This is a genomic window from Gilliamella sp. HK2, from assembly GCF_001690265.1.
Lineage (GTDB): Bacteria > Pseudomonadota > Gammaproteobacteria > Enterobacterales > Orbaceae > Gilliamella > Gilliamella apicola_C.
This window is the reverse complement of the sequence record NZ_LZGV01000013.1, coordinates 1-110,503: the sequence shown is the minus strand read 5'-3', so window position 1 is coordinate 110,503 and position 110,503 is coordinate 1. Positions and strand designations below refer to the sequence as shown.

90 protein-coding genes, 1 tRNA gene, 1 pseudogene and 1 riboswitch are annotated in these 110,503 nt (G+C 35.8%); of the genes and pseudogenes, 52 read left to right on the top strand and 40 right to left on the bottom strand.

The annotated features are described in order from the left end of the window. On the bottom strand, positions 1-246 hold a 246-nt coding region (locus A9G45_RS00905; RefSeq protein WP_176701650.1), incomplete at its 3' end, for a transposase. Between the two features lie 415 nt (positions 247-661). Then, positions 662-772, top strand: a riboswitch (TPP riboswitch). Positions 773-812: 40 nt separating this feature from the next. Here A9G45_RS00905 and thiB point away from each other — a divergent pair. The 4 genes from thiB to dinB all read left to right on the top strand — a co-directional run bounded on the left by thiB (position 813) and on the right by dinB (position 5,907). After that, positions 813-1,817 (top strand): thiamine ABC transporter substrate binding subunit, encoded by a 1,005-nt coding sequence (thiB, locus tag A9G45_RS00900; protein ID WP_065568473.1) that lies wholly within the window; start codon positions 813-815, stop codon positions 1,815-1,817. A 14-nt stretch (positions 1,818-1,831) separates the two neighbouring features. Beyond that, entirely contained in the window at positions 1,832-3,421 is a 1,590-nt protein-coding gene (thiP, locus tag A9G45_RS00895) for a thiamine/thiamine pyrophosphate ABC transporter permease (RefSeq protein WP_065568474.1), read from the top strand. Continuing rightward, positions 3,399-4,103, top strand: a complete 705-nt coding sequence (thiQ, locus tag A9G45_RS00890) for a thiamine ABC transporter ATP-binding protein ThiQ (protein WP_065568475.1) — start codon at positions 3,399-3,401, stop codon at positions 4,101-4,103. Before thiP ends, thiQ begins: the two co-directional genes overlap by 23 nt. 748 nt (positions 4,104-4,851) lie before the next feature. After that, the gene (gene dinB, locus A9G45_RS00885) at positions 4,852-5,907 is read left to right on the top strand and encodes a DNA polymerase IV (protein ID WP_065568476.1); all 1,056 of its coding nucleotides are present in this window, start codon (positions 4,852-4,854) and stop codon (positions 5,905-5,907) included. Between the two features lie 79 nt (positions 5,908-5,986). On the opposite strand, the gene A9G45_RS00880 is transcribed toward dinB, so the two are convergent. Both A9G45_RS00880 and A9G45_RS00875 read right to left on the bottom strand, forming a co-directional pair. After that, positions 5,987-7,423 carry a 6-phospho-beta-glucosidase gene (locus A9G45_RS00880; protein WP_065568503.1) on the bottom strand — a complete coding sequence of 479 codons (1,437 nt, stop codon included), beginning with the start codon at positions 7,421-7,423 and terminating at the stop codon, positions 5,987-5,989. Positions 7,424-7,436: 13 nt separating this feature from the next. Continuing rightward, a complete protein-coding gene (locus A9G45_RS00875; protein ID WP_065568477.1) occupies positions 7,437-9,326 on the bottom strand; it encodes a glucose PTS transporter subunit IIA in 1,890 nt (629 codons plus the stop codon). A gap of 181 nt (positions 9,327-9,507) precedes the next feature. On the opposite strand from A9G45_RS00875, the gene A9G45_RS00870 reads away from it, so the two are divergent. Beyond that, positions 9,508-10,212 carry a GntR family transcriptional regulator gene (locus A9G45_RS00870; RefSeq protein WP_065568478.1) on the top strand — a complete coding sequence of 235 codons (705 nt, stop codon included), beginning with the start codon at positions 9,508-9,510 and terminating at the stop codon, positions 10,210-10,212. A gap of 96 nt (positions 10,213-10,308) precedes the next feature. Here the strand turns inward: A9G45_RS00870 and A9G45_RS00865 are convergent, their stop codons facing one another. The 12 genes from A9G45_RS00865 to rph all read right to left on the bottom strand — a co-directional run bounded on the left by A9G45_RS00865 (position 10,309) and on the right by rph (position 29,027). Further along, positions 10,309-11,316: an aldo/keto reductase gene (locus tag A9G45_RS00865; RefSeq protein WP_065568479.1), complete on the bottom strand. Its 1,008-nt coding sequence runs from the start codon at positions 11,314-11,316 to the stop codon at positions 10,309-10,311. Positions 11,317-11,586: 270 nt separating this feature from the next. Then, entirely contained in the window at positions 11,587-14,694 is a 3,108-nt protein-coding gene (locus A9G45_RS00860; protein ID WP_065568480.1) for a type I restriction endonuclease subunit R, read from the bottom strand. Between the two features lie 12 nt (positions 14,695-14,706). After that, positions 14,707-15,807 (bottom strand): anticodon nuclease, encoded by a 1,101-nt coding sequence (locus A9G45_RS00855; RefSeq protein ID WP_065568481.1) that lies wholly within the window; start codon positions 15,805-15,807, stop codon positions 14,707-14,709. Positions 15,808-15,832: 25 nt separating this feature from the next. Then, positions 15,833-17,071, bottom strand: coding sequence for a restriction endonuclease subunit S (locus tag A9G45_RS00850; protein ID WP_218056981.1), 1,239 nt, complete (start codon positions 17,069-17,071; stop codon positions 15,833-15,835). Then, the gene (locus A9G45_RS00845; protein ID WP_065568482.1) at positions 17,068-18,072 is read right to left on the bottom strand and encodes a virulence RhuM family protein; all 1,005 of its coding nucleotides are present in this window, start codon (positions 18,070-18,072) and stop codon (positions 17,068-17,070) included. The genes A9G45_RS00850 and A9G45_RS00845 overlap by 4 nt, the downstream gene beginning before the upstream one ends. Continuing rightward, complete coding sequence (locus A9G45_RS00840) at positions 18,069-19,634, bottom strand: type I restriction-modification system subunit M (RefSeq protein WP_065568483.1); 1,566 nt, start codon at positions 19,632-19,634, stop codon at positions 18,069-18,071. The genes A9G45_RS00845 and A9G45_RS00840 overlap by 4 nt, the downstream gene beginning before the upstream one ends. A gap of 721 nt (positions 19,635-20,355) precedes the next feature. Beyond that, a complete protein-coding gene (locus A9G45_RS00835; protein WP_065568484.1) occupies positions 20,356-21,453 on the bottom strand; it encodes a DUF6708 domain-containing protein in 1,098 nt (365 codons plus the stop codon). A gap of 44 nt (positions 21,454-21,497) precedes the next feature. Next, complete coding sequence (locus tag A9G45_RS00830) at positions 21,498-22,595, bottom strand: DUF6708 domain-containing protein (protein ID WP_065568485.1); 1,098 nt, start codon at positions 22,593-22,595, stop codon at positions 21,498-21,500. Between the two features lies 1 nt (position 22,596). Further along, on the bottom strand, positions 22,597-25,281 hold the full coding sequence (locus tag A9G45_RS00825) for a T6SS effector BTH_I2691 family protein (RefSeq protein ID WP_065568486.1): 2,685 nt from the start codon (positions 25,279-25,281) through the stop codon (positions 22,597-22,599). A gap of 1,065 nt (positions 25,282-26,346) precedes the next feature. Next, a complete protein-coding gene (locus A9G45_RS00820; protein ID WP_065568487.1) occupies positions 26,347-27,444 on the bottom strand; it encodes a lactate oxidase in 1,098 nt (365 codons plus the stop codon). Between the two features lie 197 nt (positions 27,445-27,641). Continuing rightward, entirely contained in the window at positions 27,642-28,289 is a 648-nt protein-coding gene (gene pyrE / locus A9G45_RS00815) for an orotate phosphoribosyltransferase (RefSeq protein ID WP_065568488.1), read from the bottom strand. A 21-nt stretch (positions 28,290-28,310) separates the two neighbouring features. After that, positions 28,311-29,027, bottom strand: coding sequence for a ribonuclease PH (rph, locus tag A9G45_RS00810; protein ID WP_065568489.1), 717 nt, complete (start codon positions 29,025-29,027; stop codon positions 28,311-28,313). Between the two features lie 159 nt (positions 29,028-29,186). On the opposite strand from rph, the gene A9G45_RS00805 reads away from it, so the two are divergent. The 3 genes from A9G45_RS00805 to A9G45_RS00795 all read left to right on the top strand — a co-directional run bounded on the left by A9G45_RS00805 (position 29,187) and on the right by A9G45_RS00795 (position 31,738). Next, positions 29,187-30,053 carry a YicC/YloC family endoribonuclease gene (locus A9G45_RS00805; protein ID WP_065568490.1) on the top strand — a complete coding sequence of 289 codons (867 nt, stop codon included), beginning with the start codon at positions 29,187-29,189 and terminating at the stop codon, positions 30,051-30,053. 143 nt (positions 30,054-30,196) lie between these two features. After that, positions 30,197-30,574 (top strand): tetratricopeptide repeat protein, encoded by a 378-nt coding sequence (locus A9G45_RS00800; RefSeq protein ID WP_065568491.1) that lies wholly within the window; start codon positions 30,197-30,199, stop codon positions 30,572-30,574. 276 nt (positions 30,575-30,850) lie between these two features. Then, positions 30,851-31,738 (top strand): DMT family transporter, encoded by an 888-nt coding sequence (locus A9G45_RS00795; protein ID WP_065568492.1) that lies wholly within the window; start codon positions 30,851-30,853, stop codon positions 31,736-31,738. 208 nt (positions 31,739-31,946) lie between these two features. Here A9G45_RS00795 and A9G45_RS00790 read toward each other — a convergent pair whose 3' ends face one another. Beyond that, on the bottom strand, positions 31,947-33,338 hold the full coding sequence (locus A9G45_RS00790) for an MATE family efflux transporter (RefSeq protein WP_065568493.1): 1,392 nt from the start codon (positions 33,336-33,338) through the stop codon (positions 31,947-31,949). Positions 33,339-33,729: 391 nt separating this feature from the next. Here A9G45_RS00790 and yejK point away from each other — a divergent pair, with 391 nt between their 5' ends. The 8 genes from yejK to A9G45_RS00750 all read left to right on the top strand — a co-directional run bounded on the left by yejK (position 33,730) and on the right by A9G45_RS00750 (position 47,321). After that, entirely contained in the window at positions 33,730-34,734 is a 1,005-nt protein-coding gene (gene yejK / locus A9G45_RS00785; RefSeq protein WP_065568494.1) for a nucleoid-associated protein YejK, read from the top strand. Positions 34,735-34,776: 42 nt separating this feature from the next. After that, positions 34,777-35,640: a deoxyribonuclease IV gene (gene nfo, locus A9G45_RS00780; protein ID WP_065568495.1), complete on the top strand. Its 864-nt coding sequence runs from the start codon at positions 34,777-34,779 to the stop codon at positions 35,638-35,640. Between the two features lie 168 nt (positions 35,641-35,808). Next, the gene (locus A9G45_RS00775; RefSeq protein WP_065568496.1) at positions 35,809-36,273 is read left to right on the top strand and encodes a hypothetical protein; all 465 of its coding nucleotides are present in this window, start codon (positions 35,809-35,811) and stop codon (positions 36,271-36,273) included. A 198-nt stretch (positions 36,274-36,471) separates the two neighbouring features. After that, positions 36,472-40,170, top strand: a complete 3,699-nt coding sequence (locus tag A9G45_RS00770) for a DUF4132 domain-containing protein (protein WP_176701660.1) — start codon at positions 36,472-36,474, stop codon at positions 40,168-40,170. Beyond that, positions 40,146-41,261, top strand: coding sequence for an ATP-binding protein (locus A9G45_RS00765; protein WP_141673556.1), 1,116 nt, complete (start codon positions 40,146-40,148; stop codon positions 41,259-41,261). Before A9G45_RS00770 ends, A9G45_RS00765 begins: the two co-directional genes overlap by 25 nt. Positions 41,262-41,277: 16 nt before the next feature. Continuing rightward, positions 41,278-43,893 (top strand): DUF5682 family protein, encoded by a 2,616-nt coding sequence (locus A9G45_RS00760; RefSeq protein WP_081297765.1) that lies wholly within the window; start codon positions 41,278-41,280, stop codon positions 43,891-43,893. Between the two features lie 9 nt (positions 43,894-43,902). Continuing rightward, positions 43,903-45,075, top strand: coding sequence for a VWA domain-containing protein (locus A9G45_RS00755; protein WP_065568500.1), 1,173 nt, complete (start codon positions 43,903-43,905; stop codon positions 45,073-45,075). Next, entirely contained in the window at positions 45,075-47,321 is a 2,247-nt protein-coding gene (locus tag A9G45_RS00750; protein ID WP_065568501.1) for a hypothetical protein, read from the top strand. Before A9G45_RS00755 ends, A9G45_RS00750 begins: the two co-directional genes overlap by 1 nt. A gap of 277 nt (positions 47,322-47,598) precedes the next feature. Here A9G45_RS00750 and yccS read toward each other — a convergent pair whose 3' ends face one another. Then, complete coding sequence (gene yccS, locus A9G45_RS00745) at positions 47,599-49,734, bottom strand: YccS family putative transporter (RefSeq protein ID WP_065568502.1); 2,136 nt, start codon at positions 49,732-49,734, stop codon at positions 47,599-47,601. Positions 49,735-50,713: 979 nt separating this feature from the next. Between yccS and A9G45_RS00740 the strand changes: the two genes are divergently transcribed. Both A9G45_RS00740 and A9G45_RS00735 read left to right on the top strand, forming a co-directional pair. Continuing rightward, the gene (locus A9G45_RS00740) at positions 50,714-52,336 is read left to right on the top strand and encodes a hypothetical protein (RefSeq protein ID WP_141673555.1); all 1,623 of its coding nucleotides are present in this window, start codon (positions 50,714-50,716) and stop codon (positions 52,334-52,336) included. Positions 52,337-52,859: 523 nt separating this feature from the next. Next, on the top strand, positions 52,860-53,186 hold the full coding sequence (locus A9G45_RS00735) for a Grx4 family monothiol glutaredoxin (RefSeq protein ID WP_065566300.1): 327 nt from the start codon (positions 52,860-52,862) through the stop codon (positions 53,184-53,186). 85 nt (positions 53,187-53,271) lie between these two features. Here A9G45_RS00735 and rnt read toward each other — a convergent pair whose 3' ends face one another. Then, positions 53,272-53,940, bottom strand: a complete 669-nt coding sequence (gene rnt / locus A9G45_RS00730) for a ribonuclease T (protein WP_218056980.1) — start codon at positions 53,938-53,940, stop codon at positions 53,272-53,274. A gap of 235 nt (positions 53,941-54,175) precedes the next feature. Here rnt and A9G45_RS00725 point away from each other — a divergent pair, with 235 nt between their 5' ends. The 7 genes from A9G45_RS00725 (at position 54,176) to cysZ (ending at position 60,879) form a co-directional block, all read left to right on the top strand. Continuing rightward, positions 54,176-54,934, top strand: coding sequence for a Nif3-like dinuclear metal center hexameric protein (locus A9G45_RS00725; protein WP_065566281.1), 759 nt, complete (start codon positions 54,176-54,178; stop codon positions 54,932-54,934). 96 nt (positions 54,935-55,030) lie between these two features. Next, complete coding sequence (dapA, locus tag A9G45_RS00720) at positions 55,031-55,909, top strand: 4-hydroxy-tetrahydrodipicolinate synthase (RefSeq protein WP_065566282.1); 879 nt, start codon at positions 55,031-55,033, stop codon at positions 55,907-55,909. Between the two features lie 39 nt (positions 55,910-55,948). Next, the gene (gene bamC / locus A9G45_RS00715; protein ID WP_065566283.1) at positions 55,949-56,701 is read left to right on the top strand and encodes an outer membrane protein assembly factor BamC; all 753 of its coding nucleotides are present in this window, start codon (positions 55,949-55,951) and stop codon (positions 56,699-56,701) included. A 69-nt stretch (positions 56,702-56,770) separates the two neighbouring features. Then, complete coding sequence (gene purC / locus A9G45_RS00710) at positions 56,771-57,481, top strand: phosphoribosylaminoimidazolesuccinocarboxamide synthase (RefSeq protein WP_065566284.1); 711 nt, start codon at positions 56,771-56,773, stop codon at positions 57,479-57,481. Continuing rightward, a complete protein-coding gene (locus A9G45_RS00705; protein WP_065566285.1) occupies positions 57,481-57,936 on the top strand; it encodes a DUF441 domain-containing protein in 456 nt (151 codons plus the stop codon). The genes purC and A9G45_RS00705 overlap by 1 nt, the downstream gene beginning before the upstream one ends. A gap of 3 nt (positions 57,937-57,939) precedes the next feature. After that, complete coding sequence (locus A9G45_RS00700; protein ID WP_065566286.1) at positions 57,940-59,955, top strand: tRNA(Met) cytidine acetyltransferase TmcA; 2,016 nt, start codon at positions 57,940-57,942, stop codon at positions 59,953-59,955. Positions 59,956-60,075: 120 nt separating this feature from the next. After that, positions 60,076-60,879, top strand: a complete 804-nt coding sequence (gene cysZ / locus A9G45_RS00695; protein ID WP_065566301.1) for a sulfate transporter CysZ — start codon at positions 60,076-60,078, stop codon at positions 60,877-60,879. An 8-nt stretch (positions 60,880-60,887) separates the two neighbouring features. Here the strand turns inward: cysZ and A9G45_RS00690 are convergent, their stop codons facing one another. The 5 genes from A9G45_RS00690 to pdxS form a co-directional block, all read right to left on the bottom strand. Continuing rightward, a complete protein-coding gene (locus A9G45_RS00690) occupies positions 60,888-61,076 on the bottom strand; it encodes a YpfN family protein (protein ID WP_065566287.1) in 189 nt (62 codons plus the stop codon). 42 nt (positions 61,077-61,118) lie between these two features. Beyond that, positions 61,119-62,258, bottom strand: a complete 1,140-nt coding sequence (dapE, locus tag A9G45_RS00685) for a succinyl-diaminopimelate desuccinylase (RefSeq protein ID WP_065566302.1) — start codon at positions 62,256-62,258, stop codon at positions 61,119-61,121. 13 nt (positions 62,259-62,271) lie between these two features. Next, the gene (locus A9G45_RS00680; RefSeq protein WP_065566288.1) at positions 62,272-62,631 is read right to left on the bottom strand and encodes an ArsC family reductase; all 360 of its coding nucleotides are present in this window, start codon (positions 62,629-62,631) and stop codon (positions 62,272-62,274) included. Positions 62,632-63,164: 533 nt separating this feature from the next. Further along, positions 63,165-63,752, bottom strand: a complete 588-nt coding sequence (pdxT, locus tag A9G45_RS00675) for a pyridoxal 5'-phosphate synthase glutaminase subunit PdxT (RefSeq protein WP_065566289.1) — start codon at positions 63,750-63,752, stop codon at positions 63,165-63,167. A 2-nt stretch (positions 63,753-63,754) separates the two neighbouring features. Then, complete coding sequence (pdxS, locus tag A9G45_RS00670; RefSeq protein WP_065566290.1) at positions 63,755-64,642, bottom strand: pyridoxal 5'-phosphate synthase lyase subunit PdxS; 888 nt, start codon at positions 64,640-64,642, stop codon at positions 63,755-63,757. Between the two features lie 185 nt (positions 64,643-64,827). Between pdxS and A9G45_RS00665 the strand changes: the two genes are divergently transcribed. Then, positions 64,828-66,237: an aminotransferase-like domain-containing protein gene (locus tag A9G45_RS00665; RefSeq protein ID WP_065566291.1), complete on the top strand. Its 1,410-nt coding sequence runs from the start codon at positions 64,828-64,830 to the stop codon at positions 66,235-66,237. 6 nt (positions 66,238-66,243) lie between these two features. Here the strand turns inward: A9G45_RS00665 and A9G45_RS14830 are convergent. Continuing rightward, positions 66,244-66,852, bottom strand: a pseudogene (locus A9G45_RS14830) (IclR family transcriptional regulator). 624 nt (positions 66,853-67,476) lie between these two features. Here A9G45_RS14830 and A9G45_RS00650 point away from each other — a divergent pair. Both A9G45_RS00650 and A9G45_RS00645 read left to right on the top strand, forming a co-directional pair. Then, the gene (locus tag A9G45_RS00650; RefSeq protein WP_081297764.1) at positions 67,477-67,740 is read left to right on the top strand and encodes a SemiSWEET family transporter; all 264 of its coding nucleotides are present in this window, start codon (positions 67,477-67,479) and stop codon (positions 67,738-67,740) included. Positions 67,741-68,109: 369 nt separating this feature from the next. Continuing rightward, positions 68,110-68,502, top strand: a complete 393-nt coding sequence (locus tag A9G45_RS00645) for a DUF1161 domain-containing protein (RefSeq protein ID WP_065566294.1) — start codon at positions 68,110-68,112, stop codon at positions 68,500-68,502. A gap of 68 nt (positions 68,503-68,570) precedes the next feature. On the opposite strand, the gene asnA is transcribed toward A9G45_RS00645, so the two are convergent. Beyond that, positions 68,571-69,563, bottom strand: coding sequence for an aspartate--ammonia ligase (asnA, locus tag A9G45_RS00640; RefSeq protein WP_065566295.1), 993 nt, complete (start codon positions 69,561-69,563; stop codon positions 68,571-68,573). Positions 69,564-70,050: 487 nt separating this feature from the next. On the opposite strand from asnA, the gene A9G45_RS00635 reads away from it, so the two are divergent. Beyond that, positions 70,051-71,010 (top strand): hypothetical protein, encoded by a 960-nt coding sequence (locus A9G45_RS00635; RefSeq protein ID WP_065566296.1) that lies wholly within the window; start codon positions 70,051-70,053, stop codon positions 71,008-71,010. 159 nt (positions 71,011-71,169) lie between these two features. On the opposite strand, the gene fabB is transcribed toward A9G45_RS00635, so the two are convergent. Further along, a complete protein-coding gene (fabB, locus tag A9G45_RS00630; protein ID WP_065566297.1) occupies positions 71,170-72,381 on the bottom strand; it encodes a beta-ketoacyl-ACP synthase I in 1,212 nt (403 codons plus the stop codon). Positions 72,382-72,660: 279 nt separating this feature from the next. Here fabB and A9G45_RS00625 point away from each other — a divergent pair, with 279 nt between their 5' ends. Together A9G45_RS00625 and A9G45_RS00620 are read left to right on the top strand one after the other, a co-directional pair. After that, positions 72,661-73,926, top strand: a complete 1,266-nt coding sequence (locus tag A9G45_RS00625; protein WP_065566304.1) for a putative DNA modification/repair radical SAM protein — start codon at positions 72,661-72,663, stop codon at positions 73,924-73,926. Positions 73,927-73,929: 3 nt separating this feature from the next. Next, the gene (locus tag A9G45_RS00620; protein ID WP_065566298.1) at positions 73,930-74,739 is read left to right on the top strand and encodes a TIGR03915 family putative DNA repair protein; all 810 of its coding nucleotides are present in this window, start codon (positions 73,930-73,932) and stop codon (positions 74,737-74,739) included. 56 nt (positions 74,740-74,795) lie between these two features. On the opposite strand, the gene A9G45_RS00615 is transcribed toward A9G45_RS00620, so the two are convergent. Further along, entirely contained in the window at positions 74,796-75,554 is a 759-nt protein-coding gene (locus A9G45_RS00615) for an MlaA family lipoprotein (RefSeq protein ID WP_065566299.1), read from the bottom strand. A gap of 134 nt (positions 75,555-75,688) precedes the next feature. Here A9G45_RS00615 and A9G45_RS00610 point away from each other — a divergent pair. The 6 genes from A9G45_RS00610 to tkt all read left to right on the top strand — a co-directional run bounded on the left by A9G45_RS00610 (position 75,689) and on the right by tkt (position 83,136). After that, positions 75,689-75,760: transfer RNA gene (locus A9G45_RS00610), tRNA-Arg, on the top strand. A 1,068-nt stretch (positions 75,761-76,828) separates the two neighbouring features. Continuing rightward, entirely contained in the window at positions 76,829-77,071 is a 243-nt protein-coding gene (locus tag A9G45_RS00605; protein ID WP_081297763.1) for a FeoA family protein, read from the top strand. Next, a complete protein-coding gene (gene feoB / locus A9G45_RS00600; RefSeq protein ID WP_065567598.1) occupies positions 77,068-79,344 on the top strand; it encodes a Fe(2+) transporter permease subunit FeoB in 2,277 nt (758 codons plus the stop codon). The genes A9G45_RS00605 and feoB overlap by 4 nt, the downstream gene beginning before the upstream one ends. A 135-nt stretch (positions 79,345-79,479) precedes the next feature. Further along, a complete protein-coding gene (locus A9G45_RS00595; protein ID WP_065572345.1) occupies positions 79,480-79,710 on the top strand; it encodes a FeoC-like transcriptional regulator in 231 nt (76 codons plus the stop codon). A 330-nt stretch (positions 79,711-80,040) separates the two neighbouring features. Next, entirely contained in the window at positions 80,041-80,991 is a 951-nt protein-coding gene (gene tal, locus A9G45_RS00590; protein ID WP_065567596.1) for a transaldolase, read from the top strand. A gap of 138 nt (positions 80,992-81,129) precedes the next feature. Then, positions 81,130-83,136, top strand: a complete 2,007-nt coding sequence (gene tkt, locus A9G45_RS00585) for a transketolase (RefSeq protein ID WP_065567595.1) — start codon at positions 81,130-81,132, stop codon at positions 83,134-83,136. A 77-nt stretch (positions 83,137-83,213) separates the two neighbouring features. Here the strand turns inward: tkt and A9G45_RS00580 are convergent, their stop codons facing one another. From A9G45_RS00580 to A9G45_RS00570, 3 genes are all read right to left on the bottom strand, one after another. Next, positions 83,214-84,617: a phosphoethanolamine transferase gene (locus tag A9G45_RS00580; RefSeq protein WP_176701635.1), complete on the bottom strand. Its 1,404-nt coding sequence runs from the start codon at positions 84,615-84,617 to the stop codon at positions 83,214-83,216. Between the two features lie 1,013 nt (positions 84,618-85,630). Beyond that, positions 85,631-85,960: a hypothetical protein gene (locus tag A9G45_RS00575; RefSeq protein ID WP_065567593.1), complete on the bottom strand. Its 330-nt coding sequence runs from the start codon at positions 85,958-85,960 to the stop codon at positions 85,631-85,633. Positions 85,961-86,474: 514 nt separating this feature from the next. Further along, positions 86,475-87,050, bottom strand: coding sequence for a TetR/AcrR family transcriptional regulator (locus tag A9G45_RS00570; RefSeq protein ID WP_065567592.1), 576 nt, complete (start codon positions 87,048-87,050; stop codon positions 86,475-86,477). Positions 87,051-87,163: 113 nt separating this feature from the next. Here A9G45_RS00570 and A9G45_RS00565 point away from each other — a divergent pair, with 113 nt between their 5' ends. Beyond that, entirely contained in the window at positions 87,164-87,700 is a 537-nt protein-coding gene (locus A9G45_RS00565) for an HPP family protein (protein ID WP_065567591.1), read from the top strand. Positions 87,701-88,240: 540 nt separating this feature from the next. Continuing rightward, positions 88,241-88,891, top strand: a complete 651-nt coding sequence (locus tag A9G45_RS00560; RefSeq protein ID WP_065567590.1) for a DUF421 domain-containing protein — start codon at positions 88,241-88,243, stop codon at positions 88,889-88,891. 68 nt (positions 88,892-88,959) lie between these two features. Here A9G45_RS00560 and A9G45_RS00555 read toward each other — a convergent pair whose 3' ends face one another. Then, on the bottom strand, positions 88,960-89,232 hold the full coding sequence (locus A9G45_RS00555) for a DksA/TraR family C4-type zinc finger protein (protein WP_065567589.1): 273 nt from the start codon (positions 89,230-89,232) through the stop codon (positions 88,960-88,962). Between the two features lie 155 nt (positions 89,233-89,387). Between A9G45_RS00555 and msrA the strand changes: the two genes are divergently transcribed. The 3 genes from msrA to msrB are packed head-to-tail and all read left to right on the top strand — an operon-like array spanning position 89,388 to position 90,952. Continuing rightward, complete coding sequence (gene msrA, locus A9G45_RS00550) at positions 89,388-89,921, top strand: peptide-methionine (S)-S-oxide reductase MsrA (RefSeq protein ID WP_065567588.1); 534 nt, start codon at positions 89,388-89,390, stop codon at positions 89,919-89,921. Between the two features lie 15 nt (positions 89,922-89,936). Then, positions 89,937-90,458, top strand: coding sequence for a cytochrome b (locus A9G45_RS00545; protein WP_065567587.1), 522 nt, complete (start codon positions 89,937-89,939; stop codon positions 90,456-90,458). A 53-nt stretch (positions 90,459-90,511) separates the two neighbouring features. Next, positions 90,512-90,952 (top strand): peptide-methionine (R)-S-oxide reductase MsrB, encoded by a 441-nt coding sequence (gene msrB / locus A9G45_RS00540; protein WP_176701634.1) that lies wholly within the window; start codon positions 90,512-90,514, stop codon positions 90,950-90,952. 84 nt (positions 90,953-91,036) lie between these two features. On the opposite strand, the gene lptG is transcribed toward msrB, so the two are convergent. Both lptG and lptF read right to left on the bottom strand, forming a co-directional pair. After that, positions 91,037-92,101: an LPS export ABC transporter permease LptG gene (lptG, locus tag A9G45_RS00535; RefSeq protein WP_065567586.1), complete on the bottom strand. Its 1,065-nt coding sequence runs from the start codon at positions 92,099-92,101 to the stop codon at positions 91,037-91,039. Between the two features lie 10 nt (positions 92,102-92,111). Continuing rightward, entirely contained in the window at positions 92,112-93,215 is a 1,104-nt protein-coding gene (gene lptF, locus A9G45_RS00530) for an LPS export ABC transporter permease LptF (RefSeq protein WP_065567585.1), read from the bottom strand. 137 nt (positions 93,216-93,352) lie between these two features. Here lptF and A9G45_RS00525 point away from each other — a divergent pair, with 137 nt between their 5' ends. The 6 genes from A9G45_RS00525 to ruvB all read left to right on the top strand — a co-directional run bounded on the left by A9G45_RS00525 (position 93,353) and on the right by ruvB (position 100,244). Further along, positions 93,353-94,834: a leucyl aminopeptidase gene (locus tag A9G45_RS00525; protein ID WP_065567584.1), complete on the top strand. Its 1,482-nt coding sequence runs from the start codon at positions 93,353-93,355 to the stop codon at positions 94,832-94,834. A gap of 16 nt (positions 94,835-94,850) precedes the next feature. Continuing rightward, on the top strand, positions 94,851-95,306 hold the full coding sequence (locus A9G45_RS00520; RefSeq protein WP_065567583.1) for a DNA polymerase III subunit chi: 456 nt from the start codon (positions 94,851-94,853) through the stop codon (positions 95,304-95,306). 644 nt (positions 95,307-95,950) lie between these two features. Continuing rightward, a complete protein-coding gene (gene dnaX, locus A9G45_RS00515) occupies positions 95,951-98,077 on the top strand; it encodes a DNA polymerase III subunit gamma/tau (RefSeq protein ID WP_065567600.1) in 2,127 nt (708 codons plus the stop codon). A 31-nt stretch (positions 98,078-98,108) separates the two neighbouring features. Continuing rightward, positions 98,109-98,447, top strand: a complete 339-nt coding sequence (locus tag A9G45_RS00510; protein WP_065567582.1) for a YbaB/EbfC family nucleoid-associated protein — start codon at positions 98,109-98,111, stop codon at positions 98,445-98,447. Between the two features lie 170 nt (positions 98,448-98,617). After that, complete coding sequence (gene ruvA, locus A9G45_RS00505) at positions 98,618-99,226, top strand: Holliday junction branch migration protein RuvA (protein WP_065567581.1); 609 nt, start codon at positions 98,618-98,620, stop codon at positions 99,224-99,226. 13 nt (positions 99,227-99,239) lie between these two features. Further along, positions 99,240-100,244 (top strand): Holliday junction branch migration DNA helicase RuvB, encoded by a 1,005-nt coding sequence (gene ruvB / locus A9G45_RS00500; RefSeq protein WP_065567580.1) that lies wholly within the window; start codon positions 99,240-99,242, stop codon positions 100,242-100,244. Between the two features lie 90 nt (positions 100,245-100,334). Here the strand turns inward: ruvB and cysK are convergent, their stop codons facing one another. Both cysK and A9G45_RS00490 read right to left on the bottom strand, forming a co-directional pair. Next, on the bottom strand, positions 100,335-101,300 hold the full coding sequence (gene cysK, locus A9G45_RS00495; protein ID WP_065567579.1) for a cysteine synthase A: 966 nt from the start codon (positions 101,298-101,300) through the stop codon (positions 100,335-100,337). 612 nt (positions 101,301-101,912) lie between these two features. Then, positions 101,913-102,458: an RNA 2'-phosphotransferase gene (locus A9G45_RS00490; RefSeq protein WP_065567578.1), complete on the bottom strand. Its 546-nt coding sequence runs from the start codon at positions 102,456-102,458 to the stop codon at positions 101,913-101,915. A gap of 536 nt (positions 102,459-102,994) precedes the next feature. Here A9G45_RS00490 and A9G45_RS00485 point away from each other — a divergent pair. Together A9G45_RS00485 and A9G45_RS00480 are read left to right on the top strand one after the other, a co-directional pair. Next, entirely contained in the window at positions 102,995-103,213 is a 219-nt protein-coding gene (locus tag A9G45_RS00485) for a DUF7710 domain-containing protein (protein ID WP_065567577.1), read from the top strand. A 139-nt stretch (positions 103,214-103,352) separates the two neighbouring features. After that, positions 103,353-103,754, top strand: a complete 402-nt coding sequence (locus A9G45_RS00480) for a hypothetical protein (protein WP_065567576.1) — start codon at positions 103,353-103,355, stop codon at positions 103,752-103,754. Between the two features lie 102 nt (positions 103,755-103,856). Here A9G45_RS00480 and A9G45_RS00475 read toward each other — a convergent pair whose 3' ends face one another. The 3 genes from A9G45_RS00475 to yfbV are packed head-to-tail and all read right to left on the bottom strand — an operon-like array spanning position 103,857 to position 105,585. Continuing rightward, positions 103,857-104,576 (bottom strand): hypothetical protein, encoded by a 720-nt coding sequence (locus tag A9G45_RS00475; protein ID WP_065567575.1) that lies wholly within the window; start codon positions 104,574-104,576, stop codon positions 103,857-103,859. A gap of 29 nt (positions 104,577-104,605) precedes the next feature. After that, the gene (gene priC, locus A9G45_RS00470; RefSeq protein WP_065567574.1) at positions 104,606-105,118 is read right to left on the bottom strand and encodes a primosomal replication protein PriC; all 513 of its coding nucleotides are present in this window, start codon (positions 105,116-105,118) and stop codon (positions 104,606-104,608) included. Between the two features lie 5 nt (positions 105,119-105,123). After that, a complete protein-coding gene (gene yfbV, locus A9G45_RS00465; RefSeq protein ID WP_065567573.1) occupies positions 105,124-105,585 on the bottom strand; it encodes a terminus macrodomain insulation protein YfbV in 462 nt (153 codons plus the stop codon). 194 nt (positions 105,586-105,779) lie between these two features. On the opposite strand from yfbV, the gene A9G45_RS00460 reads away from it, so the two are divergent. Next, positions 105,780-106,985 carry an acetate kinase gene (locus A9G45_RS00460; RefSeq protein WP_065572344.1) on the top strand — a complete coding sequence of 402 codons (1,206 nt, stop codon included), beginning with the start codon at positions 105,780-105,782 and terminating at the stop codon, positions 106,983-106,985. Between the two features lie 66 nt (positions 106,986-107,051). Next, on the top strand, positions 107,052-109,202 hold the full coding sequence (gene pta, locus A9G45_RS00455; RefSeq protein WP_065567572.1) for a phosphate acetyltransferase: 2,151 nt from the start codon (positions 107,052-107,054) through the stop codon (positions 109,200-109,202). A gap of 223 nt (positions 109,203-109,425) precedes the next feature. On the opposite strand, the gene A9G45_RS00450 is transcribed toward pta, so the two are convergent. Both A9G45_RS00450 and A9G45_RS00445 read right to left on the bottom strand, forming a co-directional pair. Further along, on the bottom strand, positions 109,426-109,893 hold the full coding sequence (locus tag A9G45_RS00450) for a MarR family winged helix-turn-helix transcriptional regulator (RefSeq protein WP_065567571.1): 468 nt from the start codon (positions 109,891-109,893) through the stop codon (positions 109,426-109,428). Positions 109,894-109,896: 3 nt separating this feature from the next. Next, the gene (locus tag A9G45_RS00445; protein ID WP_065567570.1) at positions 109,897-110,328 is read right to left on the bottom strand and encodes a hypothetical protein; all 432 of its coding nucleotides are present in this window, start codon (positions 110,326-110,328) and stop codon (positions 109,897-109,899) included. Positions 110,329-110,503 lie beyond the last annotated feature (175 nt).

Genomic DNA, 110,503 nt, shown 5'->3' with positions numbered 1-110,503 from the left:
TATGATTTCTTCCTGAAGCTGGGATTTTAAGCTCAGTTCGGCAAACATCTGCTTAAGCTTGCGGTTTTCCGCTTCGAGTTCTTTTAGACGTTTGATGTCTGAAGTTTCCATACCGCCATATTTTTCTCGCCATTTATAAAAAGTTGAATTACCCATGCCATATTTACGGCACAGCTCTTTAACGGGAATACCCGCTTCAGCTTCTTTTAAAATAGCTACGATTTGATGTTCAGTCATTTTTTTCATCATTAAATCCTCTTTACTTTTATCATAGAGAATTTTCTACTTTTTTGCTGTACTATTTTAGGGGGATATTTACAAAATTGTATCTATTTTAAAAGAATCTGAGGCTGATATTTCTGTTAAAGTACGGTGCTGTAAATAGGGCAAGGGTAATTCAACTTTTTATAAATGGCGGGAAAAATACGGCGGTATAAAAATTTCAGACATCAAACGCTTAATTTTGTTATGGATAAGCTGATGAAAAATTGATATCGATTCGTTTTCGAGCATTCAGCGTAGTAAGTGTCTTTTTTGTTTTAAAGCAAAATCATAAAAAAAACAATAAAATCAATGGTTGTTTTAATTTCTTGTTGTTTCGCTCACAATGCTTTATTTGCTTGGTTGTTTACAAACATAATCCTAAACACTACACTAATTAATGTTCTCAACGGGGTGCCTGAGGGCTGAGAATGTTAGATCGTTAAATTAGCATAACCCGTCGAACCTGAACTGGATCATGCCAGCGGAGGGATTTGAGTTATTATACCTACTCAAACCTTTTGTCTTTTATTTGCTATTTTGGAGGCAAAATGTTTTGTAAAAAATTGTTATTATCTTTGGTATTATCTGTACTTTTTATGGCAAATATTGCAAATGCTACCAACATAAAACCTACCTTGATTGTGTATAGTTACAACTCTTTTATTTCTGAGTGGGGACCAGGGCGGGCAATTGAAAAGGGATTTGAAGCGCAGTGTGGTTGCGAAGTTGAGATTGTTACATTAGGCGATGGCGTGTCGATTTTAAATCGAATGCGTCTTGAGGGCGATAAGACCAATGCCGATGTTGTTTTGGGATTAGACAATAATCTTTTAGAACAGGCTAAACAAGCCAATATTGTTATTCCTCACCAAATCAATAAACCCGATAATTTAAATACCAACTGGTGGGATGATGATTTTGTGCCTTATGATTTTGGCTATTTTGCTTTTATTTATAATCAACAAAAAATCAGCAATCCACCACGCTCTATGCATGAATTAGTTGATAATAAAGCCAACTGGAAGATTATCTATCAAGATCCTAGAACTAGCACTCCGGGGTTAGGTTTATTATTTTGGATAAAGAATATTTATGGTGATGATGCCTCATCAGCATGGCAAAAAATAGCTAAAAACACCGTGACAGTAACTAAGGGCTGGAGTGAAGCTTATGGGCTATTTTTAAAGGGTGAAGCTGATTTTGTGCTTAGCTATAGCACTTCACCTGTTGCTCATATTATGAATGATAATGATCATCGTTATGCTGCGGCTATTTTTGATGAAGGGCATTATCGTCAAGTTGAAGTTGCTGGTATTACTAAATATAGTCAGCAACCCGAATTAGCACGGGCTTTTTTGCAATATTTATTGACCCCCGATGTGCAACGTCAATTTGCTGAGAAAAATACCATGTACCCTATTATTAATACATCGTTACCCGAAGCTTTTAAGCAAGTTAAGCCTATAAATAAAGCGCTTGAGTTTGATGCAAAGCAAGTTGAACATAATCAAAAAACGTGGGTACGAGAATGGCAATCTGCCATTAGCAAGTAGTTTTATTTTACCTAATGTTGAAGTTAAGAATATTACTCCCAGGAATTAGCGCTGCTAGCCTGATCTTAATGATATTAGGCGCAGCACTCTTTGCGCTTTGTTTGACTGCGATTAAATTTAATAATTTAGTCGTCTATTTTGATGAGTATTTATTACATGTTATTTGGATAACTTTATTTCAAGCAACATTATCGACTTTATTATCTGTATTATTGGCAATTATCATGGCTAAAGCTTTGTCGATGGTTGATTTTTTAGGTAAAAGATTATTATTGCGCATTATGCCAATTACCTTTATTTTACCGACACTTGTTGTCGTCACTGGGCTGTTGTCGGTTTATGGTAAACAGGGCTTATTAGCGGCTGTTTTCGGTTATTTTGGTGTGCCATTTATGACATCGATTTATGGGTTAACAGGCATTTTACTTGCACATGTATTTTTAAATTTTCCGTATGCTTGCTGTCTATTCTATCGAACGTTAAATAGTGCACCAGTTGAACACAAACAGCTAGCTGCACAATTAAACTTTTCAAGTTTTACTTACTTTAAATTGATTGAGTGGCCATTACTGCGTCGGCAACTGTTCCCGATGGCTGCGCTTATTTTTATGCTGTGTTTTTCTAGCTTTGCGATCGTATTAGCGCTAGGAGGCGGACCAAAATATACAACATTTGAAGTCGCCATTTATCAATCTATTCGTGATTTAGATTTAGCTCAAGCTGTGCTTTTAGCTTGTTTACAGTTTATTTGTTGTGTTTGTTTTATTTGTTTGATGCAAAAATTTACTCATAACAATAACCACCATCAAAAACCTAATACATGCTATGTTAGGCAAAGTTACCGTTTGCCTGTTTCAAATCATTTAGCCTTTTTATGTATGATTATTATTGTTATTGGTGGGTTATTTGTTTTGCTACCGATTATGACCCTACTCATTGAAGGGGGATATTTTTTTCAATGGTCATTTTTAACTGAGTCTTTTCAACAGGCAGTTGTGTTTTCATTATTAATTGCTTTTGGCTCTGCTACTATTGCCATGTTGCTGGCATTGTTATTACTTTATACTAATAGCCGTTTGTTAATTAATCACAAAATACAGTGGAGTAATCAATTAATGTTAGTTGGATCGCTGATTTTAATTATTCCAAGTATGGTATTTTCATCAGGTCTATTTTTATTATTATTTCCCTTTGCGCATAGTTTTATCGTTGTTTGCTTTTTAATTATGCTATGTAATGGTTTGATGGCATTGCCTTTTATATTGAAAAATCTTGCTGTACCTATGTTTGATGTTGTATCGTGCTATTGGCAATTAAGTCAATCGCTTAATATTAATGGCTTTTTTCACTTTTATTTGATTGAATATAAAGCACTAAAAAGATTAATTATCCAGAGTTTTGCTTTATCTGCAATATTATCATTGGGTGATTTTGGTATTATTGCTTTATTTGGTGGAAAATCAGTGACCACATTACCGTATTATTTGTATGAACAAATATCAAGTTATCATTATAAAGAAAGCGCCGTAACGGCCGCATTATTGTTAATCTTATCTTTTAGTTTATTGGTTGTGATGGATTATGATCGAACTAAATCAAATTAATTATCATTACGATAATTTTAAAATGCATTTTAATCTCAAAATTGCAGCAAAAGAAAAAGTCGTCATTATTGGACGCAGTGGTGCTGGTAAAAGTACCTTGTTAAATTTGATTGCTGGATTTGTTTCACCAAACTCGGGGCAAATTTTACTTAACCATCAAAATATGACTCGCACCTTGCCAGGCAAACGTCCCGTTTCGATTTTATTTCAACGTAATAATTTATTTAACCATTTAACCGTTGAGCAAAATATTGGTTTAGGTATAAAACCTTGTTTAAAACTGAATGCATCTGAACGGCAAACAATAGAAGATATGCTAGTTAAGGTTAGTTTAGCAGGCTTTAACAATCGTTATCCTAATCAGCTTTCAGGCGGGCAACGGCAACGTGTGGCATTAGCGCGTTGTTTAATTCAGCATCGCCCTGTTTTATTGTTAGACGAACCATTTTCAGCGCTCGATCAAGCTCTGCGTTTTGAAATGTTGGCGTTAGTGGATCAAATTTGTGATGATTTCAATTTAACTTTAATGATGGTATCACACTATCTTGATGATTCACTTAATTATTTTTCACGTTGTTTGGTGGTTGATAATGGCAACATTGTTTTTAACGATTTACCAACACAGCTTGCACAATCTAAACATAACGAAATTGCAAAAATGTTGGGTTTTAATTATTCTTAAAAAGGGTTGAAGCTTGGAAATAACACTTTTACCTGCCTATTTTATTATTCAATATTAAGCAAATTGTAATTTTATTGAGTTAAAAAATTGCGATTAATTACTAATTTATTAATTAGATGTTTATAAATTGCACTATCTCTATTTTGTTGGTCAACGCTTAAGATTTAATTAATCTATTTAGCTTAAATTACCTTAATTATTAACAACTTTAATTAATTATTTATGCAAAATGGCCATATATGCCATAAGTTTAGTTGTTCGGCACTTAGCTCTGATAGCTTATTTTTCACTTATTTGTTTGTGCTTTACCGCTATATATTTTTATTTATGATCACGACGAAGATGTTTATCAAATACCATCCCAGAATATATTAGTAAGAAACGAGAAAACACTGACTTGAACAGTGTTTTCTGCTTTGGTTATCGTTAGCGTGAATATCAACGTATACAAACCATTATCAAACTGGTATGTCCAAACTGTGTCAATCGAAAATTTAGCGCACAAAAGGTAATTAACACATGATTAGTTTTTGCTGGATTAAGTGATAGCTTATATATTATTGAAAAAATTTTAGTTAATCGGAAATTTTCCATGAATCGATCTGTTGGATTGGTGATCCTTATGATAAAAAAGGGTTAATTGATTTTGATAAATTAGAAAAGTAGCTATCGTCGGTGTTTACACTGCCACTTAAGGTGTGATATTGTATATTTATACAGTTATATTTTATGTGCCGTGATACCATTTATGCGAAAAATTATTCATGTTGATATGGATTGTTTTTATGCCGCTGTTGAAATGAGAGATAATCCCCGTTATCGTAATATGCCTATTGCGGTGGGGGGCGATCCTCGTAAACGCGGTGTGGTGGCTACTGCCAATTATTTAGCTCGCCAATATGGTGTGCACAGTGCAATGTCAATGGCACAAGCTATAAAACTGTGCCCCAATCTTAAAATTATACCAGGCAGACATGCAGTCTATAAAGAAGTATCAAACCAGATCCACCAAATATTTAAGCGGTATACCCAAGCGATCGAGGCGCTATCACTTGACGAAGCTTATCTTGATGTGACCGATTGTAAGCTGTGTCACGGGTCGGCAACCTTGATTGCGCAAGATATCCGCCAAGCTATTTTTAAGGAACTTGAGTTAACCGCATCGGCAGGCGTTGCCCCATTGAAGTTTCTTGCCAAAATCGCATCTGACATGAACAAACCTAATGGTCAATATGTGATAACACCTGATGAAGTTGACAGCTTTATTGAACAGCTTCCTTTAAAAAAAATTCCTGGTGTGGGCAAAGTGACTGAAAAAAAGTTAGCTGATTTGGGATTATTTACCTGTCAAGATATAGTCAATTATGATGTGACTAAATTATTTAACCATTTTGGCAAATTTGGGCGAGTCTTGTATGAACGATGCCAAGGTATTGATGAAAGAGAAGTGTGTAATGACAGGCAACGCAAATCGGTTGGTGTCGAGCGCACTTTAGTTGATGATATTCATCATTGGGAAGCGTGTTTATTACAGTTTGATCCATTATTTGAAGAGCTTGAAAAACGATTAAGTAAAGTGCGTTCTGATTTATCGATCGCTCGGCAGGGAGTCAAATTTAAGTTCGATGATTTTCAACTTACCACTCAAGAGCATGTCTGGTCAAAATTAGATAAAGCCGATTTAATTAAACAAGCCCATAAAGTTTGGCTAGAACGTCGTAACGGGCGTGGCGTTCGGTTAATTGGTTTTCATGTCACGTTAATCGATCCACAAGTTGAAAAACAGCTCATTTTTCCATTTTAAGCTTTTTTCTTATAAAAAAGAGGATGCAGGCAAAGCCTGTATTCATCCTCATAGTCATTTATCAATTAATGGATAATTATCACTTTAAACTTGCACCATTGGTGCTAATGACTTTTTTATACCATTCAAAAGAATCTTTTTTATAACGCTTCATGCTACCGTTGCCTTCATTATCACGGTCAACATAAATTACACCATAGCGTTTTTTCATTTCACCAGTGGTAAATGACACCACATCAATAATCCCCCAAGCGGTATAGCCCATCACATCAACACCATCATAATCCATGGCAGTTTGCATCGCTTTAATATGAGCACCTAGGTATTCAATGCGTGGTTTGTCATGCACTTGGTTACCATTTTCGAGCTCATCAATGGCACCAAATCCATTTTCGACAATAAATAACGGTAACTGATAACGATCATATAAACGGTTTAAGGTATAACGTAATCCCTCAGGATCAATAGGCCAACCCCAGTCACTGCTTTTAATATAAGGATTTTCAACCGCATTAGGTAGTGCCCCATTAACAATGTTGTCACGATTGTCATTTTTCGCATCAGCCTTAACGACAGTTGACATGTAGTAACTAAAACCAATGTAATCAACTGTACCTTGTTTTAAATAAGCAAGATCTTCTTGGGTAATATCAAGTTTATAGCTTTCACGTTCGAACTCTTTTAATGCATATGCAGGGTAATAGCCACGAACGTGAACATCAGGGAAGAAGAAGCGTTGATGCATAGCAATTTCAGAAGCCATCATATCTTCAGGATTACAAGAGTATGGGTAAATTGGCACGTGCGAGATCATACAACCAATTTGAAAATCAGGATTGATTTTTTTACCAGCAATGACTGCTTTGGCACTTGCTAAAAGTTCATAATGAGCGACTTGGTACAGAACTTCTTGCGGATTTTCGCCTGATTTAACTTGTACACCAGAATTAGTCCAAAAGAAAATAGGATTGCTAGTATCCATTTGGTTATTGATTTCGTTAAATGTCATCCAGTATTTAACTTTATTTTTATAACGCTCAAAACATGCTGTCGCAAAACGTTCAAAAAATTCCACTGTTTTACGGTTTCTAAAACCACCATAATGGCGAGCTATATGTAATGGCATTTCAAAATGTGATAGCGTGATAACAGGCTCTATGCCATGGGCAATGAGCTCATCAAAAACATCATCATAAAAGCGCAGGCCTTCTTCGTTTGGCTCAAGCTCATCACCTTTTGGAAAAATACGTGTCCAAGCAATTGATGTGCGTAAACATTTAAGACCTAATTCAGCAAAGAGTTTGATATCATCTTTATAATGATGATAAAAATCAATGGCCGTATGGTTTGGATAAAACTTATCGGGTTCAATATCTTGAGTGATTTGTCTTGCTACGCCATGCGCACCTGCTGTCATGACATCAACTACGCTTGGTCCTTTGCCGCCTTCGTTCCAGCCACCTTCAAATTGATGAGCGGCTAAAGCACCGCCCCATAAAAATGGTTTTTTAGTCATTTTTGATTCCTTGTTATTGCTTAATTTTAAATATGATATCATCAATTGTCACTTCTGTTTTATCCGTTAATGAAATGAATTGGTATTGATCGGTATTAACAATAATAATTGGGGTGATTAGTGGGTAGCCTGCTTGTTTTATTGCCTCAGGATTGAAGCTGATTAGTAGATCACCTTTTTTCACTTTTTGGTGTAATTCAACATGATATGCAAACTCGTTATTAGTCAAATTAACCGTATCAATCCCCACATGAATTAATAATTCAACGCCGTTATCTAATGTTAACCCAATAGCATGTTTGGAATTTTCAAATACCGCAGTTACCTCGGCATCAAAAGGTGCATAAACATGATTATCAGTAGGCTCAATGGCAATCCCTTCGCCCATCAGTTTTTGTGCAAAAGCGGGATCAGGCACTTCACTTAGGGGTAAAGCATGTCCTGTCATTGGGCTTGTAATGCTAACCTCATCAAGAAAAATTTTAGGGTTATCATCTTCGATATTGATATTTTCTTGATTATTAACTGTATCTTGTATGGTTTCACCAGTGCCAAAAATTTGGATCAAAACTACAGGTCCAAACATAGCAATAAGCGCACCAATCAAGACAGCAGTAAATGAATCTGAATTATTAGGGCTAATTGCATTGACGATAGTTAAAGGGCCAGGCAAACCAGCGTAAGCAACATAGTGAGGTGAATAAAATCCAGCCACAATACCACCACAAGCAGCCGAAATACAGCCATAAATAAATGGCTTTTTAAAACGTAAGTTAACGCCATAAATAGCCGGTTCGGTTATCCCAAATAAGCCAGTGATAAAAGCGGATAATGAAATGCCTTTCATCTCTTGTGTTTTGGTTTTTAAATAAAAACCAAATGCTGCCCCGACTTGACCAATAACGGCAATGGTTTGAAATGCTTGGAAAGAGTCTTGTCCATACTGTTTAAAGTTTTCAACGATAACAGGAGTGATCCCCCAATGCACGCCAAAAATAACAAACACTTGCCAAACGGCTCCGATAATTCCACCAGCTATTGGAGGTGCTAGATTGACGAACCAATTATAGCCATTGGCAATGTATTGTGCACCATTTGCGGTTAATGGACCAACAATAAGTAATGTTAAAGGCACCATAATGACAAGACTAAATAATGGTAATAGCACCGGTTTTATAATACTGTGCAGGCGAGGTTCTAAGAAGCGCTCTAAATAAGAAAGTAACCAGACTAAAAATAGTGGTGGTAACACAGTTGAAGCGTAAGTTGTTTTAGATAGCGCAATTCCAAATAGATCGATTTCTTGACCATCGCTGATTAATTTGGCAAATTCAGCCCAAGTCGGGGACAACAGCGCAGCACAACAAGCAACCGCGATATAAAGATTACAACGAAAATGTTGTGAAGCGGTGATAGCAATAAAAATAGGTAAAAAGGTAAAAGGCGCCCAAGAGATAAAATCAAATACTCTAAAGGTTCCAGTTGATTCTATTCCCTCAAATGCTAATTTTAGTAAGATCAAAATCCCCTGTAAAATACCTGATGCGGCTAAAATATAAACAAACGGTGCAAATACCGCCGACATGGTTGCAATGATACGGTTTAAAATATTGGTTTCATTGTTATTAACAGCTTGGTTATTAATATCAACCAGTTGAATAAATGCATTGTAGACTTTATCAACATGGGTACCAATAACAACTTGGATTTGCCCTCCTTTTTCAACAACCGTAATCACACCAGGTAGTTTTGCGATTTTTTCTTTTGCTTGTTCTGGTGTTGTTTTTGTGACAAGGCGTAGGCGTGTTGCACAACGAGAGGCGTTGATAATATTCTCTTTTCCGCCTAGCTCATTTAAAATATCAACTGCTAGCTTGTTGTAATCTCTTATTTTCGATGACATCCATTAAGCTCCTTAAAATCAATTCAGTAAGCTTATCTTATAGATAATTTTATAATTGTTAATGACCAATTATATTGTTTGTGATCTAGATCGACTTTTTATACTATTTAACTTAACTTAACTTAACATAAGCAATATAAAATAATATGTAAATTATTGGGCGAATAGCAAAGAGATATAAATGGTAAAATATCAAAATGTTGCAAAAAAAATAAAGCAAATGATTTATCAGCAGCAATTATCTAAAGGTACCCAACTTGCGAATATAGACGGACTTATTAATCAGTATCAAGTAAGCCGTAGCACAATTATTAAAGCGCTTAACTGCCTTGAACGGCAAGGCGTTATTTATCAAGTGCAAGGTAGCGGTATTTTTGTTCGTGAGCGCAAAAAAAGAGGTTATCTCAGTTTTTTACAAAGTCATGGCTTTACTGTTGATTTAGATGATGTGTATGGTTCATCTAAAGTGTTTAATGTAGACATTATCAAACCCAGTGCAAGAGTGAAAGAAAATTTACAATGTGATGATAGTGAACATGTTTATTTTGTAAAAAGATTACGTTATGTTGATGATAAATTATATTGCTTAGAACAGTCCTATTATCGCAAAAAGCTTATTTGTTATTTAAATACAGACATTGTTGAACGTTCAATTTTTAGCTACATTCAAGAAAATTACAATATCAATATTGGTTTTTCTGATAAATATTTTCAAGTGATCAAACTTGATGCAAATATAGCAAAATATCTTGGGTTACAAGCGGGCGATCCCGCTCTTTGCGTTGAAGAAATATTTTATACCTCATCTGGTGAGCCGTTTGATTTCTCGAAAATTATTTACCATTATGAAAATGCAAGATTTTGCATACAAAATCATTCAAAATAAGCCGCTTAACATAGCCAAAACCTAGCGCTACGTTGTTAAATTATCGGTAAATAGGCACTAATTCTTATTATTTTCGATAACAATTTTATATCTAAGTTAATTAGCTTGTTTTATTTGTGGTTTGTTATCTGCCATGATACCAACTAATGCGTGAGGTTTATAGCATTCTTCTAAGTAGTTTAGCTCGTCATTGCTTAATTGTAATTGGGTTGCTTTAACGGCATCTTGAATTTGTTCGGTTTTTGTTGCACCCACAACAGGAGCAGTAACTTTAGTTAATAGCCATGCCAATGAAACTTCCGTCATGGATACTTGGTGGCGTTCAGCAATTTCTGCAACTCGATCGATGATCACGTGGTCTTGCTCGGCGGTTTTGTCGTATTTCTTCTTCGCATAGTTATCCGCATTGGCGCGTACAGTTTGGGTGTTATATGGACGAGCAAGGCGACCGCTGGCAAGTGCGCTATAAGGCGTCATAGCAATATTATCTTCTTGGCATAATCCAAATAATTCTCGCTCATCTTCACGCATAATTAAGTTATAGTGGCTTTGCATTGAAACAAACGGTGTTAAGCCTTCATATTTTGCTATGGTGTTTGCTTTTACCAGTTGCCATGCATAACAGTTCGAAATGCCAATTGCACGGATTTTGCCTGCCAAAATATTTTGATGAAGGGTTTCAAGAACTTCTACTATAGGTGTGTTGTAATCCCAATAGTGATAAATATAAAGATCGACGTAATCCACCCCCAAATTTTTTAGGCTTTGGTTGAGTGATTGGTTGATAGCTTGTTGCCCAGTTATGCCATTAGCAATTTGCTCAGCTGTACGTGGTAAAAATTTTGTTGCTATGACCACTTCATCACGCAGGCTCATATCGCGTAATGCTTTGCCAACATATCTTTCGCTTGAGCCATTTTGATAAGCGATTGCGGTATCGAAAAAATTGATACCTTGCTCAAGAGCATATCCAATAATTTTGCTGCTTTCTGATTCATTTAGTGTCCAGTTGTGAATGCCTGTTGTAGGATCGCCAAATCCCATACAACCTAAACAAATCTGCGAGACAGTTAAATCACTATTACCCAGTTTAGTGTATTGCATGATCACTTTCCTCTATTTAAAACAGAAACCACTAATGTGCCTTATTATATTGCGCTTTTATTTTTATAGTAAATTTGAATGTGGGTTAATGTGATATCGATCACTTTTTTACAAAAAATAGAACGGATAAGAACTTCATCTATTAAAAAATATATTAAATTAAAACACATATAAATTAAGACATAGCAGATTATAGCAAACCATATTGCTTGATTATTTATCGGGCAGGGAAAAGTCAGTGCGCAATTCCATGCCCTTTATCGTTAATAATTAGATATTATCACTGCCACCAACCCCTTTAAATTTTTCAACCATTGTTGCTATTTTTTCAAAAACCCGACGTTTTTTGATTAAATATTGTGGATTAAGTGGGCTCATCTTCGGTAACATTTCGTTTAATTCAGTGCCATTTTCGGTTGCATATTTGCGTTTTAATGAAGAAGCAATATAGCGTTTGGCTGCTGCTTCATTTAAATTCTCTTCTTCGATTAAGGCGTTAATTTCAGCTTGTTGCTGACGTTGTGCATATTGATAAAAAGCATCAACCGTACTGGCTTTATCGGGAATGTTATTTAAATCCGTTTGATTAATAAACTCAACAATTAACCCTTCTTTAGCTCGGTTTTCTAAACTTGAACGAATCAATCGTTGAGTGTCTTCAACAATATCTTGTTTGGTTTTTTCTTGTTTATTTTGTTCATAAATTAGCTCAAGAATATAATCCAAATTGATCTCTTGTGATTTTAATAGATCAATTTCGAAAACCACACCATCCCAATCAATGGTTGATTGAGCTTGTTGATTAGATTCCTTTTCTCTACGTAGCCAATCGCGGATGTCATTATAAGTTGAACGATAATTTTGAATTGCACGGTCGGTTGGCAATTTTATTGTTTGCATTTTTTGCAGATCATCATCGGTTACATTATGTCGAGCTTTAAAGGCTAGCATGGCTTGTTCATCAGTCGTATCAAGTTGTTGGAATGCTTTTAATGCCACAAATTCATCATAATTTTGCAAAACATTGTCAGCACGCAAGTACTCGCCAAATAATTTAACAAACGCTATTTTATCTTTTTCGGTGATGATTTCATCAGCACGGGGGAATTTTTCTTGTAAATCGGCAATGATTGTTAAATACCCATTGTGAATATCGCCTGATACTTTATCAGTAAAACCCTGCATATATTCATCATAACTTTTTTCTAACACCACTTCTCGGGTGCTGCTTTTACCAAATGTTTTTATTGCATCAATGGTAGCTTGTTCCAAATCACGAAACGCTACAATATTACCAAAGGTTTTGGTTGCATTGTAAATACGATTGGTGCGTGAAAAAGCTTGAATTAAGCCATGATACCGCAGGTTTTTATCAACAAATAATGTATTGAGTGTTGGCGCATCAAAACCCGTTAAAAACATGCCAACCACAATTAGTAAATCGATTTCCCGATTTTTTACCTTTAATGACAGATCGCGATAATAGTTTTGAAATTGTTCACTACTGACATCATAGTTTGATTTAAATTCCTTATTATAATCGTCGATTGCCATTGCTAAAAATTCTTTAGCGCTTTGATTTAAAGCGTCAGTTTCAAAGCTTTCATCAGCAAAATTACCTTGTGCGTCTTGTTCTTCATTAGCTGCATAAGAAAATATTGTTGCTATTTTTAACGGCTTGCTGGCATCTTTTTGTAATTTTTTGAACGATTCATAATAGAGTTTTGCCGCATCGACACTGCTTACGGCAAACATGGCATTAAATCCTTTACCATTGCCCATTAAACGGTGGGTTTTTTGCTTAAAATTATTCAAAATATATTGGGTAATTTGCTCAATGCGTTTTGGGTGAAGTAGTGCTTGTTTATTTTCAGCAGCGCTGAGTTTTTCTAGATTTTGTTCTTGTTCAATCGATTTAAAATTAGGGCGCACATCATTATAGTCCACTTTAAATTTTAAGACTTTTTCGTCACGAATGGCATCGGTTAACACATAAGCATGTAATTCACGACCAAACACATCCGCAGTAGTTTGTGCACCTAACGCATTAGCTGGCATGATCGGTGTGCCCGTAAAGCCAAACTGATAATATTTTTTAAACTTGCGCTTTAAGTTTTTTTGCGCTTCACCAAACTGGGATCGGTGCGCTTCGTCAAAAATAAATACCACATGTTTATCATAGATGGCTAAATCATCTTCGCTTTTTATTAAATTGTTAAGTTTTTGAATGGTGGTAACAATAATTTTATTATCGGTTTTTTCAATATTACGCTTAAGCCCTGCGGTACTATTTGAACCATTCACACTATCTTTGGAAAATTTTTGATACTCTTTCATGGTTTGGAAATCGAGATCTTTACGATCTACCACAAAAAAGACTTTATCTATAAATGCTAATTCTGTTGCTAATCGTGCCGCTTTAAAACTCGTTAAAGTTTTACCAGATCCGGTTGTGTGCCAAATAAAGCCTCCACTTTGTAAGCTACTCCATTTTTTGGCATGGTAAGCGCTGATAATTTGCCATAGTATGCGTTCAGTTGCTGCAATTTGATAAGGGCGCATGATAAGCAAGGTATCATTGACATCGAGCACCGAATAAGTAATGAGCACATTTAAAAGTGTTCGGCTAGCAAAAAAAGTGGCTGTAAAATCTTTTAGATCTTTAATCGGATCATTTTTCACATTTGCCCAGTTCATAGTAAAGTCAAAGCTATTTTTATCTCGCTTGGTGGTGTTGGCAAAATAGCGAGTATCTGTACCGTTGGAAATGACAAACAGTTGTAAATACCTAAATAGTGAGTTGTCTTTATTAAAGCTCTCTTTACTGTAGCGATGCACTTGATTAAATGCTTCACGAATGGCAACACCACGCTTTTTTAGTTCAACTTGAACAAGGGGTAAACCATTCACTAAAATAGTGACATCATAACGGTTAGCACAGCTTCCATTTTGTTGAACTTGATGGATAACTTGTAATTTATTATTGGCGATCTCTTTTTTATCTAAAAGTTTAATATTTTGAATATGTCCATCATCAAAAACAAAATCATAGATATGATCGTGGTGGATTTTGCGACTTTTGTCGATCATCGACTCATTGGGTTTATCTAAATACTCTAATACAAAGCGCTGCCATTCCTTATCGGTAAATTGCATTTTGTTTAAGGTTTGTAATTGATCACGAATATTAGCCAGCAATTTTTCGTGATTATTCAGCTCGGGAAGATATTCATAACCTTGACGGGCTAAATCGTCAATCAGTTCTTTTTCTAACTGTTTTTCAGTTTGATAAGTCGCTGCCGGCTCTTCAAGCCTGTTGTAGTTATCTAAAATAATATAATGGTTGGTTTCAGCAAGAGGTGTTGTGTAAATTGTCATAGTCCATTCCAGCTATTTAAAATTGTAATTTTCGAGTAAATGATTAAGTAAAAATGAAACGATCTGTTTTTCTGGCTCGGATGGCTCTGGGATCATTTCATTCGATAATGTTGAATGACTGGTAAAGTTGATAATCCGTGTTAAGTAAACTTGTTTATCATCAGGCAGGAGTTCTGACCATTTTGGATATCCTAAAAAACAGGCCGTCTTTTCATACAAGTTACGTAATAAAGTAAAGTGATATTTTTCAATTTTCTTTTCGCTAATGGCTTGTTGCAAAATATCTTTTAAATAAAGATGATACGAAAAGCTTTGATTTGAATCTCCTTTTTTTTCTTCTAGGGCAAAATCGCCATTTTCAAATCGTTTTAAAATACAGCCTGTTTTTAAACCCAGTTCATTATACAACACATTGTAAAATAATGGGTTATGAGTAGTGATAATAAATTTAATATCCGATTTGCTGCTATTGATTAATTTAGCAATATCGACCGCTAATTGGATTAGGTGATTTTCGTCCAATGAGCTGACTGGATCATCAATAAAAATATAGCGTAACTGATCAAATTCATTGGTAGAGCGTTCTTTAGGCTCAACAATATTGCGCTCTGCGATCACCAAACTAATCAAGGTGAAAAAAATACTCCAAATTAAATTATTTTCTTCCCCTTTGGAGATTTTAATATTATCAATACGTTGATCATTACCCCCTGCGAGCGAAAAAGTCACAGCGGAAAAATCCTCATTGAAATGTGGCGTTAATTTTTGCTGGGTGTAGGATTGAAAGTAGTGAGCGATGTTTTGATCCTGACCTTGGTCTTTCAAAATCCAGTCCGTAAATGAGTTAGGTTGAATAATTAACTGATGTTCACCCTCTTGGTGTTTATCATTATTCCAAGCAAATAGATCTTCAGTGAATGCATTATAGTAAAGAATTTTATGCCGCGTTAAAGCGGCGTTATTTTCTTTGTCACTTTTCCCTTGTGACACAATAAAATGCTTAAATGCTTGCGATAAACGTGTTTTACCGGTGCCGTTAAACGCATAAATCAATTGTTTTTTTGTATTGGTTTTATCTAACCTTTCAGCAATATTCCTTAGTGTCGTATTCATCGTTTGATTGCCTTATCTTATTTTTTTAATCCTTAGGAAAATCCAATAATAAATTCCGGTAATATTCGTATTGTTTTTGACGCAATTCAATCTCACGCGGTAAACCCTCGGTGATTGAATTGGTTAATGTGTCGAATTTATCTAGGATTTCGACAATACGGGCTTGTTCCTTGAGTGGGGGAATGGGAATTATAATTTTTGACATATCTGTTGCTGAAACATCTATGACTTTTGTCCCTTTTGCATATTTTCTTTTTTCATTTGCAAACATTGATGTTTGAGTAAAATATGCAAAATATTTTCCTAAAATATTTTTATTTGGTTTGAAAATAGTGGCGTGTCCTCCAGTTACGGCTTGCCTTTTCCCTAAATATACTACTGCTTTTCCTACATCCTCAATATTTTCGCTTGTATTAGTTATGACTACATCTCCAAAACCAACTTTCTTTAATTTTTTTGCTAACTCAGCCGAAACAAATGACTTAGTTTCAGTAGCAAAAGTGCCATAATAAGTGTAAATTTGCCCATAGTGAATAGCAGGAATACCTGTTTCGGTAAAGTCTTTCTTTTGTAATCCATTGCCGCGAATTAATTCACCTACTTCACCTAAAGCCTTCCACTCAACTTCATCATCTTTAAAGCTTAATAATTTATCTCGATAATAGTTGTATTGTTTTTTTCGTATAGTAAGCTCTGCTGTGAGCTCTGCTGTGAGCTCTGCTGTGAGCTCTGCAAATGTGTCTAAAATACGGGCAATTTCGGTTTGAATGTGTAGAGGGGGGATGGGAATTTCAATTTTTTTTATAATCTGAGCATTAATATTTGTTTGTGAGCCAGCACCAAGCGATTTAATATAAGTATATTTATTAGATAAAAAATGAAAAATATAGCTATAATCTGCTATATTTTTATCAAGATTTATATTAGCGCATGCTTGATTAGTAGTCATGGGGATCTTATTAATACCTACTTTTCCGACTGTAGCGCCATACATGGCAATAATTACACAATTTTGGGGTATCCATTTTGCGCTTGAATTCTTCACTCCTTTTTCTGTAATTTTTACACCTGTGTCCCAAATATTTCCAAAATTTATTTCTTGCGTTCGCAACCAAGGGATATCACCTCCATAATATTCTGAAATATTCGTTTTTGGTGTTCCTCCTGAAGATATTTTTGATATTTCCCCCAAAGCTTTCCACTCAACCACTGTATTATTAAGTAATTTAACAAAATTATTTTGCATTTTTAATCGATCATTCATTTTTTGCGGCTTTCCTGTTTTACCTTTTTCTCTAATGCATTGATGGTTTTAAGATAAGATTCTTCTACCGCATCTAATGTTTTGGCTTTATATTTTTTATATTCTAATTTGGCCTTGTTTTCGGCTTGGTGATGAGAAACTGAGCCGGCGTTATCAAGTAATTTACGCCCTGTTGATGAAAGAATATTATCCAATTCTCGCACATAGTCTGCCATTCTCATTTCACGTTTTTCAATAGCATTCAATTCGGCTAAATCAAAATAGGCAGATACTAGATTATTTAGTACGCGTAATTCTTGTTCTTGTAAATAATTTTTGGCTACCATTGCTTCGGCTTGGGTAGGGCTGCTGCCTTTAAAGTGTGTTAATCCAACAAAAGGCTTATCGCTGTCAACGCGCAAATAAATAACTTCACTTGCAGTATTGCCATGCGCGGCGTAATGCAGTTTGTTTTGCACGATTTTAAAAAATTCTATACTGGTTTTGGTATTTGGGTCATAATCAACTGCAGTAGCATATAAATCTAGAACTTGGCGATACATTACTTTTTCGCTAGAGCGAATATCGCGAATCCGGTCGAGAAGTTCTTTCCAGTAATCACTGCTCCCTAAGTTTTTTAAGCGATCATCATTCAAAACAAAACCTTTTTTTAGATACTCCTTAAGGATGTTGGTTGCCCAAACGCGAAATTGTGTGGCAATCTTCGAATTAATTCTATAACCAAGTGAAATAATCATATCAAGGTTGTAGTGATCTAGCTCTCTGGTAACATTTCGAGAACCCTCTTGTTGAACTGTTCGGATTTTCCGAACAGTTGCCTCTGGTATTAACTCTCCATCTGCATAAATATTTTTAATATGCTCACTCACTGTTGATTTTGCAGTTTGAAAAAGCTCAACAATTTGGCGTTGTGTTAACCAAATGTTTTCGTCTTCAAAGCGTGCTTCAACATGAATTTTTTGGTTATTATCATGATAAATTAGAATGTGGTCATGACTCATGCCTCAATCTCCGCCACAATAGCATCAATTTGGCTGCGTAAACTATCAATTTTCGCCACAGTTGCTTTTAATTCTGTATTAAGCTGATTAATATCAATTACTTCACGGGTATCTTCGGCTTCAACGTAGGTACTGACCGATAAATTATAATCATTATCGGCAATGGTTTGGTTATCGACCGATTTCGCAAAATATTCGACGTCTTGCTTGCTATCAAATACTTCTATAATGGTTTTGATATGCTCATCGGTTAAGGCATTATTATTGGTTTCTTTTTTAAATAGTTTGCTGGCATCAATAAATTGAGTGGTTTTAACGGTTTTATTTTTGGCGAGAACCAGAATGTTCACCGCAATGGATGTGCCATAAAATAAATTTGGAGCCAATGATATTACGGTTTCTACAAAATGATTGTTCACTAAATATTGACGGATTTTTTGTTCCGCTCCGCCACGATAAAATATGCCAGGGAAGGTGACAATTGCCGCTCGACCTTGATCTGATAGGTAACTGAGTGCATGCATAATAAAAGCAAAATCGGCTTTTGATTTTGGGGCAAGCACGCCAGCAGGGGCGTATCTATCATCATTAATTAAGGTTGGATCATCACTGCCAATCCATTTAATTGAATAAGGGGGATTAGAGACTATCGCATCAAACGGTTTTTCATCACCAAATTGGGGATTAAGTAACGTGTCGCCTAAGGCGATTTCGAATTTATTATAATTAATATTGTGTAAAAACATATTCATACGGGCAAGGTTATAGGTGGTGTGGTTAATTTCTTGTCCGTAAAAACCGTCTTCAATAATATGATCGTCAAACTGTTTTTTGGCTTGCAAAAGTAATGATCCTGATCCCACGGCTGGATCATAGATTTTGTTGACCTTTTTTTGTTTGTGTAAGGCTAATTGTGAGATTAATTTGGATACACTTGGCGGGGTGAAAAACTCGCCCCCCGATTTACCGGCATTCGAAGCATAATTCGAGATTAAATATTCATAAGCATCACCAAACACATCAATATGGCTATCTTCAAATTGCCCAAAATCCAGTTCGGCGATGCCGTTAAGCACGGCGGCTAATCGCTTGTTTTTATCGGCAACGGTATTACCTAAGCGATTGCTGGTGGTATCAAAATCGGCAAATAATCCTTTAATATCACTTTCTGACGGGTAACCAATAGCAGAACTTTCAATTGCATTAAAAATATCGGCTAGGTCAGTATTTAAGCTTGGATTGGTATTTGCATTAGCAACAACATTACAAAATAGTTGGTCGGGATAGATAAAATAGCCTTTGGTTTTTATGGCATCTTGCTTGACTTCATCGGTAATAATATCGGTAGATAACGTGCTGTAATCAATACTGCCATCATCGCCTTGAATATAATTGGCAAAATTTTCACTAATAAAGCGATAAAATAGCGAGCCTAAAACATATTGTTTAAAATCCCAACCGTCAACAGCACCCCGTACCTCGTCGGCAATTTTCCAGATTTGGCGTTGTAGTTGATCGCGTTGTTGAGTACTCGTGCTTGATTGGGTGTTATTGGAAGTCATATTTTTCAAAATTCCTAAATAAAAAATAGGTGTTGCCTAATTAGAGAGTAACTGATTTTTACTTTCTTATTAGTCATTTTATCGCTAACTGTTATAGGTGCTATATCATAGCTGATTTGTTGTTAATTTTCTATCTGCGAGCTTTTATTTGCTTTATTAAGGTGATAAATCCAACTCTAATTATGTCTCTGATTTTCATGTATCCCAACAAATTGAGCCGGCCGCGCTTCTTCATTTTATTGTTGCTTGAAAGTTGCTGATGGCCATCATCCAATATCTTTTAAGAAAGATAATAAAGAAGTTAATCGATATAGGTTATTTATCTATTTATAGATAGATAAAATTTGAATCTGAAAACGCTTAACGCCATTTTTAATGGCTTTTATTAAAAAACGAATGTAAAAAAGCGAAGCAAATTAGTCTTTGGTTTTTAGGTTTAGGTTGTGCTATGTTATGACAAAGTCAAAAAACTAAAAACCAAACCCCTTTTTTTCGCCATATTTTAAAAGTAAAGAAAATCAAATAATTAAAAACTTTTCTCAAAAAAGGGTTTTTAAAACCCAAATCACTATTTGCCTTTTTGCATACAAAATTGATAGTATATTAGCTTTTTATCTGCTGTGTAGACAGTTTAGAAACTGTCCAACAGCAGGTAAAATTAAGTTGGTATATTCACTGCCGTGTAGGCAGTTTAGAAAGTTTGTTCTGCTATAACTTTATATTATGAATTACCATAATCAACTCGCTTTCCTGTGTTTTCATCACGCACGCCCCATTCCAAACGGCTATCTAATAGGGCTTGTTGTACCTTAGGGGGATAGTCTGCTAAGGTGGTTTCTTTGGGAATAGGTTTGCCCATTTGACCAGCTTGGCGAATGACTTTTGGCCATCGAGGTTGCCAGCACAGGCACTCAGAAATAAAGTAGCCCACGGTGTAAAAGGGGAGTAAGATTAAAAATACAGGGATAAGCAGTAAATACACCCAGACTGTTGGGGCATTTTTAGCTGCATGAATCATAGGTTTGATATGTCCCTCAAAACCATGAAAGGGTATGGGTAAATGGGTGCTTAGGCGTGGTTTTGGCAAGTTGTCGGGACCGTGCTCCATATAACGGCGGATAAATTCCCATTCGTCTTTATAGTCTTGAGGATTATAGGTGTTTTTGCCAATGCCGACCGATTGGGCAACAGGGAAACCGGTTTTATAAGGATGAAAGGTCATTAGATTAACCATATTGGAGCCCCCCATGTCTGAGCCAGTTTCGCCAAAGTTAGCGGGCATAATATGTTCCCACTTAAATACCACTGTGCCACCGCAATATTTAGGGCGTTGAATATATACTTGCCTTGTGATTCGATTAAACCGTACCCGAATATGGCGGAGGGTAAATAGTTCAAAACGGTAAATATAGCGGAAATAGCGAATGCATAAATAGGTAAGTATTAAAAAGATAGTTGCAAAAAAGATTATTGCGAATATTCCTGAACCAATATTATCACTTTTATGATTATATAAGTCTAAAGCTATTCCAAATCCCAAATCCCAACTAGAATAAATAACCCAAAATATAAGTAAGCTAATCCAAGTCAGAATCCCCCGAAAATTTTCAAACATACCGCCACGGATCTCTAAGTAGCGATTATTATAGGCGTAGTAAGGTCCTATTGGTCTGGGATTATTGCTGACGGATTCTTGGGTGTAGTTTTTTTGGACTTCTTTTAGCGTCATATCGCCATTGGTATAGCCCATTTTTAATTTTTTGCGGGTTTCGGTTTTTATGGCGCTACCAAACCATAATAAAAATTCACCAATGTACATCGGTTTTACATCCTGTTGTTATTATTTTCAAAAGTGCTTTTATATTATGAATTACCATAATCAACTCGCTTTCCTGTGTTTTCGTCACGCACGCCCCATTCTAAACGGCTATCTAATAGGGCTTGTTGTACCTTAGGGGGATAGTCTGCTAAGGTGGTTTCTTTGGGAATAGGTTTGCCCATTTGACCAGCTTGGCGAATGACTTTTGGCCATCGAGGTTGCCAGCACAGGCACTCAGAAATAAAGTAGCCCACGGTATAAAAGGGGGGTAAGATTAAAAATACAGGGATAAGCAGTAAATACACCCAGACTGTTGGGGCATTTTTAGCTGCATGAATCATAGGTTTGATATGTCCTTCAAAACCATGAAAGGGCATGGGTAAATGGGTGCTTAGGCGTGGTTTTGGCAAGTTGTCGGGTCCGTGCTCCATATAACGGCGGATAAATTCCCATTCGTCTTTATAGTCTTGAGGATTATAGGTGTTTTTGCCAATGCCGACCGATTGGGCAACAGGGAAACCGGTTTTATAAGGATGAAAGGTCATTAGATTAACCATATTGGTGCCACCCATGTCTGAGCCAGTTTCGCCAAAGTTAGCGGGCATAATATGCTCCCACTTAAATACCACTGTGCCACCGCAATATTTAGGGCGTTGAATATATACTTGCCTTGTGATTCGATTAAACCGTACCCGAATATGGCGGAGGGTAAATAGTTCAAAGCGGTAAATATAGCGGAAATAGCGGATACATAAATAAGCCAAAATTAAAAAAATAATTGAAAAGAATATTATTGCGAATATTCCTGATGCTATTTCCTCAGGTTTATAGTTATTAAGATCTAATATGATATATGAAGCTGCATAACCTGCACTATATGGTATTAAAAAAATAAGTAATGATATCCAAGAGAGAACTCCCCGAAAATTTTCAAACATACCACCACGGATCTCTAAATAGCGATTATTATAGGCGTAGTAAGGTCCTATTGGTCTGGGATTATTGCTGACGGATTCTTGGGTGTAGTCTTTTTGGACTTCTTTTAGCGTCATATCGCCATTGGTATAGCCCATTTTTAATTTTTTGCGAGTTTCGGCTTTTATGGCGCTACCAAACCATAATAAAAATTCACCAACGTACATATTAAAAAGTCTCCTGTAGTGCTTGATGCCACTTGGTTAATTCTTCGCCTAAGTCAGCAAATTTTTCACGTTCAAGTTTTTTACTAAAACAGCAACGGTCAAACCATTTTTGCATGGCGTTATCATCAAAAATAATTAAACATACGCTAACCACAACAACAATTACTGAAGCGTAAAAAATAACGTAAGCCAACCCTGCTGCGGCTTGAGCGCCAATAGCCAATCGACCAAGGGTTAACCCTACTTCGGCTAATTTTACCCAAATGGTACGCTCTATGCTTGTTGTGATAATATTATTAAACCATGGCACGAGAGTGCCTAAAACAACCACAAATTGGGACATACTTAGCGCTATGGTTGCTAGACCTCTAGCAAAATAAGCTATTGCAATGCCTGTACTATGCTTTTTAATTGCTTTTACCATATCCGTAATATCCAATACACCCGATATCCCCCCCGCAATCGATGATAAACTCGCTGACCATAAAAAGAATCGACCAAAGGCATTATATGTTACGGTTGCGGTTTTTGATCTCGGGTTTTTTTCGATACAGCATTGTATTGCGCTGGTAAATATTTGTGCCCCTGCGGCTGTGCTTCCCATCAGTGATGCGGTTAATTCGGCAACTTCACGTGAGTTGTTCCATTGACCATTTATTAATTTTTTCGCGGCTTCGTAGCCACTAAATGCAAATATCATCATGGCAATTTTAGTATTAACTAAATCGGCATTGGTAAAATTGTTACGAGCGACATGTGCTATTTGCGGAGCACCTCGTTTGGGTAAGGCTTTAAATGTATGTCCATTAATATTATAGCCTAATTCATACATTTCAAACGCTTTTGTTTGAATACTTGCTATAATTAAATTACCTAAACGGTTTTGAATCATTTGGTCAAATTTTTGGGTGGTTACCCTTAAAAAGCTTCTGACTAAATCAGCAAAAGTAACTGATAATAATGCTATTGGATAGCCACGCTTTGCCATCATCTCTACTATTCGATCGGTTTGATTAACATGATCGGCTAATTTATTTAGTAAGCTAATGGCTTTATCGACATCAGGCATTTGTCTGTTATCATCACTAGATTTGTTGTTAGCGATGTTTTGTTGGATATCGAGATATTCGTTAATATCATCAATTAAACTTTTATCGTTATACAGATAGGTGCGCATACATAAGTTGGTTCGGGTTATTTTAGGCTCAAGCCACCATTTATCAAAAATTTGCCTAATTTTTTGTGAACTGCTTGCTCCACACATGCAAACACTCATTTGTAATTGAAACATAATGCCATCTATGGGGTGAGTGCTATCATATAAATCTAATGCTAAAAGTAATTTGCTGGATTTTAACCATTTTATGTAATCATCAGCACGCTTTTCTGCCAGCTCTTCCGCTTTTTGATTGAGTTCATTAAATTTTTTTTCAAATTTGTCCAATTTTTCTTGAGATAGGCGATCCCAATAAAATTTTTCAAACTCTTCTTTAGATAGTTCTTCAGTTTGTTGTTCTAGTATTCCTTCTTCGGCTTTTTGAAAGATTTCTCTTCTTGTGTCATTTGCCATATCACGAATAGAAGGGATAGTGATTTTGTCATTTCCCCAGGTTGAAAATTTTTCCCATTTTTTATTATGCTTGATTAATTGCCTGACTCGGTGTTGATGAAACGACTGTTTTAATCCTAATAGCTGTCTTAAAATAATTAAGCGGTGTTCATTGGATATTCCTTCTTCATCTGTTTTTTCCATCCAGGGTTTCAGTATTTTTTCAATGGCTTGATGACGTCGACTGTTTAAACTCTGGGTTATGCCGATAGCATCGAGTACCACAATTGCAGCACCTTGACGCGCTTTTAATTTTTTATAAAGCGATAAATAGCGAAAATAGTATTGCATGATATTTTTATCAGCAAAAAAAGTGCGTTGTTCGTAAATATCTTGTATTAATTGTAATTGCCGGCGTGCGTGGTCTCGTTCGCCTGTTTTAAAATCGTAGGGGCTTTTACTCTGTAAAAATGATTCTTGTTCGGCTATTTTTATCGCAGTTGAAAATTCTAAAATATTGGATAGTAGGTCGTCGTCTTTTATGGATTTTTGGCTACTACGGATTTGATCTGGTGTTACGCCATTTAATTCAAATTCAGGTGTGGTTTGATAAAACGCTAACTTTTCATCGGTTATTTTGTTAGGACTAAATACAAAATGAATTTTAAAGATTTCTTTACTGTTTTTGAAACTAATGTAAGATGCATCGACTCCGTCTGTGTCAATGTTACAGCTATAGGTTGGCGGCGTGTTGGGTATAGAGTCCATATTGTCATGTTCAATTAAGCAACCAGACGGGCTTGAAGTAAAAGCGCGCCACTTTTTTTCGCCATTTTTGTAATCGACAAGGACATATAAATAGCCTTGCCTTAACATTTGTATGCAATATTTTGAGTGTTCCAAGGGTAAATTCGATACCATGTTTTGAGCAAAATTAGGTAAAGGCGGCAGTTCAATGTCTGCCTTCAGATCACGAAGTGTTGTGTTTTTACCTGTGAAACCAGAAATTGACAAGCGAGTTGGTAGTACAATTAAGTCGCCTTCTTTTTCTTGGCATTTTGGGCATCGTTTGCCTGAATTGTTTTGTTTAATTTTTGCGGCTAATATTAAATTAACTAAGTTTTCCAGATTTGCCATGTTTTCTCCTTTATGCTCCTTTTTTAACTCAGATTAATGTGAGTTATTTAACCACTTTAGTTTATGAATACTTATTGGATTTAAGGTATTGTTAATAAGATTATGATTAACATTGAAGTGATAAGCATGCTATTAAGGTAATATTTATTAATTAATAAACCTAACCGTAGGATAAAATAATAAGATTTATTGTGTATAAAAGCACCCAAATTAATGAATATGATGTTACATAATGGAGGGAGTTGACATGCCAACAACTTTATCATCCTTACATTTACTTGTTGCTCGAATTTATCCAATGTTATAGTGTAAAAAATATTTTTAATGTTTATTAAAATCATCAACATTTTTAACTAAAATTAAGTACAAAAATTACACTTTTTTTATGCGGTTTGCAATATCTAATTTAATATCGTGGGTTAGTTGTAGGCATTATTTACATTGTTTGCATCTTATGATTAAAGTGATCTCCTAATAACGATAAGCTGTTTTGTTGAAAAATACTTTACGCAGTATTACCGTATGATAAAAGCGAATAGATCGTTGGCAACGTTATGAGGCGCTAGTTATTTGTTGTTTTTGCCATATCTCCATGAAATATCTATCGCTTTGGGCTGTTTTATTCGTTTGTGGGCAAGGAGGGGGATTTTGTCAAATTTGATTAATACCATGGTTATCATATGTTATTAACAAATCAGATACTGTAAGTTTTTATTTATTTCGAAACGGTATAGAATCCTGAATATTTTTTACAAAAAAATAACTTAAAATATGACAGTTGTGTAAATATATTCATAATGATCATACAACCATGTAAAAATTACGTTGCCTGTTTTTGTGTAATATATGCAATGGGTATTATGTTAGTTAATGCTTGATTAGGTCTTTTGGGGTTATCAATGGTTGGATAATTTATCCATAATTCGTTTAGCCAAATTAATGGCGAGGGTTTTTTAGGGTATTATCGCCATATCACTTGTTGATAATATGGCGATAATTTTGTTTTATGTATATTCATCGCCGTCGTTTTTTAAGTACGGCGCGCGATGCGAGTAATTTCTACCATTAAATTAATGGGGTATTTTTAATATCTTCGATCGTTTTTGTGCCAGCTAATTGCATGGTAATAGACAGTTCTTTATTGAGATGATCAAAAACGGATTTAACACCTTCTGCGCCACCTAAATTTAGTCCATAAAGAATAGGGCGCCCAATAGCAACAAGATCAGCACCGCTTGCTAAGGCTTTAAATACATGTTCACCACGGCGAACGCCACTATCAAAAATAATCGGTACCCGTTTGGCAACTACTGCGGCAATGCTTGGTAATACGTCAAATGAGGCTGGGCCACCGTCTAATTGACGCCCACCATGGTTAGATACCCAAATTCCGTCTGCACCGGCAGATATTGCGATGGCGGCGTCTTCTGGCGATTGAATGCCTTTGACAATAACAGGTAACTTGGCCATCTCTTTGATTTTTTGAATATCAGATGGCATTATACCTTGTTTAGCTGCTGCATAAATTTCGCTAATGCCTTTACCTGAACCATCACCGTTACCACTTGATTGGCTATAAGCGCTTAAATTTTTCATAGGAAGAGGGAATTGGAATTTATTGATAATATCTTCTTCACGATATCCGCCTAACGTTGAATCAACTGTTAAGATAATTGCTTTTGCACCAGCTTTAACTGCTTTATCAACAATAAAACGGTTGAAACCATCATCTTTACTCATATAAAGTTGGAAAAAATACGGTACATTAGGAGCAGCACTGGCAGCTTCTTCAATGGAGGTATTGGCATAAGTACTAATGGAGAAAATAGAACCCGCAGCGGCAACTCCTTTAGCTGTATCCATTTCGCCTTTTTCGTGAGCTAAACCTTGTGCGGCTGATGGTGATTGAATAATTGGGGTTTTTAGTGGGATATCCCATAATTTTGTTGTTAAATCGGCATGATCAACCCCTTGTAATACTCGGGGAACAATTTTTTTGCGATTAAAAGATAAAGTGTTTTCTCTCATCGTCCACTCATCTTCTGCACCACCGCGGATATAACCAAAAGCACCAGCTTCCATTCTTGCTTTAACTAATGCTTCTAATGAAGCAATATTAACGATCTCTATAGCGTGTTCTTCATTACTTGTATGGTATGACATGATTCACTCCTAATTATGAGAATTAATGTTGCCATATTGTTATATCACAGCTATTTTTATTTAACATTAGGTAAAAATCTTTTTTTCTAAAAATAGCATTTTTTATTATGAAAAATGCGATATTAATAAAGACATGATAGGTGATGATGAAAAGCATCTTACGATGCTTTTTGTAAGGAAAGAAAAAGGAATGGTGATTATTTTATGCCATACTCAGCCCGATAAGCTTCAACTTGTTTTACTTGATCTTGTCGCTCTGGGGATTGATAGAGGTATTGGATCAAATCATCTAATGTGATAATTGAAATCACATCACAATGATAAGTTTGTTTAATTTCTTGGATTGCTGATAGCTCACCACGACCTTTTTCTTGTCGGTCTAAACAAATTAGTACACCAGCAAGTTTAGATTGGTTATCTTCTAATATTCTCATCGATTCACGAATCGCTGTACCAGCGGTAATAACATCATCAACTAGCATAACCCGTTGCTGATAAATTGAACTGCCGACTAGGTTGCCACCTTCGCCATGGTCTTTAGCCTCTTTGCGATTAAAACAATAAGGGACATCGACATTATGGTGTTCTGATAGTGCAACAACGGTTGAAGAAACAATCGGAATACCTTTATAAGCAGGACCAAAAATGACATCATATTCTAAGTTGGCATCCATCAACGCAGCTGCATAAAAACGGCCTAATAAAGCCAGATCTTTGCCAGTATTAAATAATCCAGCATTAAAGAAATAGGGGCTTTTTCTCCCCGATTTTAGTGTGAACTCGCCAAATTTTAATGCTTGCCTATCTAAAGCAAATTCAATAAATTCACTTTTATATGATTTCATCGGTTTTCTCCAATTAGCTGTTTAGTCATTCAAGGCTTGTTTTTGTGCATCAATAATGGCGGTTATCCCATTTTTTGCTAATCCTAATAACGTTAACAGCTCTTCATGGCTAAATGGTTCACCTTCCGCGGTGCCTTGTATTTCAATAATTCGCCCGTCATCTGTCATTACAACATTCATATCGGTTTCTGCATTTGAATCTTCTATATATTCCAAATCACAAAGCGCTTGACCATCTACAATGCCGACAGATACAGCTGCAACTAAAGATTTAATTGGGTTTTGCTTAATTTTACCTTCGGCAACCATGTTATTAATGGCATCGTTCAGCGCAACACAAGCCCCAGTAATTGATGCTGTTCTTGTACCACCATCGGCTTGAATAACATCGCAATCTAGCGTGATAGTGTATTCACCTAATAATTCTAAATCGATCATTGCGCGTAATGATCGGGCAATAAGTCGTTGAATTTCCATGGTTCGACCTGTTTGTTTGCCTTTAGCCGCTTCACGTTGCGTACGTGAATTGGTTGCTCGTGGTAACATACCGTATTCGGCTGTTACCCAACCTTGATTTTTGCCTTTTAGAAAACGTGGTACCCCTTCATCAACAGTGGCATTACAAAGCACTTTGGTTTCACCAAATTCAACTAGTACAGAGCCTTCTGCATGCTTAGTATAATGACGGGTTATTTTTATAGGGCGGATTTGTTCCGCAGATCGACCAGACGGGCGCATGCAATTCTCCAATTGTTACAATTAAAAAATATCGTTTTGAACTCATTATTTAGGAGGACATCAACAAGATAGGGTTAATGTTTAGCCTAAGCTAAGAGCGCATTATACAGAATATATGATACAATGCCCAGCAAGTTTTTATAATTTTAAGGTGTTATTATGATTTGCAGTATGACCGCCTATGCAAGAAAAGAATTAAGTCAATCATGGGGAACCGCTTCTTGGGAGCTACGTTCAGTCAATCAACGTTATTTAGAAACTTACATTCGCTTGCCAGAACAATTTCGTTCACTTGAGCCTATCATCCGTGAAAAATTACGGAGTCGTTTAACTCGAGGAAAAATTGAATGTAATTTACGTTTTGAGCTAGATCCTGCGGGGCAACATCAAGAACTCTTGTTAAATAAAGATTTGGCTAAACAAATACTTAATGCAGCAAGTTGGGTGCAATCCGAACATCAATCAGGGCAAACTAACCCTATTGATGTGTTACGTTGGCCGGGGGTTTTATCGGCTAAAGAGCAAAATCTGGATGCGATTTCCCAAGAAATTATAGCCTTATTAGATAGTGCGATTGATGATTTTATTACCGTGCGTGAGCGTGAGGGTAAAGCACTTAGCGATTTGATTGTTAAACGCTTAGAAGCTATTACTATCGAAGTTGATAAGATTCGCAATTGGATGCCTCAAATACTAGAGTGGCAAAAAGAACGTTTAAAAGGCAAATTGCAAGAAGCCAATATCGAACTTGACCATTCTCGCTTAGAACAAGAGATAGTGATGCTTGCTCAACGTATAGATGTCGCCGAAGAACTTGATCGACTAATGACACACGTTAAAGAAACCTATTCTATTTTGAAGAAAAACGAAGCGATTGGACGTAGGTTAGATTTTATGATGCAAGAATTTAATCGCGAATCGAACACTATTGCATCAAAATCAATTAATGCAGATGTTACAGCTAGCGCAATTGAACTTAAAGTGTTGATTGAGCAAATACGTGAGCAGGTACAAAATATTGAGTAATCATTTAGTTAATAAATAATGCACTTGGTATTATCTGCGGTATTGTTATAGGGGGGATATAGGTACGATATAATTACGCGCTTTTTTCCCTCCTTTTATTTTTATAATTAAAGAAGTTTGTTTTGGTTAGAAAGGGAATTTATATGAAAAAGCTAATAATATTATTCTTATTGTCTATCTGTATGGTACCCCTTTCTTATGCTCAAAATTTTCAAGATATGAGTTTTGAGGAGTTATACAAAAAAGCGGCAGAAGAAAATAGTCCAGAAGCGCAATTTTACTTAGGTGTTAGGTATGTCCAGGGGGATTCTGTCGAGAAAGATGCACAAAAAGCAATAGAGTGGTATGAAAAAGCGTCAGCACAAGGAGTTACTGAAGCCGCTATGAATATCGTTAGCTTATATTATTCAGGCGACGGTGTAGAGAAAGATTATCGTAAGGTGTTTGAATATTATCAAAAAGTTACCGATAAAGACCCAGAAGCACAATTTGTTTTAAGTTTTATGTACAGCCCATGGTGAAGGTGTTGAGCAAGATAAGCGTAAAACGGCTGAATGGTATCAAAAAGCCGCTGCATTAGAATAGCCGTAATGCACAATGGAATCTTGGCTTGTTGTATTATCGAGGTAAAGGCGTCAAAAGGACAAAGAAAAAGCAGATGAATGGTTCAAAAAGTCGTATGAAAATGATGTGGAAGATGAATCTTGTGAGCGAGATATTAAAGTGAATAAAATGGGATTCAATCTTGATTAAACAACAAAAAAGTGTGTACAAAATAATGAGTAATTTGTGATTTAATGAACAAGTCTTTAGGTATTTTAGCCGTTATACTGGCTTCACTATTATGGGGTACAACAGGCACAGCAGCGACTTTTGCCCCTATGTTATCGCCTTTATTTATTGGTTCGTTCGCAATGGGGATTGGTGGAATATTGCAATGTGGGTTAGCCATTTCTTACATCGTCAAAAACCGTGCTTTATTAAGATCATACTATCGGTTTTTAATCGTGGGTGCATTAGCTGTGGCTATTTACCCTTTAGCTTTTTATTCGTCTATGCATTTATCGGGTGTCACTATTGGAACGGCTGTTTCCATAGGTTCAGCGCCTATCTTATCCGCCATCATTGAATACCGAAGTCGTGATTTTATACCCACTAAGCAATGGGTTATCGGTTCCGCCTTGGGGATTATCGGCATGATCATGTTGGTTTTTTCAGACAATTCGGCAACAACAATTCAATATAACCATATCAGTTTGGGAATTTTATTGGGATTGGTTGCCGGTTTCACTTATGCACTTTATTCATGGACAGCACGGCAATTAATGTTAAAAAAGGTTAACAGTAAAGCGGCAATGGGTGCTACCTTTGGTTGTGGCGGATTATTACTGATTCCGGTGATGTTAATCACTGGCGCTGTTTTTTTTGATTCATGGAATAATATTGCTGTTGGCTTTTATATGGCATTAATACCTATGTTTTTAGGTTACCTTTGTTATGGGTATGGATTATCAAAAATACCTGCCAGTATGGCAACTACGATCACCTTGTTAGAACCGGTCATTGCAGCAACCCTTGCCATGCTAATTGTGGGTGAAACATTGTCGCTAATCGGTTGGATTGGAATGCTGCTTATTTTTATTTGTTTGGTAATGGTGTCATTATCAAACATAACGAAAAATTAACGAGATTATTTTATTTACTGATTGGTTTTAAAAAATTTTAACCAGCCCAATTATTAATTAAAAAATAGCGATTAATGTTGCTAGTAGAATATTGGTTAAAGACCCCTATGTTGATGATAAAACCGATTCATTATTGAGATCTTTAACAGATACATTGTATGAATCTTAGTAAATGGGGAGCGTAATGCTCCCTTGTTGTTTGAAAATATTATTGATTAACTTGTTTTGGGTAATGCCGACTTCTTATCGATTTAAAATACCAAATCAGTACAGTCAAAGCGATTCCCGCCGATAACAGATCCGCAATAGGTGATGATGCCCAAACGCCATTGAGATCAAACAAACGAGGTAATAGGTAAAGAGTTGGCAACAAAATTAAAATTTGTCTGGAAAGGCTGAGCAAAATAGAAATTTTTGCCATACCGATACATTGAAAAAAGCTAGTTGTCACCATTTGAAAGCCAACAAACGCAAAAGAAAGCGTTGTGTATCGAAGCGCTATTGCTGAGGTAGAGACCAAGTCCTCATCTGAACTAAAAGCGCGTACTAAAATATCAGGGATAAAAAATCCAAGAAGAAACCCAATACTGGTAATCACCGTGGCAACTTTAACCGCATAGAAAAAGGTAGCTTTAACACGTGGATAGTTTTTGGAGCCATAATTATAACCAATAATTGGTTGCATACCTTGATTGATACCAATTACAACCATAATGATTAATGTAATCAACCTATTAGCATTTGAATAGCCCGCAATGGCATCATCGCTCGAAACTTCAGATAAAGGTGCATAATGTACTAGTTGCCAATTAATAAATACCACCACAATCGAGGCAGCCACCTGCATGGCAAATGGTGACATTCCAATTGATATTATTGATTTAATATAGGTTAAGTTAAGGGTGAAATTGCGCCGATATAGCTTAATACTGCTGTTTTTACTGATAAAGTGTTGCATCACAAATAAAAAGCTAATAAACATCGATAATGTGGTTGCAAAAGCCGCGCCACGCATTCCCCAACCTAGGCCAATAATAAAAATAGGTGCCAAAATAATATTGGCAATGACACTAATAAACATAGTTACCATTGCTTTGAATGGATAACCACTGGCTCGCATCATATTATTGTAATTAAACGTCAACGTAATAAAAATACTACCTGGTAAATAAACTTCTAAAAACTCTCTGGCATAGACATGATTGGTTGCACTAGAGCCAACAAAATGTAAAACAGGATCAACAAAATAGAGCAATAACGCCAAAGTAAAACCACTTAAAACTGCGGTTAGCATAAACGATGTGCCAGCAACCTTTTCAGCCTTGTCGTTTTCGCCTCGACCTAAAAAAATCGATATTCGGCTAGCAGAACCAATGCCTACTAGCATACCGATGCCTGCCGTTAGGTTCATTACTGGCAAAATGATCCCTGCACCACTCAATGCTTCACGGCCAATCCAGTGACCAATAAAAATGCCGTCAATAATGTTATAAAGCGTATTGACAATGGTTCCAATTACAGCGGGCAGTGCATATTGCCAAAATAATGCACTAATTTTTTTATTTTTAAAATCGTTATAAACATCAAGAGAGTGAGCCATTGCTTTTAATTTCCTGCTGTTAAATATTGTACAGAAGTTACAGATAACTATGTGTTTGAGTTAAAAGAATATAATCATTATTGAAATTCGTTATGATTTATTCATGCCAGTTTGTTGGTTATATTACCAAAATAATAAACGCGGTTTGCTATTTTTACTTATTTTTAATTATTGCTGACAGTGGTTTATAGCAACTACCCTAATTTATTCATTGCCATTATGGCGGTTAAATCTTGTCAAAAAATTTTAGGTAATGATGCGTTTTAGTATCTATTTGATGCAATTTGACTGTGCTAGTTTAACAGACTGGTAAATTGTTAATAGCACTTTTTCAACGCTTTGATAAAATAACGCTCTTAATGATTATTGCGATCCAATAGGAACCTCACCAATGAGCGTACAGATAGAAAAGATCATACTGCATAAATTAATTAGAAAAAGTGATACAGAAATCGAATTACAACTTCGTGATTCAATGCTAAATAATGAGCAGGCGGTTGTTAATCTAATTGAAGATATCAACCGTATTTATAACAACAAAAGCAAAGCCTATGGGCTATTTAATAGCGACAGCTTGTTTGAGCAATCGCTAAAAGAGTTACGCCTGGGTAATCAAGACTTTTTACATTTTAGTCAGGAATCAACCAAACAACTGCGTAACGAATTGGCTAAATATCCTTTTGCTGAAGGGGGCACGGTCGTATTTTGTCAGTATCGCTATTTAGCGGTTGAATACCTGATTATTGCGGTATTAAATAGCTGTTTAAGTATGCTAGTTAATGAAGACTTAGATATTAGCGAAACGCAATACCTCGATATCGCTCATGCTGACATTATTGCTCGAGTTGACATTACCGAGTGGGAAACCGAAGCTGACTCAAAACGGTACTTAACTTTTTTAAAAGGACGAGTAGGGCGCAAAGTGTCTGACTTTTTTATGGACTATTTAGGTGCTAGTGAAGGTTTAGATGCTAAAGCACAAAACAAAACGTTGGTTAAAGCAGTTGATGATTATTGTCAAGAAATGCAATTTGATAAACAAGACAAAACTAGCGCACGCGAAAATGTTTACAACTACTGTCAGGCACAATTACAAGCAGGTGAAGAAATTGAGCTGAAAAACCTAGCCAATGAGCTCCCAACAAATGGTGAAAATAATTTTGTTGAATTTATTAAAAATAGCGAATATGACTTAGAAGAAACATTCCCCGTTGATCGCAGTGCACTGCGTCAGCTTAAAAAATTTTCGGGTAGCGGCGGTGGGTTAACATTAAGTTTTGATTCGAATTTGTTAGGTGAACGCGTTAAATGGGATCCGCAAACGGATACGCTAGTAATTAAAGGCGTGCCACCTAATTTACGTGATCAGCTACAACGCAATAGTAGCACTAACTAATTATTCACTAATCATACACAAACAGCATTCTCAGGATAAAAAATGAAATATATTGGAGCACATGTCAGTGCCGCAGGTGGGGTGGATAACGCCCCAATTAATGCCTATCAAATTGGCGCAACCGCATTTGCGCTATTTACCAAAAATCAACGACAATGGCACGCAAAACCGCTTGAATCAGCAATTATCGACAGCTTTAAAAAGCGTTGTGAAAAATATGGCTTTACCAGCAAGCAAATTTTACCGCACGATAGCTACTTAATTAACTTAGGCCATCCTGATCGTGAACAGCTCGAAAAATCACGCACGGCATTTTTAGATGAAATGCAACGTTGTGAACAATTAGGTTTAACGTTACTGAATTTCCACCCTGGAAGCGATCTAAAACAAATATCGGTTGATGAATGTCTATCACGTATTGCCGAATCGATTAACATGACACTAGACAAAACAAGTAGCGTTGTGGCAGTGATTGAAAATACCGCAGGGCAGGGCTCTAATCTGGGCTACAAATTTGAACATTTAGCGCAAATCATTGACCAAGTAGAAGACAAAAATCGAGTGGGCGTTTGCATTGATACTTGCCATGCTTTTGCCGCAGGTTACGATCTCCGTACTGAAAAAGCTTGCCAAGAAACCTTTGCCGAATTTGAAAAAATTGTTGGTTTCAAATATTTACGAGGTATGCATTTAAACGATGCCAAAAGTGAATTTGCCAGCCATGTTGATCGCCACCATAGCTTAGGCAAAGGTAATATTGGCGAAGAAGCATTTAAATATATCATGCAAGATCCAAGAATTGACGAAATTCCGCTTATATTGGAAACCATTGATCCGGATATTTGGGCACAAGAAATTGCTTGGTTAAAGGAGCAAAGCCAACATCAACCATCTTGTTCTGTATAGGATTTAATATATATTTGTTTTTACAAAACGCATCGCAATGGGCTTTAGTTTATTTATATTTTACTTACTCACTGGCATAAGGTGAGTAAGGTACTCGTATATTGGATATCGTATTAATATACGGATATTATTTAATAATAATAATTAGTTAAAATAAGGAATAGCAGTTTGAATCAATCAGTATCGTCACTAGCAGGGCTTAATATTCCACCTTATTACCCAATTGAAGAAAGCCCTTTACCAGCTAGTTTTAGGCAGACTATGCAACAAAATTATGCGCAGCAATTAGTCATGTTAGCCGCAAAAGCAAAAAACGAAGCTGATGATAATGCGATTTGGAGCAGAAATTATCATTATGCTCATGAACGTAATGCAAAATTAAAAGCATGGACATCAGATACTCTTGATGATGTTTTTGCTTATTTAAATGGCGCTGAAAAAGAAGCCAGTTTAGATCTAAACAATAATAATCAATTTATTTGCCAAAACAATCTACTATTACTTACGTTGTACCGAGAATGTCTCCAAAAATTACCAGAATGCCATGTACAGCATTTATTACGGGCATATTATATTGAAACAAATATGCAAATTACCCATAATTTAGATTTACTTTTTGAAAAAGAGGAATAACTCCAGTAAGCAGATTTGCGACAATTTACCGACTTATTAGCCAGAATAATACCAAGCGAGCAAAAGGCAAAGCGATATATCGCAGATATTTTTAACGAAATTTTCTTTACCTTTTTAATTTGCTGAAGGTTATGCGGATTATATAGCCGTTGCAAATGCTTTAAACAGATTGAATCCAGAATGGATGGAGAAAGAACTATGAATAAAATAAATCAATTATCATCACAACAACTAATTACCGCCATATTTGAACCTGTAAAGCAATTGAATAAAGCCATGCCAGAACGTATTACTCAATATATTCTATGTGGTGAAGACCCAAACGTGTTGGTTGATTTAAATCAGTTAAGCCAATCTTCAAACTCGACGAAAAATCTTTATGAATTACTTAGAAGACCTTGTGATTTGTATATCATTAGCCTTGATGACAAAGCAAATTCATCGGAAGATGCAAGAATAGTTTTTTACCAACGTTGGACTGATGAGTATTCTAATGAACAGATAACCCGTTTTGCCCGAGTTTTAGCCGCAGTTTGTAGCAATTTACACTTTATTAAACTCATTACTTCACAGGTACCATCTTGGTTTTTATATCTGCTATATGATGGTTTGATTACCACAATGACAGATTGTATTAACGAGGATCAACGACAAAATTGGTCAATTAAACAATTACATCAATTGCTTGATGCTCAAGAGCCAGAATCAAGCCAGAAATTACTAATGGCTATTTTTGATCGTCAAAATATTTCAATTAACTATCAGAGTTATTTCAGAAATTTCTTTATAATTAATGATTTATTACCTTATATTATTGAGCATATCGAGATTTTCAAACAATTACCCGAGCAAGGTATTGCGGTATTAGGGCAAGTTGAGCAATTAAAATATATCCAACAACATCCTGAGCTCCACACACTGATGATTGACTTTATTGCTGTACAGTCATTAAATAGCTCAAAACAAGTTAGCCAGCTAGCAACGGAAATGCTACTTAGCTCTCCGCGCGAAATAGTACAACCACATTTACAACGGTTATTAACCTCAGGTACCGTTAAACAACGTAGCAGTGCTGCGACATTGCAAGCTAGAATTTCATCTGATCCGACAATTTTACAACAAGCCTTAGCTAGCGAAACAAATAAAACCGTTATTACGGCAATTGAAAGTGCACTGTCTCGGCTTGAAAGTGCCAATGCCGTTGAACAACAAGCAACGTTGGTCATTGCTGATTTCGAGCCAATACAAGATATTGATTTACCAATCAATGCTCGAGATATTTTGCAACAAAATTATGAAGAATATTTGATAGAATGTGAAAAAGCAGCGCAAAAAGAGGCTGAATATAATAAAAAATATTTAACAAATTGGACGACAGAAGCAGAAACATATAAAGCTTTAAAAGCGGTCACATCGAAAGATTTGGATGATATATATCACTATTTAAATGGTAAAATTGAGCTTTCGGCATTATTTAAAAAAGCAAATAATAGCTTCAGTACGTCATTTGTATTGGCTAAAAATAGGCTACAAAATTTACCCGAATGTACACTTTTTCATTTTTTGCGTGCGGCTAGATTGGCTGATAAGTATTCTGGCATTTATTATTTTCAACAATTATATGAAAAAAACGAATTTTTAAAAGACTTTGATCTTAGGCAGATAGCCTATGTATTAGCAAAACTTGATGATCCTGAACGTTCTCTCTATGCTATTGCTTTGCCATTTTTAACCACAGACACTTATCATGAGTTCTATGAAAATGAGCCAAACAAATTATGGCCATTTTTTGCCGAACATGAATTTTTGCTTGATGAGGCGTTGGGATTTGCTCCAGCCAACAAAATCTGGTCGTATATCAATATAGATAAAGCGAGCGCTATAAAAATATTACAAACTTTTCCAACTTTGCCTGCTAAATATGTTTCTTATCTATGTGAATTAGCCTTGGAAGAAAGCAAACAAATACGCTATACAGCGCAAGATGCTTTAAGTGTAATACCAAATATTCACAACCAAGTGGAGCAGGCGTTATCATCGGCTAAACAAGAAGTGCGTATTGCAGCAGCTAATTGGCTTGCACAGTTAGGGCAAAAATCTTCGATTAAAGCATTAAATGAGGCTTTACAAAAAGAAAAGCGCGAAACCGTACAAGCGTCATTATTAATTGCGCTTGAAAAAATTGGTGAAGATATTAGCCAGCAATTAACCATTAAAAAACTATTAGCCGATGCACAAAAAGGCTTAAAAGGTAAAAAACCTACTGATTTTGATTGGTTTGATGTAACGCTAATACCATCATTAACTTGGCAAAATGGAGAAGATGTTGATCCACAAATTGTGCAATGGTGGGTATGGTTAGCTGTCAAGTTGAAAGAACCCGCTAACCCATTATTAGGCATTTATAGCCGTTTATTAAGTTTGTCAAGCCAACAACTATTAGGCGAATTTATTTTACAAAGTTTTATCAAACAAGATACTCGTAGACCAACAGTGGAAGAGGCTGAGGCACAAGCCAATTTATTGGCGGATAAGCGCTTACAACAATGTATCAAGTGGTATCAACAATATCCTCAATATTACCCAAGTTATGCCAATATCACTTTTGAACAAATATTTGAAGAGATAAAAAATGAAACACTTGCCGTCTATCTTGGATCGGCCATTAAAGCAAAAGGTCTATTAGCATTAACTCGTGGTATTGAAGGTCGTGTTGCGGTTTCACTAGTACGTAACTATATGAAAGATCATCAACAACGACGAGCACAAATTGAGGCCATGCTTGAACCACTTGCAAATAGTGATGATCCACTTATTACGCAACTCCTCTTATCGCTTGCACGCCGTTATCGTACCGCATCGATACAAGAAAAAGCACGATTATTGGTGGAAAATATTGCGAAGCGTAATGGTTGGACGACCGATGAACTCGCTGATCGCACCATTTCTACCGCAGGGTTAGATGATAATGGGGTGTTAACGCTCGATTATGGCGAACGAATTTTTACGGCGAGTTTCGATGATAAATTTAAATGGCATTTAAAAAATTCAGATGGTGATGAAATTAAAGCGTTACCTGAAGCACGTAAAAGTGAAGATGTAACGTTAGTGAAAGAAGCTAAAAAACAGTTTACTAACAGTAAAAAAGAGCTAACGCAATTACTCAATATGCAAATGACCCGTTTTTATGAAGCCATGTGCGCACAGCGCCATTGGCGAGTTGAGGATTGGCAAAAATACTTGCAACCACATCCAATTGTGGGAAGGCTTGTTCAACGTTTAATTTGGCTTGAATTAGATGACAAAGGGCAAATTGTAAATAGCTTCAGGCCAACCGAAGATGGTAGCTTAATTACTACAGACGATGATGAAATTTCATTAAATCAAGTAAATAAAATCGCTGTTGCACATTCGGCATTGCTATCAAGTGATAACATAAAAGCATGGCAACATCATCTTAAAGACTACAAAGTCACGCAATTATTTGACCAGTTTACACACTCATTACCCGATGTGAGTAAAGTTGAAGATAATATTATCGATGAATGCTTTGGCTGGTTAACTGATAGCTTTACCCTACGTGGCATTTTAACAAAATTGGGCTATAAACGTGATGCTGTTGAAGACGCAGGTTGTTTTTATGGCTACTATAAATATTTTGTTGGCCTTAATCTGTATATCAATATTGAATTTAGCGGCAGTATGGTACCCGAAGAAAATGTTCCTGTGGCACTTTTTAACCTGTATTTTAGTAAAAAACCCGGTTTAAAACACCGAGCAATTGAACTTAATCAAGTGCCACCCGTATTGCTTGCAGAAGGCTATGCTGATTATATGGCTGTTGCTAAGGCCAGCAGTGGTTTTGATCCAAAATGGGAGCAGAAGCTATTATGGTAAAAAACGCACAAGCTATTCGTTTAAGTGCTGAACAACGTTATGCTTATGAGCTAAATACGCTACTTGAATTAGATAATGCAAACAATAAACCTCAAGGTTGGAACTTATCACCCAAATTAGTACGGCAATTTATTTTAGGTAATAAAGAGCTGGGCATTAGTCGTAAATTTTTTGGTGATGATCCACTGGTCGATCGGGCAATTGTTTCTTTACTTGGTAAACAAGGTTTGATGTTAGTCGGTAAGCCGGGGACCGCTAAATCGATGTTGTCTGAATTGCTAGCGGCAGCAATTAGTGGCGATTCAAATCTGACTATTCAAGGCACGGCTGGCACCAGTGAAGATCATATCCGATATGCTTGGAATTACGCTTTACTATTAGCTGAAGGACCAACAGAGCGCGCATTAATCGGCTCGCCTATTTACCATGGTATGCAACAAGGTAAAATTGTTCGTTTTGAAGAGATCACGCGTTGCCCACCCGAAATTCAAGATGTACTGGTATCATTAATGTCTGAAAAGCAAATGATGATCCCTGAAATGGGGCAAAGTGTAAAAATGAGTGCTAAGCCTGGATTTAATCTTATTGCTACGGCAAACTTGCACGATCGTGGTGTGCACGAAATGTCGGCTGCATTAAAACGTCGCTTTAATTTTGAAACGGTTAATCCTATTACAGATAAAAATTTCGAAATAGAATTAATTCAAACACAACTTAATCAGGAATTAGGCGAATTAAAATCACAAGTCATTGTCCCTATTGATGTCATTGAACTGCTAGTGACCACATTTCAAGAGCTAAGACAAGGGCAAACGCAAAATGGCACTCACCTTAAAGTGCCTGATGCCGTGATGTCAACGGCTGAAGCTGTGAATATTGTGTATGCTTCAGCATTAGATGCTTATTATTTTGGTGATGGCACACTAAATGGGGGGCAGATTGCCAAACAACTGATAGGTGTTGTTTTAAAAGATAATGCTGACGATATCAAACGAATTCAATTTTATATGGATAATGTGGTGCGTGAACGGGCTAAACATTCATCGCAATGGCACTCGTTTTATCAGGTATCTAAACATTTTTGGAAATAATTAATCAATAATGATAATGAGCCGATCACAATTACCACAACGCCTACAACATGCTTTAATAGGTAAAGATGCTTTGCAACAACAGCAGATCTATTTTGCGCCTGTACGTCATCATAGTCCTGCTTGTAGCTATGCTGTTAGGCAACTGATTAACCAAATTAAACCTACCCATGTTTTAATTGAAGCGCCTGCGAGCTTTTCATCCATACTCGATGAATTATTACATCACGAAACTGAGCCACCTATAGCCATACTTTGTCAAGCTGATATCCAAATAGCAAAATACCTAAATAATGAAGAACAGGCGATAGGCAATGAGCAAGATAACGAAAAAGATAACGATAATGAATTGCTATCAGCAACGGAATTGATTACGCGCACCGCATTTTACCCATTTTGTAGTTATTCACCTGAATGGCAAGCAATGCAATTGGCAAAAAAATACCATGCTAATATTCAATTTATTGATCTACCTTGGGCTGAGCAAGCTGTTCAAGAAATGATGCCAAAGCATGATGCATCATTGTTATGTGAAACCTATTTGAAACACAGTGAATATATTACGCAATTAGCTAGAAAATTACACTGTCGTGATCATGACGAAGTTTGGGAACATTTGTTTGAATTACGTGATTTTGCTGATATTGCTAACTGGTGCACTTTTTTTGAAGATACTTTCATTTGGTGTGCCATGGCAAGGCTAGAATATACTGCTTCATCGCTTGAATTAGAGGGCTCTAGCCAACGAGAACAGCATATGATAACGGCTATTAGGCAATTAAAACAGTCCATGCCAGAGGCAAAAATTGTCGTTGTCACAGGAGGATTTCACACTTTAGCACTGTATGAGGGATTGGCGAACGCAAAACTCATTGTACCGAACAAAGCAAAAATTAATAAAGTAAATCAACAGCGCGAGGCGAAACAATGGCAAAATAAAAATGATGGTGATCGAACTTGGCTTATTCGTTATAGTTTTGAGCGCCTTGATGCATTAAACGGCTATTTTGCCGGTATGCCTTCTCCTGCTTATTATCAAGAAGTGTGGCAGTTAATGCTAACTTATGAACAAAATTATGAACAAAATCAATCACAAACCACACAAGATCACCGACAAGCACAAGCCTTACAATTTTTATCAAATATTGTGCAGCAATTACGAAAACAGCAAAGTGTTGATAATGGTGCCAATAATGAAATTGGCTTGGTACCCTTAAAATCTGCGATTGAACAAACCTATTTATTAGCCGAGTTACGAGGGCATTGTGGTCCAGGACGATATGATTTACTTGATGGTATACAGTCAGCCTTTATCAAGGGCAGCATTCATGATGTGCGTGGAGAATTTTGGCAAATAATTCATCGTACTTTATCGGGCGACCAATTTGGCAAAATCCCAAGTAACATTGCTTCACCGCCGTTAGTCAATGAGGTTTACGCAATGCTCAAAAAGTATCGTTTTAAATTAGACGATACATTACCTAAAATTGCACATATTGATATTTACCGTAAACCTGAACATCGGCAACGGAGCCGTTTTTTACATCTGCTGGCTTTTTTAGATGTTGGCTTTGCCCAGCGCCTTGATGGCCCCAATTACCAGTATGGAACACGGTTAACCATCATGTTTGAAGATTGGCAATACCAATGGACACCAATGGTTGAAGCCAAGTTAATTGAGCTATCACAACAAGGCACTCGGTTAGAACACATCGCTTTACAAAAACTACATCTATTGATGGAGTCATTAACCGAAGATGGCATAACCCAACCTTGCCAACTTGTTGTTCAAATTATGCTAAAAGCGGCTTTAATGGGATTTCCATCCTATTTTACAGCGTTATTGACAAAGCTATCAAAATACTTAGATACGGACAATACATTGTCATCATTAGTTGATTGTGGGCATCGATTACTTTATTTATGGCAGGGGCGTGATTTTTTAGCGCTTAATGATAGTGTCACTTTGTTAGCTTTATTAGCTAAAGTACCAAGGCAAGCTTTTTTCTTACTAGATACATTAAAGCAATCAGATGAGCAACAACAGCAAGAAAATTTCAATACATTATTATCACTTAGAGATCTACTCAATAATTTACCTGAGCAACTTAACTCGAAAAAGCTTAAGCAGGATTTTTATTTTAATTTACAACGTTTACAGCCTTTATTAACCCAAGCGCCACTAATTCGTGGTGCCATTGATAGTCTCTGCTACCTAGATTCGCAAATTAGCCAATCAGAACTTGATGAAAAAATAAAAATTGCTTTTGATTTAGGTGCTCAATATGAACAGGTAAGTAGTTATTTAACTGGCTTGATTCAATGTTCACCAGAATTACTTATTCAATCGTCGCAACTGCTAATGAGCCTTGATGAATTGTTGGTACATTGGGATCAAGAAAAATTTATACAAATACTGCCTGATTTACGATATGCCTTTGCAAAGTTGACGCCGAAACAAAATGCGACAATTGCTGAAAAAATTGCTAAAAAATATCATATCAAAAAGCAGAGCATGGACTTTGAACAATATAAATTTAGTGATGACGACTTACAAAAAACACTCGCTTTAGAATTTGCTATTTGCCAGTATATTAATCAACAACAACTCCAAGATTGGTTTAAACGGTAAGGTATAAACATGAATAATAATAAACCAATAATCGACACGCAAACCGTTAATCATATTAAACGATGGCGGTTGATTTTAGGTAAATATGCTGATTATCACCTTAATCAAATAGCATTCGATCAAAATGATCTTAGGTTAGCACAATCATTAGATTTCCTTTATCGGCATGAATACCGTCAACGAGGGTTAAACGTGGATGAACAAGATCACACAAAGCACAAAGGGAAGGGCGGTAGCAATCATCATTCTGTGTTTAACACCATTAGTTGGTTAAATAAAACGCGAAAACTATTTCCTAAAAGCACTTTTGAACGAATGCAACAGCAGGCAATAGAACGTTATCAATTACACGAGATCTTAAACGATCCTAGCGTTATTAATGCGTTAGAACCCAATATGAATTCGCTGCATTTATTAATGAATTTTCGGGGGCAATTAAAAAAAGAGGTTTATTTGGCAGTAAAAGAATTGATTCAAAGGGTTGTTGATCAGATCTTACAAAAAATTAAACCCAATTTTATTAATGCGATAAGCGGTAAAAAACATCGATTTCGACCTTCCCAAATACGTTGTAGCCAAAACTTCGATTGGCGAGCTACAATGAAAGCCAACTTAAAACATTTTGATCAAAACAACCAGCGACTGATGATTGAAAATGTCATTTTCAACTCGCGAATGAATAGGCATTTACCTTGGGATATTATTTTATGTGTTGATCAAAGTGCATCAATGAATAACTCAATTATCTATTCTGCGGTTTGTGCAAGTATCTTGGCGAAATTACCTACAATTAATTTGCACTTGTTTGTTTTTGACACGCAAATTGTTGATCTTACTCATTTAGCTCACGATCCTGTTGAAGTGCTTATGAGCGTTCAGTTAGGTGGCGGAACAAATATTGCAAAAGTGCTTAATTATGCTGAACAAAAAGTCAAAACCCCGCATCGAACTATTATGGTATTGGTTAGTGATTTTTGCGAAGGGGGATCACTCATTGAACTTTATACCACCGTGTCAAGGATGAATAGTAACCGCATTAAAATGTTAGGATTAGCCGCATTAGACGACAATGCCGAGCCGGTTTATGATTTGCAAATCTCACAGCAATTAGCTAATCGAGGTATGCAAATTGCTGCATTAACGCCTGAACATTTTGCTACTTGGTTAGTGGAGGTTATGTAATGAGTTGGCAGCAAATTTATTTAAATTATGATCAAGACGCTTTAGCGCTTTATGCTAACATTGGTTTAATTCGCCGCGCTCGTAAAGATATTGAGGCAAATAAAATTGAATTTATTCAGCAAGAAAATAATAATATTTTGCAATTCAATGCTGATGGACAACAAGTTTGTTTGCCTGCACAAGGGATTCAAGCTGCCAGTTGCAGTTGCCCAGCGCATGGGCATTGTAAGCATATCATATCGGCTGTTTTATGGTTGCAAGCGCATAATTCAGAGCATAGTTTAGCGAATGGTTCAGCAAATAGTTTAGCAAATAACTCAGCAAATAACTCATTACCAGAAGAAACTCCCCCTCATTGCACTAAACGAGATGATAAAAGCCCAATAAAACCATTAATGGCATTAGATGATTTGAATAAAGTTAATAATCAGGCTAAACAAGATCAGATTAAGCCAATCACGCCTTTAACTAACGTGTTAACTGAATTATTATCATTAGATGCTAGCAAGCTTTTAAAAAAAGCAGGTAAAGCGAACACACTGACGGCTTATGAACTTGTATGCAATTGGCAAAAAAATAATTTACTGACAATTCAATACCAACAATCGCAACAATCGCAACTACGTATTACGGTACCTGAAAGTTCTGAACCTATTATTTATATAGCAGGAACAGGTTTTGATGGGATGATCTCAGCGCTCCCCATAAAACAAAAAATGGCTGTGCATTTAGCCATTATTGCTTATCTTTTTGAACAAAATAATCAAGCATGGCAATGGCCAGTAACCGTAGATCAGATAAAAAATGAGACTCAACTACTTTCACTTGAAGAAATTACCCTCATAAAACAGATTCAAACATATATTTATAAGCTTATTTATCAAGGCTTATCTCATATTAGTCATAATCAACTATCGCATTTACAATTATTTAATATATCAGCCAAAACACAAAATTTACCGCGGTTGGCGGCAATGCTTAGGCAACTATGTCAATTGGTTGAATTACTGGCTAAACGCCATTTTACCGTTGCAGAACAAGATATTTTACTGTTTTTGGGGCAGATAAAAGCTTATACCGAAATGCTATTACATAATCAAGGTGAACCGCTTAGTAAATTGCGAGGTAAGATAACGCGCCAATATAAAACAACAGAGCAAGCACTTGACTTATTACCATTAGGGGGATATTGGTGGCAAAGTAAAACCGGAGCCGTTGGTGCAACATTTTACTTTTGGGATATAAAACAACAACAATACCAAGAAACGACATTAGCCAGAGCTGATAAAAATGATATCAATTTTAACCGTGTAACAATTTGGAACAGTATGTCGATATGGCAAACATCCCCTGATAGGTTAATGCAAAAAGCCATAACACTTCATCGCCCTCGTATATCCCAAAATGGCGAGTTAGCCAGTAGTGGTTCGACCGCTACGTTACAACAAAACGGGTGGAATGATGAAAATTATCTTAAATTTAAAGCAACTACAGGCTTCCAAAATTGGTCAGTATTAAATGGTTATTTGCAAAATAGCCATTTGGATGACGTTCTTTTTAATGAGGTAGTATTTGTTCATATACAAAATAACGATAAGCCGTATTTTGATGAAATTAGGCAAAGTTTAGTTTGGTGCGTAAAAGATGCCGAGAAAAACCAGTTATTTTTACGGCTGTTTTGGGATGAATATAGAAAATCACGCATTGAGGTTTTACGTAGTTTTCTAGAAACACAAAATCAGCCTTTAACCATATTAGTGAAAGTCGTAAAAAACGAGAGTTTTTTAGATTTAGAACCTTTCGCTTTACTTTATAAAGCACAAAAAACAAATGAAATAAAAACCTTAAATCTTGATTTTGAAGATTCTTGGCGCCGAAGAAAAACCGTAGTGGCCGAACACATGTTTCTCTCAAATACTTATACAATGCGAAAAATGCAGTTAAGCGAAAATAATTACACTAAAGATTCGCTTTCAACTTTTATTATTCAGCCACTATTAACAATACTTGAAAGTGTGGCTTGTTCGGGACGACTTGAATTATTTATCGATCAAAAACAGCAATTGAAAGCGATTCAACATGATTGTGATACTTTAGGATTAAACTCGTTAAGTTTAGTGTTAAACAAAATCCTTAGCAATCAACTCATCTCGATAACGCATCTATTACAAGCGGTTTATTTATGTTATCTATTAAAAAAAATGCATTATCAATTACCTATACAGCTTATTAAGCCGAATTGTTAGCTTAAAAATCGTTCAGAAAAGCTATTGATTTTATTGAAGTTTTTTTGGTGCAATTGCTTTCTCATCCTAAATCATTTTAAAGTCGTTAAAATGGTTGTTATTGATGCCAAAATGAATCGCCAATGCATTAATCGTAAAAATGATTAAACTCTATAAAAAGTAAAAGTGGTGATTCAATTCGATAAATTAATCAATCGTTTTTTAGTAAGTAAAGAAATAATGAAAAACGTTATAAGAAAATTCGCCTTGCTTTAGTGTAACCTTGCTTTAGTATAACTTAGCTTTTTAGGCTACCAGCCAGAGCGATTAACTCTGGCAGAATATCTAAAATTAACACCAACTGTTGCATAACTAACAAATCATTATTGGCTAGATTATCATTGATCGAGAGCGTTTCAATATAATCTGTGGTCGATTTTTTTATTAATTGATATTTTTCATCCAGTTTTTTATCTGTTAACAGATTGATAATATACACGGATAGATCGTCAAACAGTTCAAGTGTGTGGGGCGAAATCCCTTTATCTCGGTGTGCGCCTAAGGTAGAAAGATAACTAATCAATGTATGATTAAGGGTTAATAAACGAAATCCTTGATCAATAACAGTTGGGTTCATATGAGGCTCTTTTGTCATCAAACTAATTAAAGATGATAAATCGGCATTGCTATCATGAGCGGCTCGCCTTGCTAATCGATATTGCGGATCGTTGGTTTTTCCTGATAAGTACTGGCTACCAATTAGCGCTAAATAATGGCTGTCATCATGACAAACTCGATCAATCAATTTCGGTAAGTTTCTAAATTTCCAATCAGGCCAAATAAAACTAACGGCAAACCACGCAATAAAACACCCTATTAAGGTGGCAATAATGCGTGAAATAGCCACCGAAATGCTACTTTCACCAATCAGGCTAAAGCTAAAAAATACTAACAATGTAATAAAGGCGGTGGCGTAAGCATATTGTGAATTTTTAAATAAAAAGAATAACCAACCAGTAATGATAATTAACACTAACTGCTCTTCAACGCTAGGAAATAAATATGTAAGAGGAATGCCAATAATAATACCTAATAGAGTGCCGATTACACGTAATTTTAATCGGTGTTTTGTCGTTGAGTAATTAGGCTGGCAAACAAATAGGCTGGTTAAGATAATCCAATAGCCATGAGTAAGTTGGAAAAAGGAAAGTACCATATAGCCAACAAATAAGACAAGGCTCATACGAATTGCGTGGCGAAATAATGCTGATTTAACCGTCAAATTACGTTTAATTTTGCTAAAAATATCATGAAAGCTTGTTAACTCTTCGTCAACTAATTGGTTATCTTCTTGTTCTTTTGATAGATGTTGCTCAGTATCAACATTGGCTAATAATAGATCAATAGATAGCAAGTTTTGATATAAGCTTTGCAAAGATTTAACCAATAATGCATTGTTTTTATCACGAATTTGATATTGTTTGATAGCTTCTTCAAGGTACGAAAAGTAATGCACAAACAGGGGATCGTGCTGATAAGTTTGATTTAGCTTAATTGACACAGCTAACTTAGTGCAAGCTTTGCCTTGCAAATTTAAAATACGGGCAAACCGAAACAAAATATCGCTATGCTTAAAATGCTGGCTTAAGGTTTGATAATTGCTATGTGACGAGCTAGCCCGCTCATGAATATCTTGTGCGACAAAATAATAGTTAAGCATCTTTTTGACAGAAGATTGCCCTCTGTAACTCTTTAGTCGATTAAACAGTGTGCTTTTGGTTTGATTAAAAGCATTAACCAACTGATTATTGCTATTGGTCAATTGTTGTGTTTGTTTGATAAAATGATTGGTTTCATCGGGATCAAACATGGCCGCTTTATCATCAAGATATTGTGCCAACTTTAAAAAACAGTAAGATAAGCCTTGTTGTGTTGTCCGAATTGGTTGAATCATTGATTCTATAAACGAAACAATACTATACCAAAGTGTTCCTAACAACAAAAAACAGGGTAATGTATAGTTATCTGTATATAAATTATGCCCAAGCATGGTATAGGCAGCAATCAAAAGTGACCCAAAAGCAATGACGCCATAACGTTGCCCAAGCGTACCTAGCATAATAAAAATAAATGTTGAAGACATCAGCCCCACAATAAACAATGCCGGGTAATCAAATAACCATTCGACCGAAAAAGTCGCAATAGAAAAACAGAACAATGTCAGTATGATATTAATACAGCGACTTAATGGGCGGGTGTCGATTTCAGTTAAACCTGCCGCGACAACGCCAAGAGTCAGCGGAATAACCAGCGAAGTGTGCCCTAAATACCACGGAACCAACGTCGATCCCGTTAAACTAATTAACATTCGAAGACTAAAAAGAAGATTACTGCTGTAAAAGACTTTACGTAAAGTCAAAATGAATGCGTGCACGGTGTATACGGTTTAGTGTGAGTTGAAATGGTGGTTGGTAGCATACTATATTGTCGGGATTTGTGGAAGAGTAGGCATAAATTGTCATTCTTTATAAGGCGAAAATAAAAAATTAAATAAAATCAATGGTTTTTATGACTAAGTTTTCATCAAAAAAATTCGCCCATTTTTACCATTACTAAGCGGCGGTTGGTTTTTTTGACACAATAATATGCTAAGAATCAATCATATCTAAAAGTCACAATAAAAACTTCCATTTAAAATAACGAGCTTAAAACGCTTTAGCCTAATTATTTTAAAAGGTACGCCATCCATTAAAAAATTTACAAAAAACTGACGAAAAACGGGCTAAATTTTTTTGAAAAGTAACAATTTCAATTATTGAAAAACAATCTTATCAAGTAAGTGGTAAACCAGAAAAATAAAAAAAGGTTTGTGTGGTAAGTGAAATGTGATGCTGTATTATTTAGGGCACCAATGCTAGTAGTCCAATGCCTTGATTGCTACCGCCTTTTTCTAAATCGTCAATTCAGTTAAGAATTTGTGGTCGATATTTTGCTGGTATCCCTATTCTCTTTTATTTTAAAAAAATGCCAAGAAAAAAATCAATAAAATCAATGGGTTTTCTGAATGATTTTTTAGGCTGACAATAGTTTATTTTAAGGTTTGTGGGGTTTAAGGTGTTTTAAGTTTTGTCAGTAACGTGTGTTATTAGTGAAAACCTATGAAGCGTTAATCTCTTAAACGTATCCCATAAAATCGAATAGAATAATGCGATTTCCCACAAAGCCAATTCTTAAAAGTCGTTACGCCATTTATTATCAATAATTAAACAAAAAACAAACAAAAAATAAACAAAAAGGTAGCAAAAAAAATTTTAGTGGTTATAATTTCGCTGTTTAAAAACTAAACTAGACAGTGATATTACACGCAGAAAAAAATTAAAATAAAACAAAAATCACGAGATGGGTGAAATGTAATGCAGTATTATTTTAGACACTGGATGTCCTATATCTTAACTTTTGTAGCTAGTTCCAAAAATTGCTTTTATGCACGCAACTTAATTAAATTCACAAAACTGTCTTTTTCGTTAAAGAAAAAATTGCTATCGCCACGCTTCTTGTTGCCGTTGTTGCTATTATGTTCATTGGATGGGCAGGCATTATCCGCGCAAAGCACAAAAGTAATACAAGGTAGTGCGCCGTATTTTACGTATGATGGTGGGCAAACGAAGATCTCAACCACCGAGGAATTATTAAGTATTAAGCTATCAGACGGTCAAATTATCACGCCACAAAAAAATATGTCAAGTCCAACAAATCCCATTGAGTTACCGCAACTGGGTGATAGTTTTAGTGATATTGCTATGCTCGTTCCAGTGGACGTGAATTCAATAGCGCTAAATGCATTACTCGACCCGCCATATCATTATTGGGGCGATGATGATGGCGACGGTCAAGACGCTAATGGGGCTAGCGCAACAGGGACTTTAACGGTTGATATCACCGATAAAGATGATAATGCCGTGAATCGTAATACGGTATTAAATATATGTGATGCACCTTATAAAGTAGTATTAACAAGCAGTGACGGTAGCTTAAGTACACGTTATGGTATGCCCAATAATAGTACATTTGATAGTGGTAGTGCTGTTTACTATATCAAACCAAAGGGATCAATCCGCTGTCATTATGATGATATCAAATACGTAAGACCGAATTTATTGAATAGAAATTCGACACCAAAAGGCGCATTAGGCATTTTTGAGACTGTTGGTCATTCTTATCAGTTTGATCTTTTTGGTAGCCTGCACACCGACAATGATAGAGGCGGATTTTTAGTTCAATCAACTAAGTTGGCTACATATGAACAAAATTTTCCGACAACAGGCGCTAATGGGCTGTATTTTTATTTAGATATGGATGATGATGTAAATCCAAGCGAATTAAGTTGGCCTTCGGTAAGTCAGGGGGGGATAACCGCTAGCATGACAGTAGAGCAGCCAAAACCATCAGCAGGTAACGGTTATCACTTTGAGCGTTTAGGCGGGGTAAAGGTCACCCTTACAGGTCCTACGGTAACGGCAGCTCAAAGACAATCTAGCAATCCAGGGACAATAGCTAAGCCAACTTTACCGCAACTATTTGTACTAAAGGGTTATGATAAAAGTAATAATGTGGTAATTAAATATGGATTTGTGTTGAAGCAGTGGTTTGTTCATCGTGGTACAAAAGGGACTTCCTATTCTGACTCATTAGCATGGTGTAATAGTTTGGGTTATCGTCAGCCAAAACTTAAGGATATAACCAATGCGAAGTGCGGTATTATTAATTCCCGTTTCCCTTGTGTAAATGGCATCGATGGAGCAGTGCCAACATCAAACGCTTGGGGGCGTCAGCGTAATATAGGTGCAAGTTTTAGTTCTGAGTGGGGGGATGTGAGTTCTTATACTGATTCTAGTTTTTTCAACGACAATTACGATTGGCATTGGACTAGTGACATTTTCAATGCAAGCAGCCATTTTGTGGTAAGCCCAGCGGAAGCTACTGTTGATTCCCGCGGGAATGGCGACAATTGGTATACCTTGTGCACTTATCCCTAGCGTTGGGTATTGATAAAAATTCTAAGTTTGCAAAAAGCAATATCAAATTCGTTTAAGCAAAGTCAGTAAAGCGCCAAACGTTCTGTAGTCAGGTGGCGCTTTAGTTAATTACCCCCCCAGTTAAGCGCTTTTGTAGTAGCAAGTGTAGTAGCAAGAAAAGGGATTGTTAATCAAATGACTAACTGTCATATTATGGTTAAAAAATAACGTTAAAAACCTCACATAAAAACTTCAAATAAAAATCAAGAATAAAATCAATAGGTTTTCTGACTGATTTTTGATAATAAAACGTATTAATCTTTTGTTAGCTTAAAAATTCTTTTGCTATTTTTTACTAATGAGAAGTAAGTCTTAAAATGATACGGTTAATCATAAACAGATGCTATTTATTGTTCCTTGTTTGTTTTAAAAATGTGCATTAAACAATGGGGAATTAAGATAGCAGTGGGAACAATATCCATTGTACGTTAAAATAGTCAGTATTATTACGAAAAATGATAAAGGAAATCGTATGACCACTGAAATGACAACGCTCGATAAAATCAAAAAACAAATTGCCGATAATCCAATTATTCTCTATATGAAAGGTTCGCCAAAATTACCAAGTTGTGGCTTTTCGGCACAGGCGGTGCAGGTTTTATCACAATGTGGAGAACCATTTGCCTATGTTGATATTTTGCAAAACCCAGATATTCGTGCCGAATTACCTAAATTTGCTAATTGGCCAACGTTCCCACAATTATGGGTTGAAGGCGAATTAGTCGGAGGGTGCGATATCTTACTAGAAATGTTTCAAGCTGGCGAGTTGCAAACACTTATTCAACAAACTGCCGAAAAACATAAACTTTAATTTCTAAATAGCATTAAGCGTGCAGATTAAGCGCGCTTTTTTATCGGTAATTTTTTGTTATTGTGTTGATGAATGCTTCGTGTTACTAAGTATTTTCACAATCCATGATTGACGTTACTTCTCTATCATCTATAGCTGTTAAAGGCCATCCACCTAACGTTTTAAGTCGATTGACGATTTTGCAAAAGAGTATTGCAGTTTTTTGCGTATCGTATAGCGCGCTATGAGCTTGTTTATGATCAAATTCGATTTGTGCTACTTGACAAGCTTTGGCCAGTACGGTTTGCCCAAAAACTAAGCCACTTAGTGATGCCGTATCGAAGGTGGCAAATGGGTGGAATGGATTACGTTTGATATTTGAGCGTTCAGCGGCAGCCATTAAAAAACTGTGATCAAAGTGTGCGTTGTGTGCCACAATGACTGCGCGGGTACATTCGTTATTTTTTATGCCGGCTCTAACCATTTTGAATATTTCGTCTAAAGCGTGTTTTTCATCTACCGCTGAGCGTAAAGGGTTAGTCGGATCGATTCCGTTAAAAGCCAGTGCTGTTGGCTCTAAAATCGCGTCGCTAAATGGATTAACATTAAATTGCAAGGATAGATCTGGCTCTAGCCAGCCGTCGGGTGTCATTTTTAAAGTAATAGCGGCAATTTCTAAAATAGCATTGAGTTTTGGATCAAACCCTGATGTTTCTATATCAATAACAACAGGATAAAACCCACGAAAGCGTTCACATAATTTGGCGTTTGGCACGTTAATCTATCTTAATTTGTCAAAAAAAGACTATTATGACAGCTTTTGATTATTTCGCCTAGCATTGGCATTGAGATTTGCTATTGAATAGTTAATTTTAATGCGCTTTTATTGTGGCAAGGATTGTAGCCATTTTGGCAAAATAGAGATTAAAACGAACAAGAAGATGCGCTGATTGATTAAAGTGATTATAATCAATCATCATCATATAAATGATCTTAAAACCGAGTGAATTATGCACAACTTTGAATTAGAAAAGATAATTAATAATGAACTACAAATTACCCGTTATCGTGATTATGCACCAAATGGATTGCAAGTGCAGGGGCGCGAACAGGTGCATAAGATTGTGACTGGCGTGACCGCGTGTCAGTTATTATTGGATAAAGCGGTTGAATTACAAGCCGATGCTATACTTGTGCACCATGGCTATTTTTGGAAAAGTGAACCACAAACCATTACAGGTATTAAATATAAACGGCTTAAAACACTATTAACGCATGATATTAATTTATACAGTTATCACTTGCCATTAGATGGACACTCCATTTTTGGTAATAATATTGAGTTAGCTAATTTGTTGGGGATTGCGGTCGATAAGCGTAATGATATCGCTGATCTGCTTTTTACTGGCACGTTAAACATGCCACTGACGGCGCTACAATTTAAACAACACCTAGAGCAAGTGTTACACAATAATCAGCGACAAGTGTTATTTTGTGGTGATAATGCACCAGCAGTGATTAATCGTATTGCGTGGTGTAGTGGTGGAGGGCAAGATTATATTGAGCAGGCAGCGCAAAATGGCGTGGATGCTTTTTTTACTGGCGAAGTTTCGGAACGCACTATTCATATTGCGCGCGAGTATGGCATTAATTTTTATGCTGCTGGGCATCACGCTACCGAGCGTTACGGAATTAAAAAATTAGGCGAATGGTTAGCTAATAATCATGGTGTTGAAGTTATTTTTATTGATATTGATAATCCGGCGTAACAAAAGTTGAATTTACTTTAGAAATATCGCATACTTGTTCGCAGATTTTTTATTCTTTACGTTGTGTTATAAACCAATAATATGAGAGGTCATTTTATGTTTACAGGAAGTTTGGTCGCACTTGTTACTCCGATGGATACCAAAGGAAATGTTGATCATGTAAGCTTAAAAAAATTGGTTGAATATCATATTGCTAATGGGACATCGGCTATTGTTTCGGTTGGAACAACAGGCGAATCAGCAACACTTGATCATCACGAGCATATTGATGTTATTAAACGAACCATTGATTATGCTGACGGTCGTATAGCCATTATTGCGGGCACAGGGGCTAATGCAACTAAAGAGGCTATTGAATTAACTCATCGGGTTGAAAATATTGGTGTTGTAGGTTGTTTAACGGTTGCACCTTATTATAACAAACCTACTCAAGAAGGTATGTATCAGCATTTTAAAGCCATTGCCGAAAGCACCGCTCTGCCTCAGATTTTATATAATGTGCCAGGTCGCACCAGTAGTGATATTAAACCTGAAACGGTTGGACGCTTGGCTAAAATCAAAAATATTGTTGCATTAAAAGATGCAACAGGCGATCTTTCTAGAGTCTATCCTACTCGTAAATTGGTTGGACCTGACTTTAAGTTACTTAGTGGTGATGATTCAACATTTTTGGATTTTATGATTTTAGGTGGTGATGGTGTTATTTCCGTTACCGCTAATGTTGCAGCTAAAGCTGTTGCAACTGTATGTCAACTTGCTGCCAATAACCAAATTCAAGAAGCCCGAACTTTAAATGATACCTTAATGGCTTTACATCATAATTTATTTATCGAACCGAACCCAACTCCAGTCAAATGGGCTTGTGCAAAATTAGGTTTAATGCAAGATGCAACAATTCGATTGCCAATGGTATCACTCAGTGCATCATCGATCCCCGCAGTTGAGCAAGCGTTAAAAGAAGCAAATTTACTCTAATTAGTGTTGTATAACCTTTATTTTAAAAAGTAGATATCTATGTTAAATCACACATTGAACAGAACTTTATTTAAAAACAAAGCCATTAAAAAAGTGGCTGTTTTAACCATTATGACTTCTTTATTTCTTGTTGGCTGTGGGAGCAATCAAAACTATAAGCGTGAAGTCGATGGAAATGAAGATTACCTTAAAGCGCCTACATTAAAACCGTTAATTATTCCTGATGGCATTTCTGTGCCAGCTGAAAGCGGTGAATTTTATGTTAATAATTCTGAACTTAGCGGTGATTTAGGCAAACGAGTGGATATCCGCCCACCAATTTTACCGATTCCGACTATTCAAGAAGCCTTTGCAATTTATAATAACGGCGCGGTGACGTTTAACGTGCCATTAAGTTATAACGTGTGGGAGCGTATCCCGAATAGTTTAAGCAAAAGAAATATCTCCATTGTTAGTCAAGATCATAATACGCTAAAAACTGGCAAAGCATTTATGGTACGTGCAGATGAAGATCAAACCGTTGAAGCGGCTTATTCATTCAAACGACAATTAGTGGGTGATACCGAAACGATAGTGATTTCAACGCTTTCGCTAACACGTGGGGCTGATGATTTAACTTCGCAGCCTATTGAAGTACAGCGTTATGTTGTTGGCTTATTTAATGGCATAATGGATGATGTTGCACCAGATTCATTGCGCGTTGTACCACCAAAAGCGCAAAGTGATGATGCTGCGAAAGACAAGACCGAGGGCAAGAAACCCGCAACAGCCGTGAGTGGTGAAAATCAATAATAAGTTTGGAATTTAAGGAGCGAATAGCTCCTTAATTCTTTATTGGCAATTTGATATAAGGTTATAAGCATGAAAAAGTTGGCTGAGCTTTATCGTGGTAAAGCAAAAACGGTATATACAACCGAAAACCCTGATTTATTAATCCTTGAGTTTCGCAATGATACATCGGCATTTGATGGTTTACGTATTGAACAGTTAGAACGTAAAGGAATGGTTAATAATAAATTTAACTATTTTATTATGACTCAATTGCGTGAAGCAGGTATTCCAACCCAAGTTGAAGCTTTACTATCAGATAATGAAGTGTTAGTTAAAAAGCTACAAATGGTACCTGTGGAATGCGTGGTGCGTAATCGTGCAGCGGGATCTTTAGTTAAACGTTTAGGTGTTGAGGAAGGCAAAGTTTTAAATCCTCCTACATTTGAATTATTTCTCAAAAACGATGCATTGCATGATCCAATGGTAAATGAATCGCATTGCAAAGCCTTTGGCTGGGCTAGTGAAGATCAATTAGTTAAAATGAAAGAGCTCAGTTTTAAAATTAACACAATTTTAACTGATTTATTTGATAAAGCGGGGCTAATATTGGTTGATTACAAACTTGAGTTTGGCTTATTTAACAATGAAATTACCTTAGGTGACGAGTTTTCACCCGATGGTTGTCGTTTATGGGAAAAAGATACACTAAAAAAAATGGATAAAGATCGCTTTCGACAAGGTTTAGGTGGCGTAATTGAAGCCTATGAAGAAGTGGCAAAACGTATAGGTGTTCCTTTGTAATGTTTGCGCAGTTTGATATTTCTTTTTTTCTTCTTTTAGGGTTAGCCGCACTGTGTTATTTAACACATAATAACACAGTGACATTTGCAGTACTATTATTGTTATTATTTAAGCTAACGCCATTAGCTGTTTACTTTCCATTTTTAAATCAATATGGTTTAACTATCGGTATTGTTATTTTAACGGCAGCTATGATGGTGCCATTGGCGGATGGATCATTAAAGATTGGCGATCTTGCCAAATCGTTTACCTCTTGGCAATCTTTATTGGCAATCTTTGTGGGTATTTTGGTATCGTGGCTTGGTACCCGTGGTGTATCGCTAATGGGAGCACACCCAACCATTATTAATGGCTTAATTATTGGCACATTAGTTGGTGTGGCTTTTTTCAAAGGCATTCCTGTTGGTCCGTTGATTGCGGCTGGTTTGTTGTCGTTATTGATTGGAAAAAGTTAGTCTATGTACAACGCCAACAGCACAAGAACGCTATGGGTGCTACAGGGTGAAGCTAGGCAATTATTTGCACAACTTAGTCATATTATCGGTAATTATGCTGGAGATTGGCTAACGATCACCTCGCAGGCTAATTGCCCAAATGAATTTGTTTTTAATATGCTTCCCCCTAACCAAACAAAAAAGTTATTAGGGCGCCAGTTTCGACATGCTATATTTGATGCAACAGCAGGATTCAATCTTGATGCCTTTGCTATGCTGGTTGGCACACTCGTTAAAGGTAGTATGCTAATTTTGTTATTACCTAACAACTTTTCCCGTTGGCATGATCAGGACAGCTTGCGCTGGAACGAAAATCCAACCGCTATTACTGTACCTAATTTTATTGCACATTTAATGCAGACCTTGGCGGAATGTGGTTTATCTTCTAATTGCAGATATTTTCCCCAACCCGCGACATTCTCGATTCCATCTTTACCCGTTATTACCGAAAATTATTGCGATTTAACCGAACAACAAAACACGTTAAAGCAATTGTTAAACAGCAATAAGCCTATTAGTGTTGTAGTTGCCAAACGTGGGCGAGGAAAATCAGCATTAGCTGGGCAGTTTAGCCACTATCGGCGTTGCATTGTTACTGCACCCAATAAATCAGCATTAACTACCTTTTTTACTTTTGCTAAGCCGAATACCCCCTTTTTTGCTCCTGATGAATTAATTGCATGTTCTCATAATAATTTTGCGGATTATTTGATTATTGATGAAGCAGCAATGATCCCTTTGCCAATGCTAAAAAAATTGCTACAACAGGCAATTGCCAATAATAGCCGAGTGTTATTAACTACTACAGCTGAAGGTTATGAAGGTACTGGGCAGGGCTTTTTGTTGAAATTGTTGTTAGACAATTCATATCAATATTTCTACCTACACACACCTATTCGTTGGCATGCGGGTGATAAGTTGGAGCAATTTAGTGATCGGTTGTTGTTAAATGGTTTATTAGAGCAAAAAGCTGGCTCCGAGCTCAATGTGTTATTAGCACAATATTCAAAGATTGAACGCAATGATATTAACGCATTAAGATCTATCTTTTATTTATTAAAAATCGCGCATTATCAAACCACATTAACGGATTTAAGGCGCTTGTTTGACGCACAAAACTTGTCGGTTTGGCAGGCGACAATTTGCAATGAGCAAGTTGCTGCAGCGCTCACCGTTGATGAAGGTAACTTGCCCGACATTCTGATCGATGAAGTGTGGAAAGGAGCTCGTCGACCTAAAGGCAATTTAGTTGCGCAATCGCTTGTTGCACATGCGGGAGAACGGTTGGCAGCTAAACTGCGTTCGGTTAGAATTAACCGCATTGCGGTGCTAAGCACCTATCGGCGCAAACATATTGCCAGCCAACTTATACAAACCCTATTTTATCATGCTAAAACACAGCATAATGATTTTTTGTCAGTCAGTTTTGCTTATAGCCCGACTAATTATCAATTTTGGACTGCTTGTGGATTTGTTTTGGTTCACGTTAGTAGCCATAAACAGGCAAGTAGTGGCAGTTATTCTGTTATGGCGCTTAAACCACTAACTGAATCTGGATTGCATTTAACCATTAAGCTAGAGCAAAAACTACAGCGCAACGCATACTGGCTTAAAGATATCATCGATTTGCCTTTCAGCGAGATGATCACAAAAGACAGTAACGCCATGCTTTCACAAGATTTAGATGGGCAAGATTTAGATGAACTGGCTGGATTTGCTTACTATCACCGACCGTTTGAAGCGACTTATGCGGCGCTGTGCCGATTGAATCACTATAATCAAACCCACCAGCAACCATTATCAATGCAGATATTGTCAGCATTGATAAAAAACAAAAATAATCAACCATTGATCGTGAATTTATATCAACTTGCGGGTAAATCAGCGTTAATGCAGGCCATTAAGCACGAGGTCAAAACATGGTTGGTAAGGCAAGGCGATAATGTGATTTTTAACAAAATACCCAATAAAGTTAGCTGATCATTATTGCAGACCCCTATGGGGTATGTTTACAATGATCATCATGTTTCAATTTAGTTTGTTTTAACTCAATTCGTTTTTATTAAAAAGGAATCGAATGTGGCGCATAATAATTTAGAAATCCGATCGCAACATCGGTATTCACAAACCAATCAACCAAAAAATCAACCAACAACAGGTGTTGGGTATTTTTTTAAAGGATGGTCATTGGCGTTTAGCCCAGGTATTAAGCGATTTGTTTTTTTACCCATAATCGCCAATGTGGTGGTTATGTCGATATTATTTTATTGGTTTTTTCATACCATCTCGGGCATGGTCGATTGGGGATTATCGTATATGCCAAGTTGGTTACATTGGTTAGGGTATATCCTCATTTTAATGGTTATATTGATGTTGGTTGTCCTATTTTGTTATTTTTTTAGCACTATAACTAATATTATTGCCGCACCGTTTAACGGTTTATTGGCCGAACAGGTTGAGGCGCAGTTAACGGGTATTCCAGCTCCAGATATATCGTGGATTAGTATCATTAAAGATCTGCCACGTATTTTTGGCAGAGAACTACACAAACTCGCCAATTATCTATTATGGGCGATCCCCATATTGTTAACTTATTTTATTCCTGTTATTGGACAATCAATAACGCCTGTGGTTTGGTTTTTATTTACTGCTTGGCAAATTAATATTCAGTATGCTGATTATGCCTTTGATAACCATAAAATAACTTTTCAGCGTATGAGTGAGTTACTTAAACAAGATCGGGGTGATAATTTAACTTTTGGCATATTAGTCAGCTTTTTTACTATGGTACCGGTGCTTAATTTAATTATTATGCCTATTGCAGTGTGTGGCGCAACAGCAATGTGGGTTGATCGCTATCGTCATCAAGCACTATTTGATAGTAGTGCCCAAGATTTTCGCTAAGGCAGGTGTTACTTTTTGTTAGTTGAATTTTTTGATGGCCAATCGTCGTCGTCATCTTGATAGGGGATAGGTTTTATCCCTTTCTTTTTTTCAAGATATGCTTTGTAACTTAGCCGATTCAGTGCTTTAATAGCATTAATAAAAATCCCAATTAAAATCACCACAATCATCCACCAGTAATCTTTTAACCACTCCATGCTATTTCCTTTTAAACTAATTGGATAACGACACAATGATAGCTATGTTAGCAACAATTTTTCTAAAATGCGGTGATAAATCGCAGTTAAGGTAATAATATCTTGGCAATTAGCGTTTTCATTGACCTTATGTATAGTTTTATTAAGTACGCCAAGTTCAATAACTTGGCATCCCATTTGAGCAATAAAACGCCCGTCCGATGTGCCGCCACTGGTCGATAGCTTAGTGTCAATATCGGTAAATTCTTTAATGGCACTAACCGCTGCATTAGTTAAATCGCCTTGTGGGGTTAAAAATGGGTGCCCTGATAATCGCCAATTTAACGTATAATTTAAATTGTGTTTTTGTAAGATCTGCTCTACGCGTGTTTTAATTGCCGTGTCAGTCAATTCACTACTATAACGAAAGTTAAATTGCACACTCAGATCACCAGGTACAACATTTTCAGCACCAGTGCCACCATTAATATTGGCAACTTGCATTGTCGTTTGTGGAAAGTATTGATTGCCTTCATCCCAAATAGTGTTAACAAGCTCGTCTAATGCAGGGGCAAAACGATGAATAGGATTATCCGCAAGGTGCGGGTAAGCGACATGACCTTGAATTCCATGTACAATTAAATTGGCAGTGAGTGATCCGCGGCGTCCATTTTTAATCTGATCACCAAGTACAACGTCACTGGATGGTTCGCCTACAATACAGTAATCAACACGTTCTTTTCGTTTAATAAGCAAATCAACGACTTTAACTGTGCCATCACTTGCATCGGCTTCTTCATCTGATGTAATTAAAAAGGCCACTCGCCCAGCATGATTTGGGTATTGCTTAACAAAATCTTCTGCGGCACAAACCATTGCTGCAACACCACTTTTCATATCAGATGCGCCACGACCATAAAGCACACCGTGTTCATCAATGGTCGGTGTAAACGGCGGGTATAGCCATTTGCTTTCATCACCAACTGGCACAACATCGGTATGTCCAGCAAACATAAGAGTTTTACTGGTGGCATCACCATGATAAGCCCATAAATTTTTGGTTTGCCCAATATTCACTTCTTCAATAATAAAACCAAGCGGTTTTAATCGCTCAATAATCATCTTTTGACAGTTTTTATCGTCAGGGCTTATTGATTTTTCAGCAATGAGTGCTTTGGTTAGCGCAATAACAGGTTCAGTCATAATAGTCTCGATTTTATTTAGATTGCGAAATAAATTGCGAATAAAGTTCATTTGAAAACCCCAACACAGCACGCTTGCCACCATCAATAAGCAAAGGGCGTTTTAAAATGGATGGGTTGGTTAACATAATCTTTTTTGCAGATTGCACATCATTTATTTGTGAACGGACGGACTCATCTAATTTTCGCCAAGTTGTTCCTCGGGTATTAAGTAAACTTTGCCAATCGACTAATTGCAAAAAAATATCTAAAAGATCTTCAGAAAGACCATCAGTTTTATAATTATGAAATTGATAACTGACATGGTGATCATCAAGCCAAGTAAAGGCCTTTTTCATTGTATTGCAGTTTTTAATGCCATAGATGATGTACATAATAGAGATCCAAGTTTGAAAGATAACAAAATTATAGCAGTATGGGCATTGTGCAGCAAATTGCAAGAAACTATTTGGTTAGATATCTTATTATTGATTGATTTAGTGTCATTAATTTTTTATCCCTTGGTTTTATCTTAAAATAGAAATAAAACCAATGTGGTATCTGATGTTTTTTGGTGAAAAATTAAGTTATCATATAAAAATTTAAAAACTTGCTACCCTTTTTTTAACAAAAAATTAAAACTAATAAAAACAATTGGTTATAAAACCATTTTCAAAAAGGGTTTTTGAAGACAAAAATCCTATTTGCCTTTTGCCAAACAAAGTTTATAGTATATTTGCTTCTAGTTTACCGCCGTGTAGGCGGTTTAGAAATATAATAAAGTCTTTATCAAAGAAAGGATACAGTTTACCGCCGTGTAGGCGGGTGCGTTTATAATGACAGTAAAAATCTATTGGGAATTTAAAGGACAATTAGCTATTAGATAAGGATAGCCTTTAGGGATTTTATATAAAATCCCTTATTTAATTTAGCATTTATCAACAAAGTAACGCATAATGCGATTATCATTAGTTAGTTCGGGGTGAAAGGCGCAAACTAGGATATTGTTTTGTTCTGCCATAATACAATGCTGTTGGACAAATGCGAGTTGCTGAACAGCTTTTCCTGCTTTGGCAATATAGGGGGCTCGAATAAATACAGCGGGTATTTGTAGACCAACAACTGGTATATCTAAGGTTGTTTCAAAGCTGTTAACTTGGCGTCCAAATCCATTTCTTTCAACACTTATATCGATTAAATTTAATAACTCTACTTCGTTATGTGTTGTGCTTTTACCGCAAAGCACAAGCCCAGCACAAGTGCCAAAAATACCTTTGCCTTGTTTAGCAAATTGTTGAATGGGTGTTAAAAGCCCATTTTGTTTGATTAAACGGCTGATTGTTGTGGATTCTCCACCTGGAATAATTAAACCATCTAACCTTGCTAATTGTTCAGCTTTCTGAACTAAAGACGTTTGTACATTGTTGATACTACTTAACATTGTCATATGCTCACTTACCGCACCTTGTAAATTGAGCACACCAATATGCTTGATACTTGGTTTTGATGAATACATTATTACCAACCCCGATCTTGCATTCTTTCAGATTGAGTCAGTGTGCTAATTTCAATGCCTTTCATTGCTTCGCCTAAACCTTTTGAAAGCTGAGCTAAGCGTGGATAATCATCAAAATAAGTCGTGGCTTGTACAATGGCTTTGGCAAATTTTTCAGGGTTTTGTGATTTAAAAATTCCAGATCCAACAAAAATACCATCGGCACCAAGTTGCATCATTAATGCCGCATCGGCGGGGGTTGCTATGCCGCCTGCGGCAAAATTAACAACGGGTAATTTTCCTTGCTGTTTGATTTGTAAAATCAGTTCGTAAGGTGCATTTATTTCTTTGGAAAAGGTCATTAATTCATCTTTTGATTTACTGACCACTAGGCGGATTTGTTCATTGACTTTACGCATGTGGCGCACAGCTTCAACAATGTTACCCGTGCCGGGTTCACCTTTGGTGCGTAGCATTGATGCACCTTCGTCAATTCGGCGTAGTGCTTCACCTAAATCACGGCATCCACAAACAAATGGTACGGTAAATTCATCTTTAAGTAAGTGGTACTGTTCATCGGCAGGGGTTAATACCTCGCTTTCATCAATATAATCAACGCCCATCGATTCTAGAATACGGGCTTCAATAATATGGCCAATTCGAGCTTTAGCCATAACAGGTATACTCACAGCGTTCATCACTTGCTCAACAATGGTTGGGTCAGCCATTCTAGCTACGCCACCAGCCGAGCGGATATCCGACGGTACTCGTTCTAGTGCCATCACTGCAACTGCGCCAGCTTGTTCGGCAATTTTGGCTTGTTCTGCATTAACAACATCCATAATTACACCGCCTTTTTGCATTTGTGCCATGCCTCGTTTAACGGTTTGTGTGCCTGTAACTTGGTTCATCTTTTACTCCTTTTTAGGTTTATAATGGCGATATTGTTTAACTTTAATTCGTGTGGAGTATTATTCAAAAATAAAGCACAATAAAAAACAGCCAATTGGACTATAATAAAACCATCCAATTTTGGGTAAATTTGCTGTAACAAAAATAATTAAAAAACGGGCTAAACCATTAAAGTGGAATAATAATGTGGGATAAACAAAAACTGGTACCATTTACTGGAGCGCTTTTTAAAAAGGTGACGCAACTAATAGAACACTATATTGAGCAGGGCGTGTTGTTCGCGGGTGAAAGGCTACCTTCAGAACGTGATCTGGCAAAAAAATTATGTGTTAATCGCTCAACCGTGGTTCATGCGCTGGAGTTGTTAACAGAACGGGGTGTGCTGATCCGCCGTCAAGGGAGTGGCACCTATGTCAATAAGCAAAAATGGGGCGTGCAAGCTTATTCATCGATTAATTGGCGTTTACCTGCACATTTTTATCATAATAAACAATCATTTTATCAGCAAAAAGTAGCACAAATTCGCGAACAACAATTGTGTATTTGTGATCTGGCTAATGGTGATTTACCAACACATTTAATCCCCAAGCTCCAGTTGCCAAATATTTCGTTAAATGAATTAATTATGCACGAAAAAAACAGTGATATGTTGCAATTAGGTTTGCCATCGCTTAAAGCACAAATTGCACTTTATATGCAAAGCCAGTTTGCTATGCAAGTTGATATTAATGAAATTTTAATTACATCAGGTACGCAACAATCATTATTTCTTATTACACAGGGCTTACTTAAACCTGGCGATGCAGTTGGTATAGAGTCTCCTTCTTATTTTTACTCATTACCTTTGTTTCAAGCAGCAGGATTACGTTTATATGGTATTGAATGCGATAATGAAGGCATAACGCTTGATAGCCTATCAAATTGTGTACGGCAACATCAAATAAAATGGTTATTTTTAAATCCTATTTTTCAAAATCCAACAGGGTTTGTTATGAGCAATGAGCGAAAGTTGGCAATATTGGCATTTTGCCGGCTACAATGTATCGGGATTGTTGAAGATGATGCTTATAGCCGTCTAGCATTTACTCCTGATTTAACTGTAACGCCAATTAAAAAGTATGATCAGCATAACCAAGTTATCTATTTAGGGTCGTTATCAAAATATATTGGGCGTAATATTCGTGTTGGGTGGATGTTAGCTCCGCATAATATTATCGAAAATTTAGCCAAAATTCGTCACCATATTGATTCAGGTTTAAGTATATTGCCACAATTATTAGCTCAAGAATATTTACAACGTTATCACGCTTCACACCAACAACAATTACGTCAAGCGCTACAAATCAAAGCTGAACAGTTAATGCAGTGGTTAGATAGCTATTTTGGTGGTGATATTACTTATCAAGCGCCGTTGGGTGGTTTTCATCTGTATGCACATTTGCCCGTGAGCACGGTGGCGCAAGAATCAACCTTGCTTAATCAATTGCTGTCAAAAGGGATAATTGTATCGCAAGGTGCCGATTTTGGTGACGAACTTGGCACCATTAGGTTAAGCTTTGGTCATTTTGATCAGCAACTGAATATGGACAAATAAAATAGATTAGTTTTTTATTTTGTCAGATAGCATTTTCGTTGCACTCAGTAAATATTGAACAAACTCGTTGATTCTTTCACTTGGCATTTGAAATCGAACCCCTGATGTGCTAATTGCGGCAATGACTTTGCCACTTTTATCATAAACTGGTGCCGCTAAGCAGGTCACTTCGTCAAAGTCTTCGGCGTTATCAAATGCCCAACCTTGTTCGCGTATTTTTTTAAGTTCCTTTTTGTATGCCGTTTTTGTGGTAATTGTGTTTTGTGTTTTAATCACTAAGTTTTCGTTTGGATATAACTCATCAATACGCTGTTCAGGTTCCCATGCTAAAAGTGCTTTACCAAGAGCAGAGCTATGCAATGAAAGCTTGCGACCTAGCTAGCTTTTGACCTGAATTGCGCTAGGGCTTTCGACTTTGGCTAAATAAATCGCTGAGTTGCCGTCTAATATGCCTAAATGGCAAGCAAGTTGTGTTTTATCTCGCAAAAATGAAAGAGGCTCAATGGCTAGCTCTTTTATATCAAATTGTTCAATTGCTTTATTGCCAAATTCGTAAAAAGCGAGTCCTAAAAAGTATTTTTCTTCATTTTGTCTTAATAAGCCATTAGTAATCAAACTGGCAAGTAATGTTGATTTACTTTAGTGGTTGTTTTTTAATCGATTCATAAAAATGTCAAATAATCAAAATATTAAAGAGTTATCAACAAGCTTATTCAATACTTATTAAATCCAACAGTGAATAATATTTTAAGTTAGCTTTGGCATTATTAGTTAAGCCAGTGATGAAGGTTTGCTTCAAAATTTGTTCTGACGATTAAACTTAATTTGCTTGTTTTATTTTGGCGTATAATCCTGTAATTTATTGTTATTATTAATAAAATTGATATTTGTCTTCATTAGCTTTTCGATATGAGATATATTCAGATGAGTGGAAATTACCAATCAATAATTATTCCTTAAGCATAATTAAATCATTTTGCCAATTATTAAAATTAGTTTCATCTTATTATTTATTATTAAATTGTGTTATAAATAATTGAAGCTGTTTTGTAACTTAATGATTAAATAAAAATCCTTGGCAAAGAATGTTAACTAAATAAGTTAAATTTAGTTAATGGATTGTTTTACGTTGATCTTCTTAGGGCTACTGAACCTTAGTGGGTTGTTTACTGATCATGCCCTAAATGGTTATAATTAATACATACTTTAATAAGTAATAAATGATATTAGGAGGCTGTTTTGCATCTTTCACCAAAAGCTTTTCGTGTTTTAGGGATTGTTGCTACATTTGCATCATTAGGGATGTATGTTTCTTATATTCCTCAAATCATTGATAATTTACATGGGCTTAAATCAAATCCTACTCAGCCATTAGCAGCTGCGATTAACTGTTCACTTTGGGTTTGCTATGGTTTATTAAGAGAAAAGAAAGACTGGCCAATTGCAATTGCTAATTCGCCGGGTGTGTTTTTTGGCTTAATGGCTTTTTTTACCGCTTTATAAATAAGGTAAAGCTATTGAACGGTAATTAATTATAGGGTTATTGCTTTTTTGTGGGAATTTTGCTCTCAATGATAATGCAAGGTCTTTTGAATCAGGTTGAAAAAGTAAGCTTTTTTAAGCTAAATAAAATCATAACTAGAGAAGTTTAATATTTGATCCCTTTAAAAATTATTTAATAATCAATGGGATTTTTAGTTATCAACAGGTTTGTTAAACTGTTATCAAACTTTACTGTGAATAAGTTGTGTTAGCAGATTTATTGGATATTTAATTATGCGCAATGTTATTTGTAGTTGTAATTCAAAAAGTAAATTTACCAATCATTTTCTATTACAGATGGTCGTTAAATTACATATAAAAGGAAAAAAAATGAAAAAATTAATCGGCATGTTTTTACTTTGTTTACCGATGTTGGCGGCGGCATCAAATTGTGATGAAATTAGCCGTAACATTGCCGAAAAAATCAAAAATAATGGTGTAGATCCGTCACTGTTTCAGCTGAAATTAGAATCGGTTGATAAGCCAGAACAGCAAATTGAAGGTAAAATTGTGGGATCATGTGATCGTGGTCAGCAACATATTATTTATGTTCGTTTAGATAGCTCTACAACCACGTCACAAACACCGTCAACTAATGCAAAAGATGAGCCTACACAAAGTGATGACGACAACTTAACACAGCCCTCAACAATTAATCCAACAGAAGAACAAAATGTTCAACCGACTCCCCAAGATAATCAATCAGCACCGGTACAGAATTAATTATCAGTAGTTAGTCACATTTTTGAGTCAAAAAATAGGGCGTAATGCCCTATATTTTTATGGCATAGTTATAGTAAATGGTTGTAATTTGCTTTGGTATCATCGCTCCATACACTTGCTTGTACTTGGCCAATGTGTTTTTGCTGTAAAAGTAGCATGGTTAGTCGTGATTGACCAATACCGCCACCAATCGTTTGTAATAAATCCCCATTGATTAAAGCTTTATGCCAAGCAAATTGCAAGCGATCTTCGTCATTAGTCAACTTTAATTGGCGTTTTAATGTTTCAGGATCGACACGAATACCCATTGATGAAATTTCAAAGGCACTATTTAATACCGAATTCCATACTAAAATATCGCCATTCAAACCTTTAGAGCCTAAATCGTTATTGCTACTCCAATCATCATAATCGGGGGCACGCACATCGTGTCTTTCATTATTTGAGAGCTTACCGCCAATACCAATTAAAAATACAGCGCCAAGCTCTTTGGTGATGGCGTTTTCGCGTTCTTTGGGCGGTAAATTTGGATAGCGTTTTAAAAGTTGTTCGCTATCGATAAAAGTGATTGATTCGGGTAAAAAGCGTGAAAGATGATATTGTTGAGATACCGCTTTTTCGGTTGCTTTAATAGCGGCATAAATATTATCGACAGTTTGTTTTAAATAAGTTAAATTGCGATCTTCAGGGCGAATGACCTTTTCCCAATCCCACTGATCAACATAAACGGAATGAATTGGCGAAAGCTGATCTTCGTCAGGGCGCAATGCTTTCATATTTGCATAAATTCCCTCGCCAGCTTCGAATTGGTGATCACTTAAAATCTTACGTTTCCATTTTGCAAGTGAGTGTATAACTTCATATTGTGCATTAGGAATTGCTTTTACCTTAACTTGTACTGCGTGCTCAGTTCCTGACAAATTATCTTGAATACCATCGCCCACTTTGCTTAATAACGGGGCTTGCACTTCAATAAGTGATAAACGCTCGGCAAGCTGATTGGCAAAAAATTGCTTAACAAAGCTAATTCGCTGCTGTTGCTCTTTAAATGATATCGTCATGTTTACACTCTAGTTATTTAGTTTTTGGTGTATGAGTAAGGTAAACTAGATGAGTACATTTTGCAAGATGTAGATAGAGTATTAAAACAAGGTTTTATACGTATTTAGTTTTATGGTTTTTGATAATTTAGCGCATGGCTAAAATAGAGAAATTTATAAAATTAATTAGAATTACATAAAAACAGTCAGAAAACCAATTGATTTTATTTGATTTTTTAATTTGTTACTATATTTCAAATATATAATTAAATAATCCGTGCTAATCAAAATGTTATTGATAAAATAGGCAATTACTATAACAAAATAAAAAAAAGTGAAGTGAGAGGCGAGAATTATTGATGTGAGTGTCTTTAATCGAAATAATTTGGAGTATATTTAATGAATCATCCTCGCAAAGCAGTAAAATTGATGCTGATATTTATCAGTACATTAATGGTTATTAGTATATGTCTATTCTATTTTTGTTTTTCTGCGCAAAGTAAAAATTATGTTGAATCGGAAACTATACCTATGGACTATACAATTTATCCTTCAACTATTCCATGGAGTAGTTGATCCTGATAGCTTAGTAAAATTTATTAAACATGCTTGGCAATGGGATAAAAATGCAATGCCTTATTATTATGACTTTCTTACTTTTCAAGAGCTATACAATGATGATGAAAAAGAAGAAGGAATGATGTCATTTACCGAGTTTATGCGTAAATATCGCGATCAGTTAGTGGATAATGCCGGTAACCCACTAGTTGAACCTAAAGTGTTTAGAAGTATTAAAATGAGAGGTTATTTATGGGATAAGTTTGCCGATTTAAAATATCCCTATTTTGCTTATCGTAAGAGTAGTTATTATGCTCCTTGTGGATTTGATGAAAGAGGAATAGCGAGACTATGCAAAGATGAACAATTAGAAAAAAGTATTGAATATCTCAATGATGCCATTGAAGGTGGCTATCATTGCTACGAAAAATTGATAGCCCAAATGTTATTTCAACAAGGACGTCACTATAAAAATCAGCAATATAAGCAACTGAATAAATTAACTGAATACCGAAAATCCTTAAAATCAGAAGATTTAAAACTGTCGATTGATTATGCGCAGTTAATGGCGGAGCATAGCTCGATTATTGGTATATTACGGGTTACCGAAGCCTATTTATATGGATTAGGTCGTGAGCATGATATTGTTAAAGCCTATGCATGGTCGCTATTAAGTGATTATGCTAAACAAAAAATCGAGGAACAAGGTAACAATTTAGCGTGGGATTCTGAGCAACTCCCCCCAGTTTGGGAATATAACGAGCAAATTCAAAATCATTTAGAACAGATCCTCACCCCAGCACAAAAACAAGCAGCGCAAGGTTACCTGACAGAGATAACAGCCAAAATTGTAAATTGGAACTATAATCGTTGGCGTGATGAAATTGAGGATTTTCATCCAAAACCTTAATTTATTGGCATTATTAATTTCAGTTAAAATTGCTCTTTAATATCAAGCATAATATCATTAATTAAGGTGAGTTTATGGAGTTATCTAATATAACGTTATCAATAAAAAACCGTTCTTAAATAAACGGTTTTTTATTGATTGATACTAACTTAATGCTTATTAAGCTTTGTATTTTTTCATTACAATTGAGGCATTAGTGCCGCCAAAACCAAAACTATTTGACATGACTGTTGTGAGTTCACGTTCAGTTGGTTCGGTAATAATATTCATACCAATAGCCGCTTCATCAAGTTCATCAATGTTGATACTTGGAGTAATAAAGCCATGCTCTAACATTAATAATGAATAGATAAGCTCTTGTGCGCCAGTGGCACTTAATGAGTGGCCTGTCATTGATTTGGTTGATGAAATCGCTGGAATGTTATCACCAAAAACTTGTTTGATTGCCCACAATTCTTTGACATCTCCAACTGGGGTTGATGTACCATGAGTATTGATATAATCAACAGGTACATCTAAGTCTTGAATAGCTAGTTGCATACAGCGCATTGCACCTTCGCCTGATGGTGCCACCATGTCATGACCATCTGATGTTGCACCATAGCCAACAAGTTCACCGTAAATATGAGCTCCACGCGCAAGAGCATGTTCTAGTTCTTCAACAACAACCATACCCGCACCGCCAGCAATAACAAAACCATCACGGTTTTTATCGTAAGCACGTGATGCCTTTTCTGGAGTGTCGTTATATTTGGTTGATAAAGCGCCCATAGCGTCAAATTCGCAAGACATTTCCCAGCAAAGCTCTTCACCACCGCCAGCAAAAACAATATCCTGTTTGCCAAGTTGAATGAGCTCCGCTGCATGACCAATACAGTGAACCGATGTTGCACAAGCTGATGTCATTGAATAGCTAACACCTTTAATTTTAAATGGGGTTGCTAAACAAGCCGAAATTGCTGATGACATTGATTTGGTTACTGCATAAGGACCAACTCCTCGTAATCCTTTTTCTTTCATGCCAGCAACGACATTGTATTGTGTCTTAGTTGAACCACCATAGCCCGCAATTAGACCAGTACGAGGGTTAGAAACTTGTTCAGGGGTTAATTTTGCATCTTCAATAGCTTGTTGCAAAGCAAGATAACCATAAATAGAAGCATCATTCATAAAACGAACAACTTTGCGATCAATCAATCCTGTAGTATCTAGTTTGACATTTCCGCATACATGGCTACGCATACCGCTATCTTTCATTTCTTGAGAAAAGGTAATACCGCTACGGCCAATTTTTAGTGATTCTAAAACTTCTTTAGTATTATTCCCAATACTTGAAAGAATTCCTAACCCTGTAATAACAACACGTTTCATTTACTATTTAGCTCCTAAGTTATATCTGGCTTCATACAAAAAAGTGCGTTGATTATAGCGTACAGTTGTAAGCTGAACAATACTTTGCCGTGTTTTTTATTTCTGTATCCTAATATCGCCTTAATTATTTATATAGGTAAAGCAATTACAATAAATTTACTGCTTAAAAAAATGATTAAAATAGTGAGTGATGACGGTTTTTGTCAGCAATATATACTTGCAAAAACTACTATGGTTACGATATACTGTATAAATAAACAGGTAAATATTAAGTTCAATATGACTGAAAAAATAATAACCAAACTGGAAATTTTAGCTGAATCGGCAAAATATGATATTTCTTGCTCGTCGAGTGGTGCATCAAGAAATAATAAAAATAAAGGCATAGGTAATGCATATAAATCTGGTATTTGCCATTCATTTACCGCTGATGGGCGATGTGTTTCTTTACTTAAAATTATGCTAACTAATTATTGCATGTTTGATTGCGCTTATTGCATTAACCGACAAAGTAACGATATTCCTAGAGCTGGTTTTACTCCGCGTGAATTGGCTAACCTCACCATTGAGTTTTATCGTCGTAATTATATTGAGGGTTTATTTATTAGTTCGGGCATAGTTAGAAGTCCCGATCATACCATGGAAAAAATGATTAGAGTGGTAAAAATTTTGCGCCATGAGCACGATTTTAATGGTTATATTCATATGAAGGCGATCCCTGGAGCAAGTAACGAGCTAATTAATCAAGCTGGCATATTAGTTGATAGGATGAGTGTTAATTTGGAAATTCCAACCGAAGAAAATCTTAAATTATTAGCACCTGATAAAGATCACCAAAGCATCTATCAGCCTATGCGTCAAATTCATCAAAATCTATTAGAAAATATTGAAGATCGCAAAAAATTTCGTGCCACACCCAAATTTGTGCCCGCCGGTCAAAGTACACAAGTTATTATTGGTGCAACAGATGAATCAGATAAACAGATATTACAATTAACGGCCAAACTTTACAAACGACCTAGTATGAAGCGGGTTTACTATTCGGGATTTATTCCTGTAAATGGTTACGATAAACGTTTACCTGTAGTGCAAGAGGTGCCAAGAGTGCGTGAAAACCGTTTATATCAAGCGGACTGGTTACTGCGTTTTTATAATTTTAATGTTGATGAAATTGTTAACGATCAATACCCCGATCTTGATTTGACTGTCGATCCTAAGCTATCTTGGGCCATCCGCAACCCACAATGCTTTCCAGTTGATGTTAACCGTGATAGCTACCAAAAAATTTTGCGGGTGCCAGGTATTGGTGTTAAATCGGCCAAGTTGATTGTGATGGCAAGGCGTCATCGAAAGCTTACTTTTGATGCGCTTAAGCGTATTGGCGTTGTTTTAAAGCGTGCGCAATTTTTTATTGTTTGTCATGAAATGAGGAAATTTAAGGTGCTTGATTCATCGGCCGAGTATATCCGACTCTCTTTGCAAGATCCCCCTTTGTTAGAGGCAAAGCAAGATAATATTCCACAGCAACTAGTCATGGGATGGTAGAGCATGTTAGCATTCTATTACGATAAAAGCTTTGAAGGATTATTATGTGCGGTATTTGAGGCTTTTAAGCTTAAAAAAATGCCTGAATGTTTGTTAGCTACAGAGCAGGTAGAGCCACTATTAGTATCTGACACACATCATGTCGAATTTGATAATGCCAAATATGAGCGTGTTCGAAAGGCATTAATTAACAAACTTAGTAAAGTTGCTCTACGCCATTTAATGTATGTTTGGTCATCTGAACTGCCCGAAAGTGATTTAATCGTTTTTCGCTATATTTGCAAGGTATTTAAATCATCTCAATCAATCGAAACCGATTTTGCCGATCAAGATGTGCTGGCGGTACATGATATCGCTAAAAAAGTTAGCCGAGAACGGCATCGTGTGATCCAATTTGTACGTTTTAGTGCTATAAATAATCCTGTTAAAGATGTGTTTAACGATAAAGAAGATAAAATCTATTTTTCAATCATTGCTCCTATATATAACGTATTGCCGTTGGTACTAAAGTTTTTTAAAGATCGTTTTGCTGATCAAAAGTGGGCTATTTATGATGAAAAGCGGGAATATGGTTATATTTATAATTTACATAGCATTGAACCCGTTTCGCTGACTGATAAAGATGATTTGATTATTAACAGTCAAGTGAATAAAAATTATCTAGCTAGGGATGAAGCATTATTTCAAACCATGTGGTTACGTTATTGTAATGCGTTAACTATCAAGGAACGAATCAACCCCAAATTACAAAGGCAACAAATGCCAAGTCGATTTTGGCATTATTTGCCAGAAATGAAACTCATGTTGAAATAAATCCTAAAACCAAAGGCCGCCAATAATTGACAGCCTTTAGTATAATTTAATAAAAATTATTGAGAATCAATATCGTTAATAAAATCATTAATAGATTCTTCGCGTTGTTGCTGTTTATTTTCGTCTACTTTACCACCAGAGGCTACAAAGTCATGACGTTGAAAGTAAGCATTGCGCATAAAGTTATAAGGGTCATCGCTATTTTTAATTAAATCTTCGTATTCAATCGCAACTGCACGAGCTTCAATACCGTCAAATACACCACGTACTAACGCCCATTGCCAATCTAACCAAACAAGTGGAGGATAAAGAGTATCAACCACGCTACCACCTTCGTTTCTTAACGTTGCGGAACCATAAAATGGTAATACAACATAAGGGCCATAAGGCACATCGTAATGACCTAAAACATCGCCAAAAGTTCGTTTTCCACCTTTTTGCAATTGTGGATCTGACATACTTGCAACATCCACCAAACCAGCAAAACCGAAAACCGTATTTAAGAAAAAGCGTGCTAAATGTGTTCCGGCTTTGTGAACATCGCCTTGTAATAAGTTGTTTGCCATTGAAGCAGGTTCGGAAAGATTAGATGAAAAGTTAACTACACCTGTACGAACAGGTGATGGAACGTAATCCTTCCAAGCAACTGCAGCTGGACGTAAGACATAAGGATCAAGCGCATAGTAGTTAACATTAAACATGGTTTTGTTAAAGCCAGATAATGGGTCACTATAGGAATTTGTTTCAGGTTGATAAGTGGCACAACTGGTAAGCGCCATCACAGAAAACATCATACCAACTATTCGTTTTTTCATAGTATCTTTAATTAAATTTAATGAGGTTAAATATAGTTCAATTGTATCATGATTACTTAGAATAAAAAAAATAAAAAATTTTTCGTTATTTAAATGGCATTATCTTTGCAAATTTATTAGAATAAGCCTCCTATGACCTCATAGTTAAATGGATATAACGAGCCCCTCCTAAGGGCTAGTTGCAGGTTCGATTCCTGCTGGGGTCAAAACCCGCCAAACAGACACAGCTTTACATTGATATCCGCAATAAACTTTGATGCTCACTATAAATCAATTAAGTCAATTTTGTTGTACAGTAAAATTTACGCCTTATCAAATCATCTAAAGCTTTATAACCCTTTTTTTGAGCTGTAAAATAAAACAAATAAAAACATTGTGTTAGTGATTTTCTGCAAAAAAGGGTTTTTGGAGACAAAAATCCTATTTGCCTTTTGGCAAACAAAGTTTATAGTATGTTTGTTTCTAGTTTAACGCCGTGTAGGCGGTTTAGAAAGCAATGACAACGGGAACCGCAGGATTAACAGGGTTTAACGCCGAGTAGGCAGTTTAGAAAATTGCGGTGGCTCGCACCTCCCAAAATTTATAGCTTAACGCCGTATAGGTGTTTATTTTATATAAAAATAATAGCTTAATGATTTATTATTAAAAATTTAATAAAGCAGTAAGCTGATATTTTACAACACTCGAAGATAATTATTGCTATTTATTCAGCGTTGAATAGTGTTGGCGCTCTAGGTTTGTAATTAGCAAATTTTATACTCAAACGCGCATCCACCTAAAAGTTTTTACATTGTGATTTATCGAGTTTTGATAGCGTTACATTTTTAATTACAAAATAACGCTAGCATTAATGTTGAAGATAAAGAAATAGTTAATATTACTCTAACAGTAGAGCTTTGTGCGTATTTTAATTATGTGGCAATGATCGTTCCTTAGAATAGTTCGTTCATTTTACAATTTTGTCTTAGATTGATGTAGGTTTACCACGAGTTTCCCAATTAAAAATTGCTAACCAGATAGTATTTATTGTTTTTAGTGGTAATTAATTTATTGTCTAAATAAAAGCTTAACTTCTTGGATTGATTTTTGATTATTAGATGCCATATGTTTTTATTATTTGAACTGTTTGGTTGTTTTTTCGCGTTTTATTTGTCATTGTTGCGAGTGATTCGCATTTTTATACTAAAAATAACTTTTCTTTTCTTTAAAATACGTGTTGTTAATTTAATGCTATTACTTTTTTATTAATACTGTCATCTTTTTTAGGAAAAATAATGTCATCTTTTACCCTTAACCAACTACCTTTAGGGCACGAGGCGGTTATTTCTAGATTATTGCCCGAATCGTTACCCTTTCGTCGAAAGTTACTTGCAATGGGTATTACACCGGGTTGTAAGGTTTTGGTTGTGCGTGTTGCGCCACTTGGTGATCCGATCGAGATCAAAATGCGTGGTTTTTTGCTTTGTTTACGTCGTAATGAAGCGAAAGCTATTGAAGTAATGGAGGTCGCTGCGTGAAGATAGCACTCATTGGTAATCCTAACTGCGGTAAGACTACGTTGTTCAACTTATTAACAGGCTCTAAACAGCGAGTAGGAAATTGGCCTGGCGTGACAGTGGAACGTAAAACGGGTATTTTTACTTATCATCATAGGCAATATGAGATTATCGATTTGCCTGGCACATATTCGATAGAGCCTGATCCACTCAGTGTTTCGCAAGATGAACTTATTGCTCGTCAATTTGTATTATCTGAAAGTGACAGTGTTATTATTAATATTATTGATGCAACAAATTTGCAACGTAGCCTTTATTTAACGTGTCAATTAATTGATTTACAAGTCCCCGTAATTGTTGTGTTAAATATGATGGATGCTATTAAAGCTATTGGCGAACAGATTAATGTTGATATGTTGTCTACACTACTTGGTTGTCCTGTTGTTGCGATATCTTCTACAAAAAAACAAGGTTTATCGCACTTTTATCAACAAATTGAAGCTATGTCGAAAAATCCACAAATTGCTCAGCCGTCGGTTGATCTACTTGGTGAAGAGCAGCAAACTGTTATTAATCGTTATGTTTGCGATCTACCCGAAGATAGCATTATACGCCAATTTAATCGCTGGCAATTGATGGATGTATTATTGGATGATTCGCGTTATAACTTGTCGCGATGTGAGAAAAAAATGTTAGTGGATTGTCGTTTAAAACTTGCACAATGGTGCGATAATGAAATTGATGTGGCACTGGCTAGCGCTCGTTATGATACGATTGATGCAATTTGTAAAAAGGTGATTGAGAAACCACGTGAGCTTAGTCATCGGTTTTCTGAAATACTTGATAATATTACCTTAGGACGCATTACTGGCATTCCATTCTTTTTGTTGGCTATGTATGCCATGTTTATGGTGGCGATTAATTTTGGGGCAGTATTTATTGATTTTTTTGATGTACTGTGTGGTACTGTTTTTGTTGATGGCACAACTGAATTACTTCATGCTATAAATGCACCAAATTGGCTTATCGCGATTTTTGCTAATGGCATTGGTCGAGGTGTTCAAACTGTTTCGACGTTTATTCCTGTTATTGGTGCCATGTTTTTTTGTTTATCTTTTTTGGAGGATTCAGGCTATTTAGCCAGAGCAGCAATGGTCATTGACCGATTGATGCGATCTATTGGTTTACCAGGTAAGGCATTTGTGCCAATGCTAGTTGGTTTTGGTTGTGGGGTGCCAGCTATTATGGGTACACGAACGCTAGAGAGCACTCGTGATCGTATTATGTCGATTTGTATGATCCCTTTTATGTCGTGTGGGGCAAGATTGCCTGTGTATGCGTTGTTTGCTGTGATATTTTTCCCTAAGAATGCTTCGATAGTGGTGTTTACTTTATATTTGATCGGCATTGCTGTGGCTATGCTAACAGGGTTTGTGCTTAAATTTACGCTATTAAAAGGTTCATTAACGCCGTTTATTATGGAAATGCCTGTCTATCGTATTCCGACTTTAAGTAGCTTATTTAGTTTGACGTGGCAACGGTTAAAGTCATTTATATTTAGAGCAGGTAAAGCTATTGTATTAATGGTAACGGTACTAAGCTTACTTAATTCGTGGGGAAGCAATGGATCGTTTAGGGCTGAAAGCTCACAAGACACTATGCTTTCAGTGATTAGCCAAGAGATCACTCCAGCATTTGCACCAATGGGCATTACCAACAATAATTGGCCTGCAACAGTGGGTATTTTTACTGGTATTTTCGCTAAGGAATCGGTAATTGCAACATTAAATTCACTTTATTCTATGAATGATAATAACGAACAAGCTGATCCATTCAGTTTGTCACAAGGCGTTTTAAAAGCATTAGCTACCATTCCCCAAAATTTGCAGACCTTGTCTGATGCGGTCTTAGATCCATTAGGGCTCACTGCTATTTCGCAAGATATTGATTCGTTAAAAGTTGATTTAGAGGTAGATTCGGCGACGGTTTCACAAATTAAAATGGCTTTTGGTTCGCCTTCTGCCGCTATGAGCTATTTGATCTTTATTTTACTTTATACTCCTTGTGCCGCAGCGTTAGGGGCTGTATATCGTGAGGCTGGCTCAAAATGGATGATATTTGTGGCAATTTGGACTTTTACTATTGCGTGGCTAGCAGCAACAATTTATTACCAATGTACTTTGCTTGGACATTCGGCTGTAGCTACTTGGTGGCTCTTAGGATGCTGTATCTTTATTGTTGTGGCTTTGCTGTTTATGCGTTTTTTAGGTCGATATTCAACTTTAAATCAATAAGTTGAACTCAGTTTATGAAATCGTTGAAAATTATTGTATTGTCATTAAATAAATGGCGGGTTAATTTGTAAAAATAATAATAATAGAGGAGCGATTTGCAGGGCTCTCCCTGTAAATCATATTAATGTTATGTTAATGACGTCAATTCGTGATTATGTGCAATTAAAAGGCCGTGCATCATTGCAAGATATTGCAAGGCACTTTCGTTTACCTGAAAGTGCCACCGAGCAGATGTTACGGTTTTGGATAAAAAAAGGAATGATTAAATTAATCGTGCAAAATCAATCACTTCCTTGTCAAGCAGATAAATGCCATTCTTGCTCAAGTTGTAATTTAACAAATCATATTGAATATACTTGGGGGTAATCAAATGCATTTGTTAGATTTGTCTGACTATTTTAGTATTCATTAGTTTTTATTTTTATTGGTAGATTAATACAAATTAATAGAGATTTGATTTTGTGATTTAGTTCTCATAATTGAAATTATTTGTACGGTAAAAATAGCAAATATAACTAATAAAAATAAGTGAATTTATCTTGGTAAAGCTTGATAATAACGTCTTATTTACAGTTTGAGCTGTTTGTTTTTGCCAACAATATAATGAAATCATCGTCCGATGACAAAGTCGTTTTATTATCGAATAAATGTTATTATACTTTCATTATAGTAAAGCGCTGTATGAGGATAAAAAATATGAATCAATTAGATGAATTTAAAAAACTAACAGTAGTTGTAGCCGATACAGGTGATATCGATTCGATTAAACAATTTTCGCCTGAAGATGCAACAACTAACCCCTCTCTTGTTTTAAAGGCGGCACAGCTTCCTCAATATCGGTATTTGATTGATTCTGCGATTGAAACAGCTAAAAAATTAGGTGGTAGCAAAGAACAGCAATTGATTAATGCTTGCGATCAAGTGGCAGTCAATATCGGTGCTGAAATTTTAAAATCAGTGCCAGGACGCATTTCGACCGAAGTCGATGCTCGTTTGTCTTTTGATAAACAAGCGTGTATTGAAAAAGCTCGTAAAATCATTGCGCTTTATAAAGAAAAGGGCATTGATAAGTCACGCATTTTAATTAAAATTGCATCAACGTGGGAAGGTATTAAAGCGGCTGAAGTGCTCGAAAAAGAAGGCATCAACTGTAATCTAACTTTATTGTTTTCATTTGCACAGGCACGAGCTTGTGCTGAAGTAAATGTCTTTTTAATTTCGCCTTTTGTTGGGCGTATTTATGATTGGTATCAAGCTAAAAAACCTATTGATCCTTACAATGCGGATGAAGATCCAGGCGTTATTTCTGTTCGTAATATCTTTAATTACTATAAACAGCATGGTTATAAAACCATTGTAATGGGTGCGAGCTTCCGTAAAGTCGATCAGATTTTAGCGTTAGCTGGTTGTGATAGATTGACTATTGCACCTAACTTACTTGCTGAAATGCAACAATCAAATGCTACTGTTGTTCAAAAACTTAATCCAAATCAACCTGTAGTTGCTCGACCAGAGCCAATGACTGAAGCCGAATTTAGATGGCAACATAATAGCGATGCTATGGCAGTTGAAAAGCTAGCCGAAGGAATCCGTGCTTTTGCCATAGACCAAGGCAAATTAGAAGATATGATTGGAGCATTATTATAATCATTTTGAGCACTAGGGGAGTTAACTCCCCATCTTTACACTATTTTGTTTTGTTAATTTGACTAACGATTTCGCAAGTAATTTTACCTTGCATATATTAACAATTTTTAACTCAAAAATTTTTTTGGAGATTACAACATGAATGCAACCTCACTATCTCACCGCGAACTGGCGAATGCGATAAGGGCATTAAGCATGGATGGCGTGCAAAAAGCAAAATCAGGCCATCCTGGAGCACCTATGGGTATGGCGGATATGGCTGAAGTCCTTTGGCGTGGTTTTTTAAAGCATAATCCAACTAATCCAAAATGGGCTGATCGCGATCGTTTTGTTTTATCAAATGGTCATGCGTCTATGTTGATCTACAGTTTATTGCATCTAACAGGTTATGCGGTGACAATTGATGATCTTAAAAATTTTCGTCAGTTGCATTCAAAAACAGCAGGTCACCCTGAATATGGTTATGTGCCAGGCGTTGAAACGACCACAGGTCCACTAGGGCAAGGTATTGCTAATGCCGTTGGTATGGCTATTGCCGAAAGAACCTTAGCTGCGCAATTTAATAAGCCCGATCACACTATTGTTGATCACCATACTTATGTGTTTATGGGCGATGGTTGTATGATGGAAGGTATCTCGCATGAAGTATGTTCGTTGGCTGGTACTCTTAAATTAGGAAAACTCATTGCATTTTACGATGATAATGGCATTTCAATTGATGGAGAAGTTGAAGGCTGGTTTACTGATGATACAGCTAAACGTTTTGAGGCTTATGGTTGGCATGTGATTAGTGGTATAGATGGTCATGATGCCAAAGCGCTAAAACAAGCCATTGAGCAAGCGCAAGCAGTAACTGATAAACCGTCATTATTAATGTGTAAAACCGTTATCGGATTTGGTTCGCCAAATAAAGCGGGTAGTCATGAAAGCCATGGTGCGCCATTAGGTGATGCCGAAATTGAAGCAACACGTAAAGCACTTGGCTGGGATTTCCCTGCTTTTGAAATTCCTAAGACTTATTATGATGCTTGGGATGCTAAAGATAAAGGTAAGCAGTGTGAAGATGAATGGAATGCCCGTTTTGATGCGTATGCAAAAGCTTATCCTGAATTAGCCAAAGAATTTACACGCCGTGTTAATGGTGATTTGCCTGAAAATTGGTTACAAATTGCTAACGATGTGGTGAATAAATTACAAGCTAATCCTGCAACGATTGCAACACGTAAAGCATCGCAAAATGCCATTGAAGCCTTTGCACCTGCTTTACCTGAGTTTTTAGGTGGTTCAGCTGATTTAGCGCCAAGTAACTTAACTATGTGGTCAGGATCAAAAGAAATTTTAGCTAATCCTAGTGGTAATTATATCCATTATGGTGTGCGCGAGTTTGGTATGTCCGCTATCATGAATGGTATTGCATTGCATGGCGGGTTTATTCCATATGGTGCGACTTTCTTAATGTTTATGGAATATGCACGTAATGCGATTCGCATGGCTGCGCTAATGAAAATTCGGTCATTATTTGTTTATACTCATGATTCAATTGGTTTGGGTGAAGACGGGCCAACGCATCAACCTGTTGAACAAATGGCTAGCTTACGTGTTACGCCAAATGTTAGCACATGGCGCCCGTGTGACCAAGTAGAGTCAGCGATTGCATGGCAATATGGTATTGAGCGCAAAGAAGGACCGACAGCATTAATCTTTTCAAGACAAAACCTAAAACAGCAAGAGCGTACAGCTGAACAACTAGCTAATGTTTATCGTGGTGGTTATATCCTAAATGATTGCACGGGCGTACCAGAATTGATTATTATTGCTACTGGTTCGGAAGTAGAGCTTGCTGTTGAAGCGTATCAACAACTGACCCAAGCAGGAAAGAGAGTACGTGTGGTATCAATGCCATCAACTGACGCATTTGATAAACAAGATAGTGCTTATAAAGAGTCAGTACTGCCATCATCAGTGACAGCTCGTCTTGCTATTGAAGCGGGTATTAGTGATTTTTGGTATAAATACGTTGGGTTAAATGGCAAAGTTATTGGCATGACAACTTTTGGTGAATCAGGACCGGCTGATCAACTGTTTAAAGAATTTGGCTTTACTGTTGAAAACGTACTTACACAAGCAAAAAGTTTGCTGAATTAGGTAACAATTAGCACTCTCAGTAATGCACTAAAAAACGCCATCATTTAGATTTGTTGATGGCGTATTCAAAACTAGTATCAATTAAAAGGATTTGGGTCTTCTTTTAATTGATCAAACTGAAATAGTTTATTGGTTTTCCAGTCTTTTATTTGTATTTGCGTTTGTTCTGGTATGTCTGTTAATTCATTTAGCATATAATCATGTCGTACATCTAATTTAATTCCCAACCAATTGCTTAATAAATAAACAAGTTGTAATCCAGATATTTGTTTATTAATTTTTTGTTGAGGTTTGTTATCTGAATCAAAAAAGATAAAAGGAATTCGATAGCTATCTTTATATTCGGCATTGTGTCTTAAGTCATTATATTGGTCGGTATGAGCAAGCCCATGATCTGCAAAGTAAACAACAGAATAATCTTGATTATGTTTTTTTAACATACCAATAGTTTGAGCAATAAGGTCATCTGTTTCTTTGATACTACTTGCATAACAAGAAAGATTTTTATTATTAAGATTAAACTGTACATCAAATTCTAATCGTTTACAAAAGTGAGGATGCGAACCTATAAGATGCATAATAATAAGTTTTGGTTTATTTCCTTCTTTTAGTAAAATATTATTTAATTCTGGTAATAATAATGTGTCATATTTCCCTCTTGATGATTTGCCATTATACTCGCCTTTTTTAGTATAAAAAGCATGCTGAGCATACGAGGCAATTCTTGGTACTGTAATCTCAATTTTTCCTAATTTTCCTTGATTTGATAGCCAATAAGTTTCAAATTTTGCATCATTAGCAATACTAACAATATTATTATTTAATTGTGCATGAACTTCTTTGCCATTTGGAAAAACAGATTGACTAATTATATGCGGAATGGATGATTGAGTATTTGGCGCTGGTGCAATAAGTCCATCCCAAATAATGCTGGCATGATTTCGAGCAAATGGTGTATTGTCATATTTAAATCCATAAGCACTCATATAGTCCTTTCGAACGCTTTCGCCAATAATAATAATATAGGTTTTATGCTTTGGATTAACCGATATAATTGGAATGCTATTGGTTTGTTCAATCTGTTTAATTTGCTGCTGTTTCTCTGTTAAATATAGTTTTCCGCTTTCATAGAATGCAATACAAAATTCTAAAATAGGATATTTAGTATTGCTAAAAATAGAGTAAATTGTTGAATTGAAAGTATCGGGATGATATTTAATAGTTACTTTTATTGGTTTATGGAAGCATAGCCCTAATATGAAAATAATCAAATAGCGATTATTTACTTTTGGAAACGGAAATTTTTTAAATAAGAAAATAAAAAATAGTATCAAGATTGTAGGAATAAAATAAAAATAAATAGGTAGTTGTGAACAAAATTCTGATATTTCATCAAAGTCTGTTTCTGCGATAGAGCTAATTACGGCAACATTCGGCGGGCCATAATAAAATCCTACAGGTAGATAAAGAGCAGCTATCACAAACCAAATGCAAAAAAAAACGCGAAAAAAAGTAAGTCTAGCTAAAAAGATCAGAGAAAAATATGTTAGAAATATACGATCAAAACGTTGCGGAAGTCCTAACAAATAAACAAGCAGAATGGAAAGACAAAGGCACATTCCATGTAAAAATAAGGTTTCTTTTTTTATCACTATTGTAACTGTATTAATTATTGGTAATTTTTGAGTCTGGTAATTATATATTTATTAGTTTGTTAAGCAATCCTTGATGTATAATTCACTCGCATTATTTACAGTATTAAGAAAAATTATTGTAATAAATATGTATAAAAAAAATATTAATTGTTTGTTATTGAGAAACGATTTAGCGTTTATACAATAAAACAAAAATCACAGTCACTAACTTAGCATTGATATTTAATGCCAGTTGTCCCACTATTTATAAAGCATTAAAACTCTACTGTCACAAGCTTTTTAAATACAATTAGGTTCAAGTGAACGTTATAAAATAACAAAATATGGGCTTAAAAGGCAGGTTAAAGTTGAGAAAACGATAACAGATCGTCTAAATTCGGCTCAGTCAACTTTTTACAGTATGATGTGTTAGCACAAATATCTTATACTATTAACGATATTTGCTCAGGTAACGGCGCCGAATACAAAGGAACTATTGGGCATGATTTTGTTAAGTTTTGCCAAGACAATAAAATCAATTAAAAGTTAACTAAAATTGCCCATCCTCAAACTAATGGTAAAGCTGAGCGAGTGATAAGTTTATTAATGGAAATTTGGTATGAACAAGAAGTATTGGTCGATGTAATTGCCAACAAGCCAAATTTTGTCATTTTATTAACTTTTACAATACATTTAAACTACATAAAGGCTTAAATGGTGCTACACCTTATGAGATGCTTGAATTTTATTTTAACAAAAATGTGTAAACAAGCAGAGGAGATCCTACAACCATTAAATGATATCGATTTCTAAATATTTTTTACAACTATCGCACAATAAATTTATATAAGCTTTTTTCATTAGGTTAAGGTATTCGACATTTCTTTTAAAAATATATTTGAATATGAGCTTAAGTTATCTTGGTTTTTCCCAAATGGATGCCTTTTTCCTAATTTAATTAACCAGCGACTAAATTGATTTAAATAGGCTTTATTATCAGCATTAACTTCAAATATTGCCGAATCACAATAAGATTCGACTAATAAATCTAGCAATTGTAAAAAATCCTCATCATTTTTTAATATTTCTTCAGTTTTTAGTAGTTGAAGAGAATTCATCAAATTTATTATTTCAGGTAACGTTAAAATAGTTGGGCCATTTCTTATATTAGTCAATATTTCTTGAATCATTTTTATTTACCTAAAATTAACATGTAGAATTTATTAAAATATATAATAACTCATGCTTACTGTTTTAAATTCACATTTTCAGCGAGTTGTGTAGAAATTTTTATCAAAAAACATGATACGGATGATAACAGGTAATCATTACCTGTTTGCCCAAATAGGTGCTTAAATATGGAGTGATTACGTTCTTTCGCATTTGAGTGCCCGTAGTGATCATTATATTATTGTGCTTATTCTTAACCCTTGAGCACTTAATCCCTAAGCGATAGCTAAAACTATGGGGCTAATTAAGGCTAATTGCCCAAAAAGATAGCTCATGCAAGGTGGCTCAGTAAGATTAACGTTGGTGATGATCAAGCGCTTTAATGAGTAAAAAAACACAAAAGCGCTTCTATAAAAGCAAAAAACGAATTTATATTGAAACACGACCTACCTGAAAGTTTTTGATAAAATTCCTAATTATAATCAATACAAATTCATTACTTTTTCTAGATACTTAATAATGCATTATTTTTAATTAATCTTTCTTAAATACTAAGGCGTTATTTAGTAATTCTAGCACGAGGTTAAGCGTGTCTTGTAGAATTTGTTGATGCAGGTTTGGCTTATTTTTGTATACCACACTAATATTGGCAAGCCCTTCAAGTATTACCATTAGTTTATTTGTTAAAGATGCCTTATTGGGGTAATTTTCAAGCTTATAAAAAATAAGATTTCGAATAAATTCTTTATGTTCTACTACAATATTAGATATGCATGATGAATCTTCTGGTATTTCTTCCATTGCACGGATAAACAAGCAGCCGTTAAAGTTTTCTTCGCAATACCACTTTTCATGCCATTCAAAAATCTTCATAATAGCTTCTGTTCCATTAAGGTTTAAGATAGCTTCGTTAAGTTTTGCTTTAAACCTCAAATCTCTTTGCTTTAATACTTCAAGTATCAATTTATCTTTACTGCCAAAATTATTGTATAAGGTTGTTTTAGAGCATCCTGATTTATCTCTTATCTCATCGACGCCAGCATTAGCAAAACCACTTCGATAAAACAGCGCTTCAGCCGTTTCCATTATTCGTTTGTATGTTTTTTTCAAAATAAATTACCTGAAATAAATTGCAAGGTGTACTGATCTGTACTACTATTAATTTTGTACAGATCGGTACAGTTTTATTTAATCATTATTATAACCAAACAGGACAATAGCGAATGAAATTCTTTTTTTTCGATGGCGAAAAACTACCAAGTAGACCCAAATTACTGGACTTAACACAGGGGTTGTTAGGTGGCTTTTTGGCAATTTTAACATTAGTATATTTGACAATATACTCTGGTAGCTATTTTATAATGGCTCCGTTTGGCGCTTCTTGTGTAATTTTATTTGCAGTTTCTCAATCTCCTTTGGCGCAGCCTAGAAATGTGATCTTTGGGCATCTTATCTCAGCGTTTATTGGGTTGCTGTTTTTAAAGTTGCTTGGTGATTCAGTATTCGTTATCGCTTTCTCTGTGGGATGTGCTATTGCTGCTATGCAGTTTTTGCGATGCGTGCATCCACCAGCAGGCGCTAATCCGCTAGTTATATTGTTAACAGCAAATCAAGTTAATTATGATTTTAGTTTTTTGCTGTTTCCCGTGTTATCAGGCTCTATCGCATTAGTTATCATTGCGTACATTGTCAATAATCTTATCGGAAAAAGCAAGTGGCCAATCTATTGGTTTGCGCTCTTTCGTAATAAAAAATTATAGATAAATTTCCAATAAAAACGCGACTAATATTATTTTTATTGGAAATAATATAATTGTTTTTTCTCAAACCTGCTTGCAAATGGATGCAAAGATTTACAGTTAATATTGCAGTTAATTTAACGGTTAAGATTCTAAAGGAAGGTAATACGATAGTCGTTGTTGCTTTAGTGTATTGAGTAATAATCTAAAGCAATTTCGAGTTGGTTTTATGTCATCATTAATGGTATTTTATCACCACAATCATTATTGTTTTTCATTGTTGTAATTTTTAACTAATATTGCATAATAGAAATAAGTTATCACAATCAAAGCAATAATCTTATAAATTATTTAAATTTTAGAGTACAATTATAGTTACTTATCTTAATGATCATGTCTTATTTTGGTTTTTGCTCATAAAATAAATGTGAGTTGATTGTCAATTACACAAAAGTTACACCGATTTTTATATAAATTGTTACCTGTTCCAATTTGGAAGTTTTGTTCAATTCTGTATTTGGAATTATAGTTCAACATATTATGTTAGCTGGGAGAAAGGAAATGTATTTATTAGAAATGGCACCAAAATTTTTGTTAGCACTAGTTATTTTACTTATTTACGTCAAGTTATCAGGTAAAAGTCAAATTGCACCAATGTCACAGCTTGATCAGGTCGGTAGTATGGTTATTGGTGCGCTCGTTGGGGGAGCGTTGCTGAGCCCAACGGTATCACCATGGGAGGCAGCGGGGTTAGTTGCTATTTGGGCTGGCTTGCTTGTTTTGATCCGATTTATCAAATCTAAAAATTCACGTCTACGAGATGCTATAGATGGTGAGCCTATTCAATTAGTTAAAAATGGTCATTTAATCACAGATAATTTTGTTAAAGCTAATTTGCCAGTAAGAGATTTTGAAACCTTAGTTAATATACAAGGCATAGCTTCGTTTGATGAGTTAAAAGAAGTTTGGTACGAGTTAAACGGTTCTTTAACCATTATCAAACAAGGTGATAAAGATATTGCCCTGCTTATTATTGAAAATGGCGGTATTAGTCATGATAATCTTGAGCAACTCAAAAAAGATGAAGATTGGGTTAAACGTGAAATTTCAAGGCAAGGATATGAAAAAATAGAAGATATTTTTTGTGCTGAGTGGTTTGATAATAAGTTAATTATTTATCCTTATGATGCAGTTCGTGAAGGTAAAAAATAAACATTACTTGTATTTTAGGGTGGCGCAATCCACCCTTTCTTGCTGATTTATTTTGGCTTTTGTTGTGATTAGCGCAGTTGACTATCTTTACTGCCTCGGCGATTATATAAACTTGATGCTTTAGCTATCCGCTTGTCGATTTCTTGTTGGCAAGACAAACAATATTGTACGCCGGGTAATGCTATTTTTCTGGCTTCAGCGATAGGGTCGCCACACTCAATGCAAAAGTGAGCGCTAATTGTACCGTAATTGAGTTGTCGCCTTGCGTTTTCTATAGCATCGGCAATAGTACCTTCGATTTGTTGGTTAACCGCATCGTCAGATGCCCATCCACTTGCCATAAAAGTAGCCTCCTATAACTGAAATAGTAGGGTAATGATATGGTGTTTTTTTGGGCTGTTTCAAGTAATTTAGGGCGTTAATTACCCAAAAATTATGTTATTGACTACAGCGGTGCGCGTATTTAATTTAACATTATCAAAATGTGGAGGTTTTTATGCAACAATATGAACAAGCAACATTTGCTGGTGGTTGTTTTTGGTGTATGGTAAAACCCTTTGATAAGTATGAGGGCGTGATCAATGTTGTATCGGGTTATACAGGTGGGCATGTAATTAATCCAACCTATCAACAAGTCTGTTCAGGCACAACAGGGCATACTGAAGCCGTGCAAATTACGTTTGATCCGAAAGTTATCAGCTATAAAAAATTGCTAGAAATTTTTTGGCAACAAATTGATCCCACTGATTCTCAGGGACAATTTGCCGATCGGGGCGATTCTTATCGTCCTGTAATTTTTTATCATAATGAATATCAACATAAACAAGCGCTGGCCTCTAAACAAGCATTACAAGCCAGCGGGAAGTTTGATAAACCAATTGGTGTTGCCATCGAGCCTGCTGTGAGTTTTTATGTAGCTGAAGACTATCACCAAAATTATTACACTAAACAACCGCAACGCTATAACCAATACTATCAACTATCAGGGCGCTCTCATTTTTTGGCTCAGCATTGGCAAAAACACAAATAAAAGGATGAGTTAATAATGCAAAATTATCCGCACTATGGCCGTAAACAAAAATGGGTTCATTGGCTAACTTTTACCTTGGTTTTGCTCACGTTTTTAGTGGTTATATTTAAGGGGGGATTGTCAAACTATTTGGGGGGTATGCCGGTTATTTACTTATTGCATAAATCTTTGGGTATATTGATTTTTGTCTTAACATTGTGGCGCTTTGTGTTAATAAAGCGCGATGATGTACCAGATGTTTTATCCAAAGATCATAAATTACAGCGAGTTTTGTCAAAATCAACGCAAGGATTTATCTACATTTTATTGATTATTGTGCCACTCTCTGGTTACTTGATGAGTCGTCATCCGTTGAATTTTTTGGGTATCATCTCTATACCTGCTGTTGATTTGCCAAATCAGGCTTATCAAATATTTCATAGCGTTCATCAAGCCAGTTCATATTTACTTGGTATTTTACTTATCATACATATAGCTGGCGCTTTATATCATTATTTTGTAATTAAAGATAAAGTATTGCAATCGATGTTAAACTGATGTTAACCGACATTAATTAAAACAAGTAACTTTAAACTACGAGAAGGTGATTTATGAATAAAAACATGAAAGAAAAAGCGCTATCCATATTAACACCTATGCAATATTATGTTACCCAACAAAATGGTACAGAGCCACCGTTTGATAATGAATTTAATGCCAATCATCGTGAAGGATTATATGTCGATATAGTATCTGGTGAACCACTATTTACCTCGTTAGATAAATTTGATTCAGGCTGTGGCTGGCCTAGCTTTGCTAAGCCAATAGATAAGAGTCGTATTATTGAAAAAAAAGATACCAGTTTTGCTATGCGTCGCACCGAAGTGCGATCAGCGAATGCCGACTCTCATCTTGGACATGTTTTTACTGATGGTCCAAAAGAGCTAGGTGGGTTACGCTACTGTATTAATTCGGCTGCTTTACGATTTATACCTAAAGATGAATTAGCCTATGCTGGTTATGAGCAGTACATAAAGCTATTTGATAAATAATAAATAACAGTCGGTAAATAGAACTTATAAAATAACAACCCTATCATCTAACAAGATGATAGGGTTGATAAAATCTTTACAAGCTTAGTTGTTTCGTTTAAATAAAATATAACTAATTAACAAAAATACAACACTGGTTATCAACGATCCAACGATGGGATAAATTCCAATAACAATACTCACTTGTGCAAATAAATTATCAGCAATATAAAATAAGAAACCGAAGCTAATACCAATTACTATACGAATGCCCATCGATACGCTACGTAATGGACCAAAAATAAATGACAATGCGAGCAACATCATCACAGCAACAGAAACGGGTTTGATAATCTTTTTCCAAAATAGCAAATCATAATACTTGGTATCTTGCCCTGAGCTTTTAAGAAATTGCGAATATTGATAAAGTCCAGAAGCTGACAATGAGTCAGGATCAAATGCGACAATACTTAATTTATCTGGGGTAATGTTTGTTTTCCAAGGGATGGATACCATATTGACTCCTACCACTTTATTGAGCACTGTTAGATCATTTTTTTCGACTTGCGATAAAGTCCAACTGTCATTTTCATATACTCCATAAGCAGCATGGGTAATGGATAGCAATTTATTTTGATCAACCGAATAAATATAAACATTAGATATTGAATTATCGTTATTCACCTGTCCAATAAACACATAATCATTACCGTCTTTAGCCCAAAGGCTGCCTTGCTGTGCCATTAAGGTATTACCATAAAGCTTTTCAGAGCGCATATTGCGTGCAGTCTGCTCGCTAATAGGAGCAATCCATTCTCCAACTGCCATTGTAATTAATACGAGTGGTAATGCTGTTTTCATAACCGCAAGGGCAATTTTGAAACGACTAAAGCCTGACGTTTCCATCACAATTAGTTCACTGCGTGATGCCAATAAGCCTAAACCAATTAAAGCCCCCAATAATGCAGCCATAGGAAAGAAAACTTCTAAGTCTTTTGGCGCCATTAAAAAGGTATAAACACCAACAGAAAACGCATCATAATCAACTTTTATTTTTCGAAGTTGATCTATAAAACGGATAATACCCGACAGACTAATCAGCAGAAAAAGGCTAACACCAATGGTACTTAAAATAGTTTTACCAATATAACGATCTAAAATCGAAAACACACTTTTCTCCTTAAGATGCCGAATATTTCAAGCGAAGTTTACGCATAAATAGATTATCCCAACAATTTAAAATGAGTGCCAATACAAAATATCCTAAGTTCAACATATAAAACCACAATTCAGGATCTAATCGACCTTTCCCTGCATTAGCCTTAATTGAACTAGCTGACAAAAAGTAAACCAAATAAAGCAGTAACGCTGGAAAAACTTGAGCTAGGCGCCCTTGGCGTGGGTTAGATACGCTCAGAGGAATAACCAAAAATGCCATCAAAGGCACCGAAATAATCAATGTTATTCGCCAATAAAATTCTGCATTGGCTTTAGGGGTATTAAGGTTCGTAAGTTCAGGCAATCCCAACTGTTGAACATTGGTTTTATCGACCTCTTCAGTAATATTGAGTTCTTTGGGTTTAATGATACCTAAATAATTATGAAAGTTTGAGATCCGAAAATCTTTTAATTGCGCTGTACCTTCATAACGGTTGGCATTTTCAAGCTTAATGATTTGATTGCCTTCATCATCATGGCCTGTTTTCCCCTTATTGGCAAGAATGATCGATGGTCGTTGATTGGCTTTGGGATTGATTTGCGCAATAAATACGTTTTCTAGGTTATTATTATCAACATTACCAATATAAATCACTGAATTACCATCTGGCGTTTGTTGAAATTGCCCCGCTAATAACCCCGCTAAACTCGGGTTTATTTTCGCATTTGCAAGTAGCTGATCTTGCTTAACGTTAGACCAAGGACCAAACCAAAGTGCATTCAGCGCTGTCAATATGCAGGTTAGAATGCAGAGAAAAAGCACCACTTGATAAGTTAAATTCTTTTTAATGCCACAAGCATACATAGCGACCATTTCACTGTCAGAATAAAGTCGCCCAAAGACCACAAGTACGCCTAAAAAAAGACTTAGCGGTAAAATAAGATCAGCCATATTTGACACGCCCAAAACTAATAATGGCATAATTAATTCTCGGGGGATTGAACCATCAATAGCGCTTGACAAAATTCTGATTAATTTTTGAGAAAAGAAAATCAGCAATAAAATAAATAGAATTGCTCCTTGGGTTTTCAATGTCTCTTTAACTAAATATCGACGAATTATCACAACTTACCTATATATGTTGGCATAAAATCTGACTATTATAATCTGATTTGAGCGCTTTTAGTTATCTTTTTGTTGCTATCCAATAACGAAGCGATAGAATATTCATTATCTTTATCAATTCATAAACGAGAAACACCATGGAATTTCAAATAAAAAACAGTGCTATTATCACCAAGCAAAAAGCAGAGTGTTTAGTTATTTCAATTGCTTCAGGAAAAAATCAGTCCGATTTTGTTAAAGATATTGACAACTCAACCCATGGTTTAGTTAGCCAACTCATTAAATCGGGTGACATAAGCAGTGAGTTGGGTAGAACTACGTTACTCTATGCCAACAGCAACAATTTAAAACAAAAACTGTTATTTGTCGGTTGTGATAAAGCCAAAAATTTTGATTTGTCACAAGCCAAAAAGGTGATTCAAGCAGTCATAAAAGAAGTTCTTGCCAAAAAAATCAAAAATATTGCATGGGATTTGTTAACAATTAATCAAGCCAATAGTGCTCAAATCGCTAAACAATTACCGCAAATTGTTAGCGATATTACTTATCAATTTGATGAATTTAAAACGACTAAAGCGCCTGTACCAAGTTTAACTAATGTGACATTATTCACTCACAACGAAAATGAGTTACCACAGTTAGCTAGTAATTTGTTACAAGGTCAAATTATTGCTGATGCGATTGCCACAACAAAAACCATTGCCAATATGCCATCAAACGTTTGTAACGCAAAATACTTAGCCGATCAAGGTAAACAACTAGGCAAATTACACTCGTCATTAAAGGTCACTTGCCTTGGCGAAGATGAGTTGGCAAAATTAAGCATGAATGCTTATTTAGCCGTCGGGCGTGGTTCAGAAAATGAATCAATTATGACCATTATTGAATATGCAGGAGCAAAAGACAAACAAGCCAAACCGTATGTATTAGTCGGCAAAGGGCTTACTTTTGATTCTGGTGGCATATCTATCAAACCATCGGCAGGTATGGATGAAATGAAATATGATATGTGTGGTGCAGCGACGGTTTATGGCGTTATGCAAGCTGTAGCCGAATTAAAATTACCAATTAATGTCGTAGGTATTATGGCAGGTTGCGAAAATATGCCAGATGGAAATAGTTATCGGCCTGGTGATATATTAACGACAATGTCTGGTACCACTGTTGAAGTAATTAACACCGATGCTGAAGGTCGTTTAGTGTTATGTGATGCTTTAACTTATGTTGAACGTTATAATCCAAAAGCGGTTATTGATATTGCTACCTTAACGGGAGCTTGTATTGTTGCATTGGGGCATCACTATACAGGCGTAATGGGCAATAATGATCAATTGATAGCACAACTTGTTTCCGCCTCTCAAAAAGCAGGTGACAAAGCATGGGCACTACCGATTGATAATGACTTCCAAGAACAAATTAAATCTACATGTGCCGATATTGTGAATGCTGGTGGTCGAGATGGGGGCACCATTACTGCTGCATGCTTTTTATCACGCTTTACCGAAAAATATCAATGGGCGCATTTAGATATTGCCGGCACAGCATGGAGCTCAGGTGCAAAAAAAGGTGCAACAGGACGCCCTGTGGCGATGTTGATTCAATACTTACTAGACCAATAAATTGAGCGTTGATCTAATGAAAAAAGTCATCTTCTACTTACTTGAAAACCAAACACAAGCCGACGAATCGGGCATTTTGTTTTTTGAGAAGTTAGCATGTCAAAAAATTGTTGAAGCATGGCACGCGAATCAGCGCGTGCAAGTTGCTTGTCAAGATCAGGCTCAGGCCGAACGAATCGATGAATACCTTTGGCAACTGGAAACGGATAATTTTGTTCCTCACAATTTGGCTGGCGAAGGGATGAAAGGCGGATCGCCGGTTGAAATTAGTTGGCCACAAAAACGGAGTAGCGCGAGTCGTCAGTTGCTGATTAATTTACAAGAGCAGTTTCCCGAATTTGCTAGTGTCTATCGTGATATTATTGATTTTGTGCCAACCGATGAGCGACTAAAGTCGCTCGCAAGGGTTAGGTATAAGCTATATAAAGAGGCTGGTTTTAATCTTAAAACGATTCCGATAATTTGCGACTAAAAAGTATCTTATTAATTTTTTTGTTTTTTTGTGTTAAATAAAAACTTTAATAAAATCAATGGCTTTTCTGACAGTTTTTTGATGGCGATTAACAAGGTACCGAACAATCGATAATCGTTTTAAACTTGTTTTATCAATTCATTAACATTAATCACCATAACGAATTTAAATCGTTTATAAAAAAGTTTTTTGCAAACCTCATCTGGTTTTTCTTTTGTTAAGCAAGGCGGTATGTTCTATTTTTTTAGTGTCACGCTCATTTCAATACTTAATAATAACTACCGGCAACTAGTGCAATGTTATATCGCTAGTTAACCTAAAAATAGATAAAACCCATCATTAATCTAAACGCCTTTTATGTCATAAAAGCGGGTATTAGTCAAAGTTAACAGCGTTAACTATTGTTGATGCTATTTGTTTAAGGCCGGAAATATACTAGCAATTGAGAAAAATTCGCAAATTGAATAAAAATATTAGGCGAAATGATTTTTACCGAAAATAATGACCACCGAAGTAAATAGTGCTTGAAAATGAAAAAGAGCACCTTGTGTAACCATTTTTATTATTGTCTGTTTAAAGACTATTTTGCCAGTTTATGGTATGATTAGCGCCAAATTCAATGGCAATAATGCGTTATGGTGATTATGAGTTATCAAGTTCTGGCACGCAAATGGCGACCAAAATCATTTTCCGAAGTTGTTGGGCAGCAACATGTCCTTAAAATTCTGTCTAATGCGCTTTCACTTGGACGCGTCCATCACGCTTATTTGTTTTCTGGTACTCGTGGTGTAGGTAAAACGTCGATTGCCCGTTTATTGGCTAAGGGTTTGAACTGCGAAACGGGTATAACAGCCACTCCTTGTGGTGTATGTGATAATTGTCGTGATATTGAGCTAGGTCGATTTGTTGACCTTTTAGAAATTGATGCCGCATCACGTACTAAAGTTGAAGATACACGTGAAATACTTGATAATATTCAATATTTGCCAACAAAAGGTCGATTTAAAGTTTATTTGATTGACGAAGTGCATATGTTGTCTCGCAGTAGTTTTAATGCGCTACTAAAAACTTTAGAAGAGCCTCCTGAGCATGTTAAGTTTTTATTAGCGACCACCGATCCGCAAAAATTACCCATTACGATATTATCGCGCTGTTTGCATTTACATTTAAATGTGCTTGATACGGCTTTAATTAGCCAACAACTTGAGCATATTTTACAATTAGAACAAATCAGTAGTGATCCCAAAGCGATTGGCTTATTAGCAAAAGCAGCTAACGGCAGTATGCGTGATGCTTTGAGTTTGACTGATCAAGCGATTGCTCTTGGCAATGGTATCATTGATGCAAAATCAGTGGCAATAATGCTTGGCACACTTGATAAATCGATTCCATTTGCTCTTGTTGAGGCAATGCATAATGGTAATGGCAATGCCTTAATGCAACAGATTGAAGCGGCAGCTATGCAAGGTGCAAATTGGGATCATTTATTAGCTGAAACAATTACATTGTTGCACCAAATTGCTTTATTGCAAGTAGTACCAACGGCACTTGGTGATTATACTGATAATGAAGAGCGCATCCGTTTTTTAGCACAATCTATGGCGCCAAATGATGTACAACTTTTTTATCAAATTCTATTGATGGGGCGTAAAGAACTAAGTTTTGCACCTGATAAAAAAATTGGCGTGGAAATGAGCTTTTTACGTGCTTTAGCTTTTATACCAAAGTCGGTTGATACTGTTACACCATCAGTAATGCTACGGACTGCAAGCAATACGCAGCAACCAGAGTCAATCCAAGCACAACCTAAGACTAATCAACAATCGCAAACACAACAACCTAAAAATAATGTTGAGCAGGTTACATCTCAACAACGTTCGTTACACGCAGTAACAAGTTCGAGTTTACCACCAAAGTTACAAACCGAAGAACAAAAAAAGAACGATTTAATGGCAGATGTAGTTCCTTTAAAAGCGGAACCAACTGCTGATGCAAAACCGAAAACGGTTGATTTAGCGATTCCTGATGATGCTCCGTCGGTGACTAAAAGCATTTTAGAAATGCGTATGCAGCTAATCAAAGAGGAACAAAGTTCAAAAAAGTCTGAATTGGTTGATGTAAATCAACCTAAAAAACGAGTCGTTAATGAGTCACTGACGCGAATTAAACAGAATATTCAGCAACCAGTAAATGAGGTTAGCGCAGATCCCCATAATACGGATCACGATGATAGTAAAGAAGAAATCACTGCTGAAAATTATCAATGGCAAGCTAGTGGTTTAATTGCTATGAAGGAAGAATTGGTTATTGATACTAAGGCCTTTCGTGAATCGCTTAACGGCGACAAAACCCCCGAAATGACCCAAAAACTGATTACAGAAATGGCGCAAAAAAATGCTTGGTGTGCCGAAATTGAGCAATTGAATTTGCCACCGTTGCTTAAACAAATTGTGGTTAATGCCGTTTTTCAACAAGTGGATGATAATACTATTGTGTTACGTGTGCGCTCGGCAGTTAAGCATTTAATTAATTCGGCAAATAACGTAGCTAAAGTGCAAAAGGCGCTTTGTGAACAACGTAAGCAAGAACTTGATGTAAAAATCATTATTGATGACAATCAAGATGATAAAACACCATTGGAAATGCGCGAAGCATTGTATCAACAAAAATTAGCACAAGCTAAAATAATCATTGCTGAAGATCCCAAAGTGGCAACAATTTGTCGATATTTTGACGCTAAGATTGATGAGACAAGTGTTCGTCCTGTATAATACAGCGATATTTTTTTAACGAGGAATAATTATGTTTTCAGGTGGAAAAGGTGGCTTGGGCAATTTAATGAAACAAGCCCAACAAATGCAAGCAAAAATGCAACAAGCGCAAGAAGAGATCGCCAAATTGGAAGTTACTGGCGAGTCTGGTGCCGGCTTAGTTAAAGTTACGATTAATGGTGCACACAGTTGTAAGCGCGTTGAAATTGATCCATCACTTATGGCTGATGATGATAAAGAAATGTTAGAAGATCTTATTGCTGCTGCTTATAATGATGCAGCGCGTCGTTTAGATACAGCACAGAAAGAACGTATGGCGCAAGTTACTGGCGGCATGCAATTACCGCCAGGTTTTAAAATGCCATTCTAAGATAACGCATTAATTTTGCGATTTATGTTGCCGACATAGTCAACAAATGTCGGCAATATTATTTTATTGCCTGTCTATTTATACAGTTTTTCTTTATTATTTTTTTGCTATCGGGTAAACTACGCTTAATTATTTGCTGATTTATTACGCTTTATTATTAAGGATATATTGTGATTGGTCGTTTACGAGGCACTATTATTGAAAAACAACCCCCAAAAGTACTGATTGAAGTTGGCGGTGTCGGTTATGATGTATTTATGCCGATGACCTGTTTTTATGAATTACCCGAAAATGGGCAAGAAGTTATTGTGTTAACCCATTTTGCAGTTCGTGAAGATGCTCAAGTATTGTATGGCTTTAATCAAGATCAAGAGCGTGAGCTATTTCGTGAGCTAATAAAAGTCAATGGAGTAGGACCTAAATTAGCGTTAGCCATTTTATCAGGTATGTCCGCAGGGCAATTTATTAGCGCTGTTGAGCAAGGTGAAATTAAAACCTTAGTAAAACTACCCGGTGTAGGTAACAAAACAGCTGAACGGTTAATTGTGGAAATGAAAGATCGCATTAAACGGTTTGGAGAACAATCATCAAGCGCTAACACCGCTATTGAAACAAATAGTGTTCAAAAATCGGCTAATCAAATTGAAAGCGAGGCGGTTTCAGCTCTAATTGCACTTGGTTATAAACCGCAAGAAGCCAGTCGTATCATTAATAAAGTCATTAACCCAGATATGGATTGTGAAACACTGATTCGTGAAGCCTTAAAATCGGCATTGTAAATAGGGATTTATTATGATTGAAGCGGATCGTTTGATCGCCCCACAAGTACAAAAAGAAGAAGAATCGTTAGATCGTGCTATTCGCCCCAAATATTTGGACGAATACATCGGCCAACCACAAGTGCGCGAACAAATGAAGATTTTTATTCAAGCAGCTAAACAACGTAGTGATGCGCTCGATCATGTGCTTATATTTGGTCCGCCTGGGCTTGGTAAAACCACGTTAGCTAACATTGTAGCGAACGAAATGAATGTTAATTTACGTACTACATCTGGTCCTGTTTTAGAAAAAGCGGGCGATTTAGCCGCTATGCTAACCAATTTAGAGCCTAACGATGTATTGTTTATTGATGAAATTCATCGCCTATCACCTGTAGTTGAAGAAATTTTATACCCAGCGATGGAAGATTACCAACTAGATATTATGATTGGCGAAGGGCCTGCGGCACGTTCGATCAAAATTGATCTTCCTCCCTTTACATTAATTGGTGCAACAACGCGAGCTGGTTCGTTGACTTCGCCACTGAGAGATCGCTTTGGTATTGTACAACGTCTTGAATTTTATCGTGTTGAGGATTTGGAATATATTGTTAGTCGCAGTGCCAAATTTTTAGGCATGGATCTGTCAGATGAAGGGGCTTATTTGATTGCCAAACGTTCACGTGGTACTCCTCGAATTGCTAATCGCCTTTTGCGTCGTGTGCGCGATTATGCTGATGTAAAGTCCAAAGGTGTTATCGATAAAAAAATCGCTACCCAAGCACTGGATATGCTTGATGTTGATAACGAAGGTTTTGATTATATGGATCGCAAATTATTGCTTACTATTATCGAAAAATTTATGGGTGGGCCTGTTGGCTTAGATAATATTGCGGCGGCAATTGGCGAAGAGCGCGAAACGATCGAAGACGTGCTTGAACCGTTTTTAATCCAACAAGGTTATATCCAAAGAACCCCTCGTGGCAGAATTGCAACGCCACATGCGTACCGCCATTTTGGCATTATTCAGGATAATTAGCCCAGTGTGTCAATAAATGTATATTAGCAAAAAGCGCAATGATTTGATGATTTGCGCTTTTTATTACGGATATTTTATTGCGATTTCAGCTTAACCAAGTTCTTTTTCGGTAAAAATACCACTAAATAAGTCAGTACTTAAATAGCGTTCGCCAGAAGAAGGCAAAATGACAACAATGGTTTTATTTGCATTTTCAGGTAATTTAGCTAAACGATCGGCTGCAAAAATCGCAGCACCAGACGATATGCCTGCTAAAATGCCTTCTTTTTCCATTAATATACGAGCGGTATCAATAGCATCTTCGTTAGAAACTTTTTCGACCAAATCGATTAAACTTAAATCTAGATTTTCAGGAATAAAACCAGCCCCAATACCCTGAATTTTATGCGGTCCTGGCTTGATTGATTCACCTGCTAGCGCCTGAGTAATTACGGGTGAATTAGTTGGCTCAACGGCGACTGCAGTAATATTTTTACCTTGCGTTTTTTTGATATAACGTGTTACACCAGTGAACGTACCACCAGTTCCAATACCAGCAACAAACACATCGATTTGACCATCGGTATCATTCCAAATTTCAGGACCAGTGGTTTTTTCGTGAATTTCAGGGTTAGCTGGGTTACTAAATTGTTGAAGCATGATATTTTTTTGTGGATTACTGGCAACAATTTCTTCGGCTTTATCAATGGCACCTTTCATACCTTTTGATGCTTCAGTCAATACTAAGTTGGCACCTAAAGCTTTTAACAGCTTTCTGCGTTCAATACTCATGCTTTCAGGCATAGTTAATGTTAGCTTATAACCACGAGCTGCAGCGACAGCCGCAAGTGCAATACCCGTATTACCGCTGGTCGGCTCAATTAATTCAACATCTGAAGTTAATAAACCACGCTTTTCCGCATCCCAAATCATATTCGATGCAATACGACACTTCACGCTAAAACTTGGATTACGTGATTCGACTTTAGCTAAAATATTACCATGACCAAAGTGTTTTAAACGAACAAGTGGGGTATGACCAATAGTTTGTGAATTATCATCAAATATTTTGCTCATTATCATTTCCTTATTTAGTCACAGTTAGATAGGCGACAGCCATCTATCTGGTTACTTAATCATATTCGCTATTATAAATCTATCTTAAAAAGATGGTACTAATTAATTAGTATAATGATATTCATTTAAGCTATAAGCGGGAAAATGGCTTTTTATCAAAAAGCTAAAAGCATATTTTGGTGCGAATAAAGGTTTAATAAAAATTCGATGCTAAAATAAAAATTAAATAAAATCAATGGTTTTTCTGAATGATTTTTAACTTGCCAACTTTAAAAAAACTAAGAAAAATTGAACAAGATTAATGGAAAAAGGATATCAAAATGGAGATAACTTATCAGAAAATAACGTTTTAATTTATTAGAATTAAAGTAGTAGGGTATTTAACCTGAAAGCCAAACAGGTTGGAGTCATTTATAAAATGAAGCTATGGCCTTATCTTTGGTGCTAAAAAGTGTAGATACACCAAGCTATCTAGCCTTTTAAGGTATATAGCAAATAAGTTGAATGCATAATTTAGAACTTATCTATATTTTATTTAGTTGCAGTAGCCTTCGTTTGGTTAGGATCAAAATCAGCCCAATATAAAGCAAGGCAGGCTGAATTAGGGGCTATTTACTCAAACGTAAAAAAGGTATTAGGAACAGTATGGGTTAACCAAACACCATTATCAGCTAAATAGAACTTGAAGCCTTGTTGATGCATTAACAAAGCTTTTACTTTTAATACAATCGGTTTACCATGTCGTTTGCCTACAGCATTAGCTGTCTGTTCATCGAAAGATAAGTGAACATAATGGCGGTCACCTGCAATTAACCCTTGTTCTTTAATTGAATCAATAAAACGAGTTGCCGTCCCATGATACAAAAATTCTGGTGGGATTTGTTGTTGATATTTGATTTCAACCTGTTTAGTTGAATGCCCTTGTGCAGCACGAATTTTTAACCCATCTTCTGAAATTGTAAAACGTTTTTTATCGCTTGTTTTAACAACTTCTTCAATTAGATCTCTGGTAAGATATTCACCATGTTGATTAGCTTGCATAATTAGCGTTTCAATCTTAATCCACCCATTAGAATCTAAAGCTATACCTATAGCTTCAGGTTGATGTCTTAAAATGTAACTTAGAAATTTACTCGTTTTTTCTAGATTTTTGTTCATGCTTTACCCCTTAACTTTCTAAACTAGCACTTGAGGATATTTTTTAACATCTTTATATCAACAAGATAAATTCAATAATGACTTACTTTATTCTATTTCAATTAGCACAAAACATTCTAATTTATCTTTGCATCGCTTAAAATTTTTATTTGCTATTTTTACTCAGAGTTAATGCCTGTCGTTTCACCATTTATAAAACATCAACACTTTGTTGTCGCAAGTTTTTTTAAGTCATAATTAAGCGCAAATTAACGTTACAAAATAATAAAATATGGGTTTAAAAGACGGGTTAAAATTGAGAAAACGATAGAAGAGCGCCTAAAATAGCAAGCAAAGCCTTACAATACTTTTCTATAACCATTTACAGAAAGTAGATAAACCGTTCTGTTGGTAAGCTGATTACAATATCAATATTTACCCTTTTTATTTTCATCATAGAGAAATTTTTCCTTTTTAACTATACTATTTTATAGGAAGATAGCTATTCAATCATTACTAAAGGGAAAAAGACCAAAATAGCTAATAAGGTGAAATGTATGAAAGAATATAGTTGGGTTTGGGTTTTTAAGAAAGACGGGGTATCAACGGTATCTGCTGTTTTTTCATCACTTGAAAATGCGGACAATTGGATAAAATTTAATAAATTAACGGGCATGTTAACTAAGATGCCAATAGATATTGGTGGTTATGATTGGTGTATTGAAAATAATGAGCCAATGCTTGAGCACTACCATTACCAAAAAGGTGTTAGATAATCGTCATGTTAAGGTTATTTAGGTCATTGTTATTTAGGAGATTGTTATTTGGGAGATTGCAATTTAAGCCATTATAGGCATTAGCAAATGTGATAGCTAGTGTAAATATAGCTGGTGTAAATGTTGTAAGGAAAATAACATGCAAGAAGAGCAACGTGTTGATAATATGTTGAACTGTGAAGTAAGGTTTTTAGCAACAACCGTTAATTGCTATACCGAAGATGAAGTGCTTATTATTGGGATGGGTAACGATCCTGTATCACCAAATCATTATTTGATTCTTTCTAGATTTGATGATGGTGAAGTAGATAAGTCAATAGGCATTCAAACACATCTAACTGAAATGGAAATATCTAGTGCAATTAACAGTATTGTGTTGAAAGCCAATATACTTACTATAGCAATAAATAAGCATAAAGTTGATGAAGTGAAAGTCAAAAAAATAGTGGTTGAATTTGGCCAAATAGATCAAACTTTGTTAATAAAATATATTAACGATATTTTTCTTAATAGTTCAGTAAAAGTAATGATTAATAGATAAAAATTAATAGATTTTTGGCAAATTTTATTGGTATTAAAAAAATAGGTATTAACGATAATTGCTGGCAATTATTCTTTATTGTTCAATATTCACTCAATACTATTAATAATTATAATCATGTTTGTATTTCGCTGAATTATCAATCACGTTATTTTTAGGTAATTGAGGCGCTTTATCATATAGTTTGTAATCAATAAGATAAGATCCCCAAAAATTACTTTTAATGGTTACCAATAATTTTTTAGGGTAAATATCAGCGTCATTTTTTGTAAATGGTAGAAAAAATTTTTTTGATGTATATGGATCATGAATTTTTATACCGTTAGCGTAGCGGTGATAGTGCCGTTTTTGGGGCCCCGGTGTTGTAATTTCATAATCTGTCAAATACTCATATGTATTTCCCGGGTAGAGATGAACTAAATTGATTGGTAGGCAAATTGCAATAAAAAGCGAGCATAGAAAAAATTGAAAAAAATGCCCTAGCAAGAATTTAATTCTTTCCCACCGTGGTATTGGAACTTTCACCGCAATTAAATTTGGTTTAGTCATTAAATAAAAGAAGAGAGCGATAATAAAACTAATTACTATCGAAAAAATGCAGTAACTAGTATTAAAAAAATCTGAAAGAATTGTTTCCCTACCTACTTTGAATGAGCAATAAATCCAGTTAATGACTAGTAAAATATAAAAAGCAATCATTATAATTTTATATACAGCATTATATCGAAATCGAATATTTCCATCGCTGGAAAGTGGCTTAAAGGTTTTTTTTTGAATGTTATCAATAGCATCAATACGATAATTTTTAAATTTTTGTTCCATAAATTTTCACGACTTATTTTAATCTATGTTTATTCAGCTAAATTTCCATCATTTTCCATTTCTAATTCAATCTTGTTAATGGCTTGTTCACAGCGGTAGATGCGGTTATCAAGCGCAGCAATTTTGCTTTGGTTGATCACATCAGGTGATAATTCTAGTTCATATTTCATCTCTTGTAATCGACGCAAATAATCTAAATGGCGCATGTGCTTTTGGGCTAATGTTTCTTCAAAAATGATTTTTAGATCTTTGCGACGTAAGTTGTGGGTAGCAAGTTCGCGTGTTAGGGCGGCAATTTGGTTGACTAATGTATCTGATAAAAAGGTGATTTGTTCAACTTTTTCTGATTTGATATTAGCCATTAACGCTTGATATGTTTGTTTGATCTTTTCAAGATAAAATGCTTTATCTGTGACAATGTTATTGGTTTGAAATAATTGTTCGTCAAAATAAGGCTCTTGATATTGTTGTTCGTTGGCTAAACTGATTTGCTGTTCAAGTCGGTCAATTTGATTTTGTAGAGTATTAATTAAATCTGCCATGGATATTAGCCTTTACCATAAGGTGAGTTATCATTATCTTGACCAAAATAATCACCTAAATGTTCTTTTGCAAGTTTGATCAGTTTCATAAATTCTTCAAACGTTAATTTGTTGACTTCAGGGCTATTCTCAGCGACGATTTTTTTCGCAACTAATTTCGCTTTTAACTGGTTGTAGCAGTCAATTAAATTAAGTGGAAGTGGTGATAGCGCTCGTTTACCTAGCCAATATATCCCTTGTAGCGGTAAGCTTAAAGTAAATAGTACGGTTATTGCTGTTACCGCAATTTGTGCTGGCATGTAATATTGCCAAACTAGCAAACCAATAACGATTGGTGGTAAGTATTTGCTTGTAGTTTTTATGTAGTTAATGATTTTTAATTCAGGAAATGAATATGCTAATTGTTTATCTGTCGGGCAAAGCTTTATATATCGTTGACCTGCTTTAAATGTGCTTATTACATTCATATTTTTCCGATTCCTCGACATTCACTTGTTATTATCTTAAAATAGTACCATTCAAATTGGGGACTCTCATTATTCTATCTCAAAAAGTAAGATATCAGAAGTCACCTTAGCGTAGTCACATTGATTTTAAATCATGTGCTTAGTTACCAATTTTGATTGGTATATATCTTTTTATTCAATCTATAGGAATTACTATGTCATCAAGTAATAACGCTCTTGTTCTTAATTGCGGAAGCTCATCATTAAAATTTGCTATTATAAACCCTGAAAACGGTGATGAGTTTCTTTCTGGATTAGCCGAATGTTTTAACCTGCCTGATGCACGCATTAAGTGGAAACTTGATGGTGTTAAAGGTGAAGCATCTTTAGGTGCAGGCGCTGCACATAGTGAAGCAATTAAATTTATCGTTAATAGTATCTTCCCACAAAAACCAGAATTATTAGATAGTATTAAGTCTATTGGTCATCGAATTGTTCACGGCGGTGAAAAATATACACAATCAGTTGTGATTGATGATTCAGTATTAAAAGGTATTGAAGATGCAGCAGCTTTTGCTCCGTTACATAATCCAGCTCATTTAATCGGTATTCGTGAGGCATTTGAAGCCTTTCCACACTTAAAAAATAAAAATGTTGCTGTGTTTGATACTGCATTCCATACAACAATGCCAAAAGAAGCTTATTTATATGCTCTTCCTAACGAGCTTTATACTAAACATGGCGTTCGTCGTTATGGTGCGCACGGTACTAGCCATTATTATGTTAGCCGTGAAGCTGCAAGATTATTAAATAAACCTGTTGACCAAACGAATGTGATCACTTGTCATTTAGGTAATGGCGCATCAATTACTGCCGTTAAAAATGGTGAATGTGTTGAAACTTCAATGGGGTTAACGCCACTCGAAGGTTTAGTTATGGGTACGCGCAGCGGTGATATCGATCCTGCTATTATGTTCTTCTTACACGACAATTTAAAAATGTCAGTTGCCGATATTAACAATCTTTTAAACAAAAAATCAGGTTTATTAGGTTTGACAGGTGTAAGCAGTGACTGCCGTTATGTCACCGATAATTATGATACTAATGAAGATGCCAAAAATGCTTTAGATGTTTTTGTTCATCGTTTAGTAAAATATATCGGTGGTTATGCAATGTTATTAGACGGTCGTTTAGATGCTATCGTCTTTACTGGCGGTATTGGGGGAAATTCTGAAGAAGTTCGTCGTATGGCATTACAAAAATTAAGCATTCTTGGCTTTGAACTTGATCAAGAGCGTAATCTTGCTGCTCGTTTTGGCCAAGGTGGTACAATTACTAAAGAGGGTTCTGCAATTGCGATGGTTATTCCAACCAATGAAGAACTTGTTATTGCTCAAGATGCTGCGCGTCTAACCGCGTAATAAATATTTAAAACCGCCTAAATGGCGGTTTGTTTTTATATAATGAAGAATTAAGAGGTAACAATTATGTCTCGTACAATTATGCTCATTCCAACTGGCACCAATGTTGGATTAACGGGTGTGAGCCTTGGTGTTATTCGAGCTATGGAGCGTCAAGGTATTAACTTAAATGTATTTAAGCCCGTTGCACAGCCAAGAGCGGGTGGTGATGCGCCAGATAATACGACAACTTTAGTTAGCCACAACACATCAATTCCAGCGCTAAAACCGCTTAAAATGAGCCATGTTGAAAACCTATTAGGTTTAAATCAACAAGATGTATTAATGGAAGAAATCGTTGCCCTTTATGCTGAAAACACGAAAGGTGCTGATGTTGTTTTAGTTGAAGGTATTGTGCCAACATCGGATTATCCATTTGCTAACGAGCTTAATAATAATATCGCTAAAACCCTTGGCGCCGAAATTATTTTTGTCGTTAATATGGGTAAAGATACACCAGAACAGCTTAGAGATCGTATTGAAATTGCGCGTTCTAACTTTGGTGGTATTAAAAACGAAAAAATCGTTGGTGTGATTGTTAATAAAGTTAATGCGCCAGTTGAAGAACAAAGCCTTGCTCGTCCTGATGTTGCTGAAATTTATCACACTCCTAAATTTGATGATAAAAAAATCACTATCGATGATTTAAATGCACACAGCCCATTGCCAGTACTTGGATGTATTCCTTGGAATATGGATTTAAGTGCTTGTCGTTCTATTGATATTGCTAAACATTTTGACGCAAAAATTATTAATGAAGGTGATATCAAAAACCGTCGCATTAAACATATATCTTTCTGCTCACGTAGTGTGCCTAACATTATCAGTCATCTACAACCAAATGCACTGTTAGTGACTTCAGCTGATCGTGCTGATGTATTAGTTGCTATTAGTTTAGCTGCCATGAATGGTGTGGCTATTGGTGGTGTGCTTTTAACGGGCGGTTATGATATTGATGAAAAGATCGCAAAATTATGCCAACCAGCTTTTGATACAGGTTTACCAGTATTTACTGTGAAAACTAATACTTTCCAAACATCTATTAATTTACAGCAATTTAATTTAGAAATTCCTGTTGACGATAAAGAGCGAATGGAAAGCACACAAAATTATGTGGCGGATCATATTGATGCAAATTGGATCAAATCATTAAATGAAGTGGTTAATTCTGCTCGTCGTTTATCTCCACCAGCTTTCCGTTATCAATTAACAGAGCTTGCACGTAATGCTAAGAAAGTGGTTGTATTACCTGAAGGGGATGAACCAAGAACGGTTAAAGCAGCCGCAATTTGTGCTGAGCGAAATATCGCTAAATGCGTATTAATTGGTAATCCGGACGAAGTGCGTAAAGTTGCCGCTTCTCAAGGTGTGACTTTAGGTCAAGGTGTTGAAATTGTTGATCCTGAATTAATTCGTGAAAAATATGTACCTCGTTTAGTTGAATTACGTAAAAATAAAGGTATGACAGAAGTAATTGCTCGTGAGCAATTAGCTGATAATGTAGTACTTGGTACAATGATGCTTGAAGCAAATGAGGTTGATGGTTTAGTGTCAGGTGCTGTGCATACAACTGCTAATACCATCCGTCCACCATTACAATTAATTAAAACTGCCCCAGGTAGTTCTCTTGTATCATCTGTGTTCTTTATGTTAATGCCTGATCAAGTCTATATTTATGGCGACTGTGCAATTAACCCAGATCCAAACGCACAAGAATTGGCTGAAATTGCAATTCAATCTGCTGATACTGCAATCGCTTTTGGTATTGAACCACGTGTAGCGATGATTTCGTACTCAACTGGAAGCTCAGGTCAAGGCGCAGATGTTGAAAAAGTGAAAGAAGCAACTCGTATTGCTCAGGAAAAGCGCCCAGATCTTATGATCGATGGTCCTTTACAATATGATGCAGCTGTAATGCCAGATGTGGCAAAATCAAAAGCACCAAATTCGCAAGTTGCAGGTAAAGCGACTGTGTTTATCTTCCCTGATCTTAATACCGGTAATACGACTTATAAAGCTGTACAGCGTTCAGCGGATCTTGTTTCGATTGGTCCAATGTTACAAGGTATGCGTAAACCAGTTAATGACTTATCTCGTGGTGCATTAGTTGATGATATTGTTTACACCATTGCATTAACTGCAATTCAATCAGCACAAGAACAAAACGCTGCAAAATAAGTTTAGCAAAACGTTCTAACTATAGATAAAAGGTGATGTAATATCACCTTTTTTAATTAAATTTAGTCAAGTAATGAGCTTTAACAGCTTGAGTTATAACGATTTAGTTTTAAAGTATTTTGTTCTAGAAATTTGAGACAAAGTCTTCAAAAACTTATTTTAAGTCAAGTTGATGCATTCAAAGTTGATAAAAACAATAAATAATAAAAATTTATAAATGATTTTATCCCTTCATGTTGGTTTTTAATAGTGTTAATAACATTTCCATAAATTGTTCTTTATCACCTTGTAATGTTGAAAAAAAATCTTTATCTATTTGTTCAACCAAAGGTACAGTTTCATTTGCTTTATTCAATCCTTTTTGTGTTAATTGAATGGATTTTGCTCGGCTATCTTTAATTGAGCAAGAGCGTTTTATATAATCTTTTTTTTCTAAATTCTCTAATATTTGGGAAATTGTCATCACATCGATATTTGTTTTATTTGATAAAATAACTTGTGTTATTTCGTCTGGTTGCTGTGATAGATAAGCAAGCGTTGCAAGCACTATAAATTGAGGATGAGTGATAGACTGTTTTTTCAAGCAATTTTTGATATTCGTATGCCAGGACGAATAAGTTTTCATAAAAATAAAACCAATAGATTCAGAATCAGTTTGGAATTGAGTCAAAAACTTATTGTCCTTTGTCATAATTTACCCTTCAACTAAGCCATTTAATTTGTAAGTTTTATCTATAATATCATCTGAAATCTGTTTTATAAAATCATAGGATGCTTTAGTATCCATTTTTGGATCCGGTTTTAGAGAAATTTCTGATTTTAATGCATATTGATTATGCGATATTTCAATAATTTGATGTGAGAAAAACAGTAAACCTATTTCAGGCATATCAAATTGTTCTGTAAATTCTTGCTCATCAATAATCTTTGATAAAGTCACTTCCATTTCCGGTATATTTTGTAATTTGAAAATACCTTTAGACCCTGTTTTTAAGTCACCAAATATACGAAAGTCTTCAAGATCAGTTTCCCATAATTTTCTTAAATTAAGATCAGTATAGTATTGCCAAATTTGAGTTGGTTTAGCTTTGGTTGGTAATATGAAAGAAATTGAAATGGTATTCATAGTGTCTCCTTTTAATAAGTTATCTTGTCATAAGTTTGCTTATTATAAGTTTACTTATTAATTAAGTAAAGAAAATTCAAGTTTTTGATTTGTTGACTTATTACAAGGTTAATTTGATGACTAGATATTGGACTTTGTAATAAGATGATTTCAAAATTATTAATAATATAAAATA

What these genes read in the sequence shown, in the direction of transcription:
- thiB (WP_065568473.1), top strand. Translation starts at nt 813, where the DNA reads ATGTTTTGTAAAAAATTGTTATTATCTTTGGTATTATCTGTACTTTTT.
- thiP (WP_065568474.1), top strand. Translation starts at nt 1,832, where the DNA reads ATGTTGAAGTTAAGAATATTACTCCCAGGAATTAGCGCTGCTAGCCTG.
- thiQ (WP_065568475.1), top strand. Translation starts at nt 3,399, where the DNA reads ATGATCGAACTAAATCAAATTAATTATCATTACGATAATTTTAAAATG.
- dinB (WP_065568476.1), top strand. Translation starts at nt 4,852, where the DNA reads ATGCGAAAAATTATTCATGTTGATATGGATTGTTTTTATGCCGCTGTT.
- A9G45_RS00880 (WP_065568503.1), bottom strand. Translation starts at nt 7,423, where the DNA reads ATGACTAAAAAACCATTTTTATGGGGCGGTGCTTTAGCCGCTCATCAA.
- A9G45_RS00875 (WP_065568477.1), bottom strand. Translation starts at nt 9,326, where the DNA reads ATGTCATCGAAAATAAGAGATTACAACAAGCTAGCAGTTGATATTTTA.
- A9G45_RS00870 (WP_065568478.1), top strand. Translation starts at nt 9,508, where the DNA reads ATGGTAAAATATCAAAATGTTGCAAAAAAAATAAAGCAAATGATTTAT.
- A9G45_RS00865 (WP_065568479.1), bottom strand. Translation starts at nt 11,316, where the DNA reads ATGCAATACACTAAACTGGGTAATAGTGATTTAACTGTCTCGCAGATT.
- A9G45_RS00860 (WP_065568480.1), bottom strand. Translation starts at nt 14,694, where the DNA reads ATGACAATTTACACAACACCTCTTGCTGAAACCAACCATTATATTATT.
- A9G45_RS00855 (WP_065568481.1), bottom strand. Translation starts at nt 15,807, where the DNA reads ATGAATACGACACTAAGGAATATTGCTGAAAGGTTAGATAAAACCAAT.
- A9G45_RS00850 (WP_218056981.1), bottom strand. Translation starts at nt 17,071, where the DNA reads ATGAATGATCGATTAAAAATGCAAAATAATTTTGTTAAATTACTTAAT.
- A9G45_RS00845 (WP_065568482.1), bottom strand. Translation starts at nt 18,072, where the DNA reads ATGAGTCATGACCACATTCTAATTTATCATGATAATAACCAAAAAATT.
- A9G45_RS00840 (WP_065568483.1), bottom strand. Translation starts at nt 19,634, where the DNA reads ATGACTTCCAATAACACCCAATCAAGCACGAGTACTCAACAACGCGAT.
- A9G45_RS00835 (WP_065568484.1), bottom strand. Translation starts at nt 21,453, where the DNA reads ATGTACATTGGTGAATTTTTATTATGGTTTGGTAGCGCCATAAAAACC.
- A9G45_RS00830 (WP_065568485.1), bottom strand. Translation starts at nt 22,595, where the DNA reads ATGTACGTTGGTGAATTTTTATTATGGTTTGGTAGCGCCATAAAAGCC.
- A9G45_RS00825 (WP_065568486.1), bottom strand. Translation starts at nt 25,281, where the DNA reads ATGGCAAATCTGGAAAACTTAGTTAATTTAATATTAGCCGCAAAAATT.
- A9G45_RS00820 (WP_065568487.1), bottom strand. Translation starts at nt 27,444, where the DNA reads ATGTCATACCATACAAGTAATGAAGAACACGCTATAGAGATCGTTAAT.
- pyrE (WP_065568488.1), bottom strand. Translation starts at nt 28,289, where the DNA reads ATGAAATCATATAAAAGTGAATTTATTGAATTTGCTTTAGATAGGCAA.
- rph (WP_065568489.1), bottom strand. Translation starts at nt 29,027, where the DNA reads ATGCGCCCGTCTGGTCGATCTGCGGAACAAATCCGCCCTATAAAAATA.
- A9G45_RS00805 (WP_065568490.1), top strand. Translation starts at nt 29,187, where the DNA reads ATGATTTGCAGTATGACCGCCTATGCAAGAAAAGAATTAAGTCAATCA.
- A9G45_RS00800 (WP_065568491.1), top strand. Translation starts at nt 30,197, where the DNA reads ATGAAAAAGCTAATAATATTATTCTTATTGTCTATCTGTATGGTACCC.
- A9G45_RS00795 (WP_065568492.1), top strand. Translation starts at nt 30,851, where the DNA reads ATGAACAAGTCTTTAGGTATTTTAGCCGTTATACTGGCTTCACTATTA.
- A9G45_RS00790 (WP_065568493.1), bottom strand. Translation starts at nt 33,338, where the DNA reads ATGGCTCACTCTCTTGATGTTTATAACGATTTTAAAAATAAAAAAATT.
- yejK (WP_065568494.1), top strand. Translation starts at nt 33,730, where the DNA reads ATGAGCGTACAGATAGAAAAGATCATACTGCATAAATTAATTAGAAAA.
- nfo (WP_065568495.1), top strand. Translation starts at nt 34,777, where the DNA reads ATGAAATATATTGGAGCACATGTCAGTGCCGCAGGTGGGGTGGATAAC.
- A9G45_RS00770 (WP_176701660.1), top strand. Translation starts at nt 36,472, where the DNA reads ATGAATAAAATAAATCAATTATCATCACAACAACTAATTACCGCCATA.
- A9G45_RS00765 (WP_141673556.1), top strand. Translation starts at nt 40,146, where the DNA reads ATGGGAGCAGAAGCTATTATGGTAAAAAACGCACAAGCTATTCGTTTA.
- A9G45_RS00760 (WP_081297765.1), top strand. Translation starts at nt 41,278, where the DNA reads ATGAGCCGATCACAATTACCACAACGCCTACAACATGCTTTAATAGGT.
- A9G45_RS00755 (WP_065568500.1), top strand. Translation starts at nt 43,903, where the DNA reads ATGAATAATAATAAACCAATAATCGACACGCAAACCGTTAATCATATT.
- A9G45_RS00750 (WP_065568501.1), top strand. Translation starts at nt 45,075, where the DNA reads ATGAGTTGGCAGCAAATTTATTTAAATTATGATCAAGACGCTTTAGCG.
- A9G45_RS00740 (WP_141673555.1), top strand. Translation starts at nt 50,714, where the DNA reads ATGCAGTATTATTTTAGACACTGGATGTCCTATATCTTAACTTTTGTA.
- A9G45_RS00735 (WP_065566300.1), top strand. Translation starts at nt 52,860, where the DNA reads ATGACAACGCTCGATAAAATCAAAAAACAAATTGCCGATAATCCAATT.
- A9G45_RS00725 (WP_065566281.1), top strand. Translation starts at nt 54,176, where the DNA reads ATGCACAACTTTGAATTAGAAAAGATAATTAATAATGAACTACAAATT.
- dapA (WP_065566282.1), top strand. Translation starts at nt 55,031, where the DNA reads ATGTTTACAGGAAGTTTGGTCGCACTTGTTACTCCGATGGATACCAAA.
- bamC (WP_065566283.1), top strand. Translation starts at nt 55,949, where the DNA reads ATGTTAAATCACACATTGAACAGAACTTTATTTAAAAACAAAGCCATT.
- purC (WP_065566284.1), top strand. Translation starts at nt 56,771, where the DNA reads ATGAAAAAGTTGGCTGAGCTTTATCGTGGTAAAGCAAAAACGGTATAT.
- A9G45_RS00705 (WP_065566285.1), top strand. Translation starts at nt 57,481, where the DNA reads ATGTTTGCGCAGTTTGATATTTCTTTTTTTCTTCTTTTAGGGTTAGCC.
- A9G45_RS00700 (WP_065566286.1), top strand. Translation starts at nt 57,940, where the DNA reads ATGTACAACGCCAACAGCACAAGAACGCTATGGGTGCTACAGGGTGAA.
- A9G45_RS00690 (WP_065566287.1), bottom strand. Translation starts at nt 61,076, where the DNA reads ATGGAGTGGTTAAAAGATTACTGGTGGATGATTGTGGTGATTTTAATT.
- dapE (WP_065566302.1), bottom strand. Translation starts at nt 62,258, where the DNA reads ATGACTGAACCTGTTATTGCGCTAACCAAAGCACTCATTGCTGAAAAA.
- A9G45_RS00680 (WP_065566288.1), bottom strand. Translation starts at nt 62,631, where the DNA reads ATGTACATCATCTATGGCATTAAAAACTGCAATACAATGAAAAAGGCC.
- pdxT (WP_065566289.1), bottom strand. Translation starts at nt 63,752, where the DNA reads ATGTATTCATCAAAACCAAGTATCAAGCATATTGGTGTGCTCAATTTA.
- pdxS (WP_065566290.1), bottom strand. Translation starts at nt 64,642, where the DNA reads ATGAACCAAGTTACAGGCACACAAACCGTTAAACGAGGCATGGCACAA.
- A9G45_RS00665 (WP_065566291.1), top strand. Translation starts at nt 64,828, where the DNA reads ATGTGGGATAAACAAAAACTGGTACCATTTACTGGAGCGCTTTTTAAA.
- A9G45_RS00645 (WP_065566294.1), top strand. Translation starts at nt 68,110, where the DNA reads ATGAAAAAATTAATCGGCATGTTTTTACTTTGTTTACCGATGTTGGCG.
- asnA (WP_065566295.1), bottom strand. Translation starts at nt 69,563, where the DNA reads ATGACGATATCATTTAAAGAGCAACAGCAGCGAATTAGCTTTGTTAAG.
- A9G45_RS00635 (WP_065566296.1), top strand. Translation starts at nt 70,051, where the DNA reads ATGTTGAATCGGAAACTATACCTATGGACTATACAATTTATCCTTCAA.
- fabB (WP_065566297.1), bottom strand. Translation starts at nt 72,381, where the DNA reads ATGAAACGTGTTGTTATTACAGGGTTAGGAATTCTTTCAAGTATTGGG.
- A9G45_RS00625 (WP_065566304.1), top strand. Translation starts at nt 72,661, where the DNA reads ATGACTGAAAAAATAATAACCAAACTGGAAATTTTAGCTGAATCGGCA.
- A9G45_RS00620 (WP_065566298.1), top strand. Translation starts at nt 73,930, where the DNA reads ATGTTAGCATTCTATTACGATAAAAGCTTTGAAGGATTATTATGTGCG.
- A9G45_RS00615 (WP_065566299.1), bottom strand. Translation starts at nt 75,554, where the DNA reads ATGAAAAAACGAATAGTTGGTATGATGTTTTCTGTGATGGCGCTTACC.
- A9G45_RS00605 (WP_081297763.1), top strand. Translation starts at nt 76,829, where the DNA reads ATGTCATCTTTTACCCTTAACCAACTACCTTTAGGGCACGAGGCGGTT.
- A9G45_RS00595 (WP_065572345.1), top strand. Translation starts at nt 79,480, where the DNA reads ATGACGTCAATTCGTGATTATGTGCAATTAAAAGGCCGTGCATCATTG.
- tal (WP_065567596.1), top strand. Translation starts at nt 80,041, where the DNA reads ATGAATCAATTAGATGAATTTAAAAAACTAACAGTAGTTGTAGCCGAT.
- tkt (WP_065567595.1), top strand. Translation starts at nt 81,130, where the DNA reads ATGAATGCAACCTCACTATCTCACCGCGAACTGGCGAATGCGATAAGG.
- A9G45_RS00575 (WP_065567593.1), bottom strand. Translation starts at nt 85,960, where the DNA reads ATGATTCAAGAAATATTGACTAATATAAGAAATGGCCCAACTATTTTA.
- A9G45_RS00565 (WP_065567591.1), top strand. Translation starts at nt 87,164, where the DNA reads ATGAAATTCTTTTTTTTCGATGGCGAAAAACTACCAAGTAGACCCAAA.
- A9G45_RS00560 (WP_065567590.1), top strand. Translation starts at nt 88,241, where the DNA reads ATGTATTTATTAGAAATGGCACCAAAATTTTTGTTAGCACTAGTTATT.
- A9G45_RS00555 (WP_065567589.1), bottom strand. Translation starts at nt 89,232, where the DNA reads ATGGCAAGTGGATGGGCATCTGACGATGCGGTTAACCAACAAATCGAA.
- msrA (WP_065567588.1), top strand. Translation starts at nt 89,388, where the DNA reads ATGCAACAATATGAACAAGCAACATTTGCTGGTGGTTGTTTTTGGTGT.
- A9G45_RS00545 (WP_065567587.1), top strand. Translation starts at nt 89,937, where the DNA reads ATGCAAAATTATCCGCACTATGGCCGTAAACAAAAATGGGTTCATTGG.
- msrB (WP_176701634.1), top strand. Translation starts at nt 90,512, where the DNA reads ATGAATAAAAACATGAAAGAAAAAGCGCTATCCATATTAACACCTATG.
- A9G45_RS00525 (WP_065567584.1), top strand. Translation starts at nt 93,353, where the DNA reads ATGGAATTTCAAATAAAAAACAGTGCTATTATCACCAAGCAAAAAGCA.
- A9G45_RS00520 (WP_065567583.1), top strand. Translation starts at nt 94,851, where the DNA reads ATGAAAAAAGTCATCTTCTACTTACTTGAAAACCAAACACAAGCCGAC.
- dnaX (WP_065567600.1), top strand. Translation starts at nt 95,951, where the DNA reads ATGAGTTATCAAGTTCTGGCACGCAAATGGCGACCAAAATCATTTTCC.
- A9G45_RS00510 (WP_065567582.1), top strand. Translation starts at nt 98,109, where the DNA reads ATGTTTTCAGGTGGAAAAGGTGGCTTGGGCAATTTAATGAAACAAGCC.
- ruvB (WP_065567580.1), top strand. Translation starts at nt 99,240, where the DNA reads ATGATTGAAGCGGATCGTTTGATCGCCCCACAAGTACAAAAAGAAGAA.
- cysK (WP_065567579.1), bottom strand. Translation starts at nt 101,300, where the DNA reads ATGAGCAAAATATTTGATGATAATTCACAAACTATTGGTCATACCCCA.
- A9G45_RS00490 (WP_065567578.1), bottom strand. Translation starts at nt 102,458, where the DNA reads ATGAACAAAAATCTAGAAAAAACGAGTAAATTTCTAAGTTACATTTTA.
- A9G45_RS00485 (WP_065567577.1), top strand. Translation starts at nt 102,995, where the DNA reads ATGAAAGAATATAGTTGGGTTTGGGTTTTTAAGAAAGACGGGGTATCA.
- A9G45_RS00480 (WP_065567576.1), top strand. Translation starts at nt 103,353, where the DNA reads ATGCAAGAAGAGCAACGTGTTGATAATATGTTGAACTGTGAAGTAAGG.
- A9G45_RS00475 (WP_065567575.1), bottom strand. Translation starts at nt 104,576, where the DNA reads ATGGAACAAAAATTTAAAAATTATCGTATTGATGCTATTGATAACATT.
- priC (WP_065567574.1), bottom strand. Translation starts at nt 105,118, where the DNA reads ATGGCAGATTTAATTAATACTCTACAAAATCAAATTGACCGACTTGAA.
- yfbV (WP_065567573.1), bottom strand. Translation starts at nt 105,585, where the DNA reads ATGAATGTAATAAGCACATTTAAAGCAGGTCAACGATATATAAAGCTT.
- A9G45_RS00460 (WP_065572344.1), top strand. Translation starts at nt 105,780, where the DNA reads ATGTCATCAAGTAATAACGCTCTTGTTCTTAATTGCGGAAGCTCATCA.
- pta (WP_065567572.1), top strand. Translation starts at nt 107,052, where the DNA reads ATGTCTCGTACAATTATGCTCATTCCAACTGGCACCAATGTTGGATTA.
- A9G45_RS00450 (WP_065567571.1), bottom strand. Translation starts at nt 109,893, where the DNA reads ATGACAAAGGACAATAAGTTTTTGACTCAATTCCAAACTGATTCTGAA.
- A9G45_RS00445 (WP_065567570.1), bottom strand. Translation starts at nt 110,328, where the DNA reads ATGAATACCATTTCAATTTCTTTCATATTACCAACCAAAGCTAAACCA.